Source organism: Rhizobium sp. CNPSo 3670 (genome assembly GCF_057784555.1).
Genome location: NZ_JBXSOL010000016.1, coordinates 1 through 111,092 on the forward strand (window position 1 = coordinate 1; position 111,092 = coordinate 111,092).

At 61.8% G+C, this 111,092-nt stretch carries 109 protein-coding genes, 5 pseudogenes and 1 riboswitch (1 of these 115 running past the window's edge); of the genes and pseudogenes, 64 read left to right on the plus strand and 50 right to left on the minus strand.

The genetic code is table 11. The features are described 5' to 3' along the window. Positions 1-107 (minus strand): alpha/beta fold hydrolase (locus tag AC13QO_RS17800; RefSeq protein WP_488541466.1); only part of this gene is annotated, 107 nt, incomplete at its 3' end. 528 nt (positions 108-635) lie between these two features. On the opposite strand from AC13QO_RS17800, the gene AC13QO_RS17805 reads away from it, so the two are divergent. Beyond that, positions 636-1,592 (plus strand): S1C family serine protease, encoded by a 957-nt coding sequence (locus tag AC13QO_RS17805; protein WP_488541409.1) that lies wholly within the window; start codon positions 636-638, stop codon positions 1,590-1,592. A 136-nt stretch (positions 1,593-1,728) separates the two neighbouring features. Here AC13QO_RS17805 and dusA read toward each other — a convergent pair whose 3' ends face one another. The 6 genes from dusA to AC13QO_RS17835 form a co-directional block, all read right to left on the minus strand. Beyond that, a complete protein-coding gene (dusA, locus tag AC13QO_RS17810; RefSeq protein ID WP_488541410.1) occupies positions 1,729-2,730 on the minus strand; it encodes a tRNA dihydrouridine(20/20a) synthase DusA in 1,002 nt (333 codons plus the stop codon). Between the two features lie 184 nt (positions 2,731-2,914). Continuing rightward, the gene (locus tag AC13QO_RS17815) at positions 2,915-3,127 is read right to left on the minus strand and encodes a cold-shock protein (protein WP_003540801.1); all 213 of its coding nucleotides are present in this window, start codon (positions 3,125-3,127) and stop codon (positions 2,915-2,917) included. Between the two features lie 691 nt (positions 3,128-3,818). Then, positions 3,819-4,286, minus strand: a complete 468-nt coding sequence (locus tag AC13QO_RS17820) for a DUF3828 domain-containing protein (protein ID WP_488541411.1) — start codon at positions 4,284-4,286, stop codon at positions 3,819-3,821. 224 nt (positions 4,287-4,510) lie between these two features. After that, a complete protein-coding gene (locus tag AC13QO_RS17825) occupies positions 4,511-6,631 on the minus strand; it encodes a calcium-binding protein (protein ID WP_085780103.1) in 2,121 nt (706 codons plus the stop codon). Between the two features lie 65 nt (positions 6,632-6,696). Then, positions 6,697-9,492, minus strand: coding sequence for a metal-binding protein (locus AC13QO_RS17830; RefSeq protein ID WP_085778542.1), 2,796 nt, complete (start codon positions 9,490-9,492; stop codon positions 6,697-6,699). 384 nt (positions 9,493-9,876) lie between these two features. Beyond that, entirely contained in the window at positions 9,877-10,263 is a 387-nt protein-coding gene (locus AC13QO_RS17835; RefSeq protein ID WP_085778541.1) for a GNAT family N-acetyltransferase, read from the minus strand. Between the two features lie 450 nt (positions 10,264-10,713). Here AC13QO_RS17835 and AC13QO_RS17840 point away from each other — a divergent pair, with 450 nt between their 5' ends. Next, a complete protein-coding gene (locus AC13QO_RS17840) occupies positions 10,714-10,974 on the plus strand; it encodes a hypothetical protein (RefSeq protein WP_198175448.1) in 261 nt (86 codons plus the stop codon). Here the strand turns inward: AC13QO_RS17840 and AC13QO_RS17845 are convergent. Both AC13QO_RS17845 and uvrB read right to left on the minus strand, forming a co-directional pair. Continuing rightward, positions 10,971-11,420, minus strand: a complete 450-nt coding sequence (locus AC13QO_RS17845) for a hypothetical protein (protein ID WP_488541412.1) — start codon at positions 11,418-11,420, stop codon at positions 10,971-10,973. The genes AC13QO_RS17840 and AC13QO_RS17845 overlap by 4 nt on opposite strands. A 62-nt stretch (positions 11,421-11,482) precedes the next feature. Next, entirely contained in the window at positions 11,483-14,491 is a 3,009-nt protein-coding gene (uvrB, locus tag AC13QO_RS17850) for an excinuclease ABC subunit UvrB (RefSeq protein ID WP_488541413.1), read from the minus strand. 330 nt (positions 14,492-14,821) lie between these two features. Here uvrB and AC13QO_RS17855 point away from each other — a divergent pair, with 330 nt between their 5' ends. Together AC13QO_RS17855 and AC13QO_RS17860 are read left to right on the plus strand one after the other, a co-directional pair. After that, complete coding sequence (locus AC13QO_RS17855; RefSeq protein ID WP_488541467.1) at positions 14,822-15,061, plus strand: DUF982 domain-containing protein; 240 nt, start codon at positions 14,822-14,824, stop codon at positions 15,059-15,061. A 130-nt stretch (positions 15,062-15,191) separates the two neighbouring features. Continuing rightward, entirely contained in the window at positions 15,192-15,581 is a 390-nt protein-coding gene (locus AC13QO_RS17860) for a hypothetical protein (protein ID WP_085778537.1), read from the plus strand. A gap of 258 nt (positions 15,582-15,839) precedes the next feature. Here AC13QO_RS17860 and AC13QO_RS17865 read toward each other — a convergent pair whose 3' ends face one another. Then, positions 15,840-16,295, minus strand: a complete 456-nt coding sequence (locus AC13QO_RS17865; RefSeq protein WP_488541414.1) for a DUF805 domain-containing protein — start codon at positions 16,293-16,295, stop codon at positions 15,840-15,842. Positions 16,296-16,456: 161 nt separating this feature from the next. Further along, positions 16,457-17,227: an adenylate/guanylate cyclase domain-containing protein gene (locus tag AC13QO_RS17870; protein WP_488541415.1), complete on the minus strand. Its 771-nt coding sequence runs from the start codon at positions 17,225-17,227 to the stop codon at positions 16,457-16,459. 304 nt (positions 17,228-17,531) lie between these two features. Between AC13QO_RS17870 and AC13QO_RS17875 the strand changes: the two genes are divergently transcribed. From AC13QO_RS17875 to AC13QO_RS17895, 5 genes are all read left to right on the plus strand, one after another. After that, entirely contained in the window at positions 17,532-18,317 is a 786-nt protein-coding gene (locus AC13QO_RS17875; RefSeq protein WP_488541416.1) for a DUF899 domain-containing protein, read from the plus strand. A gap of 126 nt (positions 18,318-18,443) precedes the next feature. Beyond that, positions 18,444-18,809: a DUF4087 domain-containing protein gene (locus AC13QO_RS17880; RefSeq protein ID WP_085778534.1), complete on the plus strand. Its 366-nt coding sequence runs from the start codon at positions 18,444-18,446 to the stop codon at positions 18,807-18,809. A 143-nt stretch (positions 18,810-18,952) separates the two neighbouring features. Next, complete coding sequence (locus tag AC13QO_RS17885) at positions 18,953-19,513, plus strand: NuoB/complex I 20 kDa subunit family protein (protein ID WP_085778533.1); 561 nt, start codon at positions 18,953-18,955, stop codon at positions 19,511-19,513. A 130-nt stretch (positions 19,514-19,643) separates the two neighbouring features. Continuing rightward, positions 19,644-20,021 carry a response regulator gene (locus tag AC13QO_RS17890; protein ID WP_430959148.1) on the plus strand — a complete coding sequence of 126 codons (378 nt, stop codon included), beginning with the start codon at positions 19,644-19,646 and terminating at the stop codon, positions 20,019-20,021. 53 nt (positions 20,022-20,074) lie between these two features. Then, complete coding sequence (locus AC13QO_RS17895) at positions 20,075-20,329, plus strand: hypothetical protein (RefSeq protein WP_085778531.1); 255 nt, start codon at positions 20,075-20,077, stop codon at positions 20,327-20,329. A gap of 55 nt (positions 20,330-20,384) precedes the next feature. Here AC13QO_RS17895 and AC13QO_RS17900 read toward each other — a convergent pair whose 3' ends face one another. Further along, the gene (locus AC13QO_RS17900; protein WP_488541468.1) at positions 20,385-21,308 is read right to left on the minus strand and encodes a LysR family transcriptional regulator; all 924 of its coding nucleotides are present in this window, start codon (positions 21,306-21,308) and stop codon (positions 20,385-20,387) included. 101 nt (positions 21,309-21,409) lie between these two features. On the opposite strand from AC13QO_RS17900, the gene AC13QO_RS17905 reads away from it, so the two are divergent. The 4 genes from AC13QO_RS17905 (at position 21,410) to AC13QO_RS17920 (ending at position 26,254) form a co-directional block, all read left to right on the plus strand. After that, positions 21,410-22,291, plus strand: coding sequence for an NmrA/HSCARG family protein (locus AC13QO_RS17905; RefSeq protein WP_488541417.1), 882 nt, complete (start codon positions 21,410-21,412; stop codon positions 22,289-22,291). Between the two features lie 146 nt (positions 22,292-22,437). Further along, on the plus strand, positions 22,438-23,238 hold the full coding sequence (locus tag AC13QO_RS17910) for a class I SAM-dependent methyltransferase (RefSeq protein WP_085778529.1): 801 nt from the start codon (positions 22,438-22,440) through the stop codon (positions 23,236-23,238). Between the two features lie 321 nt (positions 23,239-23,559). Continuing rightward, entirely contained in the window at positions 23,560-25,071 is a 1,512-nt protein-coding gene (locus AC13QO_RS17915) for a DUF1800 domain-containing protein (RefSeq protein WP_488541418.1), read from the plus strand. 10 nt (positions 25,072-25,081) lie between these two features. Then, positions 25,082-26,254, plus strand: a complete 1,173-nt coding sequence (locus AC13QO_RS17920; RefSeq protein WP_085778527.1) for a DUF1501 domain-containing protein — start codon at positions 25,082-25,084, stop codon at positions 26,252-26,254. Between the two features lie 90 nt (positions 26,255-26,344). Here the strand turns inward: AC13QO_RS17920 and AC13QO_RS17925 are convergent, their stop codons facing one another. Beyond that, positions 26,345-26,932, minus strand: a complete 588-nt coding sequence (locus AC13QO_RS17925; protein ID WP_085778526.1) for a hypothetical protein — start codon at positions 26,930-26,932, stop codon at positions 26,345-26,347. 26 nt (positions 26,933-26,958) lie between these two features. Continuing rightward, positions 26,959-27,345 carry an acyl-CoA thioesterase gene (locus tag AC13QO_RS17930; RefSeq protein WP_085778525.1) on the minus strand — a complete coding sequence of 129 codons (387 nt, stop codon included), beginning with the start codon at positions 27,343-27,345 and terminating at the stop codon, positions 26,959-26,961. 270 nt (positions 27,346-27,615) lie between these two features. Between AC13QO_RS17930 and AC13QO_RS17935 the strand changes: the two genes are divergently transcribed. From AC13QO_RS17935 to AC13QO_RS17965, 7 genes and pseudogenes are all read left to right on the plus strand, one after another. After that, positions 27,616-29,436, plus strand: coding sequence for a methyl-accepting chemotaxis protein (locus AC13QO_RS17935; protein WP_085778524.1), 1,821 nt, complete (start codon positions 27,616-27,618; stop codon positions 29,434-29,436). Between the two features lie 151 nt (positions 29,437-29,587). Next, on the plus strand, positions 29,588-30,916 hold the full coding sequence (locus AC13QO_RS17940; RefSeq protein ID WP_085778523.1) for an extensin-like domain-containing protein: 1,329 nt from the start codon (positions 29,588-29,590) through the stop codon (positions 30,914-30,916). A 117-nt stretch (positions 30,917-31,033) separates the two neighbouring features. Next, positions 31,034-31,381 carry a CAP-Gly domain-containing protein gene (locus AC13QO_RS17945; protein ID WP_010030441.1) on the plus strand — a complete coding sequence of 116 codons (348 nt, stop codon included), beginning with the start codon at positions 31,034-31,036 and terminating at the stop codon, positions 31,379-31,381. A gap of 101 nt (positions 31,382-31,482) precedes the next feature. Continuing rightward, positions 31,483-32,103 carry a hypothetical protein gene (locus AC13QO_RS17950; protein ID WP_085778522.1) on the plus strand — a complete coding sequence of 207 codons (621 nt, stop codon included), beginning with the start codon at positions 31,483-31,485 and terminating at the stop codon, positions 32,101-32,103. A 188-nt stretch (positions 32,104-32,291) separates the two neighbouring features. Then, on the plus strand, positions 32,292-32,687 hold the full coding sequence (locus AC13QO_RS17955; RefSeq protein ID WP_097600022.1) for an Ohr family peroxiredoxin: 396 nt from the start codon (positions 32,292-32,294) through the stop codon (positions 32,685-32,687). Positions 32,688-32,794: 107 nt separating this feature from the next. Further along, the gene (locus AC13QO_RS17960; protein ID WP_488541419.1) at positions 32,795-33,865 is read left to right on the plus strand and encodes a DUF3095 family protein; all 1,071 of its coding nucleotides are present in this window, start codon (positions 32,795-32,797) and stop codon (positions 33,863-33,865) included. 8 nt (positions 33,866-33,873) lie between these two features. After that, positions 33,874-34,255 (plus strand): annotated as a pseudogene (locus AC13QO_RS17965) (epoxide hydrolase); the annotation flags it as partial. Between the two features lie 21 nt (positions 34,256-34,276). Here AC13QO_RS17965 and AC13QO_RS17970 read toward each other — a convergent pair. The 15 genes from AC13QO_RS17970 to AC13QO_RS18040 all read right to left on the minus strand — a co-directional run bounded on the left by AC13QO_RS17970 (position 34,277) and on the right by AC13QO_RS18040 (position 47,182). Further along, positions 34,277-34,690 (minus strand): NUDIX hydrolase, encoded by a 414-nt coding sequence (locus tag AC13QO_RS17970; RefSeq protein ID WP_488541420.1) that lies wholly within the window; start codon positions 34,688-34,690, stop codon positions 34,277-34,279. A gap of 69 nt (positions 34,691-34,759) precedes the next feature. Beyond that, positions 34,760-35,260 carry a MarR family winged helix-turn-helix transcriptional regulator gene (locus tag AC13QO_RS17975; RefSeq protein ID WP_488541421.1) on the minus strand — a complete coding sequence of 167 codons (501 nt, stop codon included), beginning with the start codon at positions 35,258-35,260 and terminating at the stop codon, positions 34,760-34,762. A 123-nt stretch (positions 35,261-35,383) separates the two neighbouring features. After that, complete coding sequence (dhaK, locus tag AC13QO_RS17980; RefSeq protein WP_488541422.1) at positions 35,384-36,376, minus strand: dihydroxyacetone kinase subunit DhaK; 993 nt, start codon at positions 36,374-36,376, stop codon at positions 35,384-35,386. A gap of 51 nt (positions 36,377-36,427) precedes the next feature. Continuing rightward, a complete protein-coding gene (locus AC13QO_RS17985) occupies positions 36,428-36,841 on the minus strand; it encodes a hypothetical protein (RefSeq protein ID WP_488541423.1) in 414 nt (137 codons plus the stop codon). A 1-nt stretch (position 36,842) separates the two neighbouring features. Continuing rightward, positions 36,843-38,408 carry a putative PEP-binding protein gene (locus AC13QO_RS17990; RefSeq protein ID WP_488541424.1) on the minus strand — a complete coding sequence of 522 codons (1,566 nt, stop codon included), beginning with the start codon at positions 38,406-38,408 and terminating at the stop codon, positions 36,843-36,845. Beyond that, complete coding sequence (locus AC13QO_RS17995; protein ID WP_285195695.1) at positions 38,392-38,736, minus strand: HPr family phosphocarrier protein; 345 nt, start codon at positions 38,734-38,736, stop codon at positions 38,392-38,394. Before AC13QO_RS17995 ends, AC13QO_RS17990 begins: the two co-directional genes overlap by 17 nt. Then, positions 38,736-39,134 (minus strand): dihydroxyacetone kinase phosphoryl donor subunit DhaM, encoded by a 399-nt coding sequence (dhaM, locus tag AC13QO_RS18000; RefSeq protein ID WP_085780099.1) that lies wholly within the window; start codon positions 39,132-39,134, stop codon positions 38,736-38,738. Before dhaM ends, AC13QO_RS17995 begins: the two co-directional genes overlap by 1 nt. Before the next feature lie 10 nt (positions 39,135-39,144). Continuing rightward, entirely contained in the window at positions 39,145-39,762 is a 618-nt protein-coding gene (gene dhaL / locus AC13QO_RS18005) for a dihydroxyacetone kinase subunit DhaL (protein WP_488541425.1), read from the minus strand. A 50-nt stretch (positions 39,763-39,812) separates the two neighbouring features. Further along, positions 39,813-41,453, minus strand: a complete 1,641-nt coding sequence (locus AC13QO_RS18010) for a dihydroxyacetone kinase subunit DhaK (protein WP_488541426.1) — start codon at positions 41,451-41,453, stop codon at positions 39,813-39,815. Between the two features lie 52 nt (positions 41,454-41,505). After that, a complete protein-coding gene (locus AC13QO_RS18015) occupies positions 41,506-42,513 on the minus strand; it encodes an ABC transporter ATP-binding protein (protein ID WP_430959129.1) in 1,008 nt (335 codons plus the stop codon). Next, on the minus strand, positions 42,506-43,603 hold the full coding sequence (locus AC13QO_RS18020; RefSeq protein ID WP_488541427.1) for an ABC transporter ATP-binding protein: 1,098 nt from the start codon (positions 43,601-43,603) through the stop codon (positions 42,506-42,508). The genes AC13QO_RS18015 and AC13QO_RS18020 overlap by 8 nt, the downstream gene beginning before the upstream one ends. A 3-nt stretch (positions 43,604-43,606) precedes the next feature. Further along, positions 43,607-43,825, minus strand: a complete 219-nt coding sequence (locus tag AC13QO_RS18025; RefSeq protein ID WP_488541428.1) for a hypothetical protein — start codon at positions 43,823-43,825, stop codon at positions 43,607-43,609. Then, a complete protein-coding gene (locus AC13QO_RS18030; protein WP_488541429.1) occupies positions 43,822-44,775 on the minus strand; it encodes a carbohydrate ABC transporter permease in 954 nt (317 codons plus the stop codon). The genes AC13QO_RS18025 and AC13QO_RS18030 overlap by 4 nt, the downstream gene beginning before the upstream one ends. Continuing rightward, positions 44,772-45,740, minus strand: coding sequence for a carbohydrate ABC transporter permease (locus tag AC13QO_RS18035; RefSeq protein WP_085778510.1), 969 nt, complete (start codon positions 45,738-45,740; stop codon positions 44,772-44,774). The genes AC13QO_RS18030 and AC13QO_RS18035 overlap by 4 nt, the downstream gene beginning before the upstream one ends. A 116-nt stretch (positions 45,741-45,856) precedes the next feature. Further along, positions 45,857-47,182, minus strand: coding sequence for an ABC transporter substrate-binding protein (locus tag AC13QO_RS18040; RefSeq protein ID WP_488541430.1), 1,326 nt, complete (start codon positions 47,180-47,182; stop codon positions 45,857-45,859). A 523-nt stretch (positions 47,183-47,705) separates the two neighbouring features. Between AC13QO_RS18040 and AC13QO_RS18045 the strand changes: the two genes are divergently transcribed. From AC13QO_RS18045 to AC13QO_RS18065, 5 genes are all read left to right on the plus strand, one after another. Further along, complete coding sequence (locus tag AC13QO_RS18045; RefSeq protein ID WP_285195690.1) at positions 47,706-49,151, plus strand: MFS transporter; 1,446 nt, start codon at positions 47,706-47,708, stop codon at positions 49,149-49,151. 130 nt (positions 49,152-49,281) lie between these two features. After that, positions 49,282-50,346, plus strand: coding sequence for a histidine kinase dimerization/phosphoacceptor domain -containing protein (locus AC13QO_RS18050; protein WP_285195689.1), 1,065 nt, complete (start codon positions 49,282-49,284; stop codon positions 50,344-50,346). A 271-nt stretch (positions 50,347-50,617) separates the two neighbouring features. Further along, positions 50,618-51,169: a DUF924 family protein gene (locus AC13QO_RS18055; RefSeq protein WP_488541431.1), complete on the plus strand. Its 552-nt coding sequence runs from the start codon at positions 50,618-50,620 to the stop codon at positions 51,167-51,169. 136 nt (positions 51,170-51,305) lie between these two features. Further along, positions 51,306-53,831 carry a mechanosensitive ion channel family protein gene (locus AC13QO_RS18060; RefSeq protein WP_285195687.1) on the plus strand — a complete coding sequence of 842 codons (2,526 nt, stop codon included), beginning with the start codon at positions 51,306-51,308 and terminating at the stop codon, positions 53,829-53,831. A 112-nt stretch (positions 53,832-53,943) separates the two neighbouring features. Next, the gene (locus tag AC13QO_RS18065) at positions 53,944-54,210 is read left to right on the plus strand and encodes a hypothetical protein (RefSeq protein WP_085778505.1); all 267 of its coding nucleotides are present in this window, start codon (positions 53,944-53,946) and stop codon (positions 54,208-54,210) included. A gap of 27 nt (positions 54,211-54,237) precedes the next feature. Here the strand turns inward: AC13QO_RS18065 and arsC are convergent, their stop codons facing one another. The 4 genes and pseudogenes from arsC to AC13QO_RS18085 form a co-directional block, all read right to left on the minus strand. Further along, positions 54,238-54,657 carry an arsenate reductase (glutaredoxin) gene (arsC, locus tag AC13QO_RS18070; RefSeq protein WP_488541432.1) on the minus strand — a complete coding sequence of 140 codons (420 nt, stop codon included), beginning with the start codon at positions 54,655-54,657 and terminating at the stop codon, positions 54,238-54,240. Further along, a pseudogene (locus AC13QO_RS18075) lies at positions 54,654-55,354 on the minus strand (MIP/aquaporin family protein). Before AC13QO_RS18075 ends, arsC begins: the two are co-directional and overlap by 4 nt. Continuing rightward, a complete protein-coding gene (locus AC13QO_RS18080) occupies positions 55,354-55,884 on the minus strand; it encodes an arsenate reductase ArsC (protein ID WP_488541433.1) in 531 nt (176 codons plus the stop codon). Before AC13QO_RS18080 ends, AC13QO_RS18075 begins: the two are co-directional and overlap by 1 nt. Then, positions 55,881-56,237: an ArsR/SmtB family transcription factor gene (locus AC13QO_RS18085; protein ID WP_085778501.1), complete on the minus strand. Its 357-nt coding sequence runs from the start codon at positions 56,235-56,237 to the stop codon at positions 55,881-55,883. The genes AC13QO_RS18080 and AC13QO_RS18085 overlap by 4 nt, the downstream gene beginning before the upstream one ends. 42 nt (positions 56,238-56,279) lie before the next feature. Between AC13QO_RS18085 and AC13QO_RS18090 the strand changes: the two genes are divergently transcribed. Beyond that, positions 56,280-56,804 (plus strand): DUF6428 family protein, encoded by a 525-nt coding sequence (locus tag AC13QO_RS18090; protein WP_488541434.1) that lies wholly within the window; start codon positions 56,280-56,282, stop codon positions 56,802-56,804. A 165-nt stretch (positions 56,805-56,969) separates the two neighbouring features. On the opposite strand, the gene AC13QO_RS18095 is transcribed toward AC13QO_RS18090, so the two are convergent. Beyond that, positions 56,970-57,953: a squalene cyclase gene (locus tag AC13QO_RS18095; RefSeq protein ID WP_488541435.1), complete on the minus strand. Its 984-nt coding sequence runs from the start codon at positions 57,951-57,953 to the stop codon at positions 56,970-56,972. Between the two features lie 456 nt (positions 57,954-58,409). On the opposite strand from AC13QO_RS18095, the gene AC13QO_RS18100 reads away from it, so the two are divergent. Both AC13QO_RS18100 and AC13QO_RS18105 read left to right on the plus strand, forming a co-directional pair. After that, positions 58,410-59,240 carry a response regulator gene (locus tag AC13QO_RS18100; RefSeq protein ID WP_085778499.1) on the plus strand — a complete coding sequence of 277 codons (831 nt, stop codon included), beginning with the start codon at positions 58,410-58,412 and terminating at the stop codon, positions 59,238-59,240. A 183-nt stretch (positions 59,241-59,423) separates the two neighbouring features. Beyond that, complete coding sequence (locus AC13QO_RS18105; RefSeq protein WP_488541436.1) at positions 59,424-60,755, plus strand: diguanylate cyclase; 1,332 nt, start codon at positions 59,424-59,426, stop codon at positions 60,753-60,755. 30 nt (positions 60,756-60,785) lie between these two features. On the opposite strand, the gene AC13QO_RS18110 is transcribed toward AC13QO_RS18105, so the two are convergent. Beyond that, positions 60,786-61,805: a GlxA family transcriptional regulator gene (locus tag AC13QO_RS18110; RefSeq protein WP_041678677.1), complete on the minus strand. Its 1,020-nt coding sequence runs from the start codon at positions 61,803-61,805 to the stop codon at positions 60,786-60,788. A gap of 282 nt (positions 61,806-62,087) precedes the next feature. Further along, entirely contained in the window at positions 62,088-62,288 is a 201-nt protein-coding gene (locus tag AC13QO_RS18115) for a hypothetical protein (RefSeq protein WP_085778497.1), read from the minus strand. Positions 62,289-62,717: 429 nt separating this feature from the next. Between AC13QO_RS18115 and AC13QO_RS18120 the strand changes: the two are divergent. The 3 genes and pseudogenes from AC13QO_RS18120 to AC13QO_RS18130 form a co-directional block, all read left to right on the plus strand. After that, positions 62,718-63,071 (plus strand): annotated as a pseudogene (locus tag AC13QO_RS18120) (DUF2955 domain-containing protein); the annotation flags it as partial. A gap of 125 nt (positions 63,072-63,196) precedes the next feature. After that, positions 63,197-63,430, plus strand: coding sequence for a DUF2171 domain-containing protein (locus AC13QO_RS18125; protein ID WP_011425758.1), 234 nt, complete (start codon positions 63,197-63,199; stop codon positions 63,428-63,430). 79 nt (positions 63,431-63,509) lie between these two features. Then, entirely contained in the window at positions 63,510-63,695 is a 186-nt protein-coding gene (locus tag AC13QO_RS18130) for a DUF3008 family protein (RefSeq protein WP_085778495.1), read from the plus strand. A 21-nt stretch (positions 63,696-63,716) separates the two neighbouring features. On the opposite strand, the gene AC13QO_RS18135 is transcribed toward AC13QO_RS18130, so the two are convergent. Further along, complete coding sequence (locus tag AC13QO_RS18135) at positions 63,717-64,436, minus strand: MgtC/SapB family protein (RefSeq protein WP_285195679.1); 720 nt, start codon at positions 64,434-64,436, stop codon at positions 63,717-63,719. A gap of 239 nt (positions 64,437-64,675) precedes the next feature. On the opposite strand from AC13QO_RS18135, the gene greA reads away from it, so the two are divergent. Next, positions 64,676-65,158, plus strand: coding sequence for a transcription elongation factor GreA (gene greA / locus AC13QO_RS18140; RefSeq protein ID WP_488541469.1), 483 nt, complete (start codon positions 64,676-64,678; stop codon positions 65,156-65,158). A gap of 185 nt (positions 65,159-65,343) precedes the next feature. Here greA and AC13QO_RS18145 read toward each other — a convergent pair whose 3' ends face one another. Continuing rightward, the gene (locus tag AC13QO_RS18145) at positions 65,344-66,237 is read right to left on the minus strand and encodes a LysR family transcriptional regulator ArgP (protein ID WP_285195913.1); all 894 of its coding nucleotides are present in this window, start codon (positions 66,235-66,237) and stop codon (positions 65,344-65,346) included. 100 nt (positions 66,238-66,337) lie between these two features. On the opposite strand from AC13QO_RS18145, the gene AC13QO_RS18150 reads away from it, so the two are divergent. Then, the gene (locus AC13QO_RS18150; protein ID WP_488541437.1) at positions 66,338-66,946 is read left to right on the plus strand and encodes a LysE/ArgO family amino acid transporter; all 609 of its coding nucleotides are present in this window, start codon (positions 66,338-66,340) and stop codon (positions 66,944-66,946) included. Positions 66,947-67,006: 60 nt separating this feature from the next. On the opposite strand, the gene AC13QO_RS18155 is transcribed toward AC13QO_RS18150, so the two are convergent. Further along, positions 67,007-67,219: a hypothetical protein gene (locus AC13QO_RS18155; protein WP_085778490.1), complete on the minus strand. Its 213-nt coding sequence runs from the start codon at positions 67,217-67,219 to the stop codon at positions 67,007-67,009. A 113-nt stretch (positions 67,220-67,332) separates the two neighbouring features. Here AC13QO_RS18155 and AC13QO_RS18160 point away from each other — a divergent pair, with 113 nt between their 5' ends. Together AC13QO_RS18160 and AC13QO_RS18165 are read left to right on the plus strand one after the other, a co-directional pair. After that, entirely contained in the window at positions 67,333-68,232 is a 900-nt protein-coding gene (locus AC13QO_RS18160; RefSeq protein ID WP_488541438.1) for a LysR family transcriptional regulator, read from the plus strand. 98 nt (positions 68,233-68,330) lie between these two features. After that, positions 68,331-68,486 (plus strand): entericidin domain-containing protein, encoded by a 156-nt coding sequence (locus AC13QO_RS18165; protein WP_011425752.1) that lies wholly within the window; start codon positions 68,331-68,333, stop codon positions 68,484-68,486. A 43-nt stretch (positions 68,487-68,529) separates the two neighbouring features. Here the strand turns inward: AC13QO_RS18165 and AC13QO_RS18170 are convergent, their stop codons facing one another. Together AC13QO_RS18170 and AC13QO_RS18175 are read right to left on the minus strand one after the other, a co-directional pair. Continuing rightward, complete coding sequence (locus AC13QO_RS18170) at positions 68,530-68,877, minus strand: hypothetical protein (protein WP_434710065.1); 348 nt, start codon at positions 68,875-68,877, stop codon at positions 68,530-68,532. Positions 68,878-68,909: 32 nt separating this feature from the next. Next, a complete protein-coding gene (locus tag AC13QO_RS18175; RefSeq protein ID WP_488541439.1) occupies positions 68,910-69,908 on the minus strand; it encodes a glycine betaine ABC transporter substrate-binding protein in 999 nt (332 codons plus the stop codon). Positions 69,909-70,549: 641 nt separating this feature from the next. Between AC13QO_RS18175 and AC13QO_RS18180 the strand changes: the two genes are divergently transcribed. Continuing rightward, positions 70,550-72,019 (plus strand): cobyric acid synthase, encoded by a 1,470-nt coding sequence (locus AC13QO_RS18180; RefSeq protein ID WP_488541440.1) that lies wholly within the window; start codon positions 70,550-70,552, stop codon positions 72,017-72,019. Between the two features lie 350 nt (positions 72,020-72,369). Continuing rightward, complete coding sequence (locus AC13QO_RS18185; protein ID WP_285195914.1) at positions 72,370-73,578, plus strand: adenylate/guanylate cyclase domain-containing protein; 1,209 nt, start codon at positions 72,370-72,372, stop codon at positions 73,576-73,578. Positions 73,579-73,584: 6 nt separating this feature from the next. Here AC13QO_RS18185 and AC13QO_RS18190 read toward each other — a convergent pair whose 3' ends face one another. Then, positions 73,585-75,375: a chloride channel protein gene (locus AC13QO_RS18190; protein ID WP_488541441.1), complete on the minus strand. Its 1,791-nt coding sequence runs from the start codon at positions 75,373-75,375 to the stop codon at positions 73,585-73,587. Between the two features lie 226 nt (positions 75,376-75,601). Beyond that, positions 75,602-75,997: riboswitch (cobalamin riboswitch) on the plus strand. A 398-nt stretch (positions 75,998-76,395) separates the two neighbouring features. Here AC13QO_RS18190 and cobU point away from each other — a divergent pair. The 4 genes from cobU to cobO are packed head-to-tail and all read left to right on the plus strand — an operon-like array spanning position 76,396 to position 82,586. Beyond that, on the plus strand, positions 76,396-76,905 hold the full coding sequence (gene cobU / locus AC13QO_RS18195; RefSeq protein ID WP_488541442.1) for a bifunctional adenosylcobinamide kinase/adenosylcobinamide-phosphate guanylyltransferase: 510 nt from the start codon (positions 76,396-76,398) through the stop codon (positions 76,903-76,905). 6 nt (positions 76,906-76,911) lie between these two features. After that, entirely contained in the window at positions 76,912-77,967 is a 1,056-nt protein-coding gene (gene cobW, locus AC13QO_RS18200; protein ID WP_488541443.1) for a cobalamin biosynthesis protein CobW, read from the plus strand. Between the two features lie 3 nt (positions 77,968-77,970). After that, a complete protein-coding gene (gene cobN, locus AC13QO_RS18205; protein WP_488541444.1) occupies positions 77,971-81,951 on the plus strand; it encodes a cobaltochelatase subunit CobN in 3,981 nt (1,326 codons plus the stop codon). Further along, positions 81,951-82,586, plus strand: coding sequence for a cob(I)yrinic acid a,c-diamide adenosyltransferase (gene cobO / locus AC13QO_RS18210; protein WP_085778481.1), 636 nt, complete (start codon positions 81,951-81,953; stop codon positions 82,584-82,586). The genes cobN and cobO overlap by 1 nt, the downstream gene beginning before the upstream one ends. 17 nt (positions 82,587-82,603) lie before the next feature. Here the strand turns inward: cobO and AC13QO_RS18215 are convergent, their stop codons facing one another. Next, the gene (locus tag AC13QO_RS18215) at positions 82,604-83,389 is read right to left on the minus strand and encodes a TSUP family transporter (protein ID WP_085778480.1); all 786 of its coding nucleotides are present in this window, start codon (positions 83,387-83,389) and stop codon (positions 82,604-82,606) included. A gap of 99 nt (positions 83,390-83,488) precedes the next feature. On the opposite strand from AC13QO_RS18215, the gene AC13QO_RS18220 reads away from it, so the two are divergent. The 15 genes from AC13QO_RS18220 to AC13QO_RS18290 all read left to right on the plus strand — a co-directional run bounded on the left by AC13QO_RS18220 (position 83,489) and on the right by AC13QO_RS18290 (position 96,846). After that, a complete protein-coding gene (locus tag AC13QO_RS18220; RefSeq protein ID WP_488541445.1) occupies positions 83,489-83,908 on the plus strand; it encodes a cobalamin biosynthesis protein in 420 nt (139 codons plus the stop codon). Between the two features lie 70 nt (positions 83,909-83,978). Further along, complete coding sequence (locus tag AC13QO_RS18225) at positions 83,979-84,929, plus strand: nucleoside hydrolase (RefSeq protein WP_488541446.1); 951 nt, start codon at positions 83,979-83,981, stop codon at positions 84,927-84,929. A gap of 230 nt (positions 84,930-85,159) precedes the next feature. Then, complete coding sequence (cobA, locus tag AC13QO_RS18230) at positions 85,160-85,999, plus strand: uroporphyrinogen-III C-methyltransferase (protein ID WP_097599978.1); 840 nt, start codon at positions 85,160-85,162, stop codon at positions 85,997-85,999. Then, complete coding sequence (locus tag AC13QO_RS18235) at positions 85,996-87,303, plus strand: cobyrinic acid a,c-diamide synthase CobB (RefSeq protein ID WP_285195900.1); 1,308 nt, start codon at positions 85,996-85,998, stop codon at positions 87,301-87,303. Before cobA ends, AC13QO_RS18235 begins: the two co-directional genes overlap by 4 nt. Continuing rightward, on the plus strand, positions 87,300-88,307 hold the full coding sequence (gene cobD / locus AC13QO_RS18240) for a threonine-phosphate decarboxylase CobD (protein WP_488541447.1): 1,008 nt from the start codon (positions 87,300-87,302) through the stop codon (positions 88,305-88,307). The genes AC13QO_RS18235 and cobD overlap by 4 nt, the downstream gene beginning before the upstream one ends. Continuing rightward, entirely contained in the window at positions 88,304-89,284 is a 981-nt protein-coding gene (cbiB, locus tag AC13QO_RS18245) for an adenosylcobinamide-phosphate synthase CbiB (RefSeq protein ID WP_488541448.1), read from the plus strand. The genes cobD and cbiB overlap by 4 nt, the downstream gene beginning before the upstream one ends. Before the next feature lie 94 nt (positions 89,285-89,378). Next, positions 89,379-89,579, plus strand: a complete 201-nt coding sequence (locus tag AC13QO_RS18250; RefSeq protein ID WP_085778473.1) for an ECs_2282 family putative zinc-binding protein — start codon at positions 89,379-89,381, stop codon at positions 89,577-89,579. A gap of 150 nt (positions 89,580-89,729) precedes the next feature. Then, complete coding sequence (locus AC13QO_RS18255; protein WP_085778472.1) at positions 89,730-90,158, plus strand: L,D-transpeptidase; 429 nt, start codon at positions 89,730-89,732, stop codon at positions 90,156-90,158. 411 nt (positions 90,159-90,569) lie between these two features. Further along, entirely contained in the window at positions 90,570-90,848 is a 279-nt protein-coding gene (locus tag AC13QO_RS18260) for an acyl carrier protein (RefSeq protein ID WP_003540486.1), read from the plus strand. A gap of 117 nt (positions 90,849-90,965) precedes the next feature. Next, complete coding sequence (locus tag AC13QO_RS18265; protein ID WP_085778471.1) at positions 90,966-91,448, plus strand: 3-hydroxyacyl-ACP dehydratase FabZ family protein; 483 nt, start codon at positions 90,966-90,968, stop codon at positions 91,446-91,448. Beyond that, a complete protein-coding gene (locus tag AC13QO_RS18270) occupies positions 91,445-92,650 on the plus strand; it encodes a beta-ketoacyl-ACP synthase (protein WP_285195896.1) in 1,206 nt (401 codons plus the stop codon). The genes AC13QO_RS18265 and AC13QO_RS18270 overlap by 4 nt, the downstream gene beginning before the upstream one ends. Positions 92,651-92,660: 10 nt before the next feature. After that, the gene (locus tag AC13QO_RS18275; RefSeq protein ID WP_285195895.1) at positions 92,661-93,947 is read left to right on the plus strand and encodes a beta-ketoacyl-ACP synthase; all 1,287 of its coding nucleotides are present in this window, start codon (positions 92,661-92,663) and stop codon (positions 93,945-93,947) included. A 56-nt stretch (positions 93,948-94,003) separates the two neighbouring features. Then, positions 94,004-95,032 carry a zinc-binding dehydrogenase gene (locus tag AC13QO_RS18280; RefSeq protein ID WP_285195894.1) on the plus strand — a complete coding sequence of 343 codons (1,029 nt, stop codon included), beginning with the start codon at positions 94,004-94,006 and terminating at the stop codon, positions 95,030-95,032. Positions 95,033-95,038: 6 nt separating this feature from the next. Continuing rightward, positions 95,039-95,974: a lipid A biosynthesis lauroyl acyltransferase gene (locus AC13QO_RS18285; protein ID WP_285195893.1), complete on the plus strand. Its 936-nt coding sequence runs from the start codon at positions 95,039-95,041 to the stop codon at positions 95,972-95,974. 179 nt (positions 95,975-96,153) lie between these two features. After that, positions 96,154-96,846, plus strand: a complete 693-nt coding sequence (locus AC13QO_RS18290) for a PAS domain-containing protein (protein ID WP_488541449.1) — start codon at positions 96,154-96,156, stop codon at positions 96,844-96,846. A gap of 110 nt (positions 96,847-96,956) precedes the next feature. Here AC13QO_RS18290 and AC13QO_RS18295 read toward each other — a convergent pair whose 3' ends face one another. The 3 genes from AC13QO_RS18295 to AC13QO_RS18305 all read right to left on the minus strand — a co-directional run bounded on the left by AC13QO_RS18295 (position 96,957) and on the right by AC13QO_RS18305 (position 98,575). Then, on the minus strand, positions 96,957-97,316 hold the full coding sequence (locus AC13QO_RS18295) for a VOC family protein (RefSeq protein ID WP_085778464.1): 360 nt from the start codon (positions 97,314-97,316) through the stop codon (positions 96,957-96,959). After that, on the minus strand, positions 97,317-97,715 hold the full coding sequence (locus AC13QO_RS18300; RefSeq protein WP_097599969.1) for a polyketide cyclase: 399 nt from the start codon (positions 97,713-97,715) through the stop codon (positions 97,317-97,319). A gap of 68 nt (positions 97,716-97,783) precedes the next feature. Further along, positions 97,784-98,575, minus strand: coding sequence for a helix-turn-helix domain-containing protein (locus tag AC13QO_RS18305; RefSeq protein ID WP_085778462.1), 792 nt, complete (start codon positions 98,573-98,575; stop codon positions 97,784-97,786). Positions 98,576-98,781: 206 nt separating this feature from the next. On the opposite strand from AC13QO_RS18305, the gene gndA reads away from it, so the two are divergent. The 4 genes and pseudogenes from gndA to AC13QO_RS18325 all read left to right on the plus strand — a co-directional run bounded on the left by gndA (position 98,782) and on the right by AC13QO_RS18325 (position 102,119). Beyond that, on the plus strand, positions 98,782-100,233 hold the full coding sequence (gene gndA / locus AC13QO_RS18310) for an NADP-dependent phosphogluconate dehydrogenase (protein WP_198175446.1): 1,452 nt from the start codon (positions 98,782-98,784) through the stop codon (positions 100,231-100,233). 167 nt (positions 100,234-100,400) lie between these two features. Beyond that, the gene (locus AC13QO_RS18315; protein WP_285195892.1) at positions 100,401-100,895 is read left to right on the plus strand and encodes a GNAT family N-acetyltransferase; all 495 of its coding nucleotides are present in this window, start codon (positions 100,401-100,403) and stop codon (positions 100,893-100,895) included. Positions 100,896-100,909: 14 nt separating this feature from the next. Continuing rightward, positions 100,910-101,430 (plus strand): annotated as a pseudogene (locus tag AC13QO_RS18320) (GNAT family N-acetyltransferase). 71 nt (positions 101,431-101,501) lie between these two features. Beyond that, the gene (locus AC13QO_RS18325) at positions 101,502-102,119 is read left to right on the plus strand and encodes a class I SAM-dependent methyltransferase (protein ID WP_488541450.1); all 618 of its coding nucleotides are present in this window, start codon (positions 101,502-101,504) and stop codon (positions 102,117-102,119) included. 339 nt (positions 102,120-102,458) lie between these two features. Here the strand turns inward: AC13QO_RS18325 and AC13QO_RS18330 are convergent. The 4 genes and pseudogenes from AC13QO_RS18330 to AC13QO_RS18345 form a co-directional block, all read right to left on the minus strand. Then, positions 102,459-103,004, minus strand: a pseudogene (locus AC13QO_RS18330) (AAA family ATPase). Next, on the minus strand, positions 103,004-104,080 hold the full coding sequence (locus tag AC13QO_RS18335; RefSeq protein ID WP_488541451.1) for a D-alanine--D-alanine ligase family protein: 1,077 nt from the start codon (positions 104,078-104,080) through the stop codon (positions 103,004-103,006). The pseudogene AC13QO_RS18330 and the gene AC13QO_RS18335 overlap by 1 nt, the downstream one beginning before the upstream one ends. A 33-nt stretch (positions 104,081-104,113) precedes the next feature. Further along, positions 104,114-104,728: a cysteine peptidase family C39 domain-containing protein gene (locus tag AC13QO_RS18340; RefSeq protein WP_488541452.1), complete on the minus strand. Its 615-nt coding sequence runs from the start codon at positions 104,726-104,728 to the stop codon at positions 104,114-104,116. A 732-nt stretch (positions 104,729-105,460) separates the two neighbouring features. Beyond that, positions 105,461-106,504 (minus strand): LacI family transcriptional regulator, encoded by a 1,044-nt coding sequence (locus AC13QO_RS18345; protein ID WP_488541453.1) that lies wholly within the window; start codon positions 106,502-106,504, stop codon positions 105,461-105,463. 452 nt (positions 106,505-106,956) lie between these two features. On the opposite strand from AC13QO_RS18345, the gene AC13QO_RS18350 reads away from it, so the two are divergent. The 4 genes from AC13QO_RS18350 to AC13QO_RS18365 all read left to right on the plus strand — a co-directional run. After that, positions 106,957-108,189 carry an ABC transporter substrate-binding protein gene (locus AC13QO_RS18350; RefSeq protein WP_085778455.1) on the plus strand — a complete coding sequence of 411 codons (1,233 nt, stop codon included), beginning with the start codon at positions 106,957-106,959 and terminating at the stop codon, positions 108,187-108,189. A gap of 151 nt (positions 108,190-108,340) precedes the next feature. Beyond that, entirely contained in the window at positions 108,341-109,246 is a 906-nt protein-coding gene (locus AC13QO_RS18355) for a carbohydrate ABC transporter permease (protein WP_097599962.1), read from the plus strand. Beyond that, complete coding sequence (locus AC13QO_RS18360; protein ID WP_183704355.1) at positions 109,239-110,183, plus strand: carbohydrate ABC transporter permease; 945 nt, start codon at positions 109,239-109,241, stop codon at positions 110,181-110,183. Before AC13QO_RS18355 ends, AC13QO_RS18360 begins: the two co-directional genes overlap by 8 nt. A 4-nt stretch (positions 110,184-110,187) precedes the next feature. Then, positions 110,188-111,092, plus strand: the 5' portion of a protein-coding gene (locus AC13QO_RS18365) for an ABC transporter ATP-binding protein (RefSeq protein ID WP_285195889.1). 202 nt of this gene lie beyond the right edge of the window; only the first 905 of its 1,107 coding nucleotides appear in the window; its start codon is at positions 110,188-110,190; the stop codon falls past the right edge of the window.

Genomic DNA, 111,092 nt, shown 5'->3' on the forward strand with positions numbered 1-111,092 from the left:
TCGGAGCACAGCGGCCAGCCGTGATGGAACATGATCGGCTGGGCGCTCTTCGGCCCCCAATCCTTATAGAAAATCTCAACGCCGTCCTTGGTTGTGACTGTATTCATCTCATGGCTCCTTATAAATTGGACTGACTAAAAAGGCTGCTGCAGGCGGGATTGGCAGCGCCACGAGCGCCGTGACGCCAATGACGGGATAAGAAAGTCGCGCCGGGGATGGAAGTAGTTATTGAATGCCTCGTTCTACTTTATTGATATGACAGAAGTTTGCATGATCAGTTGTCAGGACGCTCAGTGCCCTGTTAACCGGCGACGGCGACGCAATATGGCGGCACTTGCCCGACTGCTTCGCCCTGCGACTTTCCTTCATCACGTTAGCTCGGCAGCACCGCGAGGCGGCCGAGCTAACGGGCAACGTCCGCAATGAGCCACTTTATTCCGGTTCTTGCAATCTATACGTTCGGGTAGGTGTGTTTCGCCTTCGGTTATGTTGTTGCGGATGCAGCGCGCTGGCGCTCACTTGAACAGGGATCGACGCCCAACCATCTAATCCTCACAACAACGCCATAGCGACGATCGCAACTGCGATTGCTTTGCCGGCGGCGGGACGGCCGTCTGCCGCCTGAGGATCAGAACATGGGTTACATGGAAAAGGATATAGTGCCCCAGAATGACGGGGCGCTGATCGATGCCTATTCGCAATCGATCGCAGCAGCAGTCGACACGGTCGGCCCGGCGGTCAGCCGGATCGAGCGGGCGGGTGGCCGGCAGGGGCACGGGTCGGGCTTTGCCGTCTCGCCCGACGGCCTGATCATTACCAACAGCCATGTCGTCGACGACGCCAAGGTGGTTCGCATCACGACGCCTGACGGATTCGTCACCGAAGGCCGGGTGCTCGGCCGGGATGTCGATACCGATATCGCTCTCATTCGCGCCAATGCCAGCACCGGGGCCTGGGCGAGGCTCGGCGATTCCCAGCGGCTGCGCAGGGGCCATATCGCGATCGCGATCGGCAATCCGCTGGGCTTCGAATGGAGCGTCACTGCCGGAATCGTCTCGGCGCTCGGCCGATCGATGCGGGCGGCCAGCGGCCGGCTGATGGAGGATGTCATCCAGACCGATGCCGCGCTCAATCCCGGCAATTCCGGCGGGCCGTTGGTGTCTTCCGGCGGCGAGGTCATCGGCGTCAACACCGCCGTCATCCAGGGCGCACAGAGCATCGCCTTTGCTGTGGCATCGAACACCGCCAACTTCGTGGTGTCCGAGCTTCTCCGCTATGGTCAAGTCAGGCGCGCCTTCATCGGTATAGCAGGCGACACGATCGTGTTGCCGCGCCGGGTTGCGCTCGCGGCGGGTACGGTTCAAACGACATCCGTCCGCGTCCGCAGGGTCGAACCGGAGGGGCCGGCTGCAAAAGGCGGGCTGCAGGAGGGCGATTACATTCTCGCCATCGACGGCAACCCGGTCGGCGGCGTCGACGATATCGTCAGGTTGATGGATGGCAGCAAGATCGGCAGGGAGACCGAGATTTTGGTTTTCTCAGTAGCCGGCCGGATCGAGAAGAAGATATTGCTGCCGATGTCGCGGTCATGATGACTGTTGCCACGAAACGTTGCCGACAGCCTCGGCTTACCGAATGAGCGCGCGACCGCGACTGGCTCGTTGAGAAGGAGCCCTCCAGGCGCCAGCCATGACTTGGCGGTGAAAAGAGAGACACCGTTTCGTTACGTCAGGCGCTGACCGCCTCCGGCTCCGTCCCGGAAAAATCCACTGCCGCGAAGGCCGCCGCCAAGACCTCCGGGCCGGCACCGCTTTTTGCCGCGTCGGTAGAGAGGATCTGGCGGTAGCGCCGTGCCCCGGGCAGGCCGGTGAAGAGGCCGACCATGTGGCGGGCCACCTGCTGCAGCCGCCCGCCGCCGGCGATATGGCGCTCGGCATAGGCCATCATCCGGTCGCACAGCGCCTGCCAGTCGGGCTCGGCCGCCGGCGCGCCGAAGAAGCGCCGGTCGACGTCAGCGAGGATCGCCGCGTTCTGGTAGGCGGCCCGGCCGAGCATGACGCCGTCGACATGGGCGAGGTGCTGAGCGGCCTCGTCGAGTGTGCGGATGCCGCCGTTGATGCCGATGAACACATCGGGCCAGCGCTGTTTTATCCGGTAGACGATTTCGTAGTCGAGCGGCGGGATCTCGCGATTCTCCTTCGGGCTCAAGCCCTTCAGCCAGGCCTTGCGAGCATGGATCCAGATCGCGTCGGCGCCTGCATCGAGAACGCGGGTGATGAGTTCCGGCAGCGCCTCTTCCGGCTCCTGCTCGTCGACGCCGATCCGGCATTTCACCGTCACGGGCGCGGTCGCGATCGCCTTCATCGCCGCGACGCATTCGGCCACCGTCTCCGGCGTCAGCATCAGGCAGGCGCCGAAGGTGCCCGATTGCACGCGGTCGGAGGGGCAGCCGACATTGAGGTTGATCTCGTCATAGCCATAGGGTTCGGCGATTTTCACCGCCTCCGCAAGTTTGGCCGGATCCGATCCGCCAAGCTGCAGCGCCAACGGATGTTCCGCCGGGTCATGGCCGAGCAACCGCTCGCGCGGGCCATGGATGATGGCGTCGGCCACCACCATCTCGGTATAGAGCAGCGCCTCCCGGCTGATCTGGCGGTGGAAATAACGGCAATGCCGATCCGTCCAGTCGATCATCGGGGCGACCGCAAATATCGGCCTCTTCTCAGTCATCGACGGTCCATTGTTCCTTGTAGCCGCGGCGCCTCAATGTTGGCGCCCTGCATCGCCGCTCCGGCGAGATCATCATTAAAGGCGCATATAACACCTGGCCTTGCGATGGACAAATCCAAGCGTGGCAAACAAAAACGGCGCCCCTTTCAGAGCGCCGTTCCTGCCGCCGAAGCGATAATCTAGCTTACGAAGCCGAGATGTTGACAGCCTTCGGGCCCTTGCCCATGCGGTCCGGCTCGGTGTCGAAGGTAACCTGCTGGCCTTCGCGCAGCGACTGGATGCCAGAAGCCTGCAGCGCGGAGATGTGGACGAAAACGTCCTTTGCGCCGCCGTCCGGCGTGATGAAACCAAAACCCTTGTCCTGGTTGAAGAATTTTACGGTGCCTTTGGTGGCCATTGGGATAGTCCTTTTCCCTTAGTCTGTGTTTATCCGCGCCCCCGAGAGGAAGCGGACGGCTTTAGCTTTCGTCCCGATTGGGGTTGGGTACGAAGGGTCAGTCGGAGAAGTCACGTACGGGGAAAGAACGTCTACGCAGGCGGGTATTCCCGCGCCCCTTCCGGAACGGAAGAGATACCACATCAGTCCAGTCACCGGCATGCAAATGCCCGAGTAGGTGGATTGGTGCCATCATTTCGGTCAAAATGCAAGCGTCAATATTGTGGCATGACCTTGATAATGACCGGAAATGCCGAAGATTCAGGTACTTGACAAAAAGTTAGCGGATCCTTGCGCCGACGTGCCATATCGGGATTCCGTGCCGAAACGGGATGAGGGGCACGTGGCCGCGCATGGATTTTGCGGAGCGGCGGTCGAAGCGGCAGGCCACATTGATCAGCCCTCATCGTGAAGAGAATCGCAGAGCCTGCCTCTGGTGTTGCCGGTCCCGTCTTTGCTCCGCACTCTCCCTAAGGTGCGGAGCCCGCGGGACGAAGTCTCGAAGGACGGGGGGCGCCTCACCGGCCCCATTGCCTTGATTCTGCTAGGGGCTTTGTGGAATGCAGGTAAGTAGTTGCGCTCCCGCCCTCGTGGTTCGAGACGGCCCCTTGGGTCTCCTCACCAGGAGGGCTCTCTTTTGGCGCCTGCGGCTTTACTGCGCATCCCCCAGCAGTGCACTCAGGCTCCAGGGATTATCGCCCTGCTGATCGGCGATGTCGTCGACCTTCCAGCCGCCGTGCTCGCGGACCAGGGTGTAGAAGAGTGTCACCTCTTTGCCGTTTTCGAACTCCACTTCCACTTCGGCCCTGTCATCCAGCAGGATCGGCTCGCCGATCCTGACGTTGCTCGCCTCGCCGTCCTGGCCTGCAATGACGGGATCGAAATCGACCGCGCCGACATCGCCCTCCGGCGTATTGTCGAGATCGGCCTGGAGAAGCTTGTTAAGATGGTCGGAAAAGAAGATCGAATAGGGCGAGGGCGCTTCGGCGTCGCTCCTGTCGGTGTCGTAGCTGTAAAGCGCCTTGAGCAGCGCCTTCGGCGTCTTGTAGGTCTCCGCCGCGGCGGGCACGGCCGCGAACGCCGAGACGGCGAGGGCGAGAATGAAAGCGGGCAGACGCATGCGGACGTTCCTCGGATGAGCAGAGAATCATAGCCGAAACGCGCGTCGAGGTGGAGCGGCATTTTCGGAGGTGTCTCGACGTGGCCGCCCCCTCTGCATCTCCTGCTGGTGGCGGCAGGCAAATGCCTTAGATTGCCGCTGTGAGGCCCGCAAGACTGCGAGCCCCACCGGCGTTGAAAGCCGATCATGACGCATATCGGCGTCTGGCAGAAATCCTGTCGTGATTAGATCAAAGCATCGTGCAGCAGGCTCGACGGCTCAAAAATGTCCTTCACGGCGAGGGTGAAGTCGTGGCTGGTGATGTTGCCGGCTGCGTCATAAGCCTCGGCCGTGAAGGTCAGGCTGTGGGTGCTTTCGTAGTCGATCGCAGCCTTCGTCTGGATCTTGTTGCCGACGAGCTTGAAGATGCCGTCGGCATCATCCGTCAGCCGCCACTTCACCGTGCCGCCTTCCGGATCGACGGCGGAGAGAAGGCCGACCGAGGTGCCGATCGCGACATTCTCGGAGATCGAGCTGCGCGAGAAGGAGAGCTTGATCGGGGCCTGGTTGACCGGTGCCTCGTTGACGTCGAGCACGTTGATGGTGATGTCCTTTTCGACGGTCACCGTGCCATCGGAGACCGCGACCCTGATCGTGTGCGACTGATCCGTCTCGTAGTCGAGCGCCTTGGAGGTGATGATGCGGTTGCCCTTCAGCCGGAAGTGATCGCCAGCGCCGTCGAGCAGCGTATAGGTGAGGGTGTCGCCGTCGGCGTCCTTGGCGCTGAGCAGACCAACGGTGGTCCAAATCGGAGTATCCTCGGAGAGGGCGGTTTTCGACAGCTGGATATTGGTCGGCGCGCTGTTGTTGCGTGTGAAAGTTTCCGTGGCGAAATCGTAGAGACCATCGGCAAAACGGGCGAATTCAATGTCACGCAGCGTATCCGTCCCCTCCTGCTCGCTGGTTAGGATGTGGGCGCCATTGTCGGGCGCGAAGGAATAATTGGCGAAATTGCCGTAGAAGATTGCCGTGTCGGTGCCGGCGCTGCCGTCGAAAGTGTCGTTGCCACCTGTCCCTGTGAAGACGTCATCGCCGCCGCCGGTCTTGACGTCGATGCCGAAGGCGGTGCCGCTGATGGAGACCGAGCGGGTTGCCAACTCGTCGGAGAGATCGGCATGGGCGCTGTCCGCCAACCTCAGGGAGATAATCATGTCCTCGAAAACCGATCCGCGGGAGAGGATGATTTGTTCGAAACTGTCGAACTGCGCGGCCGAACCAAGCACGCCACCACTAAGAAGGTTGCCTTCGAACGTTTCCAGGATTTCGAAGTTCTTCACGGTGAGACCGACAAGACTGCCGGCATTCAGGCTATCGGTGTCGGCGCCGCCGTCGATTGTTCCCGAGAACGCGATGCCGGATCCATATACGGTCAGGGTCACGATATCGTTGCCGCTGCCGGCGTCTATATCGAAGACTTCGCCGTAGCCGTAAGACTCGCCATCTATGATGGTGTCATTGCCTGCGCCGCTTTTGATGATGTCGTTGCCCGCTCCCGCATTGATCCCATCCTCACCGGTGCCACTGTCAAGAATGTCGTTGCCGTCAGTTCCGATCAACACGTCGTTACCGCCGGCGGTCTTGACGTCGATACTGGAGCCGATGCCGCTGATGTAGGCCGAGCGGCTTCCCAACTCGTCTGAAAGGTCGGCATGATCGTCGTCTGCCAATTTCAGTGTGACGGCAAGGTTTTCGCCGCCCGGCATCTCGGAGTAAGTGATCTTGTCGAAGCTTTCGAACTGCGCTGCAGTGGCGATAATGTCTATTTGCGATTCAAGGATTTCGAAGTTCTGGATCGTTATGCCGGTTAGATCTGAGGCGTGCAGTTTGTCAATGCCGGCACCGCCGTCGATTATCCCGGAATTCGCGAAGCCGTAGAAATCGTTCCCTACAACCACGGTATCGTCGCCGTCGCCCGCATCGATATCGTAGACCACGCCAGCGGCAACACCAGCATCGCCATCACCGATCGTGTCGTTGCCCGCACCGCCCCTGAGGACGTCATTTCCGGCGCCGCCGCTGATCTGGTCGTCGCCGTCGCCGCCATTCAACTGGTCATTTCCGGAATAACCCCGAATGATGTCGTTGCCTGCGCCTGTTGTGATCGCATTGTCACTGTTCGAGCCCGTGACCTCTGCCGAAACCGACCCGAGCTCATCGGCTAGATCTGCCGCACCGGAACCCGAGACGACTAGGCTGACCTTGGCGTGAGGATTAGCGGCGGAATAGCGGATGACGTCGTACGCTTCGAACTCGGCTCCGGTCTTGGTAACTGTGGCGCCGTTTGTGTTCAGAATATTCAAGGCCATATTGAAACTTTCAAAAGGATGGATTTTGCCGACGCATCTCTGCGTCGGCGGCAATGGCGTTGCGGCTAGATCAGCGCTTCATGCAACGGGGCTGAAACCAACGGCTCAAAAATGTCCTTCACGGCGAGGGTGAAGTCGTGGCTGGTGATGTTGCCGGCCGCGTCATAGGCTTCGGCGGTGAAGGTAAGGCTGTGGGTGCTTTCGAAGTCGATCGCAGCCTTCGTCTGGATCTTGTTGCCGACGAGCTTGAAGATGCCGTCGGCATCATCCGTCAGCCGCCACTTCACCGTGCCGCCTTCCGGATCGACGGCGGAGAGAAGGCCGACCGAGGTGCCGATCGCGACGTTCTCGGAGATTGAGCTGCGCGAGAAGGAGAGCTTGATCGGCGCCTGGTTGACCGGTGCCTCATCGACATCGAGCACGTTGATCGTGATGTCTTTTTCGACCGTGACCTTGCCGTCGGAAACGGCGACCTTGATCGTGTGCGACTTGGCCGTCTCGTAATCTAGCGCCTTCGAGGTGACGATGCGGTTGCCCTTCAGCCGGAAGTGATCACCAGCACCGTCGAGCAGCGTGTAGGTGAGGGCGTCGCCGTCGGCATCCTTGGCGCTGAGCAGACCGACCGTTGTCCAGATCGGTGTGTCCTCGGAGAGGGCGGTTTTCGAGAGCTGGACGTTGGTTGGCGCGTTATTGGTGCTCGTGAAAGTTTGCGTGGCGAAATCGTAGATGCCATCGGCAAAGCGGGCGAATTCGACCTCTGTCAGCGTATCCGTGCCTTCGGCGGCGCTCGTCAGAATGTGATCGCCATTGTTCACCGCGAAGGAATAATTGGCGAAATTGCCTGAGAAGAGCGCGGTGTCGATACCGGCGCCGCCATCGATGGTGTCGTTGCCGGCGCCGCCCGTCAATTTGTCGTTGCCGGCATTGCCGTTGAGGATATCGTTGCCGCCGCTGCCGTCAAAAATGTCGTTGCCGTCGGTGCCGGTAAACTCGTCGTCGCCGCTACCGGTCTTGACGTCAATGCCGGAGGCGTGGCCGGCGACGAAAGATCCGAGATCTCCCAGTTCGTCGGAGAGATCGAGATGAGCGCTGTCCGTCACGGCCACCGAGGCGCGAAAATCGCCGAACGGATCGGTTGACCAGACGATTTTGTCGAAGCTTTCGAACTGCGCGCTCGAACCGGAAACGGTATATCCTGCCGTTTCCAGGACTTCGACGTTTTTAATCGTCAGGCCCAGAAGCGAGCTGGCTCGTAGCGTATCGATTCCGGCGCCGCCATCGATCGTTCCGAAATTCATTGAAGCGAATGTCTCTACAGCTATGGAATCGTCGCCGTCTCCCGCATCGATCTCAACGACCTCAGGGTTCGGGCCGAAAATCTCACCATCGTCGATCGTATCGTTGCCCGCGCCGCCCCTGATGACATCATTTCCGATGTCCCCGGAGATGTGGTCATTGCCGTCACCGCCATTCAGCGTGTCATTGCCAACTCCGCCATTGATCCAATCGTTTCCGGCGCCGCCGTTCAGTGTGTCTGAACCGTCGCCGCCTGCGATGGTGTCGTTGCCTGCGCCTGTCGTGATCACATTGTCCCCGCCTGAGCCCGTGACATCTGCCGAGCCCGAGCCCAGTTCGTCCGAAAGGTCTACCGTCCCGGAATCCGAGATGACCAGGTGAGCTGCAACGAGAGGATTGATTTCGGAGTCGCGGATGAGATCGTAGGCTTCGAACTCCGCCCCGGTCTTGGTAATCGTGGCGCCGTTGGTGTCCAGGATATTGAGCGGGGTTCCCGGCTCGGTGCTGTTGACCGTGAAGCTTTCCGTCGCGAAGTCGTAGACGCCATCGGCAAAGCGCGCGAATTCAACGTCTATCAGTGTATCCGTGCCTTCCAGCGCGCTCGTCACGACGCGGCTGCCATTGTCGACCGTGAAGGAATAATCGACGAAATTGCCGGCGAAAACAGCCGTGTCGATGCCCGAGCCGCCATCGATAGTGTCGTTGCCGCCGCCGCCGGTCAGTTTATCGTCGCCGTCATGACCACTGATGACGTCGCTGCCGCCGCTGCCGTCGAAAATGTCGTTGACGTCGCTGCCCGTGAACTCATCGTTGCCGTCGCCGGTCTTGACGTCGATACCGGAGAAGCCGTGGACACGACTTCCGAGATCTCCTAATTCGTCGGAAAGATCGAGATGGGCGCTGTCCGTCACCACTAGCGAGGGGTCATAACTGAAGAAGGGGTCGGTCGACCTGACAATCCTATCAAAGCTCTCGAACTGCGCGCTCGAGCCGCTTACCTGGAAATCGGCCAGTTCAAGCACTTCGACGTTCTCGATCGTCAGGCCGCGGAGCGCCGAGGCTCGCAAGATGTCGATCCCGGCACCGCCATCAATCGTTCCCGATATTAGTGGAGCGAATCGCTCAATGGTTATCAGATCGTCGCCGGCGCCGCCGTCAATGTCGATGATTTCTGGCTGCAGGCCGCCGTCAGGTCCGAGCACAAAGCCAAAACCGCCATCGCTGATCCGATCATTGCCGTCGCCGCCGATCAGTATGTCGTTGCCGGCGTTGCCATAGATCGTGTCGTCGCCAGCGCCGCCGGTCAGCGTGTCTGCGCCGTCGCCGCCTGAGATGGTGTCGTTGCCGGCACCCGTCGTAATCGTGTTGTCGCCGCTCGAGCCGGTCACGTTCGCCGATACCGAGCCCAGCTCGTCGGCCAGATCTGCAGCCGAGGAATCGGAGACGATGAGAGAGACAGGTACGGAAGGAGTGGCTTCAGAGTAGCGAATAACGTCGTAGGCTTCGAATTCAGCGCCTGTGTTGGTGATTGTAGCGCCGTTTGTATCCAGAATATTCAAGGCCATATTTTAGTCTTCTCCAAAAGATGCGTTTTACTCTGAAAAACGAGAAAATCCCCGAAAGAACCGTTTACTGGTTCACCGGACGACAACCCCTCGGGGATCTATGCCAACCGAAAGTGAAGTTTTCAATGAAAAATTGTGATTTTTTCTTTGATTTTTAACGAAAAGGTAAAGCTGAAATTCTGCGGAAGGATTTTGAATTTGCAAACCAAAACTCGTATTTTAGTCTTTTAATTCACAAGCGTCCTGTGCGGAGATAAGCTCGCGTATAAGCGGGAAAATTGTATTCCCCTGGGGCGCACTCGAACTGCGCGTCGTCGGTGTCGCTTTTCCGTCTAATGACGGGCTTGGCGCCTGCCATAAGAGGACGGCTTCCAGTGAGACCTCTCATGCGAGCTTGATGAGGCCCGCCGCGGTCGGGGTAAATCCGCAGGCGCGGTAGAAGCCGGCGAGATGCGGCTCGAAATCGACATGCAGCCATTCAGCGCCGCGCTCGCGGGCGATGCCCGTAGCCTGCCTGACCATGCGCGTCGCGATGCCCTGCCGCCGCATATCGGGATGGACCGAGGTATCGAGGAGGAAGGCATGAATGCCGCCATCCCAGGCGACATTGACGAAGCCGACGAGCCTGTTGGCGTGATAGGCGCCAATGTGTGCGAGGCTGCGAGGCAGGATGCGGGAGAAGTCAGGTGCTTCCGGCGTGTTCCACGCTGCGGACCAAAGGCTGGTGAGTTCGGCGGGCGAGGGAAATGGGTCGATGCGCAGTTCTGGCATGGCTGCTCCCGTTCGCTCATCAGTTGCCGGGAGTGTTTTCCGACAATTTCGCCCGCTTCGCAACCGATCTGCCACATCGGTCCCGGACGGGAAGCGTATCCCAGCAGCGCACAGCTGACGCTTTGTTGACCGGATCCTGTTCCGGAACATAATAAGAAGATCTAATCACTCGGCTGCGGAGAAGGTCCATGTGCGGACGCATATTCGTCAAGACCTCGCTTGAAGAGCTGATCAGCAATTTCCCATTTGCTGTCAGGGGCGGGGATATTCACGGGCTCGGATATCGCTTTCCCCGATGGAATGGCGCGCCGTCGCTGGATTACCCATCATCGTCAGGGACGTCGTGCGCGAGCCTGATATAACAGGCCCCATTCACCGGCTCAGGCGGGAGCCATTCACGAAACCATGCGGCAAGACATCCTCACGAGGAGAGGACAAGCATGCCAGACGATGCCGGAACGCTGTTACGATCGTTCGCAACAATGCTGTTCGCAGCAGACGCAGCGCCGGATCCGGGACTTCGGCGGCTATGAGATCGGCAAGCGCCGAAAGCCTGATGTCATCGATGCGATCGCAGACGAGGTGGCGGAATTCCTCTGCACCTATCTCGACATCAAGGCGCACGGCCGACCTGCAAAGAGGGAAGCCTTAATTCTCGGCGTTAGGCAAATCGCGAAAGCGACTATTGGCAAGCGCCCGGCGAGAACCTAAACGCGTACCCATATCTTCCGAAGCGGCATGCCAACACACCCGGCCATCTTCCGATCCTGCTCCTCAGTCGTATCGGTAATATTCGGATTTCGCGCATCAAGCGCAAAGCGGCCGAACGCGGCGGGCCAGATGTAACGCAGGTCGTTCAGTGAGACGGTGCCGCCGCAGCAGGGGGCTTCGGTGTTCAGGTCTTTGAAGCCATCGGCAGAAGCGGTATCCATGGCGTCTCCCCACCATTCCTCGGCGTCCGCGCCGCAGGCGCTGCATTCCACGCCGGACCAGTTCTCGCCGGGATCGTAGAATCTGACCTCATCTTCGAAGCTTGCAGTCACTTCGTCCGCTTTGGTGGCGATGGCTTTTAGCAGGGAGACCGCACTGTCTGCGACGTCGGGGGAGGGCTGCCAATAAGGATCTGCGGGGACATAGCGCGGGAAGGTTTCGGACATCGGCGCCCTCCTTTGTGCTTAAAACATCGCTAGGTGTTACTGCACCAAAAGAGCGGAATGCGCTAGCGTCCCGGCCGTCCGGTCTTGCCCTTCGTCCGTCCCTTGCGCTTCTGCTCGCCCGGCTCCTCATAACTGCCGGCTCCAACCCGGCCGCGCACGACCGGCCTGACACCATCGTCGCGTTCCGGCTGCCCTTCCAGCAGTGGTGAGAAGCGCTTCGTGCCCTTAGCGGCGTCGAGCTTTTCCGGCACATGGCCGATCACCGGCTTTTCCGTGCGGCCGACGGTCATTTCGTCGAGGGTGTTGCGGCGGAAGAGGCTCTTGTTGTCGGCGGGAGTGGCGACATGGCGGCCCATTTCGTTGAGGTCCGGCTTGCGGAAGAGGGGGGTTGACGTGTCGGTGCCTGGGCCCATGTCGTCGAGGGTGGGTTTGGAGAAGTAGGTGGGTGTGGCCCCCTCATCCGCCCTGCCGGGCACCTTCTCCCCGCTGGGGAGAAGGGACTCGCGGCTGGCTTTACCACTTCTCTTGCCACCTTCCTGGTTGCGGGCTTCCTCCCTTGCCATCGGATCGTCCATGGCGGCGAGTTCCACGGCCTTGAGGCGTTTGATTTCGTCGCGGAGGCGGGCGGCTTTTTCGAAGTCGAGGTCGGCGGCGGCGTCGCGCATGCTCTTTTCGAGGGCGTTGAGGTGGGCCTGCAGGTTGTTGCCGACGAGGTTGCCACCGTCGGCGAAGCCTTTGCCCGAGACGCCCGAGATGTCGGCGCGGACGTGGTCGCGTTCGTAGACGCTGTCGAGGATGTCGGAGATCTTGGCCTTGACCGATTCCGGCGTGATGCCGTTTTCGAGGTTATAGGCCATCTGCTTTTCGCGACGGCGGGCGGTCTCGTCCATGGCGCGCTGCATTGAGCCGGTGACATTGTCGGCATAGAGGATGACCTTGCCGTCGACGTTACGCGCTGCACGACCAATGGTCTGGATCAGCGAGGTTTCGGAGCGCAGGAAGCCTTCCTTGTCGGCGTCGAGGATGGCGACGAAGCCGCATTCGGGAATGTCGAGGCCCTCGCGCAGCAGATTGATGCCGACGAGCACGTCGAAGGCGCCGAGGCGGAGATCGCGAATGATCTCGATGCGTTCCAGCGTGTCGATGTCGGAATGCATGTAGCGCACGCGCACGCCCTGTTCGTGCAAATATTCGGTCAGGTCCTCGGCCATGCGCTTGGTCAGCACGGTGCAGAGCGTGCGGTAGCCCTTGGCGGCGGTCTCGCGGATCTCGCCGAGCACGTCGTCGACCTGAGTGCGGGCCGAGCGGACTTCGACCGGCGGGTCGATCAGGCCGGTCGGGCGGATCACCTGTTCGGCGAAGACGCCGCCTGATTGTTCCAGCTCCCAGCTGCCCGGCGTCGCCGAGACGGCGATCGTGTCGGGCCGCATGGCGTCCCATTCTTCGAAGCGCAGCGGCCGGTTGTCCATGCAGGAGGGCAGGCGGAAGCCGTATTCGGCCAGCGTTGCCTTGCGGCGGAAGTCGCCGCGATACATGCCGCCGATCTGCGGTACGGTGACATGGCTCTCGTCGATGAAGACGATGGCATTGTCGGGAATGTATTCGAACAGCGTCGGCGGCGGATCGCCGGGGTCGCGGCCGGTGAGATAGCGCGAATAGTTTTCGATGCCCTGGCAGGAGCCGGTGGCTTCCAGCATCTCGATATCGTAGCGGGTGCGCTGCTCCAGGCGCTGCGCCTCCAGTAGGCGGCCAGCCTTCTCCAGTTCGGCGAGGCGCAGCCGCAGTTCCTCCTTGATCGCCTTGATGGCGCCGTTCAGCGTCGGGCGCGGAGTGACATAGTGCGAATTGGCGTAGATCTTCACCGATTTCAGGTCGCCGGTCTTCTGGCCGGTCAGCGGGTCGAACTCGGTGATGGCGTCGATCTCGTCGCCGAACATGGAGATTCGCCAGGCCGCGTCTTCCAAGTGGGCGGGGAAGATCTCGATCGTATCGCCGCGGACGCGGAAGGAGCCGCGGGTGAAATCCAAGTCGCGGCGCTTATATTGCTGGGCGACGAGATCGGCCAGCAGCTGGCGCTGGTCCAGCCGGTCGCCGACATTCATCTGGAAGGTCATCGCCGTATAGGTCTCGACCGAGCCGATGCCGTAGATGCAGGAGACCGAGGCGACGATGATGCAATCGTCGCGTTCGAGCAGCGAGCGCGTCGCCGAGTGGCGCATGCGGTCGATCTGCTCGTTGATCGAGCTTTCCTTCTCGATATAGGTGTCGGAGCGCGGCACATAGGCTTCCGGCTGGTAATAATCGTAGTAGGAAACGAAATATTCCACCGCATTGTCGGGGAAGAAGTTCTTGAATTCGGAATAGAGCTGGGCGGCCAGCGTCTTGTTCGGCGCCAGGATGACGGCCGGGCGTTGCGTTTCCTCGATCACCTTGGCCATGGTGAAGGTCTTGCCCGATCCGGTGACGCCGAGCAGCACCTGGCTGCGCTCGCCGCTCTGCAGGCCTTCGACGAGATCGCGGATCGCCGTCGGCTGGTCGCCGGCCGGCTTGTATTCGGAAGCCATGCGGATGGTGATGCCGCCTTCGGATTTGTCCGGACGGGCAGGGCGGTGCGGCGTCCAGATCTTGCCGTTCTTGTGCAGCGGATTGCCGCTCTCGATCAGCTTCGACAGCGCCTCGACAGTGGCCGTGACGCCGCCGGGCGAGATGCTGCCGGCATCCTCGAGCGAAATATCGAGACCCGCCACCGGGTTCAGGCCGGCGGCGGCGCGGGTCTTCGGGTCGGAGGAGCCACCGATCGAGACGCCGCGTGCGGTCTTGCTTGCCGTCGCCTTCTTGTTGACGCTGACGGCTTCGGTATGCTTGCGCGCCTCGTTCTCAACCTTCTTGCGGTGCTTGCCAGCGTTGGAGGCAATCTCGCGCTGGCTCTCGACGCCGGAGGCTTCGGCATCGGCCTCCAACTGCCTCACCCAATCGGCGACGGAGCCGGAGAGGGGAGCGCCCTCAAAGGACGATTGCTGGGCTTCCTCGAAACCATTCGAGGTCGGAGATTTTTTCGGAGCTTTGGCCATGGCGCGAATATGGAGAGAGTCAGCGCGAAAGGGAAGAGGGAAAGAGTACAAAAGGGAAACGAATGAATCGTTCGGATTGGCTCAACAATTCCTCGAGTTGTGGCTGTCAGCGGGCACCCGCCTCGTCCTTCGAGGCCCCCTGCGGGGCGGCCTGAGGATGAGGCTCTCTTGGGCGGGGGCACCGTTGCCATCGTCTCGCCTGCGCTGGAACCGGGATCGGCCCTCGGCAGTTAATCGGATATCATTTCAGCTTCAGGTGCGACTGCCATTAGCGACCATTCCGCCTTCTGGAAAAAATCGATCTGGATCGAACTTGATACCGGCGAGCGGCTGGTTCTCCGCTCACCGCAGGATGCGCTTTATGCACTCGTCTCCGACTGGCCGATCAATGGCGGCGTCCATCAGCAGAGGGCGATCGATTTCTGCCGTGCCTGGCTTGCCGGGCGCATGCCGGCTGAAACGGTGCGGCAGGCCTTTATCCTCGCGGCGCTGGAGGCTGGCGTGGCGATCAATGATGATGATGATGGGAATGGGACCCCAAGTTCGGTTTCAAACCCCGGGCATAAATAGAGCTATTCAGCCAGACCCGCGTCTAATGCGCGGCGTCGAACAATTTTTATGTATTGTAAATATTATTCGCGCTGTGTTTGTAGAAATGCGCAGCGTTTATCACGCTCCGATTCTTTGGAGAAACAACCGAATGAGAATAAAAATCCTCGCTTGCGCTGCCCTGCTGATGCTGGTCGGCTGCAATGCCCCAGTGTCGCAATCCGTTGCGGATTCCCAACGTGCGCCCTCCAGTGACGTCCGACAGAACTTCATCAACATCGTATTCAAGAGAAGTTACAGACACGAAGCGGGAGAAGTGGTTTGGGCGCGGATTTCCAGCGTGGTGCTGCTTGAGCCTGAGAAAAAGATCTATGCTTACTGTGTGCGTGTGGTGCCCAAGCACAGCTGGGGCGACTGGGCCTATCTCGGCGTCTCCTTCACGGATGGTCAAATCCTCGGCGCGACGGCGAATGACTATCGTTGCAAGGACAAGCGGCTGCACTACTATCCGTTTCCTGAGCTGACCGGCATGAAGACCTGACGCGGCTGCGAGGGCTCCGCCCGCGTCGGGTTTTGCTGGTCGTAGCCATCGACCGCTGGCGCGCCCGCCTCGCCGTTCGAGGCGCCTCGGTGAGGCTCTCGTGGGCCTCGCCGACATAGCCGGCGCGCCGATAGGGGCTGCGGCATCTTCCAACCTCCCGCTGCTGGAAGCGGACTGCGCATCCCGCAGTCCGCGCAGCGGATAGGCCGTGCCAGCGAAGGCAACAGCTAACCCTCGAGGACCATCCTCACACCTTGCTCAAGCAAAGACGGCTTCCCTTGAATCATCCATTGTCGACGCCCTGCAGTACCATACGAGCAGGACGACCGATCCAATGGGAACTAACAGTCCGAGAAGCTGCCACCATCCACTTCGGTTGATGTCATGAAGGCGTCGGGCGGCCATGGATATCCATGGAAGAAACGTGGCCAGCGACCAGATCAGTCTCAAGGTTTCGCTCCGATCCACGAAGTACAAAACGATGGAGACAAGAAAGGAGAAGAGAAAAGAATACCAGAATTCCGATCGGCCCGCTCTGCCGCTAAAGTTCACATAGTTCTTGAAAAAGCTTCCGGTGGCCTGGCCGAAACCCATGGCCGGCGGCGGGCCGCCGAAGCGGTTCGGCCCAACCAGCGGTTTTCGGAAGACGAAGATCAATGGCACACCGATCAGGATCAAGACGATCAACCAATGAAACAGTGAAAAACTGCCCATGAGATACCCCAGCTGTTAGAGAACAGCTCAGAGATAAGCGATGTTTTTTTCTGGAGGATTAACTTGCTTGTGATTCGATGTGTTCGCAATCACAGCTTGAGAAATTACAGCTGCCATGTTGACGGCGCGATGATGCTTTGAGAAGGCTGTATCGCCGTCGCTCAGCGTTTGAGCAGCACGCTTGCTCGCACCGGCTGCTCGATGCCCTTCAGCGCCAGCATGCGCGTTTCGGCGCCTGCCACGAGTTCGGGAGCCTTGGCGGCCGTTTCGGCCGAGATCAGGATTTCGCCGGCGGCGGCCTGGGATTCGAGCCTTGCGGCCTGGTTGACGACGCCGCCGATCGCGGTGAAATCGCTGCGGAAGCTCGAGAATTCGCCGATCTGCACCTCGCCGGAATGGATGCCGACGCCGACGCCCAAGGTGCGGCCGGACAGGGCGTCGAGCGCCAGCCCGCTCAGCGCCGCGGCGCAGTTGCGCTGGATCTCTTGGGCGGCGCTGATCGCCGCGCCGGCGTGATCCTTGCGGATGATCGGGAAATTGAAGATCGCCATCAGGCCATCGCCCATCTGCTTGTTGACGATGCCGTCATGCGCCCAAATCGCTTGGGCGCAGCGATCCTGGAACAGGCTGACGATTTCGCTCAAGTGCACTGCCTCAATACGCTCGGAAAGATCGGTAAAGCCCCTGATGTCGGCGAACAGAATGGTGGCATCGACAGTGATCTGGCGCTGCTTCTTCACATATTGGAACGAGCGCTCGCAGATCGTGCAGATATCGGGATTCATCTTGCTGCGGGTAATGCCGAAGGCGCGGAAGGGAAGCGCAAGCGGGGCGCCGATCGGGATCGGCATATGCATCTGATCCCAGCAGCCGCGGCAGATCCTGGCGCTGCCGTGCCTTGCCTGCTCCGTGAAGGTGGATTCTGTTGTCATGTCGTACGATCCAATGGCCGTGGTGAAGCTTCCGTCAACATGTGGGTTTTGGCAACTGTTGTGTTGGTTGAGCAGGTTTCGTCAGCCGCGGGCGGAACAGTTGCTTTGGCCAACGGACCAACTGCGTCGGCTTACGGGCCAACTGAGTTGGCTTACGGACCAACTGCGTTGGCCGCGGGATAACAGACACACTTGTTACTCCCACTGTTCGGTGCCCGATGCGAAACTATGTCCGACCAACCGCGATGCACCGGCCTTCGGACAAGAAGGCGCGGGAACTCGCCCCATCGAGGAGATTGAAGCGATGACTGCAACAGAGAATGGAAAGGGCGGACAGGCCATGCAGCGGCCGCCTGTCGTGCCGCAGCAGGCCTGGGAGGCGGCTCACAGGCAGCTTGTGGTGAAGGAAAAGGCGCATACGCGTGCTCGTGACGCGCTTGCCGCCGAGCGGCGGCGCATGCCGTGGATGGCCGTCGAAAAGCAATATGCTTTCGAAGCGCCGCAGGGCAGGATCAGCTTGCTCGACCTGTTCGAAGGCCGGCACCAGCTCATCGTCTACCGCGCCTTTTACGAGCCCGGCGTCTTCGGCTGGCCCGAGCATGCCTGCCGCGGCTGCTCGATGGTTGCCGATCAGGTCGCCCATGTCGCCCATCTCAACGCCCGCGACACGACGCTGGTCTTCGCCTCGCGCGCGCCGCAGGCCGACATAGCGCGGCTGAAGGAACGGATGGGATGGACGATGCCCTGGGTGACGATCACCGACGACTTCGACAAGGATTTCGGCGTCGACGAGTGGCACGGCACCAATGTCTTCTACCGCGACGGCGAGCGCATCTTCCGCACCTATTTTGTCAACAACCGCGGCGACGAGCAGATGGGCGGCACCTGGAATTATCTCGACATCACGCCGCTCGGGCGCCAGGAGGTCTGGGAGGATTCGCCAGCGGGCTATCCGCAGACCCCAACCTACAAATGGTGGAACTGGCACGACAGTTACGTTGCTGACGCCGAGCCCGACAAGAAATGGGTCGAAGTCTCCGATGCCGGCGAGGCGGCGTTCCGGGAGGAAGCAGCAAAGGCGAAATCGTAGGCCGGAGCCTCGAAGGGCGAGGGCGGATGGATGACACCTGTGGACATCGTCCCAGGCCAATCGGAAAACCGCTGTTGCCTTGCCGGGCACCGACCATGCATAGTGGGAGGTGACTTGGAGGGGCCGATGGCCAGATTGCCTGCGCTTGTTCTGATGATGCTTCTCCTGCCCGCCGCGGCGCATGCCGAACGCCGCTGCGGCTGGCTGGACAATCCCTCGATGGCCAAATGGTTGCTCATGGATGCCGGCGGCGGCTGGACCATCATGGACAATGGCAGCGGCTACAAGGCGGCCGAGGGAATGGACAAGATCCCGGACCTGACGACCGGCGAATTTGTCTACACCTATGCCGCGCATGGTTATGCCTGCGCCTGCATGGACGTCGACACGGACGGTGAGGAGGGAATCACCCGTATTTACTCCGTGCGGCAATTGCCGCTCTCGCGGTGTCGGAACGACGCCGCCATCCGCTGGTTCCTCGATAAGGACTAGCGATCGGGCCGGGCAATCCTTCGGCATTGAGCGCCGCATCTCAGAACAGAAATCAGGACGCGTGTCCGTTATCGCACCGGGACCGGCGCGGCCGGAACTTTGTCGTGTGCGCTGGGTTTGAGGTCGGCTCACAGGAGAAGACGATGCCGTCCTTCACGCAACCGCGCCCGGCGCCCGGCAATTTCCAATTCCCCGGCGAACAGCGGCAGGGCGACCCGATGATGGGCACGATCAATGCCGAGCTTGCCGACAAGGGTTTTCTCGTCACCAGCACCGACGAACTCATCACCTGGGCGCGCACGGGCTCGCTGATGTGGATGACCTTCGGTCTGGCCTGCTGCGCCATCGAAATGATGCAGATGTCCATGCCGCGCTACGATGTCGAGCGCTTCGGCGTCGCCCCACGCGGAAGCCCAAGGCAGTCGGACCTGATGATCGTCGCGGGCACACTGTGCAACAAGATGGCGCCTGCGCTGCGCAAGGTTTATGACCAGATGCCGGAACCGCGCTACGTAATCTCCATGGGCTCCTGCGCCAATGGCGGTGGCTACTACCATTATTCCTATTCCGTCGTGCGCGGCTGCGACCGCGTGGTGCCGGTCGACATCTATGTTCCCGGCTGTCCGCCGACGGCCGAAGCGCTGCTCTATGGCATCCTGCTCCTGCAACGGAAGATCCGGCGCAATGGCAGCATCGAACGGTAGCGCCGATGACACGAGGAAATCAGTTACCATTTCGACACGCATGCTCGGAAACTTTCGAGGGAAAGTTGCGTTGTAGCGGTTGCCGTCGGTGTGCCCGGCCGCCCGCGTGCCCATGGGAGGAGGAAGATCCATGAAAGTCCTGATCGTTGAAGACGAGAACATCATTGCCATGGAACTCGAGCGTATCGCGCAGGATGCTGGCCACCAGACTGTCGGGCCGGTTTCGACAATCGAGCAGGCGCTCGCCTATGCTCAGAGAAGCGATGTCGCACTGGTCGATCTCAGCCTTGCCGACGGCTTGAGCGGCGCGCAGCTCGCGCGCCGGCTGATCGATCGCCACGGCGTCGACGTGATCTTCGTCACTGGCAGTCCGGAAAGCGTCGGAAACGGCATCGAGGGCGCTCTCGATGTGATCGCCAAGCCCTTCACCGACGAGAGGATCGCCAGCGCGCTTTCGCGCGCGCAGTCCCTGCGCAGAGATTACGAAGGCAAGAACGCTGTCTTCTGACTGCGTAAAGTCGTATTCTTCCGCTGCCATTGTCATCGGGAGGAGATGCCAGGATGAAGCACGCGCTCATTGCCGTTTTCTTCGCCCTCACGGCCTGCGCCAGTACTTCAGGCGAACCGCAGCCGCTACAGGGCAGTCTCACCTATGGCGGTAAGGTCATTCATTCGCCCTATCGCCCGGGAACAGTGGTCAACCACACCTTTCTCGGTGCGTTCGGCTACCGTGTCTTCGAGACCTATGTTGTTCAACCGGACGGGACGCTCAAATTGACGTCGCAAAGCACGGGGCCAGATTTCCTTTGGCGGTGAAAGGGGCGCCTAGCGACGGCTGGGCCTTCCTCTTTATCCCGCTAGTCCCGCGGGCTCATCGAGGTGTGATCGCCGGTGCCTCGATTGCGTCTTTTCCGACGTTCAGGTGATCGATCGCCAGTTGGATGAATGCCTTGACCAGCGGCGACAGGTGCTGGTTGCTGGGATAGACGACATGCAGACCGCCGGGCGGGGTCGTGTAGCCGTCGAGGACGCGCCGCAGCCGGCCGTCCGCGATGCAAGCCGCAGCCATTCTTTGCGGCAACTGTGCGATGCCGAAGCCGGCGATCGCGGCAGTCATGACCGCCTGAATTTCGTTGACGGCGAAACGTCCGGACACCGTGACCGTTTCCTTGATGCCGGCGCTCTCCAGCACCCAGTGCGCACCAGCCGCCGACGGACCCGCGATGACGCAGGCGTGATGGGCGAGGTCCGCCGGACGATCCGGCGCGCCGCAGCGGGCGAGATAGTCGGGGCTGGCGCAGAAAATCCTGTAGGTCGAGCCGAGCTTGCGGGCGATCAGCGTCGAATCCTCCAGAATGCCGGTGCGGAAGGCGAGGTCTATGCCGTTCTCGATGAGATTGAGCCTGTCGTCGGTCAGGCGCAATTCCACCTTCGTCTTGGGGTAGATTGCCAGGAAATCGGAGATGGCGGCGGAAAGGAAATGACCGCCGAAGCCGACCGGTGCGGAGATGCGGATCGTGCCGGCGGGCTCCGCCCGCGCCTCGGCCAGGCGCAGATTTGCCTGCTCGAAGGCGCCGAGCGCCGCGCTGCACTCCTCGTAATAAAGGCGCCCCGCATCCGTCAGCCTGAGGCTGCGAGTGGTGCGCTGCAGCAGCCGCACTCCCACCTCGCGCTCAAGCGCGGCGATACGGCGGCTGACCGTCGTCTTCGGCATGGCAAGCAGGCGGGCGGCGGCGGTGAAGCTGCCGGCCTCGACGACGCGGGCGAAGATAAGGATGTCGTTGAGATCCAGCATTGTATTCACCAGTGGCACGATGTTTCCCTGATGTAGCCTATTATGGTTCAATTCGACAGGTCTTATCTTCTGGCTCATCGCCAACCACAAGGAGCAGAGAGATGAGCAATGGAAGAAGCGTTCTGGTAGCCGGCGCCACCGGCCAGCAGGGCGGCGCGGTCGCGCGCGCACTGATGGCGCGGGGGCATCGCGTCAAGGCGATCAGCCGCAGGCCGGACAGCGACGCCGCAAATCGGCTGGCCGCCGCCGGAGTGGAGATCGTCGGGGGTGATCTCGATGATGCGGCGTCGGTGACGAAGGCCGCAAGCGGCGTCGACACGATGTTCCTGATGGGCAACAGCTATGAGGCCGGAACGGAAGCGGAAACCCGCCAGGGCATAACCGCCGCCAATGGAGCGAAGGCCGCCGGCATCGGCCACCTGATCTATTCCTCCGTCGGCGATGCCGACAAGAAGACCGGCATTCCGCATTTCGACAGCAAATATCTGGTCGAGCAACATATTGCCGGTCTAGGCATTCCCTACACGGTCAGTGCACCCGTCGCCTTCATGGAAAACACCGCGGCGCCGTGGGCTATCGACGGGCTGCGCCAGGGTGTCTATGCCGCGGCGCTGCCGCCCGCGCGCGTGCTGCAGCAAATCTGCCTCGCCGATATCGGCGCCTTCGTCGCGGCCTTGGCCGAACGGCGCGAAAAGGTGTTCGGCCAGCGTTTCGACATTGCGGGTGACGAATTGTCGGGCGAGGAGCAGGTGAGGATCCTCTCCGAAACGCTAGGGCGCCCGATCGCCTACCAGGAGTTACCGATTGCCGCAATGCGGCAGCAGAGCGAGGATGCGGCGCTGATGTTCGAATGGTTCGACCGCACCGGCTACGACGCCGACATCGCCGCCCTGCGCCGGGATTTCCCTGAGGTCGGCTGGCACCGCTACCGCGGTTGGGCGCGCGCGTTTGACTGGAGCGTTCTCGAGAGGGCGACCGGGTGAGGCGATCTCGCGGCCATCAAGAATGGCAGATCCTCGGCGCGGGCCGAGGACCACGGAGAAATCCCTCCAGTTTCAGAACCACTATCCCCTTGCGGCGGGCGTCGGCCAGTTCATAATGAGCCGTCGTCCTTGGAGGGGAGGCTTCCATGCCGTCGAGTTTCCATGTCGAAAGTGCAGATGGCTATGAGCGGCTTATGGGCCGGTGGAGCCGGACGTTGGCGCCGATGCTGATCGACTTCGCGGGGCTGGCGGATGGGGATCGCGTGCTCGATGTCGGCTGCGGCACCGGCAGCCTGACGTTCACGCTTGCGCAGAGGCCGGGGCTGCGGGAAATCGCCGCTATCGACTATTCGCCTGTGTTTGTCGAGGCGGCGAAGCGGGCCAATAGCGATCCGCGGGTCACCATCCAGCAGGCGGATGCCTGCGCGCTGCCCTTCGAGAATGACCGTTTCGACAGAGCGATGTCGTTGCTCGTCCTGCATTTCGTGCCGGAGGCGGGCAAGGCGGTGGCCGAGATGGCCCGCGTCGTGCGGCCCGGCGGCACGGTCGCCGCCGCGGTCTGGGACCATTACGGCGGCATGTCGGGCATGCGGATGATGTGGGATACGGTCGTCATGCTTGACGAGAACGCGCTGCCGCTACGCCGCAAATATTGCTTCCAGCCAATGATGCGGCCAGGGGAGATGAAGCAGAGCTTCATGGCAGAGGGCCTCGCTGATGTCGAGGAGACGTCGCTTCTGATCCGGATGAATTACCGTTCCTTCGACGATTACTGGCAGCCGATCGCTGCCGGCGAGGGACCGCTTGGGAGATATGTCTCCGGGCTCGAGCCGGAGAAGCGCAAAGCGGTGGATGCCGCCCTCAGGGCAGCCTACGAAGCGGGCGAGCCGGACGGGCCGCGGTCGTTCGCGTCTGTAGCTTGGGCGTGCCGGGGCAAGGTGGTTTAAGCAGGTGCGCCACGGCTCTAAAATCTCATCCTGATGTGCCCCGCAGGGGCCTCGAAGGGCGAGGGCCGCAGCAGCACAGTAGCGGATTGCCAGCTATCTCGGCTGGACGATGTGTTTCATTTTTCATCATCGTCTTCGTGCTCAAAAATATCGGCGAGGAATTCCATACAGACGTTCCCGCCTTCTCTGTGCTGCATGAAACCTGAGCCTTTTCAGCAGATTACAAATCGTCCATGTCGTGATATCGCCGCATTTCCTACAGATTGCCGTCGCAATCGGCTGTCAGCCTGTCACCATCAAGTGATCAGGAGGTGATCGGGCATGAGCCTCTCTTTCCCGACGATGGCGGCGATCCGGTTCGGTTATGGTTTCCGGCCGGGCGAGGTGGCGCCGCAAAGCAAGGATGAGCTGATCGGGCAGTTGTTCAAAGGCGCGGCGGCAACGCCGGACTTTCCGCTCGGCGGCCCCGACATGCGTCATCGGGCGATCCTCAGCCTGCAGGACCAGCTGAAGCAGATCAGGGAAGATGCGAAGACGGTCACCGACGATCCCACGCGGCGCGAGATGCGCAAGGCTGTGCAGCGCCAGGCGCAGCAGCAGTTCCAGCACGATGCGAACCTGCGGCTGATGCAGGCGGTGCTGTCGCCCTACGGCTTTTACGAGCGGCTTTCGACCTTCTGGACCGATCATTTCTCCACCAGCGCCAACAAGAGCCTGCCGATGCGCCTTATCGTGCCGCTCTACGAGGCCGAGGCAATCCGGCCGTTCATTTCGGGCAGGTTCGGCGATCTTCTGCGTAGCGCCACCGCTCATCCCGCCATGCTGATCTACCTCGATCAGGCGGATTCGCTCGGGCCGGATTCGGCCGTCGGCGTCAAGCGCAACAAGGGGCTGAACGAAAATCTCGGACGCGAGCTCCTGGAACTCCACACGCTCGGCGCCGGCAGCGGCTATACCCAGGCGGATGTTACTGCCGCGGCCATGGTGCTGACGGGGCTCACTATCGACCGCAAGGAGATGGATATTGCCTTTCGGCCGAACATTTCGGAGCCCGGCACGCATGAGGTGCTCGGCGTCAGTTATGGCGGGCGGCGGCGCTCGCGCGAGGATTATCTCGACATGCTCGATGACCTCTCGGTCCATCCGAAGACGGCGGCCCATATCAGCCGTAAGCTCGCGGTGCATTTCGTCTCCGACCAACCAGACGAGGGGATGGTCTCCGATATGGCGGCCGCGTGGAAGAAGACGGATGGCGACCTCATCGCCGTCTATACCGCCATGCTCGATCATCCCGCCGCCTGGCAAAACGAGGGCGCCAAAGCACGTCAGCCGTTCGATTTTGTTGTTGCTGGTCTGAGGGCGCTGAATGCAGGGCCGGTCAACGGCGTCGTCGGCAGCTTCCTGGCGGCCAATCAGCAAGGAACGGATGAGGGCGATATGGCGGCAAATACGCCTGGCATGGCGGGAGCGCCAGTGACGACGGATCCCGCCGGAGAGGCGCGGGACAAACGGCTCAAGGCCTTTCGGGCGGCGCGCGCACTGGGGCAGGGGGCGCTGAAGCGCATGGGGCAGCCGACCTGGCAGCCGCCGAGCCCGGCCGGTTTCGAGGAAGGCTTTTCCGCCTGGATCACCGGCAGCCAGCTTGCCGAGCGCCTGGCCTGGGCAAGGCGGGCTGCGGCGCAGTTTGGCCGCGACGAGGATCCGCGCGAGTTCCTGAGATCGACGCTTGCCGATGCCGCGCGCGATGAAACGATCCGCGTGGTGTCGCAGGCGCCGAACAAGATCAGCGGTTTGACGCTGGTGCTGGCATCGCCGGAATTCAACCGCCGATAGGAGGCTCCCAATGAACCGGATTTTGCTTTCCCGCCGCGGCTTTCTGACCTCTGCCTGCTGTCTTGCCGCCGCCCCCGTCTTCACGCCGGTCACCTTTGCGGCGATGCCGGGCGATAATCGTTTTGTCACTATCGTCCTGCGCGGCGCGATGGACGGGCTCGACCTGGTGCAGCCTTACGGCGACGCCGGTTTTGCCGCGCTCAGGCCAACCTTGGCGCTGACGCCGGACAGCGGACTTCTCGATCTCGATGGGCATTTCGGCCTCAATCCCGCCGCCGCCGACCTGATGCCGCTCTGGAAGAGCCGAGAACTCGCCTTCATCCATGCGGTGTCGACGCCCTATCGCGACCAGCGCAGCCATTTCGACGGGCAGGACATGCTTGAGTCCGGCGGCGAACATGTCGCCGAAGAAAAGACCGGCTGGCTGAACCGGGTGCTCGCGGTCATTCCCCGCTCGGATGCGCGTAAGGCGATCGACGTCAATACGTCGACGGAGCTGATCCTCTCCGGGCCGAACAATGTCGACGTCTGGGCATCGGATTCCAATCTGGCGCCGGCGCGTGACGAGATGCAGTTCCTTGCGCGGCTCTATGCCGGCGATCCGCCCTTCGCGGCTGCACTTGCCGAGGCGACGCGGGCCGACAGCGCCGCGATGATGGTCGAGCCGGACGGTGAGCGCGGCGAGAAGATCGGCGACGTCGCGGCGCTCGCGGCCAACATGCTGAAGGGCGATTACCGCATCGCCAGCTTCTCAATCACCGGATGGGACACCCATATCGGCCAGGCCGGCCAGTTCAAGCGGCCGGCAGGGGATCTCGCCCAGGCGATCAACACGCTGAAGGCGGCGCTGGGCTCGGAGATCTGGGCAAAGACGGTGGTGCTCGCCATGACGGAATTCGGCCGCACCGTCCGCCAGAACGGCTCCGCCGGCACCGACCACGGCACCGGCGGCTGCGCTGTCCTTGCCGGCGGCGCGATCAACGGCGGGCGCATCCTCGGCCGCTGGCCGGGGATCGGCGATGGTCAGCTGCTCGACAACCGCGACCTGATGCCGACGGCTGACGTGCGCGAGGTGGCGGCGGCGATGCTCTACCGGCAGTTCGATGTCGGCGTGGATGATCTGACAGGGAAGATATTTTCCGGGCTGGCGTTTGATAAGGGGTCGCAGTTTTTGAAGGTGTGAGGCGCTGCCCGGCCCTTCGCTTGGGCTCAGGGCGTTCGTCGCTGCAATCGATTCACTGGATCGATTGCTCGGGCTTCGCCCGACCGCTCCTCACCCCAACACATCGTAAAGCCGGAAGATGAAACTGACCTGATAGACCAGGTTGACGATGACGAAGGTCGTGTGGAAGCGGCGGTTCGCGGTCCAGGCGGCGAGGGCGCAGAGGAGGATGTAGACGAGATTGCGGACGGGATATTCCCAGCCGAGTGATAGGATGCGCTCCGGACCTTTGATCGCCGTATCGAGGATATCGACGGCATAGATCAGGCCGAGGACGCCGAAGAACCATTTGCGCCGCGAAATGAAATATTCCTCGTAGCCGCCATATTCGTCGAGGCTTGCCGGAAAGAGCAGGGCACAGAGCAGGAAGAACAGGCTGCAGAAGCAGACGAGGAAGAGATAGATGCCGAAGCCGATGGCGGGGACGGCCTGCAGCCGGTATTCCCACCACCAGATATGGATGATGAAGAGGAACAGGGACAGGGCCCAGCCAAGGTGAACGGGATAAACCTCCGCCTTGGCCGGATGCTGGACGATGCCGGCGATGCCAGTGAGCAGCCTCGCGAGTGAAAGGCTGATGACCATGCCCATCACCACCTTGATGTGAAGGAAGACCTCCGGCGAGCTGACCGTTTCCATGCCTTATCCCCTCGGGTTCAAGCTTGTCACTCCGCGGGGACGGCCTTGGGTTTGCCCTCCTCGTCGAGCGCCACCATGATGAAGGTGCCGGCGGTTACCTTTTCCATCTTGGCGTAGCGCGAGCGATGCGCCCAGGCTTCGACGATCAGCGTGATCGAGGTACGCCCGACACGCTCGACATCGGTATAAACCGACAGCGTATCGCCGATCTTGACCGGCAGCTCAAAGGCCATTTCCTTAACCGCTGCGGTGACGACGCGGCCCTTGGCGCGCTCGGCGGCGCGGATGCCGGATGCAAGGTCCATCTGCGCCATGACCCAGCCGCCGAAGATATCGCCGGCCGGATTGGCATCGCCCGGCATGGCGAGCGTGCGCAGCGTCAGTTCGCCTCTGGGCTTGGCGGTGTCGGTCATGGAAAATCCCTCACTGTCTGGATCGATTCTGTCGTGACGTTAGGCGAACTCCGTGTCCTTACCAATGCCTTTCAGTGGGACGGCCGCTGCGGAACTAATATTCGCAGCTCGCAGCGATTTAAATTCCCTTCAAATTCAGGTGGTTGAATTTTGCAACCCGTCGCCTCACCTTACGTTATGTGAGAATCCACTAATCCAACTTTACCGTCCGGTAATTCAGCTGTTCCAGTATGTGACGAACTACAAATGTAAGAATCGCCGGGAACACTCATGCGCAACGTCAAGATCTCCACCCGTCTTTACTGCCTCGTCGGCTTCACGCTTGCCGTGCTGGCGGCGACGATGGTCTTCTTTCTGAACTATTCCTATTCCGAGTTGCAAGCGGAGCGGAAGGCGGGGCTGGAGAAGATGGAGGCGACGGCGCTCGGCATTTTCGACAAATATTACAAGATGGAACAGGCGGGCACCATGACCCGCGAGCAGGCGCAGGCGGCGGCCAAGGACGTGATCGGCGCGATGCGCTACGGCGCCGACGGCTATTTCTGGATCAACGACATGCGCCCCGCCATGGTGATGCACCCGATCAAGCCGCAACTGAACGGCACCGATATCTCCCAGATGAAGGACCCGACCGGTAAGTTCCTGTTCGTCGAGTTCGTCAACAAGGTGAAGAAGGACGGCAAGGGTTTCGTCGATTATTACTGGCCGAAGCCCGGCGCCGATGAGCCGGTGTTGAAATATTCCTATGTCGCCGGCTTCGAGCCCTGGGGCTGGATCGTCGGAACTGGCGTCTACGCCGATGACCTGGCGGCGCTCTATCGCCAGAATGCGTTCTGGGCGGCAGCGCTCTGCCTGCTCGGCGCAGCACTTACGATCGCGATCGCCTACGCCATCGTGCGCAGTGTTACGGCGCCGATCGCCCGGCTGAAGACGGCGATGAATGCGATCGCCGCCGAGGAAGCATCGGTGGAGATTGCCGGCAGTGCGTGCCGCGACGAAGTCGGCCAGATGGCCAAGGCGCTGCTGGTGCTGCGCGACTCCGTCGACGAACGCAGCGCGCTGCGCGGCCGTGAAGACGAAAGGCAGCGGCAGATCGAGGACGAACGCCGCGGCAATGAAGCGAGCCTGCGCTCGGCTTCCGAGCGGCAAAACCGCGCCATGCAGGCGCTCGGCGTCGGCCTGGAGAGGCTTGCAAGCGGCGACCTCACCGTTGCAATCGGCGATATCGGTGAGGACTACGCCAAGCTCAGGAATGATTTCAACGCCGCCGTCGATGCGCTGAACGGCGTCATCCACGCGATTGCTGAATCGAGCCGGGTGGTCAACGACAGCGCATCCGACATCAGCGAGGCGACCGGCAACCTGTCGAAGCGTACGGAACAGCAGGCAGCGGCACTCGAAGAGACGGCGGCGGCACTCGATGAGATCACAGCCACGGTCAAGACCGCATCCGAGCGGGCGAACGAGGCGCGCGAGATGGTGGCCGAAACCAAAGCGAGCGCCGGCCGCTCCGGCGACATCGTCCGCAACGCCGTGACGGCGATGGGCCGGATCGAGGAATCGTCGAGCCGCATCAACCAGATTATCTCTGTTATCGACGAGATTGCCTTCCAGACGAATCTGCTGGCGCTGAACGCCGGCGTCGAGGCTGCGCGGGCCGGCGAGGCTGGCCGCGGCTTTGCCGTCGTTGCCCAGGAAGTGCGCGAACTCGCGCAACGCTCGGCCAACGCCGCCAAGGAGATCAAGGAGTTGATCAGCCGGTCGGCTGCGGAAGTCGAGGGCGGGGTTGCGCTGGTGCGCTCGACGGGTGAGGCTCTGCTGGAGATCGAGGCGCTGGTAAACCAGGTGAACGACCATGTCGCTTCGATCGCGACGGCGGCGCGCGAGCAGTCGACCGGACTGAACGAGATCAACAGCTCCGTCAACCACATGGACCAGATGACGCAGCAGAATGCGGCGATGGTCGAGGAGACGACGGCGGCAAGCCGCACGCTCGCTGACGAGAGTACCCAGCTGAAGACCCTGCTTTCGAACTTCCGCCTGCGCGAGGCGGGGCGGCCGGCCGAGAGCCGGTACACACGGGCAGCGTGAAAAACAGCAAAGATAAAAGGCCGGGCGACCGGCCTTTTTCATTTCCACCGCCTTCAGATTGTGCCGGTAAGTTTTCATTCACCGTTTTTAACTAAAATTGGACCGAGTTTTTTCGGTCACTCTGCGGCCGGCCCATGGAAGCGATAAGAGTATGGCGTTTGTTTCCTTTCCGCGGCGAGCCTTCCTGCCCGTGCTGCTCTCGGCGGCGCTGACCACCTGTTCGATCAGCGACGGGCTAGTGCCCCCGGCCAATGTCGACAATGGCACCCGGGTCAGTTCGATTTCACCGTCTCGCGGTGCAGCGCGTATGGCGCGGGCGGAGCGCCTTGCGCCGGCGGAAACTCAGGCCTCTTATCCTGTCTTCGGCCGGCCTGTCGGCAGCAGCCAGGGCTCGGTCGATTATCTCGATACGCCGAACCTTGCCGGCACCGGGCACGCGGCACAGGCGCCGCAGACGCTGGCCGCGCCGGAATCCCAGGGCCGCAAGCTGCCGATGATCGATAGCGATGAGGCGCTGGCGGCAGGCCAGCCGAACGGCAACTGGGGCGGCACGCAGAACCTTGCTGTCCCGTCCGGCGGCGTCAACATGGATGAAGAGCTTGGGGCCGAACCGGTCGTCGGGCTGGCGCAGGAACAGCAGCAGCAGATTGCCGAGGGCAATGCCAGCGAACCCGTCGTCGACGGCATCGGCACCGACAACCCGGCTCAGATCAATCAGCCAATGCGCCAGTCCGCACCCCGGTCAATGCCGCATCCGGCAGCGCAGGCTGAGATGAGTCGAGCGCCGGCCTGGAACGACGGCAGCCCGGTCTTGGAGCCAACCCGCGTTCCCGAAGAGGACGAGAGCGAAGAAGTCGCGATGCTGCGGCCGAACAACCCGATGATGAGCGAGCCCGTTGCGCCTGTCGACCCGAGCGTCATGCCGGCCTCCGAGCTTGCCTGCCGGCGCGAGTTGAAGCGCCTGGGCGTGCTCTTCGACGAGAAGCCGCCGATCTCGCAAGGGCCGGCCTGCCAGGTGCCCTATCCGGTATCGCTGAAGGGGCTTTCCGGCAATATCGGCGTCAAGCCGGCCGTGACGCTGAACTGCCAGGTGACGCTCGCCTTCGCCAAATGGGTGAAGAACGAGCTGGCGCCGTCGGCCCGCTTTCGCTACTGGAGCGGCATCAAGACGATCCAGCCGCTCGGCGGTTATTCCTGCCGGCGCATGAACAACAGCCGGCAGAGATATAATCCGATGTCGGAACATGCCCGCGGCAACGCGATCGACGTCGGCAAGTTCGTGCTGAAGAACGGCCACGCGATCGACGTGCGCAAGAAGGGCCTGTTCTCCTATCGCGAGGGCCGGCTTCTGAAGGCGGTGCGCACCGACAGCTGCCGCTATTTCAATACCGTGCTCGGGCCGGGCAGCAACCCGGAACACTGGAACCACTTCCACTTTGATCTGCGCTCCCGCAAGAGCGGCAAGGTCTATTGCGATTAGGCGAAGGCGCGGTTGCCCGCCGCGGCAATTGGGCCCTGGTTCCAAGAAAAGAGTTCATCCCAGCCGCCGGACGCGCTATGGACCGGCGAGGCGGATTGCTATTGGAAAGTCTGATCCATGAGCTATGAATTCCATGTCGGCCAGAAGGTCGTCTGCATCAACGATACCTTCAAGCATGTCAGCATCGACCAGCTTATTCGCAAGGGTGAGATCTATACGATCCGCTGGGTGGGCGAATATACCCATTATGTCGACGGCACCTTCATCGGCGTCAAGCTCGCGGAAATCCACCGCGGCAATGATGACGGCCCGGAAGGTTATGGCGCTGCCGACATGCCCTATCGCGCGACGCGGTTCCGGCCGCTGGTGAAGGACAAGATCGCATCGCTGCGCAAGCTGCTCGCCCCGACACCGGATGCGCCGGCGGAGCCGAAGGAAAAGGTTCGGAAGAAAGAGAAGGTCTGAGCGCCGGCCTTACGTCAACGGCATCAATGCTGCGGCGACATGATTGTACCCTCTGGTCGCCTGTGCGACAGTCGGCAGCGTGACACGCCGAGGAGGGGCCGGTGCGGACGATTTCGACGATCCTGGAGCTTTGTACCGCCATCGCCATGAGTGTTGCGACAGCAGGAGTGGCGGCCGCCGATCCGCTCGTTTTCAGCTATCATGGATGGCGGGTCGATCTCACCAATGCCAGAGGTGCGGAGCCCGACAAGGAGATGGTCGCGGCCGTCAAAAGGCAGCTCGACATCGTCGAGCATGTCAGTCTGAAGCCCGATGTCCTCGCCTTCATGCGGACGATTCCGATCTGGGCCAACGCCGCCGTCGCCGGCTTCGGTCCCGGCCATTACAGCAGCAAGACCGGCATCGACCTGCGTGTCAGGAGCCTCGATCCCGACAAACCGATCATCCTGCACGAGCTTCTGCACGCCTATAACGACCGGATGCTGCCCGGCGGATTCGGCAATGGCGATGTCGGGCAATTCTTCAACAACGGCCGCGGGCTTTGGCCCGGCGATTCCTACATGATGAGCAACGATCGGGAATTCTTCGCGGTCACGGCGAGCGTGTACCTGTTCGGCGATATCGAACGGCCGCCCTATTCGCGCAGCCAGTTGCGTCAGAAGCAGCCGCGATATTATCAGTGGCTCGCCACCCTCTTCGACGACGGCCGGCCGCGGTCTTGAGACGGTAACGCCAATCAGGCCGTTTTCCGGCTCAGCAACTACGCGCTCGCGAGGCAGCCTTTCACCTGCGGTCAAAATAAATCGTATCCGATTAAATCGGAATGATATTGACATCGATTTCCAATAGGCATATTAAGGCGCATCCGAATAAAGCGGATGCGATATAAATTCATCGAAAGGACACCATCATGACCGAGAAGCTTCTTTTCACTGGCAAGACCCACATCGCCGGCGGCCGCGAGGGCTATGCACGCAGCAGCGACGGCACGCTCGACATCAAGCTGCCGCAGCCGCATCCGGCGGCCGAGAACCTGTTTGGTGCCGCCTGGTCGGCATGCTATATCGGTGCCATCGAGCTTGCCGCCTCGCAGCGCAAGATCGCGCTGCCCGCCGGTCCCGAGGTCGACGCCGAGATCACTCTCAATACCGACAACGGCTCCTTCTTCCTGCGTGCGCGCCTCAATGTCAGCCTGTCCGGTATCGAACGCGACGTCGCCGAGGAACTGATCGAGGCAGCCCATGGCATCTGCCCTTATTCCAAGGCGACGCACGGCAATATCGACGTCGAAACCCGGCTTGTCTGACCGGAAGGGCCGGCGCATTTCGCCGTCATCTTCGAAGCGGGGGTCTGCCGATTTGCGGCAGACCCGTTCCTGAACCAGCCTCTATCGACCGATCCGGAGAATATGCCATGATCGACAGCCATGCAGAGCCACACCGGGCCTATGACGAGTTTTCGCTCGTGGTCGACCCCGACGTCTACGAGCCGCTGCCCGATGATTGGCTGATCGGCATCACCGACGTCATCAGCTCGACGGCGGCGATCGGGGCAGGGCGCTATGAAGACGTCAATTATGCCGGCGCCTCGATCATCGTGGCACTCGGCAATGCCTGGGGCTTGTTCGATTTCCCCTTCGTGTTTCGCGGGGACGGGGCGGCTTTCGCGCTGCCGCCGCACGGGAGCATGGCTGCGCCATCGGCATTGCGGCAGGTGGCGGGCTTCGCTGCGACCGATCTTCACCTTGACCTTCGTGTCGGGCTGCTGACCGTGCGCGAGATCCGCGCCGCCGGTCGCGACGTGAAGATCGCGCGCTATGCCGCCTCCGAGACTGCGACTTATGCAATGTTTGCGGGCGGCGGCCTCAAATGGGCGGAGCAGCAGATCAAGAATGGCCGCTATCTGGTCAAGCCGGGGCGCTACGCAACGAGGCCGGACCTCACAGGCCTCAGCTGTGATTGGGCGCCGTTCCCGAGCCGGCAGGGCGAGATTCTGTCGCTGTTGGTCGAGCCTCGCGACCACACCAGCCCGGAGATTTTTGCGGCGCTGGCGAAGCGCGTGCTTGCTGTTTTCGATACTGCATCGCACCGGTCTTATCCGATTTCGGCAGAGAGCGCGGTGCCGAGGGATGGCGCAAAGCAGGTCAGTGCGACAGCCTGGTCCGAAGTCGCCTCCAATTCGGATTTCCGCAAATTCGACGACGGTCTGCGCCTGACGCTGGACTGCACGCCGGAGGAGATCGACAGGGTCGAAGCCATTCTCGTTGCGGCAAGAGCGCGTGGCGAGATCGATTTCGGCCTGCACTGCCAGTCGCATGCGCTGATGACCTGCCTGGTGCCATCGGGCCGGCCAGATTCGCATCTGCATTTTCTGGACGGAATGGGCGGCGGCTACGCGAAAGCGGCCGAGATGATGGAGCAGGGCGCGCTTGCAGCAATGTCGTCGCGCCAGCCTCAAAGAGCAATCAGGGCAGCAGAGGCATAGCCCGACCGTGGATGCTCGACCACGACGTCCGCAGCTACGGATGATCGCGCGGGTATTCGACGGAGAGAACGAGGGGCTCACGAAGGACGATATTGTCGACAATGTCACGCTCTACTGGCTGACGAACACGGCAATCTCGTCGGCGCACCTCTATTGGGAAAATGCGCATCATCCGACAGGAGGGTTCTTCGACCCGGCATCAAGATCCCGGTCGCCGTCAGTGCTTTTCCCGACGAGATCTACCAGGCGCCGAAGAGCTGGGCGGAGAAGGCCTATCCGAAGCTCATTCACTACAACAGGCTGGAGAAAGGCGGTCACTTCGCCGCATGGGAGCAGCCGATGGCTTTCGCTGCCGAACTCAGGACGGCATTCCGGCCGCTGCGGCAGTAGATCACGAAGCGCGCCGCGCTTTCAGTCCTTGCCGCTTCCTCGTATCGCGAGGCTTGAGAGGATGTCACCGAGCTGGGACGGCGCCAGATCGGTTTCCTGTTCGATCTCGGCGGCAGTGAACCATCTGAATTCGGTATGTTCATCGCCGACGAGTTGCGGCAATCCCTGCCATTGATCGACGTGATAGACGTGAAAGGTGGCCGATGACTCAGGCGGAGCTTGCGATACGAACTTTGCCGCAAGCCGCCACCGCTCCGGCGTGATGCCTATTTCCTCCATCAATTCCCGGCGCATCGCCGTCTCGGCGTCTTCGCCATCCTCGATATGGCCGCCGGGGAGGCTCCAGCGACCCGGATAGATCCTGCGCTCTGAATTACGCCTTGCGAGAAGCAGCATCCCATTGCGGCTCAAGGCGCCCATCGCGATCTCGGGCATGTGGTCTCCTCGCTGCGGAAGAAAATGCGTCGCTGCAAGCATGTCACCAGCTTGTGACTGCTGTTGCCATCATGGCTTTTCCGGTTCGGCCTGCGCTCGCAACAGGTTGTCGCGCAACCTCGTCACCGATTGGCGTACGACGGGGAAATCATCGCCGAGGCCACTGGCGGCAATCAGCGTGCCGCCGGGGTCGACCTCGACGAGGAGATCGCGCCCAGCTGGCGTCAGGCTTACGCGGACCTGCCGTTCATCGGCGGGATCGCGATGGCGCGTGAGATAGCCTGCCGATTCCAGCTTCTTGAGGATCGGCGTCAGCGTGTTGGATTCGAGGAACAGTTTTTCCCCCAGCATGCTGACCGTCTGGCCATCCTCCTCGGAAAGGGCGACCAGGGCGATATATTGCGTGTAGGTCAGGCCAAGCTCGTCCAGGATCGGCTTATAGGCGCGGCCGAAGGCGAGATTGGCGGAATAGACGGCGAAACACAGGAAGTTCGAAAGCTTCTTGCCGCTTTCGCCGGGCTGTGGGGAGGCGGGCATGGCGGGTGCTTTTGTGTTTTTGGATGCGGGCATGGATCTATCCGTCCAGCTTGTTGAGTGCCGATACATATACATCGCGTCCGATTAAATCGCAAGCCTTGATTCCTCATTCCACATGAACGAAGCGCTGGTGATTGTTAATTGCAACTTCCGCCTTCACGGCCAGCGCAAAGCCGCCGTCGCCACCGGTGCGTCCCAGAGCGCGACCTCCTCGTCGCTCAGTAAGGCGAGGGTGACGGACAGTCCCTGCATGTCGAGCGAGGTGACGTAGGTTCCGACAAGCGAGCGCTCGATCGGGACGGCTATCTCCTCGATGACACGGCGGGCGGAGGCATAGGCGAGGTAGAGTTCGGCAGGCGGCGTGCCGCCGAGGCCGTTGATGAAGAGCAGCGCCCGGGCACCCGGCGTGACCGTGATGTCGGCGATGATGGTCTCGCAAAGATGCCCGATGATGGCGTCCGCGGCGGTGAACGGCTGCCTGGCATGGCCGGGCTCACCGTGGATTCCGACGCCCATTTCCATCTCGTCGGGTCCGAGCGAAAACGTCGTGCGCTCGGTCTGCGGCACCGTCACGCCGTTCAGCGCGACCCCCATCGAGCGGATGCGGGTGTTCAACCTCTCGCCAAGCTGCTTCAATTCGGCGAGCGGCATGCCGCGTTCGGCGGCGGCACCCAGGATCTTTTCGACGATCAGCGTACCCGCGACGCCGCGCCGGCCGCGGCCTTCGCCTGATCTCGATGTCTCGATATCGTCGCTGACGACGATCATGTCGAGGCTGTGGCGGTCACCGGCCATCTCGATGGCCATTTCGAAATTCATCAGGTCGCCATCATAGTTCTTGACCACGAGCAGGCAGCCGGCGCCGGTATCGGCCTCTTCGATGGCGGCAATGATCTGGGCGGGCGTCGGAGAGGTGAAGATATGGCCGACACAGGCGGCATCCAGCATGCCCTGGCCAACGAAGCCGATATGCATCGGCTCGTGGCCGGCGCCCCCGCCTGATATCAGCGCCACCTTGCCTGACGTCAGTTGGCGGCGGCGGACGCATTTGCGCTCGGTCCCGAACACCACCAAGGCCTCATGGGCGCGCACAAAGCCTTCGACGCTTTCGGCGACCATGGTTTCCGCGGTGTTCATGAACTTCTTCATCAAGCCCCTCCCAAGGCCAAAAACATTACGCTACGTCAGTTCGCTCACTCTTCACTGCTCGCTCGCCCCTGCTATCGCGACGATCTTCTGCACCAGATCGGAGATCGCCTCTTCCAGGAGGCGGTTTTTCCTGTCGTCGCCGAAGTCGGGCACCATCAGCGACAAGTGCCGCAATTTCTCGGAATGGCCGAGATCCGGGAGCTTGCCGGGATGGGCGGCCTGATAGGCTTCGAGAAAGCGTTCTTCTTCGGCGGCGCTGAAGTGGCAGACGCGCACGATTGTCGCGAGATGGCGTGCCGGCAGCGGTGTCGCATAAGTCGGGCTGGTGATCTGCGTGACGAAGCTGCGGTGCTTGCCGAGCGCCGTGGCCAGACGCTGGCGCGTGCCGGACGGCCTATTGTCGATGATCTGCGCCAGAATGGACTTGTAGGCGATTATGGCGTCTTCGGTGTCTTCGCGCGCCATCCTACTCTCCGGCTGCCCTTGTGCCATCGGCGTTGAGGCCTGTTATCGCCGATCTTATCGCGGGACGGCGGGCCGGCGCCACGGAAAAATTCCGGAGGCCGGCGGCAAGCAGCCCCGGGAGATAGCGGGGATCGCCGGCCATGTCGCCGCAGATGCTGACGGGCTTGCCGCCGGCAAGTTTTACCGCCAGCTCGATCAGCCGGAGTAGGGCGGGTGCTGCCTTGCCGTCATCGGTTTCGTTGCCGTCGCGGGCGGAGGCGACGAGGTATTGCGTGAGGTCGTTTGTGCCGAAGGAGAAGAAGGCGGCCGATCTGAAAGTGTCGAGCATAAATGCGGCCGATGGCACCTCCACCATCATGCCGATCGGCGGCATCCGGTGCGGCAGGGCGCGGCGGCCGAGCTTTTCGGCCTCCTCGCGGAACAGTTCGCGCATCCTGTCGATCTCGTCGGGAAAGGTCACCATCGGCAACATCACCGAAAGCTTGCCGAAGACGGCGGCGCGCAGCAGGGCGCGGGCCTGGACGCGGGCGATTTCCGGCCGGGCAAGCAGCAGCCGGATGCCGCGCAGGCCCGGCTCGAGAGCCGGCAGGTCTTCGAGGCCGGCAAGCGGCTTGTCTCCGCCTATATCCAGCATTCTTATGATCACCGGCTTTTCGCCCGCCTGCTCCAGCACGCGGCGATAGATCGCCAGCTGGCGTTCCTCATTGGCGGCATCGGCGATCGAGGTGACTGAAAATTCCGAGCGCATCAGGCCAACGCCCGCCGTTGCCGGATCGAGCGCATCGATCTCGGCGGGGTCGTTGATATTAATGGAGACAAGGATCGGTACGCCGTCCGCCGTGCGCAGTTCGCGGCTTTCGGTCTTGGTGCCGCCGGCTGGCGCGAGCGGCGGGATCAGCATGCCGCCCGCCTTGAGAATGACGACGCCGGCGTCGCCATCGACGCCGACAGGATCGCGGTCCGCGACTGAAAAACGGCCTGTGCCGACCACCATCGGCACCGATCTTGCCCGGGCGAGCAAGGCGACGTGGCCTGCGGCGCTGCCTGCAAACAACGCGATACCACCGCCCTTCGACCAGTCATGAGCGAGGAAGCGGCTCGGCTCCATATCCTTGCCGACGAAGACCGAGCCGGGCGGGAAATCGGCGACCGGGGTGCCGGCAAGCGCCCCGAGCACACGGTTCTTGATGTCGAGAATGTCGATGGCGCGCGCCCGCATCTGTTCCTCGTCGGCCGCTTCGAGTTCGCCGATATAGGCGTCGAGCGTGGCGACCCAGGCGAAGACGACATTCTCGTCGGCTTGCATGCGGGCGCCCGTTGCTTCCGCGATCGTCGGATCGCGGAGCACCTCGATCTGGAAATCGATGATATCGCGGCTTTCGGCATCGGCGCCCTCGGCGAGGCGCTCAAGTTCGCCGATCGAGATATCGATCGCCTTCTCAAGCGCGCCGTAGCCGCCGGCGGTCTCGGGCGCGGAAGCAGCCCCCGGCTCTTCCGCGAGAAAGGCAGGGCCGGATGCGATTCCCGGGGATGCTCTCTTTGCTTTCAGCCTAAGCGGTTCTGCCATGTTTCTTATCCTCATCGAAGTTGCGCTCGATGAGGTCCTTTAGGGCACGGATCGCCTCTTCGGCGAGAATGCCGTCCGCGCGTATTCTAAGGATCGAACCTTTGCGGATTCTCGCGCCCATAATCTTGATGATGCTCTTGCCGTTCAGCCAGACGTCACTGCCGTTGACGGCGACCTCGATCGAGCAGGGGAAAGATTTGGCAAGGCGCGTGAAGGTGACGGAGGGGCGGGCATGCAGCCCGACGCCGTGCTTGACTTCCACCTCTGTCTGGCAGTTCAGGTGCAATTGATCGGGCTCCTGTTTTTCACCACGCAATCGGTTCGGCATCAGGGCGACAGTTCCTCTGCCGTGGCGACGACCTTGGCAAGCGACGCGCCCCCTGAGGCTTCGGCGGCGGCGATGACCGCGCCTTCGACGAGCGGGGCGTTGCAGATGGAGACGAGCGCCGAACGGGGAAGGCCGAGCATTTCGATCGCCATCTCACTGTTGGTCTCGGCGCCGCCGAGATCCACGAAGACGGCGACGCCGGCATCTGACCAGGCGGCCTCGATCGCCTTCAGGATGCCGCCGGCATCGGTGCCGAGATCGCCATGGACGTTGCCGCCCGACCAGGCAAGCGGCACGCAATCGCCGACCATCTGCCGCACCATGTCGGCGATGCCCCTTGCCACCAGTGGCGAGTGGGAGACGATCACGATGCCCACATTTGCTGTCTTTCCATTCATCTCGGTCCTTTCATTCATCGGGGCGGCGCTCCCCGAGATAGCGGCAGATCGCCGTTGTCAGCAGCGCGCAGCTCGACGCGCCGGGATCGACATGGCCGATCGAGCGGTCGCCGAGATAGGCGGCGCGTCCGCGCATCGCTTTCATCGCGGCTGTCCTGTCGGCGGAGCGCTCGGCTTTGCGGGCGACGTCACCGAGTGGAGACCGCTTGGCCAGCGCCGCATGGACGGGATAGAGCACGTCGAGCAGCGTCTTGTCGCCGGCGTGCGACCGCCCGCGTTTTGCCACCGCGTCAATCGCCTGTTTCAGCACCAGGGGAAAATCGGCCTTCTCCTCGCTTTTACGAAGCTCGCGGCCGATCTCGATCAGCAGCGTTCCGTAGAGCGGGCCGGCCGCACCGCCGACATTCATCACCAGCGTCAGGCCGATCTTTTCGACGGCGTCGGGGAAGGGCAGGCTGGACAGGCTTTCGCCCTCGGCGCTCACCGCCTCGCAGCCACGCCGCATATTGGTTCCGTGATCGCCATCGCCGATGGCGCGATCGAGTGCGCAGAGGTGATCGGCGTTTTCCGCGATCGTCGCGCGGCACACTTCGATCAGTTCTGCCACAAGCACCGGTTCCGCCTGCACTGCCTTCCTCCCTGACGCCCGTCTCCCGCGGGCTTTCAAACTTTACCCGGTCAGGCGAGGCTTGCCGCCACGCCGAACGCGCCGGCGACCGCGACCGCGCCGGGATCGGCGACACCCGCGAGATCCCTTTCGCCGACATAGGAGGCGCGTCCGGCTCTCGCCTTCGTCATCGTCTTCGTCGACTCCGCGCCTGATGCCGCTGCCCTTGCAGCGGCAGCGATATCGCCTGACGCGAGCGCCTGCAGGGCAGGCGAGAGTGCATCGACCATCGTCCGGTCGCCGACTCCTGCTCCTCCATAGAACGTCATCCTGTCGAGCCCGGCAAGAAGCGCTGCTGATATATCGGCTCTATCGGCCATCGCCTTTGCCGCGGCGGTGAAGAAGATGGACAGCAGCACGCCGCTCGATCCGCCCATGCTGGTGCCGAGGATGTCGCCGAGCGAGGCAAGCGTTGCCGCCGGCTTATCGAGCGGCAGCGTGTCGAGGCGGGCAAGCACGCTGCGCGCGCCTGTCGCCACCGTCGAGCCGGTATCGCCGTCGCCGACGCGGCCGTCCAGCCGGTTGAGCTCGTTTTCCTGTTCGATCAGGTGCTCGCAGAGTGCCGTGATCAGGCGTCGGTAGCGGCTGTTCTCCCCTGGTGTGGCTGCGCCGTTCAAGTGGCTCGCCGTTCTCGGCGCGGCGATAACCCTGATCTCGTGGCGTTTGACGGCCGGCATCCAGGCATGCGGCTCGACCACTGCCGTCAGCGCCGCTTCGCGCACGGCATCCAGCCGGATCAGCGACAGCGAGAAGCCGTTCATGTTGAGCGCGGTCATCATCGGCGCCGGGCCGACGATCAGCCTGATGTGGCGGCCAAGCGGCGAGGACAGCACTGTCTTGACGATGACGGTCATTTCGAGCGGCGGCACGGCGCCGAGATTGTTGAGGAGGAGGGCGTGGTCTGCCCCTTCGCGCAAAGCCGGGGTCAGGCGCGCCGCCATGGTGGCGACAATATCGGCGACCGGCTGCAGCGCGATGCGCTCGGCGCCGGGTTCGCCATGGATGCCGAGGCCGAGTTCGCCTTCTTCAGCGCCGAGGCGATCCTCATGCGCCTGGCCGGGCACGCTGCAGGTCGAGAGCGACATGCCGAGCGAGACGATATCGCCGGCAGCAGCCGAGGCGTGGGCCGCGACCGTCTTCAGCTCCTCGCCTCTTTCGGCGTGATAGCCCGCGATCTTGTGGACGAACAGCGTGCCGGCGACGCCGCGCGGCTGGTTGATGCCGGGGATGGCGATGTCGTCGGCGACGATAACCATTTCGACGTCGAAGCCCTCGGCGCGCGCCTTTTCGGCGGCAAGGCCGAAATTCAGGCGGTCGCCGGTATAGTTCTTGACGATCAGCAGGGCGCCTTTCGGGCCGGTCACGGCGCGGATCGCCGTCAGCACCGCATCGACGCTCGGCGAGGCGAAGATCTCCCCGGAGACGGCCGCCGTCAGCATGCCCTTACCGACGAAGCCGGCATGGGAGGGTTCATGGCCGGCGCCGCCGCCCGAGATGATTGCGACCTCTGACTTGTCCCAGTCCGCACGCAGGATCACCTTGATGTCGGGAAAGCTGTCGAGACGGGCGAGACGGCCGCTGCTCGTCGTCAGTAGCAGGCCGTCCAGAGCTTCGGTGACGATCGTTTCCCTGCGGTTGAAGAAGTGTTTCATCGGTTGAGACCCGTCCGTTTGTTTTTCATGCCATCATCATTTTGTTTGCCGGTCACGACAGGCGCTGTCCAGCCGCATCGAAATAAAGCGGATCGCGCAGCGTCAGGCTGATGCGGTCGCCCGGCGCGATCGCCAGATATGGATCCGCGAGTGTGACGAGTTTGTGATTGCCCGCCCGGATATGCAGATGGTTCTGGTCGCCGAGATGCTCGATCCAGTCGACCTCGGCATTGGCATCCTTGCCGACGACGATATCGAGATGTTCGGTGCGGGCGCCGACGGTTTTGGTGCCGGAGGGCGGACGGCCGCCCGGCAGCAGATCCGCCGGCAGAAGATTGATGTGCGGCTGGCCGAGGCGGGCGGCGACATGCAGGTTGGCGGGATTGCCGTAGATTTCGCGCGGCGTTCCCACCTGCATCAGCCGGCCCTCGGCGACGATGCCGATGCGATCGGCCATGGTCATGGCTTCCACCTGGTCGTGGGTGACATAGAGCAGCGTCGAACCGAGCTCCTTCTGGATGCGCTTCAGCTCCAGGCGCAGTTCGGCGCGCAGCTTGGCGTCGAGCGAGGACAGCGGTTCGTCCATCAGATAGATCGCCGGCCGGCGCACCAGCGCCCGGCCAATCGCGACGCGCTGCATCTCGCCGCCGGAGAGCCTGGTCGAGCGGTTTTCGAGCTTGTGGTCGATGCGGACCATGCGCGCGACCTCGCGCACGCGCCGGTCGATCTCCTCCGCACTCAGCTTGCGCACCGGCGCCTTCAGCGGGAAGGCGAGGTTCTCGTAAACCGTCATGTGCGGATAGAGCGAATATTGCTGGAAGACGAAGGCGACGTCGCGCCCCGCCGGCGCTTCGGCCGCGACGTTGCGGCCGCCGATCTCGATGCGGCCGCTGTCGGGTCTTTCAAGCCCGGCGATCAGCCTGAGCGTCGTGGTCTTGCCGGCGCCTGTGGGACCGAGCAGCACGACGAACTCGCCGTCGCGTATAAAAAGATCGAGCCCATCAAGAGCCTGGGTGTCGCCGAAGCGCTTGCTGAGATTTCTGAGGACGACATCAGCCATGCCGGGTCTCCTTATAGAGCTGGGATGGCACCGCGCGGCCCGAGACGCAGTCGAAGAGCGCGAGGTTCGCCGGATTGAATTCGAGGCCGACGGTCTCGCCGATCCGGAAACTGCGACTGGCGGGAACGCGGGCCTTGATCAGACCGCCCGGGGTTTCCACGGCAACAACCTGGTTGGTGCCGAGATATTCGCTGCCATAGACGGCGCCGCGAAGGGGCGAGGCGTCGCTGAAGCGGATATGCTCGGGCCTGACACCGAGCGCCAGTTCGCTTTCTGCCATGTCCTGATGAATCTCGGGAACGGCGACATTGACGCCGTCGAGCAGGATGGATGTGTCGCCGCTCTTCAGGCCGGAGGTGAAGCGCATGAAGTTCATCGGCGGTGAGCCGATGAAGTCGGCGACATACATGGTCGCCGGCTTGGCATAGATCTCTTGCGGGGTGCCGAACTGCTCGATGACGCCGTGGTTCATCACGGCGATCTTGTCGGCCATCGCCATCGCCTCGTGTTGGTCGTGGGTAACGTAGACGGTGGTGGCATGGATGCGGTTGTGCAGCTCGCGAAGCTCGTGGACCATGATCTCGCGGAACTCGGCATCAAGCGTGCCGAGCGGCTCATCCATCAGGAAGCATTTCGGGCGGCGGACGATGGCGCGGCCGAGCGCCACGCGCTGCCGGTCGCCGCCGGCAAGGCCCGAGACCGAGCGGTCGAGAATATGATCGATCTGCAGCAGGCGGGCGGTCTCTTCGACGCGCTGACGGATCTCGGCCTTGGGCATGCCCTGCGACAGCAGCGGGAAGCCGATGTTTTTGCGCACATTCATATGCGGGTAGAGCGCAAAGAGCTGGAAGACGAACGCGATGTCGCGGGCGCTGGCGCGGTTGAAGGTGACGTCCTCGCCGTCGAGATGAATCTTGCCGCTCGAGGGCAACTCGAGGCCGGCGATCATGCGAAGCGTCGTCGTCTTGCCGCAGCCGGAAGGCCCGAGCAGCGCCAGGAATTCGCCGTCATGGACGCTGAAGGTCGAATTCTCAACGGCGACGAAGCTGCCGAATTCCTTGCGGAGATTTTCGATCCGGATGTCCGCCATGGTTTACTCCGGGAATTTCGAGACGATGATGAACATGACGGTGCCGATCAGCAGGGTCACCAGCGAATAGGTGTAGAGCACCAGCAGGAAGGGCTGGAACAGCATCAGGAAGCCGAGCCCGATCAGCACGGTGGCGATATTCTCCATCGGACCGCGGCGCAGCAAGAATGGCCGTTTCGGGCGGGCAGGGGTGCGGGTGCGTGTCTCGACCAGGTGGCTCATTTGCGGACGGCTCCGAAGGTGATGCCGCGCAGCAGCTGCTTGCGCAGGAGAATAGTGAAGACGAGGATCGGGATCAGGAAGATCGTCGTGCCGGCGGCGACCGCCGGCCAGTCCTGCCCGCCTTCGCCGATGATCGTCGGGATGAAAGGCGGCGCGGTCTGGGCCTCGCCCGAGGTGAGAAGGGCGGCGAAGGCATATTCGTTCCAGGCGAAGATCAGGCAGAAGATCGCAGTCGCGGCAATGCCGGTGGTCGCCTGCGGCAGCACGACCTTGCGGAAGGCTTGCAGCCTCGTATAGCCGTCGATCATCGCCGCCTCCTCGTATTCGCGCGGGATCTCGTCGATGAAGCCCTTGAGCAGCCAGACGGCGAGCGAGACGTTGACGGCGGTATAGAGCAGGATCATGCCGAGCGCCGTGTCCGACAGGCCGAGCTCGCGATACATCAGGTAGATCGGGATGGCGACGGCGATGGGCGGCATCATGCGCGTCGACAGGATGAAGAACAGCAGGTCGTCGGCGAGCGGCACCCTGAAGCGGGAGAAGCCGTAGGCGGCGAGCGTGCCGAGGAAGACCGCCAGGAAGGTCGAGCCGAAGGCGATGACAAGCGAGTTGACGAAGCGCGGCAGGAAGTTCGACGGGCCTGCGATCACCATGTTGCGCTTGCGCGTCACCTCATCGCAGGTGCCGACCGGCGCCGGCAGCGAGGCGATGTAATCAGGTGTCTGCCGCGTGCGCGTGGTGAAGAGATTGCAATAGCCTTCGAGCGACGGCGTGAAAACGATCTTCGGGGGATAGCTGATCGAATCCGGCGGCGATTTGATGCTGGTCAGGAAGATCCAGACGAGCGGGATGAGGGTGACCAGCGCATAGAGGACGACGATCGTGCCGGCGATGCGCTTGCTGGTGAGGCTCGGCTCGACGACCGAATGTGCTGTATTGGCGGCGCTCATCTTTGCTTCACCTTGTTCAATGCCTTGACGTAGATGTTGGCGAGGCCGAACACCGCGACGAAGAGGACGATGGCGAAGGCCGAGGCCCGGCCGGTCGCCCAGCTTTCGAAGGCGGCGCGTTTCAGCGTAATCGAGGCAACCTCGGTGACCGAGCCCGGTCCGCCGCCGGTCAGCAGCGTCACCATGTCGAACATCTTGAAATTCTCGATGCCGCGGAAAAGCACCGCGAGCATGATGAAGGGCAGGGCCATCGGCACGGTGATCGACCAGAACTGACGCCAGGGCGATGCACGATCGACCTCGGCCGCCTCGTAGATATAGTCGGGGATCGAGCGAAGCCCGGCGAGGCAGATCAGCATCACATAGGGCGTCCACATCCAGGTATCGACGATGATGATCGCCCAGGGCGCCAGAGAGACATTGCCGAGCATCTGGACATCGGATGTCGGAATGCCCGATACCAGCGAGACGGCATAGGCGAAGAGGCCGATCTGCGGTTCGTAGAGAAAGCGCCAGAAGTTGCCGACCACGGCGGGCGACAGCATCATCGGGATCAGGATGATGGTCGTCCAGAAGGCATGGCCGCGAAACTTGCGGTCGATCAGGTAGGCAAGCGCAAAACCGATCACCGTCTGCAGCAGGATCGTCCAGAAGACGAAATGGGCGGTGGTCTGCATCGCCTGCCATATGTCGGGATCGTTGAGAACACGCTCATAATTTCCCAACCCGACGCCCTGGACCGGCGCATTCGGCCGGTTGGCACGATAATTGGTGAAGGAGAGATAGACCGCCCAGATGAGGGGGAAGATGTTGATCGCCAGGAGCAGGGTGATGGCAGGCGCGATGAACAGCCACGCGATCGCCCTGTCGGAGAGGCCGCGGACGTGCCGGGCGAGCGAGGCGGGCGTTGCCCTTGCTGTCGCGTCGGCGGCTTTCTCGACAATCGAGGGATGGGAAATGGTCAAGGTTTCACCCGGTCTTTTAGGGTATGAAAGATCCGGCGGCCCGGCTCGTCTGCCGATCCGGGCCGCCATCCTGGTGAGGATGGCGCGCAGAGGGATGCCGCCAATCCCCTGAGGCACTAGATTTTGCCGTCGTCCTTGAAGACGTCGCTCCAGTCCTTCACCAGGCCGTCGAGCGCTTCCTTGGCGGTGCCGTTGCCGGCGACGACGTAGTTATGGACGCGCTTCTGCATGGCCTGCAGCAGCGAGGCGTAGCTTGGCTCGGCCCAGAAGTCCTTGACGATCGCCATCGAGTCCAGGAAAGCCTGGGCATAGGGCTGGCTCTTGGCGAAATCAGGTGCGTTGACGACCGAATTCAGGCAGGAGAAGCCGCCGAGTTCCCACCACTTGGCTTGCACTTCGGGCTGCGCGAACCATTTGATGTAACTCAGGGCGGCGTCGCGCTTGTCGGAATAGGAGACCACCGAGATGCCTTGACCGCCGAGCTGGGCGAAATGCGCCTTCTCCGCCGGATTGGGGAAGAAGCCGATCCTGTCGCCGCCGACCTTCTCGTCCTTGTAGAGGCCGGGCCAGGTGAAGGCGAAGTTCATCTGCATGGCGACCTGGCCGGATTTGAAGGCGTCGGCGGATTCGACCATGTAGACGTTGGAGCTGCCGGGCGGGGTGCAGCAGTCATAGAGCGACTTGTAGAATTCGAGGCCCTTGACCGCGTCAGCCGAGTTGACGAAGCCTTCCATCTCGTATGGCTTCTTCGGGTTGTCGTACTGGAAGCCCCAGTCGTAGAGCACGTTGGTGACGCCCATGGTGATGCCTTCGGAGCCGCGCTCGGTATAGATCGAGGCGCCATAGACGGTCTTGCCGTCGATCTCACGCTTTTGGAAGAACTCGGCGATCTGCTTCAGCTCATCGTAGGTCTTCGGGGCTGCGAGATCGTGGCCGTATTTCGCCTTGAATTCCTTCTGGAGTTCCGGCTTTTCGAACCAGTCCTTCCGGTAAGTCCAGCCGACGACGTCGCCCATGGCGGGCAGCGCCCAATAGTTCGGCGTGTTCTTCGGCCATTCCGAGTAGCCGACAACAGTCGCCGGCACGAAGTCATCCATCTTGATGCCTTCCTTGTCGAAGAAGTCGTTCAGCTTGACGTAGTGGCCGTTCTCGGCCGAGCCGCCGATCCACTGGCTGTCGCCGATAATGAGGTCGCAGAGCTTGCCGTGGGAATTCAGCTCGTTGAGGAAGCGATCGGCGTAGCTCGTCCAGGGAACGAACTCGAACTTCATCTGCGTGCCTGTCTTGGCGGTGAAGTCCTTCGAGAGCTCAACGAGTGCATTGGCAGGGTCCCATGCGGCCCAGCACAGCGTAAGTTCATCGGCTTTGGCGAGATCGGGCAATGCCGACGACATGACGAACGCCGTGGCCAGCCCCAAAAGGGCTTTCGATGTTTTCTGCATAAGTTCCTCCCAGAACCAAGACCGGCTTCCCACCGGCGTCGCATGTTCACCCGTTTCAGAGAATGCTCACATGAACTCCTCAATCATCATGTTTAGCAATGTGTTTAGTGATAGCGCATTTTATAAACATTGCAAGTGATATTAGTTACTGCGGCGCACAGGTGCTGCCGGCCGGGTTTCGGCCGATCTCCTGGCAACTCGTGAAAATTTCCCGTGCAGGCGTACCGATACCACGAAATCCGGCCTCGCTGGCGGATGGACCGCAGGGTATGGACCTCAACGCCGCTCCTGTTTTCCCGGGAGCGGTTCAAACTTGGCCTCGCCTCCGGTGAGGCCTTCTTCTTTTGTCCATGCCGGCCGTCTCGGGAAATTCCGGTGCAGTGCGAGATTTAGCCTTTCGGGCCTGATGCAACAGGCGTATTCAGCCAGGGCGTGGTTCAACCGCGCTCCCCTCGCGGCAGATCTCCGATCGGCTTCCTCCCGCTTCCCTGCCGCGTCATCCGGAATTTTCATTGGCGGATCCATGACCACGGCAGAGACGAGCGAGCAGGGACAAGAGGCGGCAAACGACCGCCAGGCGAAGATCGTGGCTCTGGTCGTTGCCGTTTCCTTCTTCATGCAGATCCTTGACGGCACGATCGTCGCCACCTCGCTGCCGCAGATGGCGGCAAGCTTCGGCGTGCAGCCGGTGTCGATGAGCATCGGCATCACCGTCTACATGCTGACGATGGCGGCCTTCATTCCGCTGTCGGGCTGGCTCGGCGATCGTTTCGGCGCGCGCCGCGTCTTCCTGGTGTCGATCGGCGTCTTCACCGGCGCCTCGCTGTTCTGCGGGCTCTCCGGCAGCCTCACAGAATTCGTGCTGTGGCGGGCGCTGCAGGGGGCAGGGAGCGCGCTGATGACGCCGGTCGGGCGCATCATCGTGCTGAAGAATGCCCGCAAATCCGAACTCGTCCAGGCGATTGCGCTCATCACTTGGCCGGCGCTGACGGCGCCCGTGGTCGGCCCTGTGCTCGGGGGCTTCATCACCACCTATGCCAGCTGGCACTGGAACTTCCTGATCAATATTCCGACCGGCATCGTCGGCATGGGGCTGGTGCTGCGCTTCGTGCCCGAACAGCGGGAGGCCGATCCCGGCCGGCTGGATATTCTTGGCTTTGTCCTGAGCGCGGCCGGATTGACCCTGCTGCTCGCGGCCTTGGAGCTTTCGGTCAAATGGGAAGGCGGGATTTGGCCGGTCATCTCCATGCTGGCGGCCGGCGTCCTATTATCGGTTATGGCGACGCGGCATTTCCTTGCCGTCGACAATCCGCTGCTCGATCTCTCGGCTTTCCGCGTCCAGACCTTTTCGATGTCGACGCTCTCGGCGGGCACGGCTTGCCGAACGGCCATCAATGCGACGCCTTTCCTGCTGCCTCTCTTGTTCCAGCTCGGCTTCGGACTGAGCTCGATTGCCGCCGGCGCCTATCTGCTCGTGTATTTTCTCGGCAATTTCAGCATGAAGGCGGTGACGACACCGCTCTTGCGCTTCTTTGGCTTCCGCACCGTTCTCGGGCTCAATGGACTGATTGCCGCGCTTTCGATCGTTGCTTGCGGTTTCCTGACCCCGGAGACGCCGCCGTTTTTCATCCATGCGCTGCTCTTTCTCGCCGGCCTCTCGCGGTCGATGGAATTCACGGCGCTGAACACGCTCGCCTTTGCCGATATCGGCCCGGCGCAGCGAAGCTCGGCCTCGACGCTGTCGAGCATGCTGCAGCAGATGTCGATGCTGCTCGGCGTTGCGGTGGCAGCCGCCGTGCTCAATATTTCCTCTGCTCTCAGAGGTGCTGACAATCCCGTCATGGCCGATTTCCGATGGGCCTTCGTCGTGGTCGGCGCAATCGGCATCGTCTCGTCGCTGCGCTTTCTGCAATTGCCGAAGGAGGCGGGCGCCGAAGTTTCCGGCCATCGGAAATTCCGGAAGCGCTAACGTCGCCTGCGACAAGAGCGAGCGATGAGCGATGTTTACCTCAGGCGGTCAATGCAATACGACAGTGCTCATGCCGACGACTCGGACGCTTGCGGGCGATCGTTGCTTAGAGAGAACGCCGGGAGACGGAATGAGCAATTCTAGCGGCGATGCGGATGCCCTGATCCACATCCTCTATATCGACGACGACGAGGGGCTCGCGCTCCTGATGCAGAAAAACCTTGCGCGCTGCGGCTTTTCGGTCGAGTGGGCGCAGAGTGGTGCTGCCGGCCTGGCGCGGATCGCCGAAGGCGGCATCGATGCGGTCGTGCTCGATCATCTCCTGAGCGGCGAGACCGGACTCGACATTCTGCCCTGCATCACATCCGTGCCGGATCATCCGCCGGTCATCTATGCAACGGGGTCGGACGACACCAGCATTGCGGTCGCGGCGCTGAAGGCGGGTGCCGATGACTACATGCTGAAGGGGATTTCGGCCGATTATTTCGACCTGCTCGCCGCCGCCCTCGAACAGGCGCTGGAGCGGGCCCGCTTCCGCCGCGAGACGGCGCAGGCGCAGGAGGTGATCCGCCAGCAGCGCGACCATGCCGAAATGCTGCTTGCCGAAGTCAACCACCGCATCGCCAACAGCCTCGGCCTCGTCGGCGCGCTGATCCGCATGCAATCCTCGATGACCCAGGACCAGGTGGCGATCGATGCGCTGCACGAGACGCAGATGCGCATCAACGCGATCGCGAGCGTCCACCGCCGGCTCTACACCAACCGGCAGGTCGGCTCGGTGCAGGTCGATGAATATCTGGACAGCCTGCTGACCGAGCTTGAAGCTTCGATGCGCGACGACAAGCGGCCGCACCGTATCGTGCTGACCGCAAAACCGGTCAATCTGGCGACCGACAAGGTGATCACGCTCGGGTTGATCGTCAGTGAACTCGTCACCAATGCTTTCAAATATGCCTATCCCGACGGCGTCTCAGGCGAGATCCGCGTTGTTGTCGATCAGATCGACGGCGAATTGCGCCTGATCGTCGAAGATGACGGAGCGGGGTTTGCGCCAGAGAACTCGGCGAGGGGAACGGGCCTCGGCACACGGATTTTGACGGCGATGGCCGCGAGCTTGAAATCGGATTTCGCTTACGATCCCGGGCATGATGGGACGAGGGCGATGCTGGTGTTTTCGTTGCATGAGGAGAAGTAGATAGAGGTGGAAGGTCACGATGAAGGGTGTGTGCCTGCGGCCCTCTCATCTGGCTGCCGGCACCGACGACCGGGGTCGAGCCACGGGTCTCGACCCGTCCTTCGGCCCCCCTCTGGGGAGAAGAGATTGGCGGCAACGTCTCGACTCCCTCTTCTCCCCAACGGGGAAGGTGCCTGTAGGGCGGATGAGGGTGCCGCAGGCACACCTTGCCCTATTTTTACTAGAGCTTACCGGCATAACGTCATCGAACCTAACGCGGCGGGAGGAAAGCATGACAACGATCCGCACACCTCGCGAAGTCTACGATTTCTGGTTCGTTCGATGTGGCCGCGACCTATGGTTTCGCCCCCCGCGGGAACTCGATGTCGAGATCCGGGATGTTTTCCGCGATACGCATCTGGCGCTTGCCGCGGGCGTCGGCGATGAATGGCGGGCCGATCCGGTGAGCCGGCTGGCGGCCGTCATCGTGCTCGATCAGTTTCCCCGCAACATCTATCGCGGCACGGGGCTTGCCGTTGCTACCGACGGGCTTGCCCTTCGGGAAGCCAAGCTTGCGCTTGCGGCCGGTGCCGACCAGGCGGTTGAACATGCTAGCCGGACCTTCTTCTACCTGCCCTTCGAACACGCCGAGAACCTCGACGAGCAGGACTGTTCGGTGGCCCTGTTCACCGCGCTCGGTGACGAGGAATATCTCGATTATGCGATCCGTCACCGCGAGGTAATCGCCGCCTACGGGCGCTTTCCTCACCGCAATGCCATGCTCGGGCGGGAATCGACGGCAGCAGAACTCGACTATCTCTCCAAGCCCGATGCAGGGTTCTGAGCTGTTTGGACGAATGAGCGCGGCATGGACAAGCTCGGTGGGCAGGGCGCTTTAGGCATCTCCCGCCTTTCTGTCGCCTTTCTTTGCGATGAAAAGCGAGCATTCAATTTCGATGACAACCTTTTCGGAGGCTTTTTTGCGGCTGAGATCCATCCTGCTTCGCACCATTCTTCTCGTGACGCTGGCGCTCGCCGGTGCGCATTTCGAGAGCGCAGCAGCCTTCGCGCAGGAACCGCAGCCGCAGGGGGCAGCAGCAGAGGCGTCGCTTGTCGATACGCCTTCCGCCCAGGCGGCGAAGGAGATCGAGAAGGCGAAGGTCCAGCTTGGCTCACTTCAGGACAGCGTCAAGGCGAACGCCGATAATGACGATGCGCTGGTCGGGCTTGCAACCAAGGCCGACGAGCTCAGCCGCGCCGTCATCACCATATCGGTCAACCTGAGGCCGCGTTTCGACCAGATCAAGAACCGGCTGGCCGAGATCGGCGAGCCCCCGAAGGATGGGCAGCCTCCCGAGGCGCAGATCGTCACGGACGAGCGGAATGCGCTCGCCGCCGAGCGCGCGCAGATCAACGCGGTGACGGGCGATGCGGAAAACCTGTCGATCGCGGTGACGAAGCTCATGAACGAGATCATCGAGATGCGGCGGCAGCTGTTTGCCGATACGCTCTTCAAGCGCACCGAAATCTCGGTCTCCGTCCTCGACGATGCGGCGACTGCCTTCGTGCGGGAGACTGGCGAATTTGCCACGGCGCTGTCGAGCTGGGCCACTTTCGTCTGGAAGTTCAAGCGCTTCCCGCTTTTTGCGGCGATCTTCCTGTCGCTCGCTTCGGCACTCATTCTGCTTTCCGGCAGCTACCGGCTGTTCGGCTCATATCTGCGCCGGGACGAGGCTGTCGAGAACCCGTCCTATATCGGCCGGCTGTCGATCGCCTTCTGGTCGACGCTGATCCGCACCCTGGCGCTCTCGGTGCTGCTCGTCACGTCCTTCTTCTTCCTGAACAGTTTCAACGTGCTGCGGCCGGATATCGCGCCCGTCATCGGCGCTCTGTTCGGGACGATCGGGCTGGTCTATTTCGTCGGCCGCTTCGTCAATGCTATCTTCGCGCCGCACGAACCGCGCTGGCGGTTGGTCAAGCTTTCCAACCTGGGCGCGCGCTCAATCGGTTATTGCCTGCTGGCGATGGCAGTCATCAACGGACTCGACTATCTCTTCAGCAGCATCGGCGAAGCGATGGGCTCGCCGCTGGTGCTGACCGTGGTCAGAAGCCTGGTCGCCGCGCTCATCATCGGCATCATCCTGATCGTAGCCTCCTTCGGCAAGCCGATGTTGGCGAGGAACGGTGATCCCGACGCGCCGGGCCGACATTGGCCGCGCGGCATGGCAATCATCCTACGCGTCGTCGGCACTGCCCTGATCGTTTCAGCGCTCGCGGGTTATGTGGGGCTGGCGCGTTTCGTCGCCACACAGCTCATCATCACCGGCGCAGTCGTTGCCACCATGTATGTCGGTCTGCTCTCCGGCAAGGCGATATCTCGGCAGGAGAGCTTCGGCGATACTTTCTTCGCGCGCTTCCTGACACGCCGTTTCAACCTCGGACCCGTGGCGATTGATCAGGTTGGCCTGCTCGTCGGCCTTGCCATCTATGCGGTGGCGCTGCTCGTCGGCATTCCGCTTATCCTGCTGCTTTGGGGCTTCCATGTGCAGGACCTGCAGCTGATCGCCTACCGGCTGTTCACCGAGGTCAAGCTCGGCGGCATCAGCATTTCGCTGCTCGGCATCTGCACCGGCATCTTGCTGTTTGCCGGCGTCTACCTGCTAACTCGCTGGCTGCAGCGCTGGCTCGACGGCAATGTGATGGCTCGAAGCCATGTCGATCTTGGCGTACGCAATTCGGTGAAGACAGGCATCGGCTATCTCGGCGTCGGCATTGCGGCGATCATCGGCGTCTCCGCCGCCGGCATCGATCTGTCGAGCTTCGCGCTCGTCGCCTCGGCGCTTTCGGTCGGTATCGGTTTCGGCCTGCAGAACATCGTCTCCAACTTCGTGTCAGGCCTGATCCTGCTGGTCGAGCGGCCGTTCAAGGTCGGCGATCACGTCGTCTCCGGCACGGCCGAAGGGATCGTCAAGCGCATTTCGGTGCGCGCTACCGAGATCGAGACTTTCCGCAAGCAGGCGATCATCGTGCCGAATTCGGAACTGATCAACGGCCTCGTCGGCAACTGGACGCACCGCAACAAGATCGGTCGCTCGGAAATCCCGGTTTCCGTCAGCTACGACGCCGATCCGCAAAAGGTCATGGATATTCTCTTAGAGTTAACGGCGAAGATACCGCTCGTCATGCGCAATCCCGAGCCGCATGTCGAATTCCTGCGCTTCGGCCCCTATTCGCTCGATTTCGAGCTTCGCTTCTTCCTCGCCGACATGGGCGACGGCCTGACGGTGCGCAACAATCTCAGGATCGATATCCTCAAGCGCTTCAAGGCGGAAGGCATAGAAATCCCGCTGCCACAGAGCGACCTTACCATCCATCGGGAGGCTGCCTCCGTCCTTCCCCATGCGGTTAAGGAACATGCGGACGGCCATGAGAATTCCGAGAATAGACCAGTGGAGGAAGAAGTGCGGCCGGTGCGCCAGCTGCGCGGGCGCGCAGCGGAGAGCTGAACAGCTTATTCAGCCATCATTCACAGGTCTATGTGCATGATCCCTTCCATCGGGATCGCTGCCGAGGGCAGCACCGATCTTTCGAGGGGAGGGCGCGTTAGCGCCGCCGCACATGATGGCAAGATTTGCCGCCGTTCTGCTTGTCCCGCTGCTTGCCGCGCCCGCGGTCAATGCCGCATCCATCACGAATACCGATCCTGCCGCCGTGGTGCTCGTCATCACCGAGGGTGGACAGCGCGTCGAAGTCGTGGTCGATGCCGGCGCTTCCGAAAGTCTCTGTTCCTCCGGCTGCTTCATGACCACACCCGACGGCGACCGGATCGGGCTCGATGGCGGCGAGACGATCGACATCGTCAAAGGCTCGGCGGTCGTCAAGTAGGATTGCGGACCTGTCAGGCTGGACGGCTCAGACGCGCTTGCCTTCCGCATCCAGGACCTTCTCGCCGTCTTCCTTGGTGAAGGCACCCTCGTGCGTCTCCGGCAGGATTTCCAGGACCACCTCGGACGGTCGCGACAGGCGCGTGCCGAGCGGCGTGATGACGAAGGGCCGGTTGATCAGGATCGGCTGCGCCAGCGTGGCGTCGAGAAGCTGGTCATCAGTCAGATCAGGATTGTCGAGGCCGAGTTCGGTATAAGGCGTATCTTTCTCGCGAAGGGCCTGGCGCACGGTGAGACCGGTATCGGCGATCATTCTCGCCAGCTCCTCACGCGATGGCGGGTTGTTCACATAGTCGATGATATCAGGCTCGATGCCGGCATTGCGGATCATTGCCAGCGTGTTGCGCGAGGTGCCGCAGCCGGGATTATGGTAGATGGTGACGTTCATAGCTTTGCCTCTGATGGCAGGCTCGATGAGGATGTCTCGGCTGACTGCAGCAGCCAGGTGAACAGAAAAAGAGCGACGGCCGCGCCCAGGATTTCAGCGATCCAGAAGCCCGGAAGATCGACCGGGCGAATCCCGGAGAATGTGTCGGTCAGTGAGCGGGCGAACGCAACGGCCGGATTGGCGAAGGAGGTCGAGGCGGTGAACCAGTAGGCGGCGGTGATGTAAAGACCGACCAGCCATGGCACCGCCTTCTGCTCGAACTTGATGCCGGCGAGAATGACCGCGACCAGGCCGAAGGTCGCCAGACCTTCGGAAAGCCACTGCGCGCCGCCGGTCCGGACCTTGCTCGATATTTCCAGAAGGGGGAGCGCAAACATCAGATGAGCGGCGATCGTCCCTGCGATGCCGCCGGCGATCTGCGCGAGCACATAGCCCCCAGATCACGTCTCGGCAGCGAACGCGACATGGCGAAGACCAGCGAGACGGCCGGATTGAAATGTGCGCCGGAGATCGGTCCAAGGGTGGTAATCAGAACCACCAGGATCGCGCCGGTCGCAAGCGTGTTGCCGAGGAGAGCGAGGCCGATATCGTCAGTCAGCGATGTGGCCATGATGCCGGAGCCGACGACGGTTGCGACAAGCATTGCAGTGCCGAGCGCCTCTGCGACCAGCCGGCGTGATAGATCGAACGGCGCCATCAGCCGTCCCTCGCCGGTTTCGCGGTCGTGCCTTCCATACCGCCGATCTGGCGCAGGTGCTGCTCCAGTGCCAACTTGTCGATCGACGACAGCGGCAGGCTGAGGAAGGCAATGATCCGGTTCTTGAGGAAGCGGGCGGCCTGTGCGAAGGCGTGGGCTTTCTCGACCTCGCTGCCCTCGACGGCGGCCGGATCCTCGACGCCCCAGTGAGCGGTCATCGGATGGCCGATCCAGACAGGGCAGGCTTCGCCGTGGGCGGTGTCGCAGACGGTGAAGATGAAATCCATCTCCGGTGCGTCGGGCTTGGCGAACTCGTCCCAGCTCTTCGAGCGGAAGCCGGTCGAGGGATAACCCAGTGCCGCAAGCTCCTTCAACGCCAGGGGATTGACCTCGCCCTTCGGCTGGCTGCCGGCGGAATAGGCCCTGAATCGGCCCTTGCCTTCGGTCTCGAGGATGGATTCGGCCAGGATTGAGCGGGACGAATTGGCGGTGCAAAGAAGAAGCACGTTGTAAACACGGTCAGCGGTCATTGCAGTTCCTCCTTGATTGCAGACGCACAGCATGTGGCGATGGCGACGGCGGGCGCGCAGATTTGCGTGTTTCCGCCGCAACAGTCCTCCATCAGGAAACGGATCAGGCCGCCAAGCGCTTCGTAGTTGGCGGTGTAGATGATGGAGCGGGATTCCCGCTGCTGGGTTATCAGGCCAGCTCGCTCCAGCTCCTTCAAGTGGAAGGAGACGTTGGACGGCGAAACATCCGCTCTTTCGGCGATGATGCCCGCTGCCAATCCCTCGGGACCCGATACGACAAGCATGCGAATGATATGAAGGCGCGTTTCCTGCGAAAGCGCGCCGAAGGCGGCGAGGGCTTGACGTTGATCCATATTTCAATAATCCTTGAATAATTGAAACAAGGATTAGCGCAAATGAACGCCATCGACAATTCGAAAATCCATGCCGAGGACATCAATCTCGGCCTGTTGCTCACTGCGCTCGCCGGCGACAAGGACGCGCCACTGGTTTTCTATTACGACGGTCGGCCGGTGAAGCCGGGCTATCATATCACCGAGGTCAAGGCGGGCCAATTCTCGGGCCTCGATTGCGGCGCCAATCCCGAGGCATGGACTGAGATCTTCATCCAGCTGTTAGATATCGAGGAAGGCGACCGCACTCACCTGCCGGCCGGCAAGTTTTACTCCATCATCCGCAAGGTGACGGAGCATGTTGAACTCGACGGTTCAGCCAAATTGACCTTCGAGGTCAGCGACGGCGTGGGGCCGATGCGGCTTTATTGCGCGGCGATGCCGGTTTCGCGGGCCGGCGCAGTGCATGTCGAGTTATCGCCGCGGCCGGCAAGCTGTAAGCCGCGCGACCGCTGGCTGGCCGAAGAAAACAAGAAAACGACGGCTTGCTGCGGACCGCCAGCCGCAGGGAGCGGTTGCTGCGCATAGAATGCATGAGACTTCGCGCGGGCGATGTGAAGATTTCATGACTGAGCGCCGGCATGTAGATGGAACTCGCCGATTTAATGTCGTCGTCGTCCGCTTCACCGTGTGGTACGTTGGGAATTGCTGCAGAAGATCGAGGCGCGCTTCCTGCGTTCGCTGGGTTTGCCGTCAGTGTCTGATTGATGCCTGCCTATCCCACCATCTGAGCACCCGCATCGCCCGCAGTGTGATCCAGCGCGACGGCTGGCCTTGAGCCTCGTTGACATGGAACCAGACGCGCCCGGGCAAGGTCCAGTCCAGCAGCCATCGGCCGTCGTTCGAGCGCCTTGAGCGAAGGTGGCCGATCGCCTCGCCGAGACGTGAATCGGGATCGGCGCCGGTCAACATGGCGCTTGAGCGGAAATAATCGAGCGCACGCAGGGTGTCGTAGCGCCAGCGATTGGGGTGGAGGAAGCGCAGGAAGCGTTCGTCCGCCGGTTCGCCGGTGCCGAGGCGGCGGAAGAGATTGCGTTCGAGCAGGAATTTCTCGCCGGTGCTGCGCGCCTCGCGGGACTGGGGCGTGCCGCCCGTGGATCTTTCGAATTGGAGCAAGCCTTCCAGCACATTGATCGTGCTGGCGAAAGAGGAGCGAAGGGAACCGCGGGCTCGTTCGCAGTTCCAGCCGCCGTCGTCGAGGCGCTCGTCGGTGAGCCTCTCCACGATGCGGGAGACGTCGATGCCGAAATAGGCCCCGTCTGCGACGGTCCGGCCGTTGATGCATTCCTCGACTTCACCCTCCCAGTAAGGCTGGCCGCCTTCTTCCCAGTGGGCGCTGGCACCGAGCGATGCGACTGTGCGTCTGGCGCGTTCCGATGACGGGTCGAGGCCGAACTCTCGCAGTTGCGACAGCGAAAATGTCGTGGCCGTCCAGGGCTGGCCGTGCTCGCGCCACTCACGAGGATCGAAATCGGCCGGTAGAAAAGCGCCGCCTGCCCATTGTCCATCGTCGTCCTGAAAGGAGAGGAGCTTTGCGCCCCAGCCTTCGGTCTCCACTTTGGCTCGCTCAGCCATCCATTCCGGCTCCGGGGCGTCAAGCAAGTCGCACATCACCTGCCAGCGGATTGAGGGGTCGGAATCGAGAAGCCATTCGATCATCGGGTCGGGTTTGGTCATGGGCGGACCTCTTCGGCGGAACGGTCGGTAACCTGTTATAATCGCTTTGACCGCGTGCTGCCAGCGCGACGGGGCGGGGTGGGCCTTTCACACGCACGACCAGTACCCATATCCACCGCTGCCGCATTGATCCTCAATCATATCTGCAAGAAATTGGATGCGGCCCATCGGCGGTCAAGGCTGGTGACGCGCAGAACCCCGGGCGTCATCCTCGGTCCTCTCGATGATCTGTTTCACATTCACTAAGTGTCTGAGAATAAATGGTTTCACGTCAAGCAATCGCTGTGGCCAGATGCTCGGCACGAGGCCGAGCATGACCGGAGGAGACTTTGTCAACAAAGGGGATCTCACCGGGCCGCTTCTTCGTTTTATATCGGGACGTGCCGATTAATAATTAGTCAAATCAATTGATGTATCAGTTCCGGCTGGGGACGGATTTTAATTTAAAGGTTTACCATGGCGTTTTTGGGTATTTCGGGGATGCAATATTCCGGAGAGATGTTTGCCGGCGCGCGTATTATCGTCGCGGAAGATTCAAACGTATTCACCTCGATGATCAGCAAACGTCTCAAGGAGTTGTTCGACATTGATGTCGAGATCTGCCGTAACTTCGAGGATCTGCAGTTTTCCTATGACAAATCGTCCGATCCCATCACGCTGGCGATTTCAAACATCAACCTGCCCGGTGCCGAAAACGGCGAAGCGCTGGAATATCTGGTTGACCTCTCCATCCCGACCATCGTCTTTACCGGCACCTTCCATGAGGGCATGCGCGACAAGCTGATCGCCAAGGATATTGTCGACTACATCCTCAAGGACAATATTTTCGCCGTCGACCTTCTGGCGGAGTCGATCTGCCGGTTCCTGACCAATCATCGCCATCACGTGCTGATCGTCGACGACAGCGCGACAGCGCGCGCCTTGCTGTCGAGCCGGCTGAAGCGCTATAATTTCCGAGTGAGCACCGCCGAAAATGGCGCCAAGGCGCTGGAGATCCTGAAGTCCAATCGCGACATCGGCCTGATGATCACCGATTACAATATGCCGGATATCGACGGCTTCGAACTGACGCGGCGTATCCGGGCCCATATCGGCTCGCACGAATTGCGCATCATCGGTGTTTCCTCGTCCTCGAACCGGCTGCTTTCGGCGCGGTTTCTGAAGGCCGGCGGCAACGATTTCATGCTGCGTCCCTTCATCGACGAGGAGTTCTACTGCCGCGTCAACCAAAATCTCGACACGCTGCTGCAGATCCAGTCCATGCGCAAGGAGCGGGCAGTTGCCTGATGGCTCTTCCAGGATCAGGGTTGAGATGAAGCCCGTGGCGGCCGCTGCAGGGTGCCGGATTTTTGCAATTACAGGTAATCCTAGTATTTGTCCCCTTCACGTGGACGAGGGTCTCGGTTATCGTCTGCCGCACCGTAGGCTGGGCCGAGTCGAGCTCGTCAGGCGCATGGGGGAGTAGCGGCTGTGGCTTTTCAGGCGGATTTTCAGCGGGATGGGCTTGGGCTGCGTTCCGGCGGGCTCAAGATACTTCTGGTTGAAGATTCCCGGATGTTTTCCGCCGTGCTTTGTCATCGGTTCCAGACGGAACTTGGCCTTGCCGTCAAATCCTGCTCGTCGCTGAAAGCGCTTCGCAGGGAACTTGCCGAAGACGGTCACGGCTACACCATGGCCGTCGTTGATCTCAACCTGCCGGATTCACCTTATGGCGAGGCGCTCGACTGTACGATCGAGCACGATATTCCAGCAATCGTCTTCACCGCCACGTTCGATCTCAACACGCGCAACAAGATCATGGAGCGCAATGTCATCGATTACGTGCTTAAAGACAATGAGTTCGCGCTCGACAATCTGGTCGCCACCGTCCGCCGCGCGATCTCCAACCGCAAAACCCGGGTGCTCGTCGTCGACGATGTGGTCTCGGTACGCCAGGTTCTCGTTGATCTCCTGAAGGCACAGCAATATCTGGTCGTCGAGGCAAGCTCGGGGCTCGAGGCGCTGGCGGCGCTCGAAGCCTATAGCGATATTGAACTCGTCGTCACCGATCATCACATGCCCGACATGAGCGGTTACGAGCTGACGCGGCGCATCCGCCATCGCTTCGGTTCAGACCGGTTACGCGTCATCGGCGTCTCCTCCTCCAACGATCGTATGCTGTCCGCGAGTTTCCTGAAAGCCGGCGCCAGCGATTTCGTCTATCGGCCCTTCGTGGCCGAGGAGCTTCAATGCCGCATCGCCAACAATGCGGAAACACTGGCGCAGATGCGCCAGTTGAGGGCCGCTGCAGCCTGCGACTATCTCACCGGCCTTTATAACCGCCGCTATTTCTACGACAATGGCCCGAAGCTGGTGAACGAATGCCTGCGGCTGAAAGTGCCAAGCTCGGTCGCCATTCTTGATATCGACCATTTCAAACGGCTGAACGACACATATGGCCACGAGATCGGCGACAAGGTGCTGAAGGCGGTTGCAAACAGGCTGTTCACGATCTTCGATAGCAGCGACAACCTGCTCTCGCGCCTCGGCGGCGAGGAGTTCGCCATCCTGTTCCCGCAGATGGATTCGGCCGCCGCCACCAAGCTCTGCGACGAGATCCGCTCGGATATTTCGCTGCTGAAGGTAACGGCCGACGACGAGGAACTCGGCGTCACCATCTCGATCGGGATTGCCGAAATTGGCAGTTACGAAACCTTCGAAAACTACCTCAACGCCGCCGACCAGTTCCTCTACATGGCCAAGCATCGCGGCCGCAACCAGGTCTATTCCGACGCCAAGATGACGGAGGAGGCGGCGCAGTAGGTTGCTTGCGCTTACTCGGCGTCATCAGCCTCACGCCGCAACGGCCTGCCTTGCCGTTGCCATGGTCATCTTGCGCTCGGCGCGTTCCTGCTGCGGCGAGCGGTGGTAGAGTTCGCGATAACACTTGGAGAAATGCGAGGCCGAGACGAAGCCGCAGGCAACGGCGACCTCGACAACCGGCATCGAGGACTGAACCAGCAGGTGGCGCGCACGGTCAAGTCGGATTTCGAGATAATAGCGGGCCGGCGAACGGCCCATCTCCTGGCGGAACAGCCGTTCGATCTGGCGTCGGGAGAGGCCGGCGCCATCGGCGATCTCGATCAGCGACAGCGGCTCGGCGAGATTGCCTTCCATCAGCTCGATGATCGACAGGACCTTGGCGTTCTGCACACCGAGGCGGGCGCGCAGCGGCAGGCGCTGGCGGTCGTGCGGGTTGCGCACGCGGTCGGTCAGGTGCTGTTCGCAGATGCGGTTGACCAGGCTTTCGCCGAAATCCTCACCGATCAGGTTCAGCATCATATCGAGCGAGGCGGTGCCGCCGGCGCAGGTATAGAGATTGCCGTCGACCTCGTAGAGATCGGCATAGACCTCTGCCTGCGGAAAGGCTTCGGAAAAGCCGGGCAAGTTCTCCCAGTGGATCGCGCAGCGCTTGCCGTTCAGAAGACCGGCCTGCGCAAGCACATGCGCGCCCGTACAGAGGCTGCCGACGGCGACGCCGCGATTGTAGCATTCGCGTAGCCAGGCATTGACGGATTTGTTGTTGAATTCCTCGATATCGATGCCGGAACAGACGAGCACCATGCCGGGACGGTTTTCGCCGCCGAGATGCCGGCGTTCCTCGGCGAGCGAGGAATTCGCCTCGATGCCGATGCCGCAGGAGGAATAGACCTTTTCTCCGTCGACCGAGGCAAGCCGCCAGGTATAGGCCTGATAGCCGAGCATGCGGTTGGCGATGCGCAAGGTGTCCACCGCTGCCGAAAAGGGCAGCATGGTGAATTGCGGTACCATAAAGAAGACCAGTGAGCGCTTCTTGATCTGCATCCTGTTCATAGCGAAATCCATGCTCGAGGGGCGATGACATATTCGTTGCGCGGAATGCGTCGCGCCGATGTCCTAAAAGCGACAGTGGCATGGAAAAATGCGGCCGAGAAGAGCAAATATGCGACATTGACCGGAATTTGACCGGTCACATCGCCGGTCGGGGCAGAAACAAGGCTCACAGACGGCTGAAATTCGAGACTGAAGACGGCGGGGCACTGCACAGCGTGTACGAAAAAGGCGGCGTTGCGCGAGGCAGACGCCGCCCTCATCTCAGGAGGAATGTCGCATTCATTACATGGTCCGGTGTTTGCTGTCGTCGGTGCTCGGCCAGCCGATATCCTTGCGGACGTCAAACGGCATGGCTTCAATTTCACGGGCGGTCCGCCAGCGCGTCCAGGCAAGCACGAGCTTATGGGCGTAGTGGCCCAGATCGAAGCGGCCTTCGCCGGAGGGGAGGGTCTTGCCACCACCCCGATAGGTGAGCGTGGTCATTATCCAGTTCCTTTCCTAAGTCAGCGGCATGGTCATCGATGGGAGGATCGTCCATGTCCACGCAGTTAATATGGGCGTCGGGAACTCATCATTCAAACGAATAGAGCTTATGGATAGCATCAAAGAGATTGAACAATCTCAGCGCCTTCCGACAATGGCCTACGGCGAGCACTGTTGGGAATAGAGGACAGCTGGCGACCTTGCGAAGCGGCATGCGCTTACACTCTAGGTTCAAAATCGAATGTCTCGCTGCGTGTCGGCGGCGAGACCAGCGTCACGGATTTATGAACTTTAGGTCTTAGCGACGAACGGCACCTAATCTTCTTAAAGAGATGCACAACGGCATAGCACGGCGCTGAGCCTTCGGGCCTTGCCCTCACTCCCGATAGCCCCAACGGAGCGGACATGCCGAACCACAGCCAAATAGCGGCGATTGGACTGGTGTTCGTCAATCTCTTCAGCGGCGTGCTGCCCCCGTTGCATATGCCGCGCTATCGCTGCGCCCAAGCCTTCTCTCTATTTTCCTGATTCTGGTGGTCGTCGCCCTGCTCGTCGGAGGGCGCGCTGCCGCTCCCTCGAAGGACGCTCGCGTGTTCGCGGGCGTCCTGGATATTCCTTATCCTGTTCGGTATCAGGGTATCTCCGCTGCCGGGCAGCGCCGCGGAATCCTTGGCGAGCCGTATTGCCTATGTCGCGGCAGCCTTGATCGATGCGCTGCTCCTACCGACGATTCTGTGGCCGCTGGCAGAGGGAAGCAAGCCGGCTGCATCAGGCCGCTCTTAAGTCGAATGTCGATCGCCCACAGAAAGCCGTGCTCATGTCGGTAAGCGTGCTGCAAAAAGCTTTGGAACCATGTCCCTCCCACGTCGTTGCCGCTTGGTAACTGCCACTGATGCAAGGAGGAAACGATGATTTCCGCAGATCAGATCCGTGAACATATGGAAGTGCGGGCTGCCGACGGCACTCACGTCGGAACGGTGGATCAGCTTGACGGTCCGACCCGCATCAAGTTGACGAAAACCGACTCGGAGGACGGCAAACATCATCTGATTCCACTCGATTGGGTCGATCACGTCGACGCCCATGTTCACCTGTCGAAGAATGCCCGGGATGTCCGCAGCCAGTGGGCCACCATCAATTGAGGAGCGAGAGGCTGCGGCTTAGGCTGCGGCCTCCTCCTGCAAGGGGCCTCATTCCTCGTCCGGACGAGAGGAGATCGAAATGCCAGCCAAATCTAAGGCCCAGCAGAAAGCGGCAGGTGCCGCACTTTCAGCCAAACGCGGAGAGACGCCGAAGAAGGAACTCAGGGGCGCTTCGAAGCAGATGGAAAAATCCATGAGTGAAAAACAGCTCGAGGAATTCGCGTCGACCAAGACCAAGGGCAAACCCGAGCATGTCTCCAAATGATCGTTCAAGACCCGGCGAGACCTATGTCGTGGTCGAAAGCATCGAAAATCCTGCGACGTCATAGGCCTCTGATAGGGCATCGAAAATCGCGCGGGCGGAGCCGTCACGGTCTTTGGCCATCCATCGCAGCTCGAACGTGACGCCAGGGCGGCCCTCGCTGGTCTTCCCAAAAGAAACGAATTGGGCAGCGCAACCGAACGGTCCAAGCACCTCCGACAGTTCCGGCAACTCGGCTTCGGAGCTGTGAATGACGAGTGTTGCTTTCTGTTCGCAACGCAGCCACATGTCCAGCTGCTTCATCGGCGACAAGATAATGAAGGCGACCGCGGTCGCTGCCGTTCCGGTCAGAATCTGGCCGCCGCCGAAGCAGAGACCGACGACGGTCATGAACCACATGGTCGCGGCCGTGGTGACGCCGGTCATCGTGTCTCCACGCCTCAGGATGGCGCCGCCGCCGATGAAGCCGACGCCCGTCAGCACGCCGAGGGGAAAGCGCAGCACGTCCATCTGAGTGAAATAACTAAAGGTTTTTCCGTAGGTCGATAGAAGGAGGTTTGCCTGGATCATCGCCAGGCAGGCGGCAAGAGCCACCAGGATCGTAGTCCTGAAGCCCGCCGCGTGACCGCCGCGCTCGCGATCGAGGCCAATCAGTCCGCCTGCGATCACCGTTAATATCATCCGTAAGGCGATCTCCCACCAGCTTGGCGTGAGCGGCATCGCTTCCGTCAGGAACGAAGGCATGGTCTGATCCCGACTGTGTTGCCGCTCTTTCGCTGCCGGCCAAGCATTCGTTCCTCCTGGGCTACAGTGCATCGGTTGAGATAAACGCAATGTCGGCCAGGACGTTCCCGGAACGCCAGGAGCGTTGACGTTTGCAATAGGGCAAGATTGGCGGTTTGTCGGTCATCGGTGTATGGTTCCGGCGGGGCAATTCCCCCACCAATCATAAGAGTGCGTTGCGTTTAAAACGGAGACATCGATTGGCTGTTGCCTTCACCAAGGAAGAGAGTTTCGAAACCGCTTCGGAAACCCTGTTGCCGGACCGGCCAATTTCGCCGCATCCCAACCTCGTCACGGAAGCGGGATTGAGGGCACTCGAATTGCAGTTTCAGCAGGCGCGCGCGGCCTATGATGCGACGAGCGCCATTGAAGACGTAAATGAGCGGCGGCGGCAGGCTGCCAATCCTGTACGTGATCTCCGATACTTATCGGCCAGACTTCGCTCCGCCCAGCTCATGCCTAACCCAACGTCAGCCGACGTGGTTGCCTTTGGCAATACGGTCACTTTCAGCCGCGACGATGGACGCGTGCAGACTTATCGGCTCGTTGGAGAAGACGAAGCAGATCCCAAGGCGGGATCGATTTCCTACGTCTCTCCGGTGGCGCAGCTGCTGATGGGCAAGGCTGTCGGCGATGTGGTGGAGACAGGCGGCCAGGAGCTGGAGATTATCGCCATCTCCTAGAGAAGATCGTCAAAGTTCGCCGAGTTCGGAGACGCCGCCGAATTCTCCGGCGAGAGCGAGCGGATCGGTACGAAGGATTTTGACGAAACCAGCGAGTTCGGCAACCGCACGGCCTACGTGTGATCGTTCCGACCGACTAAATCCCTCTGCCGGTGGAGCCTGGAGAAGAGGCATCTTGACGGTCATTAAAGCCGACGCTTCGCTACGGCGACGACCTCGCGCGTCAACTCGGCCAGGCGGTCGGCGGCGAGGCGGTTTATCTGCCAGTATAGTGGAACGTCCAGCGGCGTGTCGGCAACAAGTTCGACGAGCCGCCCCGATGCGAGATGATCACGGGTGAGCTGGGTCGGGTTCATTCCCCACCCCATCCCGGAAAGAGTGGCTTCGACGAAGCTTTGCGGCGAGGGCAGCCAATGTGTGGGGTAGTCCAGATCTTGGCTGAAGGTTTGCCTTACCCAGCTGCTCTGAAGCCTGTCCTTTTGATTGAAGGTCAGGGCCGGAGCGTTGCGGATCGCCTCCGATGTCACGCCGTCCGGGAAGTGGCGGGCGACAAAATCGGGTGTCGCGGTGGCGTTGTAACGGAGAGTTCCAAGGGCGAAGCGCCGGCATCCCCGGATCGGCTTCTCCAGACTGGTGACGGCTGCGATCACCCGTCCCCGCTGCAGCCATTCGGCGGTGTGATCCTGATCGTCGACAGCGACATTCAACAGATAGGACGAGGTCTTGGAGAAATTCGACATGGCCTCCACAAACCATGTGCCGAGGCTGTCGGCGTTAGTCGCGATCTGTAGCGTAACCCTTTGGCGTGGCTCGTCGGGATCGACGAGAGCCGGGAGCTGCCCGAAAAGCTCAACCTCCAGCATGCCGACATTCTCAACGTGACGACAGAGCCATTCCCCTTTTTCGGTCGCCGTACAGGGGGTGCCTCTGGCGATCAGGATGACTCCGAGGCGTTCTTCCAGCTGCTTCACCCGCTGCGACACCGCCGACGGCGTCACATTCAACACGGTCGCCGCCCTTTCGAAGCTGCCGGTCTGGACGACGGTTGCAACGGCGCGAAGAGCGGGATAGTCGAGCATGGATTAGTTTCGCTTAACTCAGGTAAGTTGGATTAATTAGACTAAGCCAACTTCACGCGGTACCGCAACTCTGTCGAAGCTGAGTGCGGTTGGCGAAACGATGAATTTTTCAATTTATATCACGGGTCTAATGATGGGCCTCAGCCTGATCGTCGCGATCGGCGCGCAGAACGCCTTCATTCTTCGACAGGGCCTGCGTAGTGAACATATCTTCGCCGTCTGCCTTACCTGCGCCTTGTCCGACGCGGCGCTGATCATGCTCGGCGTGACCAGCCTCCGGCAGATCGCCGGATTGCTGCCTTGGCTCGATCCGGTCATGCGCTACGGGGGAGCCGCGTTTCTGGCCTGGTACGGAGCCAAGAGCTTCTATTCCGCCTTACGGTCGTCCGCTGTGCTCACAGTTACGGAAGCCGAAAAGGCAAGCTTTTCCCGGACGCTTGCGACTTGTCTCGCGCTGACCTGGCTTAATCCGCATGTCTATCTCGACACGGTGGTGCTGCTCGGCACGATATCGACGCGCTATCCGGGGCAGCAGGCTTCCTTTGCCGCAGGCGCCGTAACCGGCTCCTTCCTATTTTTCTTTGCGCTCGGATATGGCGCGACGTGGCTGCGGCCGATCTTTTCCAAGCCGGCCTCCTGGCGGATGCTCGAGACGCTCGTCGCTGCGACGATGTGGATTATCGCCTTCAAGCTGATAGGCGGGATGTGAGTCGATCGCCGTATGAGGCGATCGGCCCGGCGCCTGTCAGATCCGAGCCAGAGGTCCGCATCATGCGCGCGTTTCCACGAGTCTCAGACCCCGCTTTGGTCGCGCAGCGACGTTAAGGAGCGGCAACTCCATTTCACGCTGGCAGTCGGCCAAGAGGTGCGACGGAAATCGCTTCAGTTCCCGGAGCGCATGTTCGTGATTCGCATCCCTGCGCCGGCGTGTCTTGAATGCGGAAACGGCCTGTAGGATATTCCAAGTGCTTGATTGCGCCATGTCTAGCCTCCTTTGCTGCATCAGTTCCGATACGTAGACTATGGGGAGCGATTGACATTCAATCAAACAAAATGATATGGGGTTAAAGATCAGAAAAATTGAAAGATGCGACGATGAGCCTTCCCTTTCGCCGTCCCATTCCTTTGCTTGACAACGATGTGTTGCGCACCTTCGTCGCCATCGCCGAGACGGGCAATTTTTCCACCGCCGCCGAAGCGGTCTTCCGGACGCCGTCGGCGGTCTCCATGCAGATCAAGAAGCTCGAGGAGCAGCTCGGAGCGACGCTGTTTTTACGCGATGCCCGCTCGGTGTCGCTGACGCGCCATGGCGAAATGCTGCTCTCTTACGCCCGCAACATCCTAGCGCTGTCGAACGAGGCGGTGTCGCGCTTCATCATGCCGGAACTGACCGGGGTCGTCCGGCTCGGCGCGCCGGAGGATATCGGCGAGCGGCTGCTGCCGAGAATCCTAAAGAGCTTCGCCGAGAGCTATCCCGGCATCATGGTCGATGTGACGATCGACATGAGCGTCGGACTGAAGAAGCGTATGGAAGAGCAGAGGCTCGACCTAGCGCTGATCAACTGCGCGACTCGGCCGTTTCCGACCGGTGGCGAAGTGGTGTTTCGCGAGCGGCTGGTCTGGGCCGGCGCAAGGTGCGGCTCGGCGCATCGGCGCGATCCGCTGCCGATTTCGATCTGGGAGGATGGCTGCATCTGGCGGCAGGAGGCACTTGCCCAGCTCGAACGCAACAAGCGGCCTTATCGCGTCGCCTATCTCAGCGGTCATACGATGGCGCAGCGCGCCGCCGTGCTTTCCGATCTCGCCATCGCGCCGCTGCCGCTCTCCTATGTCGGCGAGGACATGTCGATCCTCGGCCTGCAGGAAGGGCTGCCGGAGCTCGGCTCCTTCGATATCCGGCTGCTGACCGCCTCGCAGATGTCGGGACCGATCGAGACGGTGGCCGACAGCATCCGGAGCGCGTTTGCCGAGAGAGCGAAGGCTGTCGCCGCCTGAGGATGTCATTCAACCGTGAACTTTTTCGCCACTTGTGCGTTAGGGGCGCGGATGGCATGAGTGCCGTTCGGGGTTGATTTCAAACAAGGATATTCGAAATGACGACAACGGCCAAAATTGCCGCAGCCTTCATGGTTCTTCTTGCTCTTTCCTCCTGCGGCAACACGATCCGCGGTATGGGAAAAGATACGGCGAACGCCGTCAACGCCACCCAGGATGCAGGCCGCTCGGTCGACCGGGCTGCGAGGAAGTAATCGGCCGGCAGCTTTGCCGGACTGAAGGCCATCCGAGGCCGGATCAAGGCACCGGAGGATATGCCTTTTCGAGGCCGCCGGATCGGCTAAGGCCGGTCCGGAAGGCTTGGTAGGCGGGATGCTGGCTTGAGCGAGCGGTTTCCATCAGCCGAATCTGCAGGCGATGCGGCGCCTTGGTCCCGAGCCACAATCCGAGATTTTCAAGCTTCAGCGAGTTCAGGAAATGCGACTTCGCGGCAAGGTCCAGATGGCGTCGCAGGCCGTCGAGCAGGTTGTCGTCCTGGGCGGCATTTTCCATGAGCAGGGCCAGATATGATTTATCGGCTTCCGACAGCGCGGCGAGCTTTTCCGCAACGGTATCGCGGTCGGGAAAGGGAAGGTTGCCTGTCATTCGAATCGTCCGGTCGTTGGCGCCATCTGCCGTTATAGGCTCGCTTTGACTTTTTCGGCTACATCGGCCGGCACCCATTTCATCCACAGGTTCTCGTAATTGCGCAGGAAATAGATCGCGGCATCGTCGTTGCTTTCGCGATTTTCATCCTGCCAGGCGAGCACTTGGTTGATCGTCTCATTGTCCCATTTGCGGGTCTTGAGATAGGTCGTGACAGGTCCGGCGCGGCTGGCGAAAGACCTGGTCATCAGCGTGAAGGCGCGCGAGACCGGATAGGAATTGAGCTCAGGCCTGATACAGCCGGCAACCGCGGTGCAGCGGTCCCATTCGGCCTTGTTGTGACTGACGCCGAAGCTCAGCCGCGTCATGTCGTATTTGCCGAGGATGGCGGTCGGCGCCCAGTAATAACCGAGCCAGCCGATCTTCTTGTCGAAAGCCCGAGCGATCGAGGCGTCGAGCCGCTGAGGACTGCCGGTTTCGACAAGTTCGAAGCCCTTTTTGTCGGCGGCGAGGGCCTTGAAGAGGTTGGTGGTCGATATCTGGCAACTCCAGTCGGCGGGACAGTTGTAAACCGCGCCCTTCGACGGATCATCCTCGGCAGGGAAAAGCTCGGGGTGCTTCAGCGCGTCCTCGACCGAGCGAATATCGGGATTGGCGTCGGCAATGAATTTCGGGATAAACCAGCCCTCGACCGCGCCATCGGCTAGTATCTCGGCGCCCTGCACCAGCCGACCGGTGTTGACGGCCTGATCGAGCAGGGCCCTGACGGAATTGATCCAGTATTCCGAAGCGATATCAGGGGTACCTTTTTCGTTCATCGAGGCGAAGGTCGGAAGAGTGTCGCCGTCGACGATGGTGACGGAGCAGCCGTAGCCCTTTTCCAGGATGATCTTGTCGAAGTTTGCGGCAATGCCGGCCGAGGCCCATTTCATCTCGGCGATCGAAACTTTGCCGCACTCGGCGGCTTCGGCCGGCGCGGTCGCGCTAAAAAGAGCCGCGGCAAAGGCGGCCGAAATCAAAAGCGTCTTCATCGTCTTCCCCGAATTGTTCTTGGGCAACGTGCTGCCGGGATTCACCAGGCGGCGATGCCGCAACAGGCGTTTCCCATTCACGGGCGCCGTCCGACCGGCTCCGGCAACGCGTCGCAGACCATATTTCGATGGCGTATTTTGTCGAAGCCTACGCGTTCGTTCGCAGAAATCAACCGTCTTCTGCTCGTGGTTGCGGTACTAAATTATTGAATTCGAATAATATAGTTCGCTGCTGAAATTTCCTCGGATCGAAGAGAGACGCTGTCTCCGAACGCCGGCTCAATGGTGATGGAAACCGCCGAGCAGATCAAAAAAAGTCAAAATTAACTTTTGCGTAAGCCTTCAATAACTCTCCGGTAAGAATGTGCCGTTATCAGTTGGGGCGTGGCGCCAACGACCGCTGCTTCTCCGGTTCAGGTAGTGCGTACCGGAGAAAGCGAGCTTCGCCGTGTAGGGGCGAAGACGCCTGAGTTTTCGGCAAACCGCGCAGAGCCAAGGCCATGCGCGGTTTTCGCGCTTTCGCGAGAATAGTCGAAGTCTTGACCCGGGATCGGCGGCCATTGTAGGCCTCCGGCTCGTGCATCGGCCCGAAATCTGAACCGATTTTCGGACGCGCGATGCGCCAGGGAAAGGCGGCCGCCATGGCAAGAGCAATCATGCTGCAGGGAACCGGCTCGGATGTCGGCAAGACGGTGCTGGTGGCGGGACTCTGCCGGCTTGCGGCCAATGCCGGGCTCACCGTGCGGCCGTTCAAGCCGCAGAATATGTCGAACAACGCGGCGGTCGCCGATGACGGCGGTGAGATCGGCCGGGCGCAGTGGCTGCAGTCGATGGCTGCACGCACGCCCTCGTCGGTGCACATGAACCCGGTGCTGCTCAAGCCGCAATCGGAAAACGGCAGCCAGATCATCGTGCAGGGCAGGGTGTTCGGGCAGGCGAAGGGGCGGGATTACCAGCGGCTGAAGCCGCAACTGCTCGGCGCCGTGCTCGAAAGCTTCGAAAATGTGTCTGCCGGCGCCGACCTCGTCGTCGTCGAGGGTGCCGGCTCGCCGGCGGAAATCAATCTTAGGACCGGCGATATCGCCAATATGGGGTTTGCGACGAAGGCGGGCGTGCCCGTCGTGCTCGTCGGCGATATTAATCGCGGCGGCGTCATCGCCTCGCTGGTCGGCACGCAGGCGATTCTCGATGAGGGCGATCGAGCGATGATCGCAGGTTATCTCATCAACAAGTTCCGCGGCGACGTCTCGCTCTTCGATGACGGGATTCGCGCGATCGAAGGCTTCACCGGCTGGCCCTGCTTCGGCGTCGTGCCGTGGCTGCAGGCTGCCACGCGCCTGCCGGCCGAAGATTCGGTCGTGCTCGAACGGCTTGCCAGGAGCGGGGCCGGGGCGCTGAAGATCGCCGTGCCGATGCTGCCGCGCATTGCCAATTTCGACGATCTCGATCCGCTGAGGGCGGAGGCGGATGTCGAGCTGGTCTTCGTCCGAGGGGGCGAACGGTTGCCTACCGATGCTGGTCTCGTCATTCTTCCAGGGTCGAAATCGACGATAGCAGACCTCGCCGATTTCAGAGTTCAAGGCTGGGACCGCGATCTTGCGGCGCATGTCCGGCGCGGCGGGCGGGTGATCGGCATTTGCGGTGGCTACCAGATGCTCGGTCGTATGGTGCATGACCCGCGCGGCATCGAGGGCGGCACGAGCGAGACGCCGGGGTTGGCGCTGCTCGACGTCGAGACCGAGATGGCGCCGGAGAAGACCGTGCGCAACAGCCATGCCCGCTCGACCGAATATGACGTGCTGCTTGCCGGCTACCAGATCCATCTCGGCATCACCCGCGGCCCGGATTGTGTCAGGCCTTCCGCGATCATCGACGGCGCCCCCGATGGAGCGGTTTCGGCGGACGGCCGGATCATGGGCACCTATCTGCACGGGCTGTTCGGCAGTGACGCTTACCGCGCCCGGCTGCTGGAGAGCTTCGGGCTTTCCGGCGGACAGGGGAACTACCGTGAGAGCGTGGAGCGGGCGCTTGACGAGGTTGCAGGGGAACTGGAGCGCTGCCTGGATGCGCGGTGGTTGGGTGAGTTGCTGGAGGTCGGGAGAATTTGCTGAGCGCAAGGGCAGTGAAGAGTATGCCTTGTGGCCCCTCATCCGGCCCTTGGGGCCACCTTCTTCCCGCTGGGGAGAAGAGGGAGCAAGTCGCCGACCATCGTTTTCCTACAGTAATGGTCTCAAATGGGAGTGAGGCGCTGCCACGAGTCCCTTCTCCCCCGCGGGGAGAAGATGCCGGCAGGCAGATGAGGGGGCCACAGGGACATACCTATACTGTGTATCCAATTCTCTATCACATCATTCTCGCGGGAGTAGTATCGCAATGCGAAGCAGGCTAAAAAGTCGTGTGTGCGGCTAGGCCTTTCGGCGCCTGTCCTGTTGTTCCCGGCGCCGGTCTCGATGGTGACGCCATTCCAAGTTCCCCACTTCATGCGGAGGTTTTCAAAATTAAAGATCATATTCAGTGGGTTATAGAGCAGGGAATCACCAGCGAGCATATCGGCGATCTCGTCGCCGGCCTGTGTGAACGGCTGATCGCGGACGGGTTTCAGATCTGGCGGGCAAGCATCCGCATGCCGTCCCTACATCCGATGTATCGCGGTATCGCGGCCAATTTCATGCGGGGCGGTGAGACCGTTCTCGAGAATGCGGAGCACGGCAGCGAGACCGAGCGCAACTTCGAGAAGACGCCGATATTCTATCTTCTGAACCGCGGTGAGAAGACGGGGCGGTGGAACCTGGCGAAAGGCGAGGGTCTCCACTATGGCGAGCTCCACGAATTTGCGCTTGCCGGCGGCACGGACCATGTGGTCAATCTTTTCGAGTTCCCGAAGGAAGTCGCGCTGCGCGGGCTCGGTCTCTCTCTGACGAGTGACGCTCCCGGCGGATTTTCAGATGATCAACTGGCAATCATCGATGAACTGTTCCCAGCGCTGGGGCTTGCCGCTTACCGTGTCGCAGTTTCCAAGACCGCGACCGATATCCTCGCCGTCTATACCGGCGCCAGGACGAGCGCGCGCATCCTTGCCGGTGAAACCCGCAGGGGAATGGGCGGCTCCATCGACGCCGCCATCCTGCTTGCCGACCTCCGCAACTTCACGGCGCTGACCGAGGCGTATCAGCCGGGGGAGATCGTCGGCTTTCTCAACGAGCACTTCGAGCTGATCGACCGGCACGTCGAGGAAAATTCCGGCGAGATCCTCAAGTTCATGGGCGATAGCGTGCTGGCAATCTTTCCGACGGACGCCGAGAATCCGCAAAAGGCCTGCAAGGCCGCATTGGCTTCGGCACAGAACCTGTTGAGGGCAAACGAGGAGCTCAATCGCGAGCGAATGCTGAATAGCGGCCCCGATATCGGGATTGATGTCGTCTTGCATCTCGGCGAGGTTTTCTACGGAAATGTCGGCGCTCAAGGCCGGCTGGACTTCACCGTGATCGGCAGGGCGGTCAACGAGGCGTCGCGGCTCGAGAAGCTGTGCGGAACGCTTGAGCAGCCCCTGCTGCTGTCGGAAAGCTTCGCAGCGACCTGCGCTGTGCCCTGCGACTATCTCGGCGCTTTCGAGCTGCGCGGCGTCTCGAAGAGAGCCGACGTTTACAGGCTCGCCGGCGCCGCTTCTTAGGCTCGCTCAGATCTCGCCCGACACCTCGCGGCGGCGCCGGTCGAGTTCCTCGCTGTAGCGGCGCAGCGTGTGGCTTTCGCTGAGCTGTCCCACGACCTTGCGCTCGATCAGATTGTTGACGACGGCGAGCGCTTCGCTTTCGCTCTTGTCGAAGATCGCCGCCGCCTGTTTGGCATTCATCTGCGGCTGCAGGAAATCATTGCGATAGCGGACGAAATCGGCAAGCGTCTGGCCCTCGTCCTGAACGTCGGTCGGGTTAGCGTAGATCTCCGGGACTAGTACGAGGCCAGCATATTTATCGTTCTCGTCGACGAGAATGACGCGCTGGGTCGAGCCGATCGGGAAGGCCCTCTTGAAGTCTTCCAGCGAGATATCGGCCCTTGCCGTCTTCACGTCGGCGCGCATCAGCTTGTTCACGGTGAGATTGCGGATCCAGCCGACGTCGTGGGCGCTGCGGATGCTCTCGCCGCGCAGATGGAAACGCCATGTGGCGAAGGAGTAGCCGAAGGTCGAGCGCACGACGAGCGAGGAGGTGATGACGGCCGCAAGAACCAGTGCCGTGATCGGGAAATCGCCGGTGATTTCGAGCGCCAGAAAGGTCATCGTCAGCGGCCCGCCAATGACGGCGACCGCCAGGGAACTCATCCCGACCACAGCATAAATAACCGGCGTCAATGTCGCATCGGCAAAATAGGGGCCGCAATAAGCAAAGAGCTTGCCCAGCAGGGCGCCCATGAACAGCGAGGCGAAGAACAGACCACCCCTGAAGCCAGAACCGATCGAGATTGCCGAAGCCAGCGATTTCAGGAGAAAGAGACCGATCAGCGCCGGGATCGCCACGTCGCGGGACAAGTTGAGATGCAGCGCCCCGTGGCCGGCCGAAAGGACCTGCGGCGAGATCATCGCGAGAAGCCCGACGATGATGCCGCCGAGCGCCGGGCGAAAGGGCGGAGCGATCGAGCTTTTGCGCGCCACCTCCTCAATGAAGGCCACGCCCTGCATGAGGAGAATGCCAACGCCGGCGCAGAAGACGCCGAGCAGCAGCGCCGGGACATAATCGGCCGGCACGACCGAGCCGAAGCTGCCGATATCGATGGTGAAATCGCCCTCGGCAAGCAGCCTTGCGATGAGGGTCGAAACGAGGGCAGAGACCACAACCGGGGTTAACGATACGATGGTGTAGGTGCCGATGATCAGCTCGAAGGCGTAGAAGCCGCCCGTCAGCGGCGCGTTGAAGGCGGCGGCAATGGCGCCGGCCGCGCCGCAACCGACGAGGATGCGCAGGTCCGAGCGGCGCAGCTGCAGCTTCAGGCCGAATTTGGAGGCAATGCCGGCGGCGAGCTGGGTATAGCCGGCCTCCAGGCCGACGGAGGCGCCGAAGCCGTTGGAGATCAGGTTCTGTACGGCAACGATGATGCTATCGGTGAGGGAGAGGCGGCCGCCATGCAGAGCATTCGCCTCGATCGGGTCGACCATGGGTTTCTTGCGCCGTTTGGCGAGCACCAGGAGCAGCAGGCCGAGCAGGGCGCCGCCTATGACGGGGGCGGTGAGCAGCAGCATCTTGTCCTGGATTACCGACGCGCTCAGCCGTTCGCTGTCGGCGATGCCGAAAACAAGCTGGTGCAGTTCGCTGGAGACATAGCTCATGCCGGTCACGGCAAGGCCCGAGGCGATGCCGACGACGGCGCCGGCCAGGGACAGGCCGACTTCGCTGCGGCGCGTCAGGGCGCGCAGTCGCCCCGGATCGAAGAAAACACGCAGCGCGCTCAGGCGGCGCCGATCCAATTTCATAAGCATGGCTAGACAACTAGGCGAGGAGAGGCCGGGTCAAGGGCGGGGGTGCAGTCGCCTTGCAACGCAATTGCGGCGAAAAGCCGACGGTCACATCAAATATTCATGACGTAAGCCGCTGATAAAAGACGATATTTCCGGTGGGGTCAGTGGTGTTGGCCGGCCTTTCGCGCAGTCCAGCGGGAAGGCGGTGGCGAAGGTCGGTTGACTTCACCCGCCGGCTTGCCTAACCATCTGAGGAATAACGGATGGTTCCGGATCGGCATTTCGCCTTCCGGATGAAAAGGGAATGTGACGGGGCGGACCCACATCGGGCGCCTTCATCACAGCCGACCCCGCGACTGTAGAGCGGTCAGGGTCTTCCATCCGGCATCGGACCTCTTCCGGCCTAACCGCAATAGTGCAGGCGGGCGGGATGGGCGACATGCCGGAAAAGCCACTGGAAATGCATGGTGATCAACCGGGGTCGGACGCCTCTAACTCTACGAATCGTCCACCTTTTCACCGAGGCAGCCGGGAAGGCGAGGCAGATCCGCTGGCACGATCAGGGGCGACCGGGCTTCCGGTTCGCCCCCGATCGCCGCCGATAACCACGAGCCAGGAGACCTGCCTTCCGTGCCGGGCGAACAGCCCAAACCTGGGCAAGAGACCCGCTGCCAGCACGGAGGTTGTTTTGGCTGAAAGAACGAAGCTAGCGCCGCCTCTGGTGGTGCGTATGAGAGGTGCCGGTTCGTCGCCTTCAGGTTATGTCTGCGTATTACGCGCCTTCCTTTCCTCCCTCATTCCTGTGCTTGTCACAGGAATCCGGCCACGGCCCGTCCGCGCCGTGATTAATTATGCGCAGGCAACGAATGAGCCTTCCGTGCCCAAGGACTTGGGCACGCTGGATTCCTGTGACAAGCACAGGAATGAGGGAAGTGAATGGGGTGGCGCGGCTTTCCCAAGCAAAGTTTTGGCTACCGTGGCTCATAAAGTTAAAACTAGAACAAGCTGCAGCGGCACGCCTCCTCAGAGGAATATTCGGGCATGACCACCACGCTCATCCTCGGCGGGGCACGCTCCGGCAAATCCCGTTTCGCCGAAAATCTCGTTATGGCAAGCGGCCTCGAGCGCCACTATCTCGCCACCGGCCGTGCCTGGGACGAGGAGATGCAGAAGCGTATTGCCCAGCACAGGACCGATCGCGGCCCTTCCTGGATGACGCATGAGGAGCCGCTCGATCTTTTCGGCGTGCTTGCCGCCATCGATGGCGAGGGACGCATTGTGCTTGTCGATTGCCTGACGCTCTGGGTGACCAACCTGATGATGGCGGAGCGCGAGATGGCTGTGGAATTTGCCGCGCTCGCCGATTTCCTCCCCGGCGCCAAGGCGCAACTCGTCTTCGTTTCCAACGAGGTTGGTCTCGGCATCGTGCCTGACAATCGCATGGCGCGCGATTTTCGCGATCATGCCGGACGGCTGCACCAAACAATCGCGGCGAAGGCCGACGAGGTCTATTTCATCGCGGCCGGTCTGCCGCTGAAAATGAAGGGTTGAAGTTCCATGAACCAGCAGAAAATCCCCGCAACCGTCATCACCGGCTTCCTCGGCGCCGGCAAGACGACGATGATCCGCAACCTGCTCACCAATTCCGGCGGCAAAAAGATTGCGCTTATCATCAACGAGTTCGGCGATCTCGGTGTCGATGGCGAGGTCCTGAAGGGCTGCGGCGCGGAGAATTGCAGCGAGGACGACATTATCGAGCTCACCAATGGCTGCATCTGCTGCACCGTCGCCGACGATTTCATTCCAACGATGACGAAGCTGCTGGAGCGCGAACAGCGGCCCGACCATATCGTCATCGAAACCTCCGGCCTCGCCCTGCCGCAGCCGCTGGTCGCCGCCTTCAACTGGCCTGATATCCGCACCCAGGTGACCGTCGACGGCGTCATTACGGTCGTCGACAGTGCGGCCGTTGCCGCCGGCCGTTTCGCCGACGACCATGATGCAGTCGAGGCGGCGCGCAGCGAGGACGACTCGCTCGATCATGAGAGCCCGATCGAGGAGCTGTTCGAAGACCAGCTCACATGCGCCGATCTCATCGTGCTCAACAAGACCGACCTGATCGATGGCGATGGCCTTGACCGCGTGAAGAGCGAAGTCGCCTCCCGCATTGCCCGCAAGCCGGTCATGATCGAAGCCAGGAATGGCGAGGTGCCGGCAGGCGTGCTGCTCGGCCTCGGCATCGGCACGGAAGACGATATCGCCAACCGCAAGTCCCATCACGAGCTGGAGCACGAGGAGGGGGCGCCACACGACCACGACGAATTCGAAAGCTTCGTTGTCGAACTCGGCGCTGTTTCCGATCCGACGGGCTTTGTCGAGAAGCTGAAGGGCATCATCGCCGAGCATGATGTGCTGCGCCTCAAAGGCTTCATCGACGTCTCGGGCAAGCCCATGCGCCTGCAACTGCAGGCCGTCGGCAGCCGCATCGACCAGTATTTCGACCGCGCCTGGGCAGCGGACGAGGCGCGCCGCACGCGCCTCGTCGTCATCGGCTTGCATGAAATGAACGAGGACGCGGTACGCAAGACGATCGAAGCGCTCGTTCAGGGATAATCGATGCATCTGCTTCTTGCCCAGCAGGGAACGATCAGCGACGGCGAGGAGGCGATCGACCTCGGCCAGTCGCCCGGCGATATACTGTTTCTTTCGGCTGCCGACACCGAACTCGCCGCGATTGCTGCCGCCTATCACGAGTGTGAAGGGATGCCGCATTCGCTGAGGCTCGCGAATCTGATGAGCCTCAAGCATCCAATGTCGGTCGATACCTATGTCGAGCGAACGGCCCGGCACGCCAAGTTGATCGTCGTGCGTGCGCTCGGCGGCGCCAGCTATTTCCATTATGCGCTGGAGGCGCTGCACGCCGTTGCTGCCCGGAATGGCGTGAAAATTGCGGTATTGCCTGGCGATGCCAAGCCGGATGCCGGGCTGGTTCCTTTCTCCAATGTTGACCTCGACGATCTCAACGGGCTGTGGGCCTACCTGATCGAAGGCGGCGACACCAATGCGCGGGATTTTCTCGCCTATGCTTCGGCGATGCTGTCAGGGGCGGAGAAGCCGGCGCCGGCAGTGCCGCTGATGAAGGCGGGCATCTGGTGGCCGGGGCGAGGGGCGATCGGGGTCGAGGAGTGGCGGCGGGTCGTCGGTTCGCATGTCGCGCCAACGTCGTCCGTCAAGCGTGGGACACCAAGCTCGACAGAAGAGATGGAATTCGAACCCACGTCCCCCATCGTCGCCATCAGCTTCTACCGTGCCCTGGTCCAGAGCGGCGAGACGGGGCCGGTCGAGGCGCTGATCGAGGCCCTGGCCGCGCTTGGCCTGCGGCCGCTGCCGGTCTTTGCCTACAGCCTAAAGGATCCCGTTTCGACAGGCGTTCTCGAGAGCGTGTTTTCGGCGTTGAAACCGGATGTCGTCATCAACACAACGGGCTTTGCAGTCTCCGCACCGGGCGCGGACCGGCAACCGACGGTGCTGGAGGCGGATGGCGCCGTCGTGCTGCAGGCAATCCTGTCGGCTTCGTCGAGGGAGGCCTGGGTGGCTTCGTCGCAGGGTCTGTCGGCGCGCGACCTCGGCATGAATGTGGCGCTGCCTGAAGTCGATGGGCGAATATTGGCCCGGGCGGTTTCCTTTAAGACGGCGGCGCGTTACGACGCGGCTGTCGAGGCGAACATCGTCGCCAGCGTGCCAGATGCCGGCCGGGTGCGCTACACGGCGGAACTGGCCGCCAACTGGGCGCGGCTGCGCGGGACGCCAGCCAATAGGAGGCGCATCGCTCTCGTGATGGCCAATTATCCAAACCGCGACGGCCGGCTCGGCAACGGCGTCGGGCTCGACACGCCGGCCGGCAGCATCGAGGTGCTTCGGGCAATGGCGGCCGCGGGTTATCCAGTCGCCGATCTTCCGGCCGATGGTGACGCGCTGATCCAACATCTGATGGAGGGGCCGACCAATTCGGGACATGACGGCCGGCTTATCCGCGAGGCCCTTTCGCTCAGTCGCTACAAAGATTTCCTGGAATCTCTTCCCAAAAAGATTCAAGAGGAGGTGACGGCCCGCTGGGGCGAGCCAGAGAAAGATCCCTATTTTCGCGATGGCGTCTTCGCCCTGCCTTTCGCCCGCTTCGGCGGTGTCCTTATCGGCATCCAGCCGGCGCGCGGCTACAATATCGATCCAAAGGACAGCTACCATTCGCCGGATCTCGTGCCGCCGCATGGCTATATCGCGTTCTATGCTTTCCTGCGGCGCGAATATGGCGCCGATGCCGTCATTCACATGGGCAAGCATGGCAATCTTGAATGGCTGCCGGGTAAGGCGCTGGCGCTGTCGGAGACGTGCTACCCGGAAGCGATCCTTGGACCGCTGCCGCATCTTTATCCCTTTATCGTCAATGATCCGGGCGAGGGCACCCAGGCCAAGCGCCGCACCGCCGCAGTCGTTATCGATCACCTGACGCCGCCTTTGACGCGGGCCGAGAGCTATGGGCCGCTCAAGGATCTGGAGGCGCTGGTCGATGAATATTACGAAGCTTCGGGCGGCGATCCCCGCCGCATTCGGCTGCTCAGCCGCCAGATCCTCGATCTCGTCACCGATATCGGGCTGGATCGGGATGCCGGGATTGCGAAAGGCGAGAGCGAAGGTGAGGCGCTGAAGAAGCTCGACGCCTATCTTTGCGATCTGAAGGAGATGCAGATCCGTGATGGGCTGCATGTCTTCGGCGTGTCGCCGGAGGGGCGGTTGCTGACGGATCTCACCGCGGCGCTGGCGCGGGTACCGCGCGGGCTCGGAGAGGGTGGCGATGCGAGTTTGCAGCGGGCGATTGCGGGGGATGCTGGGTTGAGTTTCCCCCTTCTCCCCAGCGGGGAGAAGATGTCCGTTAGGACAGATGAGGGGGCGAGCGACGGTAGGAGCGAGCGGCTGAGCGCAAGCGAGGCGGAGTCTGCGGTCCCCTCATCCGACCCTTCGGGCCACCTTCTCCCCGCCGGGGAGAAGGGGAGTCGCGCGCTTCAGCGTCCGTTCGACCCACTCGATTGCGATATGGCGACTCTTTGGGCTGGCCCGCGTCCGGCTGTCCTCGCAGATATCCTCGAAGCCCCCTGGCGCAGTAACGGTGACACCGTCGAGCGCATTGAACTGCTCGCCGCCAAGCTCGTTTCCGGTGAAATGGCGTGCCCAACCCTCTGGGTCCAAACCAGAGCCGTGCTGGACGAAATCGAAGCGCGTCTCAAGCCATCCATCCTTGCCTGTGGTCCGGCCGAGATCGCCAGCCTGCTCCGGGGCCTCGACGGCCGTTTCGTGCCGCCCGGCCCATCCGGTGCGCCGACGCGCGGACGGCCGGATGTCTTGCCAACCGGGCGGAATTTCTACTCTGTCGACAGCCGGGCGGTGCCGACACCGGCTGCTTACGAACTCGGCAAGAAATCCGCGGAACTGCTGATCCGCCGATACGTGCAGGATCACGGCGAATGGCCTGTCTCCTTCGGGCTGACAGCCTGGGGCACGTCCAACATGCGCACCGGCGGCGATGATATTGCTCAGGCCTTAGCGCTGATCGGCGTCAAGCCGGTCTGGGACATGGCCTCACGGCGCGTCACCGGCTACGAAATCATTCCGCCGGCTCTGCTGCGGCGACCGCGGGTTGACGTGACGCTGCGCATATCCGGTTTCTTCCGCGACGCCTTCCCCGAGCAGATCGCGCTGTTCGACAAGGCGATCCGCGCTGTCGGCGCGCTCGAAGAGGACGCGGCGGATAATCCGATTGCCGGGCGAATGCGCGGCGAGACCGCGCGGCTCGCCGCGGCTGGGCTCGATGAGAAGACGGCGGCGAAGCGGGCGGGCTATCGCATCTTCGGCTCGAAACCGGGCGCCTATGGCGCGGGGTTGCAGGCACTGATCGATGAAAAGGGCTGGGAGCGGCGTGCCGATCTTGCCGAGGCCTATCTCGTTTGGGGAAGTTATGCCTATGGCGCCGGCGAGGAAGGCAGGGCCGAACGCGGCCTTTTCGAGGAACGGTTGCGCTCTGTGCAAGCCGTCATTCAGAACCAGGACAATCGCGAGCATGACCTGCTCGACAGTGACGACTACTACCAGTTCGAAGGCGGCATGGCGGCGGCGGCCGAGGAACTCGCCGGTAAACGCCCCGCAATCTATCATAACGATCATTCCAGGCCCGAACGACCGGTGATCCGCGCGCTCGAAGAGGAAATCGGCCGCGTCGTGCGCGGGCGCGTGGTCAATCCAAAATGGATAACGGGCGTCATGCGCCATGGCTACAAGGGAGCGGCCGAGATCGCCGCCACCGTCGATTATCTCTTCGCCTTCGCGGCGACGACGGGCGCGGTCGGCGCGCATCATTTCGAGGCGGTCTTTCGGGCCTTCGTCGCCGATCCAGGCGTGCGTGACTTCATGATCGAGAAGAACCCGGCGGCATTCGACGAGATGCGAGAGCGGCTGCGCGAAGCGATCGATCGCGGGCTCTGGACGCCGCGCAGCAATTCGGCCCGGTTCGACCTCGCAGCCACGCAACTGAATGAGGTGCACTGATGAGCGACGAGATCCTGGAAAACGAAGCGGCCAAGGATGATGCGCGCCACGCCGAGAAGATGGCGAAGAAGAAGGCTGCGCGCGACAAGATCATGGCGACCAAGACGGACGGCAAGGGCTTGATCATCGTCCATACCGGCAAGGGCAAGGGCAAGTCGTCAGCCGCATTCGGCATGATCTTCCGCCACATCGCGCACGGCAAGCCGTCAGCCGTCGTGCAGTTCATCAAGGGCGCGATGTGGACCGGCGAGCGCGACCTGATCGAGAAGCATTTTTCCGATCTCTGCCAGTTCCACACGATGGGCGAGGGCTTCACCTGGGAAACGCAGGACCGGGCCCGCGACATCGCCGCCGCCTCGGCGGCCTGGGAAAAGGCCAAGGAGTTGATCCGCGACGAACGCAATTCCATGGTGCTGCTCGACGAGATCAACATCGCGCTGCGCTACGATTATCTCGACATCAACGATGTCGTCGCCTTCCTGAAGAATGAGAAACCCGCCATGACGCATGTCGTGCTGACAGGACGCAACGCCAAGGAAGAGCTGATCGAGATCGCCGATCTGGTGACGGAGATGGAACTCGTCAAACACCCGTTTCGTTCCGGCATCAAAGGGCAGCCGGGCGTGGAGTTCTGAGGTCAGGTGCTTTGCGACTAAACGCCGAGCCAGATCCGCAGGGGATTTGCCGGATCGGCGAGCAGCTTGACCGCCAAAGCGACGCAGACGATCACGAGCAGCGGCTTGATCAGCTTTGCGCCGATGCGCATGGCAAGCCGTGAGCCCACTTGTGCGCCGAGGAATTGGCAGACGCCCATCAGCAGGCCGATCTTCCAGAGGATCGCGCCGAAGCTTGCGAAGACGATCAGTGCACCGAAATTCGAGCCGAAGTTCAAAAGTTTGGTGTGGGCCGTCGCCTTCAGCACGCCGAAGCCGGCGAGGGTGACGAAGGCGAGCATGAAGAAAGAGCCGGTGCCGGGGCCGAAGACGCCGTCGTAGAAGCCGATGGCCGGCACCAGCGTCAGGCCGAAGGCGAAGGGCGTGATGAGGCGGTGTTTGTCAAGATCGTTGAGGTTCGGCTTGACGGCAAAGAAGATTGCGATTGCCAGCAGCAGCACAGGCATGATCGCTTGAAGCACCTGGCCTGGGACGATCGTCGCAAGAGCGGCGCCGAGTGCCCCGCCCATGAGGGCCATCAGCGCCATCGGCAGCTGTTCGGAAAGCTCCACATGGCCCTTGCGGGCATAGGCGAGCGTCGCGGAAGCTGCGCCGAAGATCGATTGCACCTTGTTGGTTCCGAGCGTCTGCAGCGGCGGGATGCCGGCGATCAACATGGCGGGAACGGTGATGAGACCGCCGCCGCCGGCAATTGCATCGACGAAACCGGCAAAGAAGGCAGCCGCGCAGAGCAGCAGAAGCAGATGGAGGGCAATGTCAGGCAAGATGCTATTCCAGAAGGGCTTTCAGCCCGCCTTGTTGCATTTCCCTCTCCAAGCTGCAATGGCTGCAAGGACACAGCAACGGCACAATCGGCTGCTTCCATGAGCGACATTTCTTTCAATCCCACACGGCGCCATGTGCTCGGTCTTGGCTGCGAGCGTGGGGCACAGCCTCCGGAGGTGTTGGCGCTCGCCTTTGAGGCGCTCAAGGCTGCGGGTATCGGCGCGGATGAACTCGCCGCCGTCGCTTCCATAGGCAGCCGCCGGCAGGAGGCGGCAATCTGGTCAGTCGCCAGGCATTTTGCCGTGCCGGCCCGATTCTTCGACGCTCCTCGGCTGGAGCGGGAAACGCCGCGGCTCAGAAATCCATCGGCCGTCGTCTTTGCTCGCGTCGGCTGCCATGGCGTTGCGGAATCGGCGGCGCTTGCTGCGATCGGCGACGATGCCGAACTGGTGCTTGGCAAAATCAAGTCGGCGCAGGCGACGGCGGCAGTCGCCCGAGGCGGGTTGCAGAAAGCCTGACGGTCGCTATGGTGGCGGCAATTCGCGGCGCCAACCGGCAGGCTCGCGATTCACATTTAGAGGATATATTATGCACAAGGTCATTTATGACACTGACCCGGGCGTTGACGACGCCATGGCGCTTCTCTTCCTACATCGCCATCCCGAAATCGATCTGATCGGCATCACCACGGTCTTTGGCAATGCATCGGTGGAGACGACGACGCGCAATGCGCTCTTCCTCAAGCGCGAGTGGAATATTCCCGCGCCGGTCGCCAAAGGCGCCAGCGTCACCATCGATGCCTCGCGCGCCGAGCGGGAATGGCCTTCCATGGTGCATGGCGACAACGGCCTCGGCGATATCGAGGTGCCCGCAGCGATCGACCTGCCGCTCGATCCGCGCCCGGCGCACCGCTTCATCATCGACACTGTGCGTGCCAATCCTGGCGAGGTGCGTCTGGTCGCGGTCGGACGGATGACCAATCTGGCGATGGCGCTGAAGGAGGATCCCGAGATTGCGACCCTGGTCAAGGACGTCGTCATCATGGGTGGCAACTTCTATGTGCCCGGCAATGTCTCGCCGGTCGCCGAGGCCAATATTCACGGCGATCCTGAGGCCGCCGACATTGTCATGACAGCGCCTTGGAAGGTCGCAGTCATCGGCCTTGATGTCACCTCGATCACCACGATGAGCCGCAGCTATCTCGGCAGGATGGCGGCCGAGGGAGATAGTGCGGTGAAATTGCTCGATGCACTCTCGCAGTCCTATATCGACTTCTACAAGCATGCGGTCGAGGACGGCATGATGGTGCATGACAGCTGCGCCGCAGTCTACGTCGTGGCGCCGGAACTGTTCTCGTCGATATCGGGGGCGGTGCGCGTCGTCTGCGGCGGCATTGCCGACGGTCAGACGATCGTCAAGCCGGATGGCCGCCGCTTCCCGCCCGGCGATTGGGATGATCGGCCCAGCCAAATCGTCACCACAGGGATCGAGTCGGAAAAGGTCCTAAAGCTGATCCGCGATACGCTGCTTCGCGGCTGAGGGCCTTGAAGGCTGATTGCAGCAGGAAGAGGAGTTGGACGACTTTGTCAGCAGTCGGTGCAGCGGGCGGTCTCGTTTGGGTATATTATAATATATTCACGCTGTTGTGTCGCTTTCTTGCGATATTGAATCAGCTTGTTTGCAAAGTGAGTCATCGTCATCTCAGCAACTTCCAGTGAGGTGGCGCGGGCGGCGTTGACCTTGGGCCTCGCTGGGCCTAGATCAACAAAATGTCGAATAGCGCTTTCTCTCATTTGCCGGCGTTGGAGCCGGGCAGCGTCTGGCTCGTCGGGGCCGGTCCGGGTGATCCGGGTCTGCTGACGCTCTTGGCCGCCAAGGGGCTCGCCGAGGCCGATGTGATCGTCCATGATGCGTTGGTCAATGAGGACTGTCTGAGGCTCGCGCACCCCGGCGCAGAACTCGAATATGCCGGCAAACGCGGCGGCAAACCCTCGGCCAAGCAGCGGGATATTTCGTTGCGCCTGGTGGAATTGGCGCACACCGGCAAGCGGGTGCTGCGGCTGAAGGGTGGCGATCCCTTCGTCTTCGGGCGCGGCGGCGAGGAGGCGCTGACGCTGGTCGAGCACAATATCCCTTTCCGCATCGTGCCGGGGATCACCGCCGGTATCGGCGGGCTTGCCTATGCCGGCATTCCGGTGACCCATCGCGAGATCAATCATGCGGTGACGTTTCTCACCGGCCATGATTCCTCCGGCATCGTGCCCGACAGAATCGACTGGGAAGCGATCGGCAAGGGTTCGCCCGTGATCGTCATGTATATGGCGATGAAGCATATCGCCCAGATCAGCGCCAATCTCATTGCGTCGGGCCGCTCGCCGTCCGAGGCTGTAGCTTTCGTCTGCAATGCGGCGACCGGCGCGCAGCAGGTGCTGGAGACGACGCTCGGGCAGGCGACCGAGGCTGTTACCGCCTCCGGTCTCGAGCCGCCGGCGGTGGTCGTCGTCGGGGAGGTGGTGCGGCTGCGGGCCTCGCTCGACTGGGTCGGCGCTCTCGCCGGACGACGCTTGCAGCCTGATCCGTTCCGCCAGTCCGGCCAGGTGCGGGCATGAGCGGCCTCCTGATCGCAGCTCCTTCCTCCGGTGCCGGCAAGACGACGGTGACGCTTGGGCTCCTGAGGGCGCTTCGCCGGCGCGGCATCGTGGTCGCGCCGGGCAAGGCCGGCCCCGACTATATCGATCCCGCCTTCCATGCGGCGGCAAGCGGCACGCCTTGCCTGAACTTCGACCCCTGGGCGATGCGGCCGGAGCTGATCTCGGCCAATGCGACGCTGCATCGCTCCGGCGACCGCATTCTCGTCGTCGAGGCGATGATGGGACTGTTCGATGGGGCGGCCGACGGCAAGGGGACGGCAGCGGATCTGGCGGCCCAGCTCGGCCTTTCCGTGGTGCTGGTCGTCGACGCTTCGCGCATGTCGCAATCGATAGCGCCGCTGGTGGCGGGTTTTGCCGGTTTCCGCGCCGATGTCCGCGTTGCCGGCGTCATCCTCAACAAGGTCGGCAGCGAACGGCACGAGGCGATGCTGCGTCAGGCGCTCGAGGTGATCCGGATGCCGGTGATCGCCGTGATCGGCAGCGACAAGGCGCTTGCCTTGCCGGATCGCCATCTCGGCCTTGTTCAGGCCTGTGAACATCCGAGCCTCGAAGGTTTCATCGAGCATGCGGCGGATGCCGTCTCCGAGGAATGCAATTTCGAGTTTCTGCTGCGCATCGCGAGGCAGGGCCTCAACCGACCGTCGGCTGCCAATATCGATCGTCTGCCGCCGCTCGGCAGTCGCATTGCAGTGGCCCGCGATATCGCTTTCGCCTTCTCCTATGAACATATGCTGCTTGGCTGGCGGCGGCGGGGGGCTTCGATTTCCTTCTTCTCGCCGCTTGCCGACGAGGCGCCTGCTGCCGACGCCGATGCGATCTATCTGCCCGGGGGTTATCCCGAGCTGCATGCCGGAACGCTCTCCCAAGCGCCCAATTTCCGCGCCGCCCTCCTCGATGCGGCGGCGCGCGGCATCCGGATCTATGGCGAGTGCGGCGGCTATATGGTGCTCGGCGAAGGGCTGATTGACGCAGAGGGGAAGCGTCACGAGATGCTCGGCCTGCTGCCCGTCGTCACCAGCTATGCCGCGCGCAAACGCCATCTCGGTTATCGCCACGTCATGCCGCTCGACGGTGCAATCTTTCAGCGGGCGATGACGGCGCATGAGTTCCACTATTCGACCCTCATTTCCGAAGGCGAGGGCGAACGGCTGTTTCAGGTCCGGGATGCGATCGGAACCGATCTCGGCCGGGCGGGGCTCCGGCGCGGGCAGGTTGCGGGTTCCTACATGCATCTGATCGATCTCGCCGGGATTGCCGCGTGAGCGCGCCGATCGTCCATGGTGGCGAAGTTACCGCCGCTGCTGCCGCCTTTGGCGGCAGGCCGGAGGACTGGCTCGACCTTTCCACCGGCATTAACCCGTGCCCGGCTGCCCTGCCAGAAATCCCGACAAGGGCCTGGCACCGCTTGCCGGACAGTTATCTGGCCGATGAGGCAAGGCGGGCGGCGCGCGATTACTATGGGAGCGGCCAGATCCTGCCGCTGCCGGTGCCCGGAACGCAATCGGTGATCCAGCTTCTGCCGCGGTTGCTGACAAAGGGTGAGGGCGCCAGGGTCGCCGTCGTGGCGCCGACCTATGGCGAGTATGCGCGCGCCTTTATTTCGGCCGGTTTTGCCGTCGAGACCGTCGATGATGTCGCTGCGATCGGAACCGAGCATCGGCTTGCCGTCGTCGTCAATCCGAACAATCCCGATGGGCTGACATGGCCGAACGAGACGCTGATCGGACTGCACGAGAGGATGAAGGCGGTCAATGGGCTTCTCGTTGTTGACGAGGCGTTCGGCGATGCCGATCCAGCGCTGAGTCTTGCGGGCGTCGCGCAGAGGCTCTCAAACCTGGTGATCTTTCGCTCTTTCGGCAAGTTTTTTGGGCTCGCCGGCCTGCGGCTCGGCTTCGTGATCGCACGTGACGACATTCTCAAGCGTTTCGAGGAGTGGCTCGGGCCCTGGGCGGTTTCCGGGCCGGCGCTTTCGATAGCAGGCTCGCTTCTGCGTTCGGACGTTTCTTCCATCCGCCGGCTTATCGATGAACGCAGCGCCGGGCTTCGTGCGGTGCTGGGCGGGGTCGGCCTCCGGATCGCAGGGGGAACAGGGTTGTTTGCCCTTGTCGACGATGCCAGGGCGAGCGAGATTTACACGCATCTCTGCCGGCATCATATTCTCGTCCGCAAGTTCGACTATGCCCCCGAATGGCTGCGTTTCGGGCTGGCGCCCGATCCGGCGGCGGACCGGCGGCTTGGCGAAGTCCTTCAGAGATTTGAGCGATGACGATCGACCTAAACCTTCTCGTGCTGCTTTTGGCGCTGCTGCTCGACCGGATTGTCGGCGATCCGCAATGGCTCTGGTCGCGCGTGCCGCATCCTGTCGCGATTTTTGGAGCGGTGATCTCCTATGCCGACCAGCAGCTCAATCCTTCAAGCCTTACGGGGCATCAACGGCGGATGAACGGCGTTGCCGCCATACTGGCGCTGCTGCTGCTCGCTGTGGCGGCCGGCTTCGTGTTCAACCGGTTTTTCGCGCTGTTCGGCCTCGGCGGCATCCTGCTGGAGACCGGACTGGTGGCGGTCTTTCTGGCGCAGAAGAGCCTTGCCGACCATGTCGCTGCCGTTGCCGTCGCCCTGCGCGAGGAGGGGCTTGCCGGTGGACGGGCCGCCGTCTCCCGCATTGTCGGGCGCGATCCCGAGACGCTGGATGAGCCGGCCGTCTGCCGTGCTGCGATCGAAAGCCTTGCCGAGAACTTCTCCGATGGCGTCGTCGCGCCGGCGATTTGGTACGCTATCTTCGGCCTGCCAGGGCTTTTCGCTTACAAGATGCTGAACACGGCGGACTCGATGATCGGCCATAGATCGGAAAAATATATCGATTTCGGCTGGGCGGCCGCTCGGCTCGACGATCTCGCCAACTGGCCGGCCGCGCGCCTTTCGATCCTGCTGATTGCTGCAGGCGCCTGGATCCGGCGCGGCACCAGCGCCTGCCGCGAGGCGATCCGGGTGGCTATGCGCGACGGCGGCTTGCACCGTTCGCCGAATTCCGGCCGGCCGGAAGCGGCAATGGCTGGTGCGCTGAATGTCCAGCTCGCAGGACCGCGCATCTATGGCGGTGTGCTCGTTACCGAGCCGATGATCAACAATCCCGGACGCGATGTCGCGACATCCGGCGACATCGAAGACGGGGTCTCAGTGTATCAGGCGAGCTGCATGGTGCTTGCCGGCGTGACGTTCGGATTGTTTTTGTGCTTTCTGTGAGGGGCTTGCGGTAGAGCTCACGCCCCAGTGGACAGTCCCCTCCCAAACGTTTATGCGAAACGCCTCATATCTCCATCAGACCGGAAGCAGAGCGATGACAGTTCAGATTGAACTACCGTGCCCGAAGTGCAAAAGCACCAAGATGAAATTCGAGCGTCCGGAGATCCGGGAGACGGATATCATAAGCTGCGCGGCTTGCGGCCATAATCTCGGCACCATGGCCTCCATCCGCGAAAGGATGAACAAGGCCTATCAGCAGCTCAAGCAGAGGCCGGCGGCGCGCAAGCTTCAGTGAGGCGGAGCGGCCGTCCTGCGGCGCTCAAATCCGTCATTGCCCTGTTAGAATTGTGATTACCATTCGGGTTAAAGCTATATAATCAAGTATCGTCGTAGTCTCTCTGGCGTGAGGGCGCAATCAAATGCGCGGGTGCGAAGAGGGATTATCATGAAGACGATTTTTGCCGCCGCGGCGGTAAGCTTATTGCTGCAGTTTTCTCCGGTTGCCGCTGAAGCAGCAACGCTGGTTGCCAATATCAGCATCGGCAAACAGACCATGACCGTCACCGAGGACGGCTTTGTCAAATATCGCTGGAAGGTTTCGACCGCGCGCAATGGTTATGTCACGCCCACCGGCTCCTGGAGCGCCAAATGGCTATCGCGCGATCACCGTTCGCGCAAATACGACAATGCGCCGATGCCGTATGCTGTATTTTTCAACGGCGGTTACGCCGTTCATGCTACCTTCGATCTGAAGCGTCTCGGCACACCGGCCTCGCATGGCTGCGTTCGCTTGCATCCCGACAATGCGGCCGAGTTCTTCTCACTGGCACGGCAGGCAGGTCTTGCCAATACCCGCGTCGTCATCACGCGTTGATCCCGGATCAGCGCGTGAACCTGAATTCGGCGTCGGACCGCAGACGACGCCGTGCCGCGCCTGGCGGGAAGGACGTGCAACGGGCGTGCCTGTTTCAAAAATCTCAATGCTGGCAACGTCGATCGTCGCGATCCTTCAAATAGCCGGACATGCTGGAACGCGATCGCAATTCCTTCCAGCCCAGCTTGAGGATTATCAAATGCCGGCGCGCATAATTTGATTCAGGTCAAAGACCGGTGCGGATGTTGGACAGCCGCATCCTGTTTTCGGCGCCAGCACTCGCCGGCGTTCCATTGCTGTTTAGGCAACACCTTATTGTCAAATTGCCGCGACGCCCGGACGAAAGCATTGGCTTTTGAAAAGGATTTGCCTATGAGGGGGTTTAAATCGTCATTTCATGAGGTACAGCGCGTGACCGCTACATTCGACAAAGTTGCCGACATTATTGCAGAAACCAGCGAGATCGATCGCGCCACGATCACGCCGGAGAGCCATACGATCGACGACCTCGGTATCGACAGCCTCGATTTCCTCGATATCGTCTTTGCGATCGACAAGGAATTCGGCATCAAGATTCCGCTCGAAAAGTGGACGCAGGAGGTCAACGAAGGCAAGGTTTCCACCGAAGAATATTTCGTGCTGAAGAACCTCTGTGCCAAGATCGACGAGCTCAAAGCGGCCAAGGCCTGAGCGACACATCAGTCTTTTTCGAACGCCCTGCCGCCCTGACTATGGCGGCCGGGCGGTTTCGTTCCTAATTAGGCGTCACCGGCGGGCGGATTTGGCCTTCCGGGCCGGAGGATCCGAATGCTGCTGGAATATTTCCAGATGATTGACCGCGTCGAAGCGGTGGACCTGAAGAAGGCTACGCTGACGGCGCGATCCGTCGTGCCGGCCAAGAGCCCCGTTTTCGAAGGCCATTTTCCCGGTATGCCGCTCGTTCCCGGCGTGCTCCTGATCGAAACCATGGCGCAGGCTTCCGGCATGCTGGTGCTTGCCGCCTCCGACTTTGCCGCCATGCCCTTCCTGATGTCCGTCGACGGCGCCAAGATGCGCACTTTTGTCGAGCCGGAAGCCGTGCTCGATATCGAGGCGGTGTTGGAGCATGACGGGTCGGGTTTTGCGGTCACCAAAGCCAAGATCACCAGCGGCGGCAAGAAGGTCTGCGATGCGCAGCTGAAACTGCGTACCATGCCCTTCAGCGAAGTTCCGCTCGGCGATATCGTGAAAAAACGCGCCGGCGAGGTCGGGCTTCTCGAAGCGATCGCAGCGCAGGGAGTGGTTGGATGAGCAAGGCCGCAAACGACGTCGTCATTTCAGGCGTCGGTATCGTTACCTGTCAGGGCGTCGGCAAGGAGGCGCATGTCGCGCTGCTTTCGGCCGACAGCACGCCGAGGGCGATCGTCGAGACAGAGAAATTCAAACCCTATCCGGTGCATCCGCTGCCTGAGATCGACTGGTCGCAGCAGATTGCCAAGCGCGGCGACCAGCGCCAGATGGAAAACTGGCAGCGCATCGGCGTCTTCGCCGCGGGTCTTGCGCTCGACGATGCCGGATTCAAGGACAATATCGAGGCCTGCGGCACGATGGACATGATCGTAGCGGCCGGCGGCGGCGAGCGCGACATCAACGTCGACACGCTGATCGTCGACGAGGGCTTGAAGCGCAACGACCGCGAACTGCTGCTCAATGAGAAGCTGACGACGGAGCTGAGGCCGACGCTGTTCCTGGCGCAGCTTTCCAATCTGCTTGCCGGCAATATCTCCATCGTTCACAAGGTCACTGGCTCCTCGCGGACCTTCATGGGCGAAGAAGCGTCGGGTGTTTCCGCCGTCGAGACGGCGTTCTGGCGCATTCGCTCCGGCGAATCCACCCATGCGCTGGTCGGCGGCGCCTTTGCTGCCGAGCGTCCGGACATGATCCTGCTCACTGAAGCAATCGGCGCGCATACGCGCGGCGAATGGGCGCCGCTCTGGTCGCGCTCGGACCTCGAGGGCGGCGGCATGATCACCGGTTCGGCCGGCGCTTTCCTGGTGCTGGAATCGCGCAAGCACGCGGAAGAGCGCGGCGCGCACATCTATGCGACGATCAGCGCCGTTGAAGGCGATCGCGGCAACCGCGCTGCCGGCAATTTCGAAGTGCGGATGGAACGGCTGCTGAAGCCTGCCGCCGAGCTGCCGGCAGAGAGCATGGCGATCTTCTCCGGTTCGACCGGCATGCATGACATCGCCGCCCGCGAAAAGGCGGTGCTGGAACATCAGCTTCCGGGTGCGGCGATCCGCGGCTTCGGCGGCGTTTCCGGTCACACGATCGAAGCGCAATTCCCGCTAGGGCTGGCGCTCGCAGCCCTTGCAATCGATGCCGAGGCCAAGGTTCCGCCCTTCGACGTGGCCCATGAAGCGCCGATGAAGGCGGGAACGAAGGCGGCCGTCGTAACTACGGTCGGACATCAGCGCGGCGAGGGCGTCGCCGTTCTTTCCGCAGAGGCGTGAGGAGAGAGATATGACAGCTTCCGCTTACAGAGATCATCTCGGCCGACCGATCGTCGCAGTGACCGGCATGGGCATCATCACCTCGCTCGGCCAGGGCCTGAAGGACAACTGGGCGGCCCTTTCCTCGGGCACCTCTGGTATCCACGCAATCAACCGCTTTCCGACCGAAGGCCTGTCGACACGCATCGCCGGCACCGTCGATTTCATCGAAATTCCGGTGCCGAACGCCGTCGAGCGTTCCTATGCCTTTGCCCGCGAGACCACCATCGAAGCATTGGCCGACGCAGGTCTTTCAGGCGATTTCAACGGTCCGCTGTTCCTTGCCGCGCCGCCGATCGAGCCGGAATGGAGCGCCCGCTTCGAACTTGCAGACCGTTCGCCGGCCGCCGATCATCCAGGCGACGCCTATGAGCGCTTCCTGACCGCGCTGCGCCAGCGGCCCGACCCGGCCTTCCACGAGGCGGCGCTGTTCGGTGCGATTTCCGAGCGTCTGGCCGACCGGTTCGGCACACGCGGCCTTCCCGTGACGCTGTCGACGGCCTGCGCTTCCGGCGTCACCGCGATCCAGCTCGGCATCGAGGCGATTCGTCAGGGGCGCACCGATCGCGCGTTGACGGTTGCGACCGATGGGTCGCTCAGCGCCGAAGCGCTGATCCGCTTCTCGCTTCTGTCGGCTCTTTCGACGCAGAACGATCCGCCGACCAAGGCCTCCAAGCCGTTCAGCAAGGACCGCGACGGCTTCGTCATCGCCGAGGGTGCGGCGACGCTGGTGCTGGAATCGCTGGAAGCGGCGGTCGCCCGCGGTGCCAGGGTGCTCGGCATCATGAAGGGCGCCGGCGACAAGGCCGATAGCTTCCACCGCACTCGCTCCTCGCCCGACGGCGGACCGGCTATCTCGACGATCCGCGCGGCCCTTGCCGACGCCGGCATCGACGAGAGCGGCATCGGCTACATCAATGCGCACGGCACCTCGACGCCCGAAAACGACAAGATGGAATACGGCGCGATGTCGGCTGTCTTCGGCGAACGACTCGTCGGCATTCCCGTCTCGTCGAACAAATCGATGATCGGCCATACGCTGACGGCAGCGGGTGCGGTCGAAGCGGTGTTCTCGCTGCAGACGATGCTGACGGGCACGTTGCCGCCGACGATCAACTACACCAATCCCGATCCGTCGATCGTGCTTGATGTCGTGCCGAACAAGAAGCGGGAAGCCCAGGTTTCGGCCGTGCTTTCGAACTCCTTCGGCTTCGGCGGGCAGAATGCCAGCCTTGTCATGGCGCTCGAACCGGCTTAAGCGGTTCCCGACAAATTTAAGACGAGACGAACGCCTTCGAGGCGAGGGATTTTGCCATGCGCGCTTTGCAACTGATCGATGACCGCAAGCTTGAGATCACCGACCTGCCGGAACCGGACGCACCCGCTTCAGGTGAGGTGACGCTGCGCGTCAAGGCGGTGGCCCTCAACCATATCGACGTCTGGGGCTGGCGCGGCATGGCTTTCGCCAAGCGCAAGATGCCGCTGGTCATCGGCGCGGAAGCCTCAGGCGTCGTGGAAGCGATCGGGCCGGGTGTGGCCAATGTTCTGCCGGGTCAACTGGTTTCGATCTATGGCGCGCGCACCTGCGGCCTCTGCCGACCCTGCCGCGAAGGCCGAGACAATCTCTGCGAACATGTCTCCGGCGTGCATGGTTTCCATCTCGATGGTTTCGCGCAGGAAAAGGTGAACCTGCCGGCGCGTCTGCTCGTTCCCGCACCTCCCGGTGTCGATGCGATCGGCGCAGCATTGGCACCCGTCACCTTCGGCACGGTCGAGCATATGCTGTTCGATAATGCCAAGCTCGAGCCCGGCGAAACGATCCTCGTTCATGCCGGCGGCTCCGGCATTGGCACTGCGGCGATCCAGCTTGCCAAGAAGATCGGCTGCACCGTGATTACCACGGTCGGTTCCGATGACAAGATCGAGAGGGCCAAGGCTCTCGGCGCCGATCACGTCATCAACTACCGCACCGACCGCTTCGAAGGCGTGGTGCGCAAGCTGACCAAGAAGAAGGGCGTCGACGTCGTCTTCGAACATGTCGGCAAGGACACCTGGGCAGGCTCGATGCTCTGCATGAAGCGCGGCGGGCGCCTCGTTACCTGCGGCTCGACCTCGGGCGTCTCGACAGAGATGAACCTGATGATGCTGTTCCAGCAGCAATTGAAGCTGCTTGGCTCCTTCGGCTGCCGCATGGAGAACATGGCCGATGCGATGCAGAAGATGGGTCGCGGGCTCGTCCATCCCGTCATCGACACCGAAGTCGGATTCGACGATATCGACCGGGCGCTGGAGCGGATGGAATCGCGCCAGATCTTCGGCAAAATCATTCTGAAGATGGACTGACCTCACGTGAAGCTGTTCATTACCCGGGTCGTTCTGGCGCTCAGGAATTTCCAGCAATGGCTGGTGGCGCAGGCGATGTTCGGCTTCCTAAATGTGCTGAAACTGCTTCCGGCCGATGGCGCGATCCGCTTTGCCGACAAGGTGATGCGCCGCCTCGGTCGGCGGACCCGCCGCCACAGACTGATGCTCGTCAATCTACGCAACGCCTTTCCGGAGAAGAGCGAGGCCGAGATCGAGGAGATCGCACTCGGCAGCTGGGGCAATATGGGCCGGCTCGCGGCCGAATACGTCTTCCTCGACGAGTTGTTCGACTATGATCCCGAACGGCCGGAGCCAGGCAGGGTAGAGGTGTCTGGCGTTTCCATCTTCCTCGACCTGCGCGACAATCCGCGCCCCTTCATCGTCTTTACGGGGCATACCGCCAATTTCGAGCTACTGCCGGTGGCGGGCGCGGCCTTCGGGCTCACCGTCACCGTACTTTTCCGGCCGCCGAACAATCCCTATGTCGCCAAGAAGGTGTTCGACTTCCGCAGTGCACGCATGGGCAAGCTGGTGCCCTCGCATGCCGGCTCCTCCTTCGCGCTCGCGCGCCAGCTGGAAGCGGGTCAGGGGGTGGGCGTGCTCGTCGACCAGAAATTCGGCAAGGGGCTGAAAGGCACCTTCTTCGGGCGAGAGGTGAAGACCAATCCGTTGTTGCCGAAGCTGGTGCGCCAGTTCGATTGCGAGGTCTATCCGGCGCGCTGCATCCGCCTTCCGGAGAATCGCTACCGGCTGGAAATTGAGCCGCGGCTGGAGATGCCGCGCGACGCCAAAGGCAATCTCGACCTGCCTGCCGCCGCCCAGCTACTCAATGACAAGGTGGAAAGTTGGGTGCGGGAATATCCGGAACAGTGGCTTTGGTATCACGACCGCTGGCAGATCAAGAAGACGCTCGCGCCTTGAAAATCAAACCCTGATTTATCAGCGGTGAAAAGCGGCAGGTGCTCTCGGATTGAAAACGAGTAAACTTCATGTTAGCCGTCACTACCAAGGCGAGAATAATATCCACCTCAGGGCGCATTTGGGAAATGCAGCCACACAATTTGGACACGCCACTCGGGACAATGGGAGTGGGAGGCGTCTTGCTGGAGCTTTTTCGAGCCTTTTCCTTGCGCTGCGCGCAAATAGAGGAAGCCATACGCCAAGGCGACGATCAGCGCGTCATGTTGCTCGACCGTCATGTCGAGCCGCTGGTCGAGGCCATCCTGGCCTGCCGGGCGGCCAATCTGCTCGAAGTCTACATGCAATTGCAGTTCGTCGGCCATCTTGTCGCCCGGGACGCGGACGACAGCGCCAGTGTCAGAGAACATGCGGCGGTGCTTTCCTATCTGCTCGACTGTTATTTCGGCACGCATGCGCCGGATTGGCGGGTGCCTTCGCCGCAGGATGTGCGCATCGAGCCGCCGGCAGCCTATGTGCCCGACACCGACAATGGCCACTTCCTCAACGCCGCGATCCTCGAAAGCCTGCCGGATCGGGTGGCGGTGCTGACCAGGGACTACCGCTACCTCTATTCCAACGCGGCCAACAGTGCCCATCTGGACAGGAAGCCGATGGAACTGATCGGGCGTCACCTTTCCGAATTCATCGGCGAGGAGCGATTCGCCGAATGCGCCAAGCACAAGCTGGACGTCTGTTTTGCCGGCGGGGAGGTCGACTACACTTATGAGCGCCGGACCGGCGGCGGCGTATCCCGCCAGGTGCGCTGTCGCATGTCGCCGCTGCGCGATGCGGGCGGCATTGTCATCGGCGCTCTGATCGTGATGGATCGGTAGTCTACAGCAATTCCGTTTTTCTTCGAACCACGGAATTGTTCTATATCTCTTTGTTTTAACGCAACTCCGGACGCAAAACCGCTGCACACTTTTGCTGGAATTGCTCTAATTTACGCCGTCGCCCAGACGGCGAGCTCGTAGCCGTCGCGGTCGAGGAAATGGAAGCGGCGGCCGCCGGGAAAATCGGTGATCGGCCGGCAGATCGTGCCGCCGGCCCTTTCGACCGAAGTCAGCACTTCTTCCAGATCCCTGGCATAGACGACGACGAGCGGTCCGCCCGGCCGGACGGGACCGAAATCGGTGAAGCCGCCTTTCAGCCGGCCGTCGTCAAATTCGCAGTAATTCGGGCCGTAATCGGTGAAACGCCAGCCGAAGGCCGAGCCGTAAAAGGCTTTGGCGGCGGCGATGTCGGAGACGTTGAATTCAACATAGTCGATGCGGCGGTCGTTGTGTTCGGAGTTTTCAGACATCTATCTCTCCATCAGGGCTTTCAGCATGACGAGATCCTTCTCGATATGCGCGGCATCAGCGGCAAATTGCGCATCTGTCATGCCGGGCAGACGCAGCAGCGTGAACATGACCTCGCAGCCATCGCCGTTCGGTACGATGCGCAGGGCATTATAAACCCGGAGCCCGGATTCGATCGTCACCGTATGATCGATCACGCCGAATTCATTGGCGGGAACGAAGCTGACTTTGATGGTGCCGAGGGGACCGTGGGCGATCCAGTCGGCGCCGTCGGGCTCGAAACCGGTGGCAAGGCCGGAGGCCCAGAGCGGCATGTTCTCCGGCTTGCGGGCGAAGTCGTAGACATCCCGCCAGTCGCGCTCTATCGACTGGTGGATGACTTTTGCAGGCATTGTCGCCATGGTGCAGGTCCTTGTATTTGGGTTTCCCTGAATAATAAGGCCGGCCGGCGGTGTCTTGAACAAAACGGTCAGCCGGATCCTTCCCGCGTGCCGAGTTGGTTAAGAATGATCGCAGGGGTGAGAGTCGAGAGTTCTGCGACCTCGCGTGTCATGTGGGCCTGGTCGGCAAAGCCCGCTTCGAGCGCGATGCGGGCGAGTGGCATCGTGTCCACCCTGCGGCAGAGGTCGAGGAAACGCTGGAACCGGCGGATGCGTTCCAGTGTCTTTGCGCCATAGCCGAAATGATGGTGGCAGCGGCGGCGCAGTTGCCTTTCGCTCATGCCGAGCTGGTCGGGCAGGCCGGAGGTTGGGCGGCCGCTGTCGGCGGCGGCGAAGATCACGGCGGCGTCTTGGGCGGGCTCCTCCTCATCGCGCGCGGCCCCTTCAAGCAGACGGCCGAACAGCGTCGCGGCGGCCGCGGGGTCCGGGCAATCCCGCAGCCGCGCCTCGAATTCGCTGGTATCCTTCCGTCCGATATCGGCAAGCGGCACCGACAGGCCGACCAGCGCCGAGAGCGGCGTCTTCAGCCAGGATGCTGCGGCGCCCGGCGCAAAGCGCGCGCCGATGACGGTCGCGCCCGGCCTTATGATCGGGAAGGCCGCGATCCGGTCAGGACCGGCGACGACAAGCCGTCCGTCCATCCAGAGGAGATCACAATAGCCATCCGGCACGATCGCCACCGTGGCCGCCGCCCCGTCCCTAAGTGTATGCGACCAGAGGCAGCTGAAATGGCGCCGTAGCGCTGGCGGCGGCGCATATTCGCGGTAGCGGCCGGCGCGGGGCGCAAGCATCGCCATGTCTTTTCGTCTTTTCGAAACCAAACGATATCTCCCGAGGTCCGCATGATAACATGAGATAGGGCAGTACGGGCGATCGCGAATATTTTGCGGCTTCCGGATCGGGCTGCAGATGAAAAGTTGTCGGACAAGTCAGACGATCAAAGCTGCATTTCAATGGCTTTTGCGAACCGATTAGACCCTCGCGAGACTTGCCGTTTGAGCGAGACAGTGCCACAACACCGGTCCAAATGACACATCGGAGGTTTGTCGTGGAAAAGGCAGAAATCGGACTGATCGGCCTTGCGGTCATGGGCTCCAACCTGGCGCTCAACATCGCGGAGAAAGGCAATAAAATCGCGGTCTTCAACCGCACGCCTGAGAAAACCGACGAATTCTACGAAAGCGCCGGCGATCTGAAGAAGCAGATCATTCCCTGCAAGACCATCGAGGAGTTCGTCGATGCAATCCGGCCGCCGCGTCCGATCATTATCATGATCAAGGCCGGTGACGCTGTCGACCAGCAGATGGAGGCGTTGCGCCCGCATCTTGCCAAGGGCGACATCATGATCGATGCCGGCAACGCCAATTTCCGCGACACCGTCGCCCGCTTCGGCCGTCTCAAGGATACTGAACTGACATTCATCGGCATGGGGGTTTCCGGCGGCGAAGAGGGTGCGCGCCACGGCCCGTCGATCATGGTCGGCGGTACCGAAGAGTCCTGGAAGCGCGTCGAGAAGGTGCTGACGTCGATTGCCGCCCGCTACAATGACGAGCCCTGCGTCGCCTGGCTCGGCAATGACGGCGCCGGCCATTTCGTCAAGACCATCCATAACGGCATCGAATATGCCGACATGCAGATGATCGCCGAGATCTACGGCATCCTGCGAGACGGTCTCGGCAAGAGTGCCTCCGAAATCTCCGGCATCTTCGGCGAGTGGAACAAGGGCCGGCTGAACTCCTATCTGATCGAGATCTCCGAGAAGGTGCTTGCGGCGAGCGATCCCGTCTCCGGGGGGCCGATGGTCGACATGATCCTCGACAAGGCAGGCCAGAAGGGCACCGGCAAGTGGTCGGCGATCGAGGCGCAGAACATGGGCATTCCGGCAACGGCGATCGAGGCCGCGGTTGCCGCCCGCAGCCTCTCCTCAATGAAGTCTGAGCGCGAAGCCGCCGAAAAGATCTTCGGTAATCTCGGCAGCGTCTTCCCGACCGCCTACGGGCCCGAGCTCAACAAGGATCTGGAACTGGCACTGTTTGCCGGCAAGATCGGCGCCTATGCGCAGGGCTTCGCCGTGATGGCGGAAGCTTCCAAGGAGTTCAATTGGTCGCTGCCGATGCCTGTTATCGCGAAGATCTGGCGTGCCGGCTGCATCATCCGCTCGCAGTTCCTCGATGAGATCACCAGGGCTTTCACCGATGCGCCCGATGCGGCGAACCTCATCGTCACGCCGGCCTTCTCATCCATGGTCAAGGAATCGATCCCGGCGCTTCGCCGCGTCGTGACCGCCGCTCTCGCCGCCGGCCTGCCGGTGCCGGCGCTGACCTCGGCGCTCAGCTATTTCGACGCCTACCGCCAGGGCAGGGGGACGGCCAACCTCATCCAGGCCCAGCGCGACTTCTTCGGCGCTCACGGCTTCGACCGCCTCGATGGCAAGGACTTCCACCACGGCCCCTGGGGCAGCGGTGCTGCGACCTTCTGAGGTTTGCGGAGAAAGACATCGAGGAAGCCCGGCGTTGCGCCGGGCTTTCTTGTGAGATCGCTGCCTGACCCGACAACTGTGTTGTTTCTGCCTGTGCAAACTGGCTTGTTGATTTCCGACTTTCCCTTCATAGCATTTGCGGAAGACCGTTCCGGAGAACTAAAGGAATGCTCATCCGATACGAGACGCCGGCAGATATCGAAGCGATTCAGAATTTGACCTCGGCCGCCTTCAAGCCGATGCCCTATAGCGAGGGTACGGAAGCGGAGATCATCCGGAGGCTTCGCTTGAGCGGCGATCTGGCGATATCGCTGATTGCCGAGGAGGATGGCGAGATCCTGGGGCACGTCGCGTTCTCGCCGGTGACGGTCAACGGAGTACATGACGGCTGGTTCGGGCTGGGGCCGATAGCGGTCACGCCGGAGAGACAGCGGCAGGGCATCGGAAGGGCGCTTACGGCGAAGGGGCTCGAATTGCTGAAGGAGATGGGCGCGAGGGGGTGCGCGCTGATCGGCAATCCCGAGGTCTACAGCGGTGCGGGCTTCAGCAGCGACGGCCAATTAACATATCAGGATCTCGATACGCGGCTTGTGCAGCGGATTGTTTTTCACGGACCGCCGCCAAGCGGGGTGCTTCGGTTCGCTCCGGCGTTCGAAAACTAGCGAAAGGGCGAGACATGTCAGAGGCGGGCGCTATTAGCCTCCGAACCAAGCGTCTGAAGCTTCGTATGCCTGACATCGACGACTTCGATGCCTACGCCCCGATAATGGGCCTCGCCACGGTCCGCCGGGATGGGCGGCCCCTTTGATCTGCGGGCGGCGTGGGGGATGTTCTGTCACGACGTCGCTCTCTGGCAGCTTTTCGGGCACGGCGCGATGATGATCGACCTCAGCGAAACCGGCCAATGCATCGGCCAGGTGGGGATCAACCATGGGCCGCTCTTTCCGGAAAAGGAGCTGGGCTGGTTCGCTTATGACGGGTTCGAGGGCCGCGGCTATGCGACCGAGGAGGCTTCGGCGCTGCGGGAGGGCCTTCCAGACGCTCAAACTGTAGTCGCTCGTCAGTTATATCGCGCCTGACAATTCTGCATCCGTTGCCGTTGCCGAACGGCTGGGGGCGCGTCTTGATCCGGCAGCGCCTCGAACTGATCCTGCCGATCTCGTCTATCGTCACCTACTTCCTAAGACCGGGCGGTAAGCGATGAGGCATGTCTCAATCCTTACATCTTGATAGGTCAGGATCGGTGCTGCAAGAAATGGGAATAGCGGATGACGGCCGCAAAACAGGAACATTGGGACGAGGTTTACCGCACGAAAGCAGCTGACAAAGTCAGCTGGTATCAGCCGACGCCCGTGCCTTCGCTCAGGGCGCTTGACGAGCTGCATGTGCCGGTTACGGCCGCGCTGATCGATGTCGGCGGCGGCGCGTCGAGCCTTGTCGACCGTCTCCTCGAGCGCGGCTGGTCCGACCTCACGGTTCTCGATATCGCTGCGCCGGCGTTGGATGTCGCCAAGGCACGGCTGCATGGTGACGCCGCCCGGGTCGCCTGGCTCATGGCCGATGTCACCGAATGGCGACCAGGGCGGTGCTACGACATATGGCACGACCGCGCCGTCTTTCATTTCCTCACCGAGCCGGAGCAGCGGATCGCCTATCGCCGCGCCCTGGAAACCGGCACGGCGCCGGGCAGCGTCGTGATCATCGCCACCTTCGCACCTGACGGGCCGGAGCGGTGCAGCGGTCTGCCGGTTCAGCGTTACGATGCGGCGGCGCTCGCGTCGGAATTCTCTTCCGCATTCGTCCTGGAAAGCGAGTGGCGTCAGGAGCATAGGACGCCTGCCGGGGGCCCGCAGTCGTTTCAGTGGTGCGTCTTTCGTCGGCGTTAAGGCGACTAGAGCCTTTCCGGGCTAGATTGAAGCATTCTGCCGGAGCAGGTTTTCGTCAGGGTAAAGGCGATTGGCGACGGGCATACCCCCGAGGTACGTCCGAGCCGATCGCCTTTGATCCTGGCTAGAGATGCCCGACCCACCGGCCGCACCGCTTCGCCGTGGCGAAGCGATAAGTGCATCCGGCGATTCTGAAGTCTTGCAGATTTGCCAGGCAAATCTGCGGGAGGGCTGGCTGAAACGGGCCGGCTGATCGACCGGCCGGCTTGGCCGTAGAACTGGGCTACGACACGCGCCTGCCGGTCGACCATCCGACTCCGTTTGAGCCAACAGAATGCTTCAATCTAACCCGGAAAAGCTCTGATTCGCCCCAAGGCAATCGAGGATGAAATCGGCCCGTTCGGCAACCCCGATTTTTGCAGTATGACGACCTCGTAACCGAGTGTCGGATAGGTCGCGGCGAGCCGATCATATTCTGCGACGGCTCTTCGAAGCCACGGCGGCGCTCGGGGTCGGTCGTGTAGATCTCGGGCCATGGCGGCGTCAGAAAAGCGCTTCCGTTATATCGATGGGCGGCGGTCATTCGTTCCAGGACCGGTTCGCCGGTCATGTGCTGCAGGCCGAGGCGGCATCGATCAGCTCGCGGTCGAAAAACCTCCAGCCCGTCCATTCGCACGCTGCCGTGTAGTCGGCCATCGCCATCTCGATCGCGCGGCGGGCAAAGGCAATCGCGTCGATCCAGGGCAGGGCGGTTCCACTACTCTCGAGCTCCTGCTTGACGATCCGCCGGCCAGGCTTTTCGACGATCCTATGACCGCGACGGCCAAGCTCAGCAAGCAGCGTCGATTTTCCGCCGCCGGAACATCCGGAAATCAGAACCGACACTAGCCTTCCCTGTGGGCGCGCGCCATTCCGTGGTCCACCAGCCGGTCGATGATCTCGGCATAGCTGACGCCGCTTGCCGCCATCGCCTTGGAATACATACTGATATCGGTGAAACCGGGAATGGTGTTGAGCTCGTTGATGACGAAGCGCATGTCCGATGTCAGGAAGAAATCGACGCGTGCCATGCCGTCGCAGCCGACGGCCCGGAAAGCCCTTGCGGCCACGTCGCGCATGGCGGCCTCGATCTCCGCCGGCAGGTCGGCCGGCACTTTCAAGGCGGCGCCGTTCTCATCGATATATTTGGCGTTGTAATTGTAGAAGCCATGGCTTTCGGCCGGCACGATCTCGCCCGGGCGGGAGACGAAGAGCTTGCCGTCGGTATCCTCGAGCACGCTGAATTCGATCTCGCGACCGGCGACGAATTCCTCGGCGAGCAGAGTGCGGTCGTGGCGGAAGGCCTGCTCGAGCGCTGCGGCGAATTCCTGGCTGGCATGGACCTTGGCGACGCCGACCGACGATCCCTGCCGTGCCGGCTTGATGAAGAGCGGCAGGCCGAGTTCGCCTTCGAGCGCGGAGAATGAAGGGGTAGCACCCTCGTGGATCGTCACGGCGCGCGCCACCGGCAGGCCTGCCGCCCGCAGCAGGCGCTTGGCGATATCCTTGTCAAGGGCCGTGGCCGAACCGAGGATGCCGCAGCCGGCGAGCGGCACGCGCGCCACTTCAGCTGCGCCCTGCACCGATCCGTCCTCACCATGCGGGCCGTGCAGCACGGGAAACAGGACATCGATTTTTGGCAATTCATGCGGCGCGCCATGAGAGGGGGTGGCCAGCATACGCCCGCGGCCGCCCGGCATGAGGCAGATTTCCGTGCCTGACGAGGGCGTGGCGAGCCTACCGTCCTTGAAACTGCTCAGCAGCCATTGTCCCTGGCGGGTGACGAAGACGGGAAAGGCATCGTATTTCTCAGGCTCCAGGGCGGCCATCACGTTGGTCGCCGAGAGGATGGAAACTTCGTGCTCGGCCGAACGCCCGCCGAAGAGTACGGCAATGCGCAGCCTGTTGGGGGAAGGGGTCATGAAAGCCTCCGAAGCGAAAGAATGTCGGAAAGATCAGGCCTCGACCGATATGCCGCGATTGGCAAAAAAACGATCGAAGACGGCAAGCGGCAGCGTGACATCGGCCTGGCTCGCCGCGTCATGGCCGGACGGATTGTGGAATCGGATCGTCTCCTGCGAGGCTGATGTCACCAGCACGAGATGACCGCCCTTTGCCGGCGGCTCCTGCTCCGGCCAGCGGATGGCCGAATGCACCGAGGCGATGAAGAAGCGGCGTTTCGACAAAAGTTCCGGGATGGCTGACGTCTCGACATTGGTCATCGTCTCGGCGCCGAGGCCGAAACGTTCGCTCACGAAGCGGACGAAGGGAGCGTAGATCAGTCCCTTGATCGAGGCGTCGATCTCGTTGACGACATAGCCGCCGTAAACCGTGCAGGCGCGGGCAAGCTCGAGAGTAGGATGGATCTCACCGCGCGCAGCAAGGATCATCTTCAGGCAGGCCATGCCGCAGATATTCACCGCCCAGCACGCATATTCCTCGATGGTCGCGGCTCCCGAATGGCGCCAGAGCGGATCGCTGAGCAGCGCCAGCGACCCCTCGGCAAGCACCGGCAGCGTCATGCCGGGTGTTTCCCATTGGCTGAAATAAGGCACGCTGCTTTCATGCATTCTGTCGATTTCCCCGTGGCTCACCTGCGGGATGGCTGGCAATCAAGGCTTTTTTCGCGCTTGTCGAAGCCGGCTGCTCGATTTTGGTGGTGCCGGGCCTGGCGCTTCGCGATTTCCGGGGCAGGGTGATCGTCAAACCGCTTGCCCCACCTGCTTATCGCGGCATCCACTCGATCACGCGACGCCGCGGCGAGGGCTGCAATCCGAAGATCAAGGCTGTGCAGGAGCAATTGGCGAGGAGCGGATCGAGGGATGCAGGCGAGGTTGATACAGGGTTTCCAGGTCGGCCTTGACGTCGATGAAAGCCGATCATCGCGATCTGGTGATGGTCCGTTTGCGCCAGTAGCGGACAGTGTGGTCTGGTGCATCGATACAGGGATGAAAATAACAGGTAGAAAGCCATGGGTGGCAAATGGATTTCAGAAGAAGTTTGGCGTGACGCACTCTGGGTCGCCCGTGATCAGCTACGTCACATGAAAAGGGATGGTGGTGACCCACGCCAAATTGCTCGGAAGCACAGACAGATTGACCGTATCCGACCTGCTGGTCTTCCGGACTGGCAGGAACGGGTTGAATGGGCAGGGTTTAAATTTCCGTCTCATTCGGACTGAGCAGTCCGCCTCGGGCCGAGAGTAGCCACAGGCGGGTTTTACCACTAACGGCCGGTGAACTACACCGCAGCCGCCAGTCAGCCGCGCCGCGGCTTTTCTCCGCTCTTATTCCGCCATCGCCCTATCTGGTGTTTTCCGGCCAGATCGGCTGGCTGATGCTCTGGAGCAGTTCCGGTTCGACGCCGTCGATGCGGGCGATGACGGCCTTGGCCATTTCGCGGCCGGCCTGGCGCACGTCCTCCTGGGCGGTGATGATTTCGGGGCGGATCCAGTTGAGGATCGGTACCGACTGCTTGGAGACCATGTCGAGATCGCGGCCGAGCGCCTTGCCGGCGGCCTCTATGCCCGCATTGACGGCGATCGCGGCGCTGCCGGCCGAGCAGACGATGCCGTCAGGTGCATTGGCCGAACGCATCATCAATTCGACGGCGTCACGAATGTCGGCGAGCGGCGCGTCGGTGTTGACGCGCAGCGGCACTTCCTCCGCGCCGTAGTCGTGCAGGCCGGTCTGAAAGCCGATGCGAATATGGGCGTAATAGGTGAGCTTGCTCGGCGGCTGCAGCAGGGCGATGCGGCGCCGGTCTCGTTGGACGAGGCGTTCCACCGCCTGATGGGCGAAGGCCTCGTTGTCGAAATCGTGGAAGGGGTGGACGAGTCCTGCATCGGTGCGCCCATGCGTGGCAAAGGGCATGCCACGTTCGGACAAGAGCCGCACGCGCGGGTCGTCCGGTTCGATGCGCGAGATGATAACGCCGTCGGCCGAGCCGGTTTCAAGAATATAGCGCACCGGCAGCATCGGGTCCTTGCTGTGCGAATGCGGTGTCACGACGATATGATAAGGCGTGCCAGACAGCACTTCGGATATGCCGAAGACCATCTGGCTGGAGAAGCCCATGATCTCCTCGTCGATGCTGAGAACGAGGGCGATGACGTTGGTCTTGCCAGTGCGCAGGCGCACGCCCGCCCGGTTCGGCTGGTAGCCGAGCTGGCGGGCGACCATGCGCACCCGCTCCTTGGTTTCGGCACCGATATCCGGCGCGTCCTTCAGCGCACGCGATACCGTGGTCACGCCGAGGCCGGTCATGAAGGCGATCGTCTTCAATGTCGGGCGCTCGCGCGTCACCGCCGTCGATGTCGCCTGTCCGAAATTTCCCTTGTTTTCCATCCCTGTAGGCCGCCTTGCGCGAATTGGTCTCGCTTATAGAGGCTTTTTCAGGCGCCGTAAGCCCGCCGCCTGCCAAAATCGCGCCTCCCTGAGGAATTCAATCTGTAACGATACAGTAGAAATGTCGAGTGGTTTTTCTTGTGTGCGTCGCAACATTATTCGCACAGGTTGAATCGGTGATTCCTATAGGATTTTTCTGCAGCTGCGAAAAAGGTAATGGGGATCTCGAGATTGAATTATAAAATTAATGTTAAATTTCATCGCACTGGTTAGACACGGCGCCTGCGGAAAAGTCTGCTCGTCCGCCGATTCAACGGGTGTGAAGCCGCCTTCCGAAACAGTCAGAAGTAGCAATCAGGATCTTTAAAGAAAAATTTACGGGCGGGCAGTTGCGTGGGGAAATCGATTGATCTAAGTTTTTCCGGCAACGTTTCAGTGAGGGAGGAGAACTCATGAAAATCCGTATGATGGCGGCTATGCTCGCCGCTTCAGCAGCACTTCCGATCAGCGCCAGCGCCACCGACCTTGAAGTCACCCATTGGTGGACGTCCGGCGGCGAGTCCGCTGCTGTCGCCGAGCTGGCAAAGGCATTCGACGCCACCGGCAACCACTGGGTCGACGGCGCTATCGCCGGTTCCGGCGGAACTGCGCGCCCGATCATGATCAGCCGCATCACCGGCGGCGACCCGATGGGCGCCACCCAGTTCAACCATGGCCGCCAGGCGGAAGAGCTTGTCCAGGCGGGCCTGATGCGCGACCTGACCGATGTCGCGACCGCGGAGCACTGGAAGGACATTATTCGTCCGTCTAGCCTGCTCGATTCCTGCACGATCGACGGCAAGATCTACTGCGCTCCGGTCAACATCCACTCCTGGCAGTGGCTGTGGCTTTCGAACGCTGCCTTCAAGAAGGCCGGTGTCGAGGTTCCGAAGAACTGGGACGAATTCGTCGCTGCCGCTCCGGCTCTCGAAAAGGCGGGTATCATTCCGCTCGCTGTCGGCGGTCAGCCATGGCAGGCGACAGGCGCCTTCGACGTGCTTATGGTCGCGGTCGCCGGCAAGGACGTGTTCAACAAGGTCTTCAAGGACAAGGATGCAGAGGTCGCCGCCGGACCCGAGATCGCCAAGGTCTTCAAGGCTGCCGATGACGCCCGCCGCATGTCCAAGGGCAGCAATGTCCAGGATTGGAACCAGGCAACCAATCTCGTCATCACGGGCAAGGCCGGCGGCCAGATCATGGGTGACTGGGCGCAGGGCGAATTCGCACTCGCCGGTCAGAAGGCCGGCACCGACTATACCTGCCTTCCGGGCCTCGGCGTCAACGAGATCATCTCGACCGGCGGCGACGCCTTCTATTTCCCGCTGCTGAAGGACGAGGAAAAGTCCAAGGCACAGGCCGTGCTCGCCAAAACCCTGCTCGATCCCAAGACCCAGGTTGCCTTCAACCTGAAGAAGGGTTCGCTGCCGGTTCGTGGCGACGTCGATCTTGCCGCCGCCAACGATTGCATGAAGAAGGGTCTCGACATCCTGGCGAAGGGCAATGTGATCCAGGGCACCGACCAGCTGCTTTCGGCCGACAGCCAGAAGCAGAAGGAGGACCTCTTCTCCGAATTCTTCGCCAACCCGTCGATGACGCCGGAGGCCGCGCAGAAGCGTTTCGCCGAAATCATCGCCTCGGCTGACTGATCGGCAGATTCACTGCCCTTGCGATCCGGCTCCGCGGAGCCGGATCCTCCCGCAAGTTTCGATGGTCTTGCCGGCCCATCCGGCCGATCCAGCGGGCAGGGGTGAGAGACGGCCGTCACCGGCCGCAGCTGCGATTTGAGGAGAAGTGTTCATGACGGGTCAAGCGCAAGCAGGCCGGCCAAACAAGTTACTGCGCAATCTGAACGCCAAGATTGCGTCCATCCCAATGATCCTGACAGCGCTGGTGATCTTTGTCGGCGGCACGTTCTGGACGGTCTTTTATTCTTTCACCAATTCCAAGCTCCTCCCGCGGTTGAGCTTCGTCGGCTTTGACCAGTATCACCGTCTCTGGGCGGCACCCCGCTGGGTTACTGCGATCGAAAATCTGGCGCTCTACGGCGTCCTCTCGCTGATCTTCAGCCTTGTCATCGGATTTGTGCTCGCCGCACTCATGGATCAGAAGATCCGTTTCGAAAACACTTTTCGCACCATCTTTCTCTACCCCTTCGCGCTGTCCTTCATCGTGACCGGTCTCGTCTGGCAATGGGTTCTGAACCCGGATTTCGGCGTCCAGTCGGTGGTGCGTTCGCTCGGCTGGACAAGCTTCACCTTCAATCCGCTCTATACGCCCGAAATCGTCATCTACGGGATTCTGATCGCGGCGCTTTGGCAGGGAACGGGCCTCGTCATGTGCCTGATGCTTGCCGGTCTGCGGGGCATCGACGAGGATATCTGGAAAGCGGCCCGCGTCGACGGCATCCCGATGTGGAAGACCTACCTGCTCGTCGTCATTCCGATGATGCGGCCCGTGTTCATCACGACGATCGTCATCATCGCCTCCGGCATTGTCAAGGTCTACGACCTCGTGGTGGCGCAGACTTCGGGCGGTCCCGGCATATCATCGGAAGTGCCGGCCAAATACGTCTACGATTACATGTTCCAGGCGCAGAATCTCGGTCAGGGCTTCGCCGCATCGACGATGATGCTGGTCACAGTCGCGATCATCATCGTTCCGTGGGCCTATCTGGAGTTCGGAGGAGGGCGCAAGCGTGGCTGATATCGAAACTCTCAACACCACGGCTGTCGGCCTCGACGCCGTCTCACGGAGGCTCGGCGACGGGCCGAGCGGTCCGAAGCCGCGCCCGACGCTGTCAGCGCGCAACATCATGCTCTACGGAACGTTGACGGTTGCAGCGCTCTATTATCTGCTGCCGCTCTATGTGATGGTCGTGACTTCACTGAAGGGCATGCCGGAGATCCGTCTCGGCAACATTTTCTCGCCGCCGGTGGAGATCACCTTCCAACCTTGGGTCAAGGCCTGGGCGGAGGCCTGCACGGGCCTCAACTGCGACGGCCTTTCGCGCGGTTTCTGGAACTCGGTGCGCATCACGGTGCCGTCTGTCATCATCTCGATCGCCATCGCTTCGGTGAACGGCTATGCGCTGGCAAACTGGCGATTCAAGGGTTCGGAGCTCTTCTTCTCGATCCTGATCATCGGAGCGTTCATTCCCTATCAGGTGATGATCTATCCGATCGTCATCATCCTGCGTGAAATCGGCATCTACGGCACGCTGACCGGCCTCGTCATCGTGCATTCGATCTTCGGGATGCCGATCCTGACGCTGCTCTTCCGCAACTACTTCGTGTCGCTGCCGGAGGAGCTGTTCAAGGCGGCGCGCGTCGACGGGGCGGGCTTCTGGCAGATATTCCTGAAGATCATGCTGCCGATGTCGCTGCCGATCTTCGTTGTCGCCATGATCCTGCAGGTCACCGGCATCTGGAACGACTTCCTGTTCGGCGTGGTTTTCACCCGGCCGGATACCTATCCGATGACCGTGCAGCTCAACAACATCGTCAATTCCGTCCAGGGTGTGAAGGAATACAACGTCAACATGGCAGCGACGATCCTCACCGGTCTGGTGCCGCTGATCGTCTATTTCGTCTCCGGGCGGCTTTTCGTTCGCGGCATCGCCGCTGGCGCAGTGAAGGGGTGATCACATGAACATGAATTCAACTGTCTCCAATTCCAGCGTCTCGATCAAAGATCTGTCGCTGAACTTCGGATCAGTCAGCGTGCTCAAGGATCTCAACCTTGAGATCAACGACGGCGAATTCTTAGTGCTGCTCGGATCGTCCGGCTGCGGCAAGTCGACCTTGCTCAACTGCATCGCCGGCCTGCTCGACGCCTCGGAAGGGCAGATCTTCATCAAGGGCAAGAATGTCACCTGGGAAGAGCCGAAGGATCGCGGCATCGGCATGGTCTTCCAGTCCTATGCGCTCTATCCGCAGATGACCGTCGAGAAGAACCTCTCCTTCGGCCTTCGCGTCGCCAAGGTGCCGCAGGCCGAGATCGACAAACGCGTGGCGCGTGCGGCCGAGATCCTGCAGATCCAGCCGCTTCTGAAGCGCAAGCCCGCCGAACTATCCGGCGGCCAGCGCCAGCGCGTGGCAATCGGCCGGGCGCTGGTGCGCGATGTCGACGTCTTCCTGTTCGACGAGCCGCTGTCCAACCTCGACGCCAAGCTGCGTTCAGAACTGCGTGTCGAAATCAAACGCCTGCACCAGTCGCTGCAGAACACGATGATCTACGTGACGCACGACCAGATCGAGGCGCTGACGCTGGCCGACCGCATCGCCATTATGAAGAGCGGCATCATCCAGCAGCTCGATGATCCGACGACGATCTACAACCGGCCGCGCAACCTCTTCGTCGCCGGCTTCATCGGCTCGCCGTCGATGAATTTTCTGCGCGGCGAACTGGTCAAAACAGGTGACGGCATCGCTTTTACCGCAAACGGCGTCAACTTCTCGCTCGCGGCCTACGACGCCAACGAGACGCTGCAGCCCGGCCACAAGGTGGTGCTCGGCGTCCGCCCCGAACACATCAAGGTCAACGAGAATGC

What these genes read in the sequence shown, in the direction of transcription:
- AC13QO_RS17805 (WP_488541409.1), top strand. Translation starts at nt 636, where the DNA reads ATGGGTTACATGGAAAAGGATATAGTGCCCCAGAATGACGGGGCGCTG.
- dusA (WP_488541410.1), bottom strand. Translation starts at nt 2,730, where the DNA reads ATGACTGAGAAGAGGCCGATATTTGCGGTCGCCCCGATGATCGACTGG.
- AC13QO_RS17815 (WP_003540801.1), bottom strand. Translation starts at nt 3,127, where the DNA reads ATGGCCACCAAAGGCACCGTAAAATTCTTCAACCAGGACAAGGGTTTT.
- AC13QO_RS17820 (WP_488541411.1), bottom strand. Translation starts at nt 4,286, where the DNA reads ATGCGTCTGCCCGCTTTCATTCTCGCCCTCGCCGTCTCGGCGTTCGCG.
- AC13QO_RS17825 (WP_085780103.1), bottom strand. Translation starts at nt 6,631, where the DNA reads ATGGCCTTGAATATTCTGAACACAAACGGCGCCACAGTTACCAAGACC.
- AC13QO_RS17830 (WP_085778542.1), bottom strand. Translation starts at nt 9,492, where the DNA reads ATGGCCTTGAATATTCTGGATACAAACGGCGCTACAATCACCAACACA.
- AC13QO_RS17835 (WP_085778541.1), bottom strand. Translation starts at nt 10,263, where the DNA reads ATGCCAGAACTGCGCATCGACCCATTTCCCTCGCCCGCCGAACTCACC.
- AC13QO_RS17840 (WP_198175448.1), top strand. Translation starts at nt 10,714, where the DNA reads ATGCCGGAACGCTGTTACGATCGTTCGCAACAATGCTGTTCGCAGCAG.
- AC13QO_RS17845 (WP_488541412.1), bottom strand. Translation starts at nt 11,420, where the DNA reads ATGTCCGAAACCTTCCCGCGCTATGTCCCCGCAGATCCTTATTGGCAG.
- uvrB (WP_488541413.1), bottom strand. Translation starts at nt 14,491, where the DNA reads ATGGCCAAAGCTCCGAAAAAATCTCCGACCTCGAATGGTTTCGAGGAA.
- AC13QO_RS17860 (WP_085778537.1), top strand. Translation starts at nt 15,192, where the DNA reads ATGAGAATAAAAATCCTCGCTTGCGCTGCCCTGCTGATGCTGGTCGGC.
- AC13QO_RS17865 (WP_488541414.1), bottom strand. Translation starts at nt 16,295, where the DNA reads ATGGGCAGTTTTTCACTGTTTCATTGGTTGATCGTCTTGATCCTGATC.
- AC13QO_RS17870 (WP_488541415.1), bottom strand. Translation starts at nt 17,227, where the DNA reads ATGACAACAGAATCCACCTTCACGGAGCAGGCAAGGCACGGCAGCGCC.
- AC13QO_RS17875 (WP_488541416.1), top strand. Translation starts at nt 17,532, where the DNA reads ATGACTGCAACAGAGAATGGAAAGGGCGGACAGGCCATGCAGCGGCCG.
- AC13QO_RS17880 (WP_085778534.1), top strand. Translation starts at nt 18,444, where the DNA reads ATGGCCAGATTGCCTGCGCTTGTTCTGATGATGCTTCTCCTGCCCGCC.
- AC13QO_RS17885 (WP_085778533.1), top strand. Translation starts at nt 18,953, where the DNA reads ATGCCGTCCTTCACGCAACCGCGCCCGGCGCCCGGCAATTTCCAATTC.
- AC13QO_RS17890 (WP_430959148.1), top strand. Translation starts at nt 19,644, where the DNA reads ATGAAAGTCCTGATCGTTGAAGACGAGAACATCATTGCCATGGAACTC.
- AC13QO_RS17895 (WP_085778531.1), top strand. Translation starts at nt 20,075, where the DNA reads ATGAAGCACGCGCTCATTGCCGTTTTCTTCGCCCTCACGGCCTGCGCC.
- AC13QO_RS17900 (WP_488541468.1), bottom strand. Translation starts at nt 21,308, where the DNA reads ATGCTGGATCTCAACGACATCCTTATCTTCGCCCGCGTCGTCGAGGCC.
- AC13QO_RS17905 (WP_488541417.1), top strand. Translation starts at nt 21,410, where the DNA reads ATGAGCAATGGAAGAAGCGTTCTGGTAGCCGGCGCCACCGGCCAGCAG.
- AC13QO_RS17910 (WP_085778529.1), top strand. Translation starts at nt 22,438, where the DNA reads ATGCCGTCGAGTTTCCATGTCGAAAGTGCAGATGGCTATGAGCGGCTT.
- AC13QO_RS17915 (WP_488541418.1), top strand. Translation starts at nt 23,560, where the DNA reads ATGAGCCTCTCTTTCCCGACGATGGCGGCGATCCGGTTCGGTTATGGT.
- AC13QO_RS17920 (WP_085778527.1), top strand. Translation starts at nt 25,082, where the DNA reads ATGAACCGGATTTTGCTTTCCCGCCGCGGCTTTCTGACCTCTGCCTGC.
- AC13QO_RS17925 (WP_085778526.1), bottom strand. Translation starts at nt 26,932, where the DNA reads ATGGAAACGGTCAGCTCGCCGGAGGTCTTCCTTCACATCAAGGTGGTG.
- AC13QO_RS17930 (WP_085778525.1), bottom strand. Translation starts at nt 27,345, where the DNA reads ATGACCGACACCGCCAAGCCCAGAGGCGAACTGACGCTGCGCACGCTC.
- AC13QO_RS17935 (WP_085778524.1), top strand. Translation starts at nt 27,616, where the DNA reads ATGCGCAACGTCAAGATCTCCACCCGTCTTTACTGCCTCGTCGGCTTC.
- AC13QO_RS17940 (WP_085778523.1), top strand. Translation starts at nt 29,588, where the DNA reads ATGGCGTTTGTTTCCTTTCCGCGGCGAGCCTTCCTGCCCGTGCTGCTC.
- AC13QO_RS17945 (WP_010030441.1), top strand. Translation starts at nt 31,034, where the DNA reads ATGAGCTATGAATTCCATGTCGGCCAGAAGGTCGTCTGCATCAACGAT.
- AC13QO_RS17955 (WP_097600022.1), top strand. Translation starts at nt 32,292, where the DNA reads ATGACCGAGAAGCTTCTTTTCACTGGCAAGACCCACATCGCCGGCGGC.
- AC13QO_RS17960 (WP_488541419.1), top strand. Translation starts at nt 32,795, where the DNA reads ATGATCGACAGCCATGCAGAGCCACACCGGGCCTATGACGAGTTTTCG.
- AC13QO_RS17970 (WP_488541420.1), bottom strand. Translation starts at nt 34,690, where the DNA reads ATGCCCGAGATCGCGATGGGCGCCTTGAGCCGCAATGGGATGCTGCTT.
- AC13QO_RS17975 (WP_488541421.1), bottom strand. Translation starts at nt 35,260, where the DNA reads ATGCCCGCATCCAAAAACACAAAAGCACCCGCCATGCCCGCCTCCCCA.
- dhaK (WP_488541422.1), bottom strand. Translation starts at nt 36,376, where the DNA reads ATGAAGAAGTTCATGAACACCGCGGAAACCATGGTCGCCGAAAGCGTC.
- AC13QO_RS17985 (WP_488541423.1), bottom strand. Translation starts at nt 36,841, where the DNA reads ATGGCGCGCGAAGACACCGAAGACGCCATAATCGCCTACAAGTCCATT.
- AC13QO_RS17990 (WP_488541424.1), bottom strand. Translation starts at nt 38,408, where the DNA reads ATGGCAGAACCGCTTAGGCTGAAAGCAAAGAGAGCATCCCCGGGAATC.
- AC13QO_RS17995 (WP_285195695.1), bottom strand. Translation starts at nt 38,736, where the DNA reads ATGCCGAACCGATTGCGTGGTGAAAAACAGGAGCCCGATCAATTGCAC.
- dhaM (WP_085780099.1), bottom strand. Translation starts at nt 39,134, where the DNA reads ATGAATGGAAAGACAGCAAATGTGGGCATCGTGATCGTCTCCCACTCG.
- AC13QO_RS18010 (WP_488541426.1), bottom strand. Translation starts at nt 41,453, where the DNA reads ATGAAACACTTCTTCAACCGCAGGGAAACGATCGTCACCGAAGCTCTG.
- AC13QO_RS18015 (WP_430959129.1), bottom strand. Translation starts at nt 42,513, where the DNA reads ATGGCTGATGTCGTCCTCAGAAATCTCAGCAAGCGCTTCGGCGACACC.
- AC13QO_RS18020 (WP_488541427.1), bottom strand. Translation starts at nt 43,603, where the DNA reads ATGGCGGACATCCGGATCGAAAATCTCCGCAAGGAATTCGGCAGCTTC.
- AC13QO_RS18025 (WP_488541428.1), bottom strand. Translation starts at nt 43,825, where the DNA reads ATGAGCCACCTGGTCGAGACACGCACCCGCACCCCTGCCCGCCCGAAA.
- AC13QO_RS18030 (WP_488541429.1), bottom strand. Translation starts at nt 44,775, where the DNA reads ATGAGCGCCGCCAATACAGCACATTCGGTCGTCGAGCCGAGCCTCACC.
- AC13QO_RS18040 (WP_488541430.1), bottom strand. Translation starts at nt 47,182, where the DNA reads ATGCAGAAAACATCGAAAGCCCTTTTGGGGCTGGCCACGGCGTTCGTC.
- AC13QO_RS18045 (WP_285195690.1), top strand. Translation starts at nt 47,706, where the DNA reads ATGACCACGGCAGAGACGAGCGAGCAGGGACAAGAGGCGGCAAACGAC.
- AC13QO_RS18050 (WP_285195689.1), top strand. Translation starts at nt 49,282, where the DNA reads ATGAGCAATTCTAGCGGCGATGCGGATGCCCTGATCCACATCCTCTAT.
- AC13QO_RS18055 (WP_488541431.1), top strand. Translation starts at nt 50,618, where the DNA reads ATGACAACGATCCGCACACCTCGCGAAGTCTACGATTTCTGGTTCGTT.
- AC13QO_RS18065 (WP_085778505.1), top strand. Translation starts at nt 53,944, where the DNA reads ATGATGGCAAGATTTGCCGCCGTTCTGCTTGTCCCGCTGCTTGCCGCG.
- arsC (WP_488541432.1), bottom strand. Translation starts at nt 54,657, where the DNA reads ATGAACGTCACCATCTACCATAATCCCGGCTGCGGCACCTCGCGCAAC.
- AC13QO_RS18080 (WP_488541433.1), bottom strand. Translation starts at nt 55,884, where the DNA reads ATGACCGCTGACCGTGTTTACAACGTGCTTCTTCTTTGCACCGCCAAT.
- AC13QO_RS18085 (WP_085778501.1), bottom strand. Translation starts at nt 56,237, where the DNA reads ATGGATCAACGTCAAGCCCTCGCCGCCTTCGGCGCGCTTTCGCAGGAA.
- AC13QO_RS18090 (WP_488541434.1), top strand. Translation starts at nt 56,280, where the DNA reads ATGAACGCCATCGACAATTCGAAAATCCATGCCGAGGACATCAATCTC.
- AC13QO_RS18095 (WP_488541435.1), bottom strand. Translation starts at nt 57,953, where the DNA reads ATGACCAAACCCGACCCGATGATCGAATGGCTTCTCGATTCCGACCCC.
- AC13QO_RS18100 (WP_085778499.1), top strand. Translation starts at nt 58,410, where the DNA reads ATGGCGTTTTTGGGTATTTCGGGGATGCAATATTCCGGAGAGATGTTT.
- AC13QO_RS18110 (WP_041678677.1), bottom strand. Translation starts at nt 61,805, where the DNA reads ATGAACAGGATGCAGATCAAGAAGCGCTCACTGGTCTTCTTTATGGTA.
- AC13QO_RS18115 (WP_085778497.1), bottom strand. Translation starts at nt 62,288, where the DNA reads ATGACCACGCTCACCTATCGGGGTGGTGGCAAGACCCTCCCCTCCGGC.
- AC13QO_RS18125 (WP_011425758.1), top strand. Translation starts at nt 63,197, where the DNA reads ATGATTTCCGCAGATCAGATCCGTGAACATATGGAAGTGCGGGCTGCC.
- AC13QO_RS18130 (WP_085778495.1), top strand. Translation starts at nt 63,510, where the DNA reads ATGCCAGCCAAATCTAAGGCCCAGCAGAAAGCGGCAGGTGCCGCACTT.
- AC13QO_RS18135 (WP_285195679.1), bottom strand. Translation starts at nt 64,436, where the DNA reads ATGCCTTCGTTCCTGACGGAAGCGATGCCGCTCACGCCAAGCTGGTGG.
- AC13QO_RS18145 (WP_285195913.1), bottom strand. Translation starts at nt 66,237, where the DNA reads ATGCTCGACTATCCCGCTCTTCGCGCCGTTGCAACCGTCGTCCAGACC.
- AC13QO_RS18150 (WP_488541437.1), top strand. Translation starts at nt 66,338, where the DNA reads ATGAATTTTTCAATTTATATCACGGGTCTAATGATGGGCCTCAGCCTG.
- AC13QO_RS18155 (WP_085778490.1), bottom strand. Translation starts at nt 67,219, where the DNA reads ATGGCGCAATCAAGCACTTGGAATATCCTACAGGCCGTTTCCGCATTC.
- AC13QO_RS18160 (WP_488541438.1), top strand. Translation starts at nt 67,333, where the DNA reads ATGAGCCTTCCCTTTCGCCGTCCCATTCCTTTGCTTGACAACGATGTG.
- AC13QO_RS18165 (WP_011425752.1), top strand. Translation starts at nt 68,331, where the DNA reads ATGACGACAACGGCCAAAATTGCCGCAGCCTTCATGGTTCTTCTTGCT.
- AC13QO_RS18170 (WP_434710065.1), bottom strand. Translation starts at nt 68,877, where the DNA reads ATGACAGGCAACCTTCCCTTTCCCGACCGCGATACCGTTGCGGAAAAG.
- AC13QO_RS18175 (WP_488541439.1), bottom strand. Translation starts at nt 69,908, where the DNA reads ATGAAGACGCTTTTGATTTCGGCCGCCTTTGCCGCGGCTCTTTTTAGC.
- AC13QO_RS18180 (WP_488541440.1), top strand. Translation starts at nt 70,550, where the DNA reads ATGGCAAGAGCAATCATGCTGCAGGGAACCGGCTCGGATGTCGGCAAG.
- AC13QO_RS18190 (WP_488541441.1), bottom strand. Translation starts at nt 75,375, where the DNA reads ATGCTTATGAAATTGGATCGGCGCCGCCTGAGCGCGCTGCGTGTTTTC.
- cobU (WP_488541442.1), top strand. Translation starts at nt 76,396, where the DNA reads ATGACCACCACGCTCATCCTCGGCGGGGCACGCTCCGGCAAATCCCGT.
- cobW (WP_488541443.1), top strand. Translation starts at nt 76,912, where the DNA reads ATGAACCAGCAGAAAATCCCCGCAACCGTCATCACCGGCTTCCTCGGC.
- cobN (WP_488541444.1), top strand. Translation starts at nt 77,971, where the DNA reads ATGCATCTGCTTCTTGCCCAGCAGGGAACGATCAGCGACGGCGAGGAG.
- cobO (WP_085778481.1), top strand. Translation starts at nt 81,951, where the DNA reads ATGAGCGACGAGATCCTGGAAAACGAAGCGGCCAAGGATGATGCGCGC.
- AC13QO_RS18220 (WP_488541445.1), top strand. Translation starts at nt 83,489, where the DNA reads ATGAGCGACATTTCTTTCAATCCCACACGGCGCCATGTGCTCGGTCTT.
- AC13QO_RS18225 (WP_488541446.1), top strand. Translation starts at nt 83,979, where the DNA reads ATGCACAAGGTCATTTATGACACTGACCCGGGCGTTGACGACGCCATG.
- cobA (WP_097599978.1), top strand. Translation starts at nt 85,160, where the DNA reads ATGTCGAATAGCGCTTTCTCTCATTTGCCGGCGTTGGAGCCGGGCAGC.
- AC13QO_RS18235 (WP_285195900.1), top strand. Translation starts at nt 85,996, where the DNA reads ATGAGCGGCCTCCTGATCGCAGCTCCTTCCTCCGGTGCCGGCAAGACG.
- cbiB (WP_488541448.1), top strand. Translation starts at nt 88,304, where the DNA reads ATGACGATCGACCTAAACCTTCTCGTGCTGCTTTTGGCGCTGCTGCTC.
- AC13QO_RS18250 (WP_085778473.1), top strand. Translation starts at nt 89,379, where the DNA reads ATGACAGTTCAGATTGAACTACCGTGCCCGAAGTGCAAAAGCACCAAG.
- AC13QO_RS18255 (WP_085778472.1), top strand. Translation starts at nt 89,730, where the DNA reads ATGAAGACGATTTTTGCCGCCGCGGCGGTAAGCTTATTGCTGCAGTTT.
- AC13QO_RS18265 (WP_085778471.1), top strand. Translation starts at nt 90,966, where the DNA reads ATGCTGCTGGAATATTTCCAGATGATTGACCGCGTCGAAGCGGTGGAC.
- AC13QO_RS18270 (WP_285195896.1), top strand. Translation starts at nt 91,445, where the DNA reads ATGAGCAAGGCCGCAAACGACGTCGTCATTTCAGGCGTCGGTATCGTT.
- AC13QO_RS18275 (WP_285195895.1), top strand. Translation starts at nt 92,661, where the DNA reads ATGACAGCTTCCGCTTACAGAGATCATCTCGGCCGACCGATCGTCGCA.
- AC13QO_RS18280 (WP_285195894.1), top strand. Translation starts at nt 94,004, where the DNA reads ATGCGCGCTTTGCAACTGATCGATGACCGCAAGCTTGAGATCACCGAC.
- AC13QO_RS18295 (WP_085778464.1), bottom strand. Translation starts at nt 97,316, where the DNA reads ATGTCTGAAAACTCCGAACACAACGACCGCCGCATCGACTATGTTGAA.
- AC13QO_RS18300 (WP_097599969.1), bottom strand. Translation starts at nt 97,715, where the DNA reads ATGGCGACAATGCCTGCAAAAGTCATCCACCAGTCGATAGAGCGCGAC.
- gndA (WP_198175446.1), top strand. Translation starts at nt 98,782, where the DNA reads ATGACACATCGGAGGTTTGTCGTGGAAAAGGCAGAAATCGGACTGATC.
- AC13QO_RS18315 (WP_285195892.1), top strand. Translation starts at nt 100,401, where the DNA reads ATGCTCATCCGATACGAGACGCCGGCAGATATCGAAGCGATTCAGAAT.
- AC13QO_RS18325 (WP_488541450.1), top strand. Translation starts at nt 101,502, where the DNA reads ATGACGGCCGCAAAACAGGAACATTGGGACGAGGTTTACCGCACGAAA.
- AC13QO_RS18335 (WP_488541451.1), bottom strand. Translation starts at nt 104,080, where the DNA reads ATGACCCCTTCCCCCAACAGGCTGCGCATTGCCGTACTCTTCGGCGGG.
- AC13QO_RS18340 (WP_488541452.1), bottom strand. Translation starts at nt 104,728, where the DNA reads ATGCATGAAAGCAGCGTGCCTTATTTCAGCCAATGGGAAACACCCGGC.
- AC13QO_RS18345 (WP_488541453.1), bottom strand. Translation starts at nt 106,504, where the DNA reads ATGGAAAACAAGGGAAATTTCGGACAGGCGACATCGACGGCGGTGACG.
- AC13QO_RS18350 (WP_085778455.1), top strand. Translation starts at nt 106,957, where the DNA reads ATGAAAATCCGTATGATGGCGGCTATGCTCGCCGCTTCAGCAGCACTT.
- AC13QO_RS18355 (WP_097599962.1), top strand. Translation starts at nt 108,341, where the DNA reads ATGACGGGTCAAGCGCAAGCAGGCCGGCCAAACAAGTTACTGCGCAAT.